Source organism: Acinetobacter sp. P37 (assembly GCF_057480965.1).
Map to the genome: position 1 here is coordinate 1 of NZ_JBLIYY010000013.1, position 95081 is coordinate 95081.

A 95081-nucleotide genomic window follows, 5' to 3' on the forward strand; every position below is an offset into this window, starting at 1 on the left:
TTCATCCGCAGATTATGCATGAATATTTAAAATTCTTCGGTACAAATAATCAGCAAGAGACTGTTCGTTTTTTGATTTATGAAAGAGGCTTAATATTTATGTTATTAAATTTAAATAATTAATTTAATATATCAAGGGCCATTAAAATGTTACAACTTATAAAATGTATGATTAGTATACATAGTGAGATGGTTACACGAAAGTGCTTTGATGGAAATTTAATTTTTTTGTCAGAGTTGTTTAAATGTAAAGAAATAACGACTCAAAATAATTTAAAGTTTCAGAAAATCCCGCTAGGAAGTAGCGGGATTTTTTTGGTGACTATATGACAGACAAAGTACAGGCAAAACACGACTTAGAAATTTACATAAAGTATTGCAATGATTATCACACAAATATTGGATAGCTAGCAGGAAGAGAATATAAAAATCACAAATATAAATAAAATTGAAATAAGGTTAGGTGAATATTAATATATCTGATATAGTGTGTTCGATCGAATCCGTAAGCGGAACGGTAGTGTTTGAGTTGTTAACGGAATTGCGTATTCCCTCCATTCTGATGTTCAAGCATCAAATTCAAACAGTTAACGCATAGCATGAATTCGCATCATGCCGATCAAGGGAAGCCTGCAGCTATCCGTGGGTTTTCCTTAAATCATATTTTTAAGATAATGATTTAATTTTTATATCTTTTCTTAAATTTCACAGCTACTGTAAATATCATAAGTTTAAATTTTTCTTAAGTGAACAATCTCCAAAATTAAAGTTGGTTTTATTTTTAATACTATTCTGTTTACAAAAGCTCATTATATGAGTCAATAAATGAACATATCTAACGGCTGGACTACTGCTTCAGCAACTAACGGCGATGAAATTCGTGTGAATATTATTCCGTTAAAAAAAATTCAAAGCAATTTGAATGGTAAAACCTTAGTTGAAGTTGCTAAACAAGTTGTCCTAGAGTCAGGACAAAAGCTAACTTTAAATATTGATGGTAAATCTTTTTATACTGAACTAAATAAACTATATAAATTGTATTTTTAAACATTCACTCTCAAACCTAAACAGTTTAGAGCTAAATTTTTTAATTAAATTATTTATAGATTAACTATTTATTTTCTTAATTTTTGAAGAACTCTAAATTAAATATTATTAAAGGAAATTATTATGTCAAATTTAACTACAGGCACTGTTAAGTGGTTTAACGATACTAAAGGCTTCGGTTTCATCGCGGCTGATAACGGCGAAGAAGTTTTTGCTCATTTTTCTCAAATCATTTCAGGTGGTTTCAAATCACTTGCTGAAGGTCAGCGTGTACAATTTAGCGTATCAAAAGGTCAACGTGGTTTCCAAGCGAGTGAAATCATTGGGATTGATGGATAATACATGGATACTTTACTAAACAAAGTAATGTTAGATGTGGTTGATCAACATGGCGCTGTTTATACACTTGAAGCTATGTGCGAAAAATCCTCTGATGAGCCAAATAGTTATGGTGATTGCGTCCGTTATCTAAATATAGATGATGAAATAATTAAGCCTAGCTTTGATATGCATTTCTACAGTGATAAAACTGGAAAAATATTTAAGTTATTTTAATTTTTACATGCAATTAAATTAACCTCCTCCGGGAGGTTTTTTATTGGGTGAAATATGGAGCCTGATGTATATAACGCGCTAACCAAAAAGATACGTCCCAAAAAGAAACCACGCACCAGGCCTTTACCTAAAGCCAGTGAAAAATACTGAGAAGCACTCGAGCGACTAAAATAAATATTAGACCGAATGAAAATGAAGTATGAGGAGTACTTTCATTTCAATATTACGAAGCATTGGCGTTTTTACTTTTACACCTCCTTGAACATCAAATGCAAATTGAAATCGCAACATGTTCTGGTGGTCGTAAAGGCAAATTTGCAACAAAAGCCTAAAGTGTTGATCTATATGACCATGCTGAAAAAATGGGTTGTCGATTTCACAGATTTGAACTTGCAGATATCAATATGGGGCGGGCAAAGGCCTGACTAAAAGCTTAAAAAAACATGAGTTATCTTAAATTAGATATTTCAAAGCATATTGTTTCAGGATGTTAGATTACTTTAATTTTCTCATAATAACCGTTAGTTTGGGATTTCAACCTTAACAATTATGAGAAGAAAGTCATGAATAAAAATTTTGAATTACATGTTTTAAGCCAGATTTATGATTTTCTGATAGAGCGAACTGAACATTCACAGCAAGGTTTGCATAACAAGGTTCTGGAGTTTTTCAAAGAACTTAATTTAGGTAATGACAATGATTTTGAAATTGTTGATCCTAAAAAGATTGCGGGTAAATTTGGAGCAGTGAGTTTTATTCACTTAATCAATGTACCAAACTTTCATGATAAAGATAAATTTTTAAAATGGGCATACACGCAGTTGAATCGATAGTTTATATTAATTAGCTTTAAAGATATATTTTGAATACATATTTTGATTAAAGTGCTTTATAATTTACTGGCTCATATCAGCGCAAATGAATTGAGTGAAGCCCCACATGTATATGTGGGGCTTTTTTCATTCAATTTATGGAAAGTGTGAATGATCGAACATTACAATCTATATCTGATTATTACCTTAATATGAGAGAAATTTATCACTTTTGTGCGTAATTGCAAAATAAAACAAGAACTTGATTCACATAGATCTAACAGTTGTATCCTCATATTTAAGGATTATTGGTTATATTGAATATGCTTGTTAATTAATATTTACAGCAATTTCTAAACTGATAATTACTTAAAGGGAATATGAATGTCTAATTTAACAAACGGTACAGTGAAGTGGTTCAACGGTACAAAAGGTTTTGGATTTATTGCTTCCGATACTGGTGAAGAATTATTTGCACACTATAGTGAAGTACGAATCGATGGCTATAAAGTACTAGAGGAAGGTCAGCGTGTAATGTTTGAAATTACAAATGGCAAGAAAGGCAAGCAAGCCAGCAATATCCAAATTCTCTAAAAAAATATTTACTAAACATGTAATGACATGTCATGTCTTGACCCGTCAATAATTGACGGGTTTTTGTCATTAATTGCCATTAAGTTTTAATATTTAAATGCTTAATTTAATTAAATGAAAACTACATGATAAGAGCAATAAAAAATGGCCTTTACAAGACTACAAGTACTGATTGGCGGACTAATTATAAGTGTGTTGATTTCTTCTGTGTGGATTTACCATGAAAAGAAGAAACAACGACGGGAAGAAATTCAAAAAATCATCATCGAAGCTAGAGCAGGATTAAGTCATGCTCAATAATAGGAGCTAAACTTGGAATACTTTAGACCATTCCCACCTTCAGATCTGATTGATCAGGCCGAGGAAGAAGACGCCATACGTCTAGCACCAGCACAAGAATTATTGGCCTGGGTGAAAGATAATTATTTGAATGTAGGGATAACTTCATAATCTAGACAATCATTAATATATGAAAAACTTTATTTAAAGACTTTCTTATTATTTATCTCATCAATGATTTTCATAAATTTACACAGTAATCGTCATGCTTTGTTAGTGTAGAGTTTTAACAAATATATAGGCCTAAAGTATGAAAACGTTAGCCATTATAAGCGTGGTATTCGTATTGGGGCTGGTAGGTTGCCAGCAAAAAGACAGCAATGAAAATGAAGAGACGACAACACCTCATACATTAGATAAAGACTAACTTCCTCCAATGATTATTACAGCAGATATGAAAAAACCCTCATTAAGAGGGTTTTTTTAGGATTAGGGTTTTAAGCTTCAATCCAATTATCTTTAACTTCTTGAGAGTCTTTAGTCAGTACAATTTTATTGTCTGTAATTTCACCAACCCATGAAACTGGAATTAAGTGGTGATGACCATCACCATGCTTAGTCAGTTTAATTTGATCCGAACCTTGCAAGTGGTCTACTTCACCAACTTTAGTCCCACATGAAGCAATTACATCTGCATGGCTCTTAATATTTTCAACATTAATAGTAGTCATTAGAATATTATCCTATTTCAATGTGAGTGAGCATTCAGCCTATCGTAAATAGACGCTGATATCAGGGATTGAAATAGAAGGGATACAAAGGGTCTTATGTTCTTACGTTCTTGGCTAGATAAATTACATTGTATTATTTAGAAATAAGTTTTGATTTGGGCGTTTTACGACCTTTTTATAGTTTTTTTGGATACTTTTTATCTATTGGAAATACGAAAACTTGAAAATATTATCTTAATTTGTAATCCTTTCGGCCAAGGGTGTCTAGCTATGCTAAGGCAGGTATTTGTTGTAGTCGGGCCGCTATAACGCGGATAACGAGTGCCTGTATGTTTAACTTAAAGATTTTTAACAAAGTCTCTACGGAAGTATTGACTATAAAAAATGATCTCCAGCTTAATTCAGAGCTGCAACTTATTAATAAATATAAATCTTCTGATTCTGATGTGTATAAGCAAGCAATTGTTTTAATTTTCAAAGATCGTGGATATTCAAATTTAGAAATTGGTCAATTATTAGAAAGATAAATTTATTTGTAATCAGTTTAGGAAAAGAGCCTTTGCCTAGCGCAGAAAGCATATATTGTTCTAAGCACTTATTTTTAAATTTAATACAAATAATGGATCATTAAATTAAAAAGCCCTCAATAAGAGGGCTTTTAAAGCTTATTTATGTTTAGTCTTAATGAGATCTGATAAATCAAAACCGATAGATTTTGCATAATCTAGGTATTCGTCAACTGTGGCTTGGTTGGGGTTAGCAGTTCTGCTGAGCACCCAAAGATATTTTTTATTTGGTGACCCAACTAATGCAGTTTGATAGTCATCATCAATTTTTAAAACCCAATAATCACCACGGCCTACTGGCAACCAACGAATTGCTTTTGGTAAAAAGCTCACTTTAAGTTTCGAGTTGGCTGGCGCGTTCTGAACATATGCTTCACCAATTGATTGGTTAAGTTTGCCGTCTGCGCTATAGCAACTATTATCGACTTTCACGTTACCATTTTCATTTAAAGAGTATTTAGCCGTGACGTTATAATCACATTTATTTTGGAAATAAAGTGGCTTACGTGCAATCTCATGCCAAGTACCAAGATATTTATTTAAATCTACTTTTGGTACCGCTTGAACTTCCGTAGTATTTGCATTTGCCGTTGAGAGCAATGAACCTGCAATAAGTACTGCACCACCAGCTAAAAGGAGCTTACGGGTTTTTGAATTCATGTTATAAGCCTGCTTTAATTTGAAAGTGAATTAATTACTATAAATTGCTTTTAAGCTCATTTTGTTTTTTTATGTATTAAGTATTTGATCTTTAATCATTGTTTAACTTTTTAAGTTTTATTAATCCTTTTACTACCATTTTTAACAGATAAATAATATTACTTATATAAGCCCAAAAACTAAGTGAAAAAATGCTTACATTAAGCAAAATTATAATTACTTTCTAAGAACTCACTTACTTCTAAAGCACTTCAAGAGAGTATTGAATAAGAAAATTAATTGACGAAATAAATAGTTTAGTAGTGGTCTTAATTTGCTTTACTACTTAATATTGGATTATATATCTAAAAATATGATAACATGCTCAAACTCTAAGCAATGGCTTTGAATGAGTCAGCCTTAAATTTTCAAACGAAAATGAAAATGCCAGCACTTTTCAATACAAGCCTGTTTCTTCCGCAAATAGCGGATATCTCTTTGATCAATTCAGATCTGTCTTACAAATAAAACGGAATAGGGAAGGTATGTCTTCATTGAAACCGTCATGGTATTCCAATGTGAATCCAAATGTGTTTATTAGCACAGTTGTTATTATTGGCATTTTTATTGCCATTGTATTTTTAGCTCCCAATGCTTTTGATTTAATAACTAAACAACTGAATCAATGGGTTACAAACTCATTCAGTTGGTTCTATGTGCTATCTGTAGCCATTTTTCTAATAGTGCTTATTTATATTGCCTGTTCAAATATGGGTAAAATTAAACTTGGTTTAGATCATAGCCAGCCAAAGTTTAGTAATAGCTCTTGGTTCGCTATGCTATTTACAGCTGGTATGGGCATTGGCTTAATGTTCTTCGGCGTTGCGGAACCAGTGATGCACTATGTTTCACCTCCAACTGGTGAGCCTGAAACAATTCAATCAGCGCAGCAAGCCATGCGTGTAACATTCTTTCATTGGGGACTTCATGCTTGGGCAATTTACACAATTGTGGGCTTAGCTTTAGCTTACTTTGCATATAGACATAATCTACCTCTTAAGATTCGCTCTGCTTTATATCCTCTTATTGGAAAGAAAATTTATGGTCCAATTGGTGATGGTGTGGATACTTTTGCGACCATCGGTACAGTATTTGGTGTCGCAACAACATTAGGTTTTGGTGTAACCCAAATTAACTCTGGCTTAAATTATTTATTCGGAATTGAATATTCAACGACGACGCAGCTTATTTTAATTGTCATTGTTACAGCTATGGCATCTTTATCTGTATTTATGGGCTTAGACAAGGGTATTAAACGATTATCAGAGATTAATCTGGGCCTAGCTTTAGTGCTGTTGCTATTTGTATTTTTTGCTAGTTCAAGCATTTTTATATTGCAAACGACTATCCAAAACACGGGGCAATACATTTCAAATTTGTTCAATATGACTTTTAATTTATATGCCTACCAGTCTGATGGTTGGATCGGTGGTTGGACAATTATGTACTGGGCATGGTGGATTTCATGGTCACCATTTGTAGGTATGTTTATTGCGCGTGTGTCTGAAGGACGTACTATTCGTGAGTTTATTGTAGGGGTTTTACTTATTCCAACAGGCTTCACGCTGATCTGGATGGGAGTCATGGGGAATGCTGCACTCTATAGTATTTTAAACGAAGCGAACACCTCGCTGATTTCTGCAGTGCAACGAGATTCATCCGTTGCATTATTTGAATATTTAGGGACCTTGCCATTCTCAGGTGTGATGAGTTTTGTGGCGACCATTCTGGTCATGTTGTTTTTTGTGACATCGGCAGACTCTGGGGCTTTAGTTACAGACTATTTAACAGCAAAATCGGAAAACTCTCCGACTTGGCAACGATTGTTTTGGACAACGTTAATGGCAGTGCTTGCGATTGTTTTGTTGTTCGCTGGAGGTTTAGGTGCTTTGCAATCAGCGACTATGTTGAGTGCATTACCATTTACTTTTGTAATGCTTTTAATTTGCTGGGGGCTAGTCAAGGCTCTACATTTAGATGCAACCAAGATGCAAGCATTACAGGATGCACGTATTACACCTAGAGCAATTCATAATCCAAGAAGTTGGCAGCAACGTTTAGGATTGATTATGCATTATCCGCATACACGTGAAGAAGTTGAACAGTATATTGATACAACGGTAAGCCAGGCATTTTCAAATCTACAAAAAGAGTTTAAGCGTCGTCATTTAGATGTGACGGTAAACACGGTAGATGATGGCTTGCAGCTACGTGTAAACCATCAAGATGAGATTAACTTTATCTACCAAGTGGTTGTTCAAGAAAAAAATACACCAAGTTTTATGACTGATTCAGATGAAATTACACAAGATTACCAAGCTGAAGTGTTTTTGAGGGAAGGTGGTCAAAATTATGACATCATCGAATGGACGCAAGAAGATATTTTGCAAGATGTTATTGATCAATACGAACGTCATCTACATTTTTTAAATCTAGTTAGAACCAAGAACCAATAGATAAAAAACCGCCCAAAAGGGCGGTTTTTTTATTCATAGTTAAATTAGGCCGGTATAGAAGCAACCTTATCTTCACGGTCCCAATAACGGTGATTCTGTATCGCTGTTTTAAATTGATCACTGACATCTTTGAAACTTTGTGAAGTGAAAAGCGCAGCATCTTGAGTCAGATTAAGCTCTTTAATTAAAGCCTCTTTATCACCCAATAAAACTATAGGTTTAAGATGCTTAAATGTTTCCAATACATAATGTTTAGCTACACCATCATTTAAGAACTCATCTAAATTATCTCCATCAACAACAACGACAGCATCGTAGGTAACTGAAGGTTCGCCATTTTGACGTCCATTAACTGCAATTTCTTTACCATCGTTAGATTTAACTGGCGCTGCATTAGGGGCTAAAACTTCAACTACAGCACTTTCTGATTCGCCCCAAGTCTTGATTGCATCGATAGAGGAAGCATTAGCGCCGTTGTGCACCAACAGAGCAATTTTTCGTTGCTTAATATCAGATGCAGGGTATGCCAATGTGCTTAAGTGATCAGATTTAGCGACGGTAGCTTTCTTAACCGATTTATTTTGCTTAGTCGGAGCAGCTAACCCTAATTCATTTGCAACAAATTTCGCTAAATCCAAGTCAATATTTGCAAGCACTTCATTTACGACCCGTTCCCTAATTTCAACAGCTTTCACTTTTGAAAGTTCAAATGCATAGGCATCCTTTATATGCTGTTGTTCATGCTTAGCAAGACTTTGGTAATGCATGGTCGCTTGCGAGAAATGATCTGCGAAGCTTTCTGGTCTAATTCTTAACTTGCTGCCTTGGATTTGTTCAGGATGGGTTCGAAATGCATGCGGATCATTATTAGATTCTCTAGGCCAATTTTCATCTACAGAGTTAGGCTCATAATTCGCTTTACCTTTATAGACTTCATGGTTTGCATAGCCGCCACGTCGATTGGTATGAAAGGGGCAGACTGGTTTATTAATTGGAATTTGATTAAAGTTTGCAGTACCTAAACGGTGCAAATGGGTATCTGTATAGCTGAACAGACGACCTTGTAATAAAGGATCATTACTAAAATCAATTCCTGAAACAATATTGGCTGGACTGAAAGCAACTTGCTCTGTTTCTGCAAAGAAATCATCTGTATTTCGATTTAGAGTAAATTTACCTAGTGGAGTAATAGGTACGAGCTCTTCAGGTACCAATTTTGTAGCATCCAACACATCAAAGTCCCATTGCGCCGCTTCTTCTTCAGTAAAGATCTGTGCCCCTAATTCCCACTCAGGATAATTGCCACGTTCAATGGCATCCCATAGATCGCGACGATGGAAGTCGGGATCTTTACCATTAAGCTTTAAGGCCTCATCCCAAACGACTTGGGCAACACCTTGTTTCGGTGTCCAGTGGAATTTAACCAAATGCGCCTGATTATCTTTGTTAATTAATCTGAAGGTATGTACACCAAAACCTTGAATCGATCGTAAATTTCTAGGAATAGCACGATCTGACATCACCCAGGTTGTCATATGAGAGGCTTCGGTATTTAAAGAAATAAAATCCCAAAAGGTATCATGCGCAGATTGACCAGTAGGAACTTCGTTCGGATCTTCAGGCTTCACTGCGTGGACAAAGTCAGGGAACTTGATTGCGTCCTGAATAAAAAATACAGGAATGTTATTACCGACTAAATCGTAGTTTCCATCTTCGGTATAAAATTTGATGGAAAATCCGCGTACATCACGGACTACATCAGCTGAGCCGCGTCCGCCTTGTACTGTAGAAATTCTGACAAAGATTGGTGTTGGATTTTGAGTATTAGTCAAAAATTTAGCCTTAGTCCATTTTTCGTTGCCTTCATAAGCTTCAAAATAACCATGCGCTCCAACACCACGAGCATGCACAACACGCTCAGGGATACGTTCACGGTCAAAGTGAATTAACTTATCTCGTAAGAGAAAATCTTCTAACAGAGTAGGACCAGTCTGATTTATTTTTAAACTGTTTTGATTGTCAGCTACAGGTACACCCAAAGATGAGGTCAGTGTTTTACCTTTAGGGGCTACATATGCCTCTTTTTCAAACTGATCAATTTTAGGATTATTTGATTTTTTCATGAGCTACATCCGTTTGTCTGATGTTATTTAGTACATGTGCTAGATAAGGTTTTGCTATTGCATAAAGCTAATATAGACAATAAAGATGCTTGGCAAAATTAAAGTAAAAAATTGTCTATTTTATGTTCAATCTGATGGTTGATTGGAGCTACTTTCACAATAAAAAGCAGATTCAGCCCAGCGGTCACATTTGCAGCGGGGGCACTGAGCATTTAGAGAACTAATAAATTGTGTTTGACCACACAGCATGCACGAATAGTATTTTTTGGAATCAAAACGCTGTGCTTTTTGGTAGTGATCAGGAAAAATTGGTAGTCCCCATTTAATATTATCCTTGGCATAAGGGATTACACTTAGACACCCATCTGTTTCAAGTAAGGCTGATTTGACTTGCCCTAAGTGTTCTATTTTGTTTTGCCTTAACTCAGCAAAAAATTCGTCATATGAATACTTTTCCTGTTTGATATCTTCAACAATCAATAAGCCATCTTTGACGATATACATTGGCCTACCTTCTAACATGGTTTCAAACGAATCTGATTTCATGATGAGGTATGTAGTTAATCTATAGAGAAGAATAATGACTGCAAATACTATGAGTGCTTGAATGATGGGGATATCATCATTAAACATGGGATCGCCAGCTGCAGATCCCAAACTTAAAATAATAGCTAACTCAAATACTGAAAGTTGCCTGACACCTCTTTTCCCTGAAAATCTTAAAAAAATAATAATTAAGATAAACATAATGATGCATCGGAAAATAATTTCCAATGCAAAGTTAAAAGAGGTGTCATGCAGAATTATTTTTATGAAGTCCATATTTGATACAATTTATTAATTCTAGTTTTACATACATACAGGGTTAAATTTTATCCCAAGCATCCTTAATCGCATGCTTAGCATGTTCCCATTTCAAGCGAGAATCTGCTTTAAACTCTTCCCATTTGGTTTGTAAATCCGGCTCAGAATCTTCGAAACGCGCATTTTCACCGTATAAATGACGTTCGCGCTCACCAAGCTCATAAGCTGACCTTAGATCACGGTCATAATCTATATCTGGCACTTCGCGTTGCAGATCCCCATAGTACGGTCTATTGGAGTAATCCGTGCGCCAGTCATGATGTATTGGATGTTCATTTTGATGGTCGTTCATAGTAATAACTCCGATAAATTATTTAATAAATTGCAAAAGTAGTGATCCCTGAGCTACTTCTGCAAATAAAAATTAATGTTGTTACTTTGACTATTGGTCTTGCTGATCATTCTGCTGACGCTGTTGATCAGATTGCTGATTTTGTTGGCGTTGGGGTTGCTGCTGCTGTTGCTGACCATTCTGCTGGCGCTGCTGATCAGATTGTTGATTTTGTTGATGTTGGGGTTGCTGCTGTTGTTGCTGATCATTCTGCTGACGGTGTTGAGCAGACTGCTGATTTTGTTGGCGTTGGGGTTGCTGCTGTTGTTGCTGACCATTCTGCTGACGCTGTTGATCAGACTGCTGGTTTTGTTGGTGTTGCGGTTGCTGTTGTTGTTGCTGACCATTTTGCTGACGCTGTTGATCAGACTGCTGATTTTGTTGGTTTTGAGGTTTTTTAGTATCGCCACGTTGGTGCTGTAAGCGAGTATCATTATTTTGATCTTGGTTATAATTAGACATAATACTGTTCCTTTAAAGATTAATTAGATAATCTACTCAATTACAGTAGATCATTTATTATTAACATGAATATTGCTAATATGATTATTAAAGATGTTACATAATCTTTATTAAGTTTCAATTTGTTTAAAAGTAAAACTTTAGGGGCTGTTTTATATACATAAATAGTCTTTTTTTAATTACATGAAACTAACAATAATAATTTTTTAATATTTTAGTGAGTGACTTGCATAGAGCTTTATATAGTATTTTTAATTTTTTGATAGGCTTACCTTTAGTTAAAATTCTGAAATTATAAAATTTTTTCTTAAAATAAATGCAATAGAAAAAAGTACCTACAGGTTTCTTTTTGTTTTCGGATCCTCCGCGCTTTAAAAGTCCAGTGCAAGAAATATAAATATCTGATTTAAATAATTTTTTTCCATTTATAATCATTTGAGTGGTTACTTCTGGGGATTCAGCAGTATATTTATCTATAAGTGATTGTTTTATATTTAAAATACGCTTCTTGAATAGTAAGTCATAACTAACAATAGAACCATCCAGAAGTATTCCAGAGTTTTTATCTTGTGAAATTCTATATGCTAAATAACCTGCACTCGCACTTTCAAATAGCGTTATCGATAGGGATTTTTTAGAAATAAAGTCAAAAATTGATTTCATATAAATTATCCTATGAATATTTTATAAAAGAATCATAATTGATATTTAAATATGAATATGTGAATTAAGTCACATCAAAAAAAATGTTACTTTTTAAAAACTTGTTAAAAATTATGCTAAAGGTGTGTTTTATATATTAAAATTTTTAAAATATTACATTGCGTTAAATTTTATTAAAAAAATTAACAAATACTACTTATTTTCTGAACTATGGTTAAGAAGAATCATTTACCGCGTGAGAATTATAATGCCTACAGCAGTAAAAGAAAGAATCTTAAATTTAATAACCAAAGATCATCAGAAATATTTCGAAATTGTTGAGTTCTTCTTAGATGCTTCAATACCTAATTCAGCCAAAGAATTAAAGGCATTTAAGGTTTTAGAAAATGAAATTCTAACTCTCGAGCACATTGATGAGATGCCAAATGAGATAGACCATCTTGTCGATTGGATTCATCATAATAACCGTACACAGTGTGAATATTATAAAGAATACCTAGATAGAAGAAAGCAAGGTGGAGGAAGAGAGTATTTTTCATCAGTTAGTAAAGCTTATGAGTTTTTATACAAGGTTGCACCCACAAAAAAAGTGGATGGTTCATGGCTATATAGCTTTACTCAGTATTGGAATGATCCAGTATTTAGAGATTTTATTCAGATATATTTAGAGGAACTTGGTCTCGGTTCAGAAAAAGCCAATCACGTGAGAATGTACGACAACCTACTACTGGCACATGGTTTGAATCAACTATCTTTAAACTTATCTGATGCCTATTACCATCAGGCAGCAATACAGCTTGCGCTTGCATATGCACCTTCAGAGTTTATACCAGAGATAGCAGGTTTTAATTTAGGCTATGAACAACTTCCTTTACATTTGCTAATTAGCAATTACGAGTTAAAAGAACTTGGAATTGATGCACACTATTTTAATGTTCATATCACGATAGATAATTTTGATAATGGGCATGCGCAGCTTGCGACCAATGCCATTAAAAAACTTTCTACAAGATACAGATCTAAAGAAGAGTTCATTCGTAAACTCAAAATCGGCTATCTCCTAAATAACAAAGGAATGAGTTCAGTTCAGATAATTAAAAATTTAAGCACTGAAAAGATGGTGCTAGAAATATTTAAGAAAAAGGCGATCGTTGGTAAACACATGCATAGCAATAAGTGCATGTTTAATAATAAAACAACGAATGAATGGCTGTCTGAAGATGATAGTGTTGAAGAGTTTATTTTTGAACTTGTCCGTATGGGCTGGATAAAATTGAATCGACCACCTGAAGAGAGTAGGTTTTGGCAGATGATTCACAACGAAGACGGTAAAATGTTTGGAGTGTTTAATGCTGTTGAAAAAACTTTTATTTATGACTGGATTGCAGGTAAATCAGTAGATTCGAAACAAAATCAAGTGAATAATGAGTTTGTAAAAAACTTCCTAGAGACCAATTCATTTAGTTATTTAGCGAACCATGAAATGGCTGAGCTTAAGAAACAATTTGATGGAAGTACGAATACAGGATACAAGATTAACAAACTTCTAAAGTATTTAGCACCTCATATGCATCATCAAGAAATTGGTTTATGGAGTACCCAACGTATCGTAGAGAGTTTATTTCCATCTCTAGCCCGCCAATAAAATAAATACTCCAAAAGATTTATAACTTTCATCGTCAAAAATAACCGCTTTCGGGCGGTTTTACTTTTATGCAAAAAACAATGATAAAATAGTGAAAATTAATGAGTTTTTAAAGCAGTCTACAAAAAATCAAAAAAAATATTTTTTTGCAATTTGTAGACTCATTTATAGACTGTTGAGCTACAAATACAGCCAAATGAGTGCAATCTTATACAACCATTAAATTATTTAAGTGTTTGAAAATACAAGTGAATAAAACCAAATGCAATCAATTCCAATCCAAACAAAACTCGGTGGATTCTACTTTTTCTATAGCACTATTGTGGGCTTACATAAAATAATATAATAAATAAAAACAAATACTTAAATTGATATTTTATCGATTAAAATTATAAAAAATTGCCGATGTATACGATTTGTATACTCTCCCGAAAAATATTTTAATTCTCGTTTCTAGCGGGATGGGTTAAGTCTATGAGCATCAAAATTAATAAGCAATACGTAGAAGAATTAGAGTTCACTGCATCAGGCCAAAAGATTTACCGTGACAGTGAGCTTACTGGTTTTTGTGTTCGAGTAACATCCAATAGCAAAACATTCATTGTAGATAAAAAGTTCAACAATAAACTATATAGAATCGTCATTGGTAATCTAGAAAATATTACTGTGGCCGGAGCGAGAAAGAAAGCACAGATCATATTGGCTCAAATTTATAGTGGCCAATACGAACATAAAATGAAAAGCAATGATGACGGTTTCAATCCACTGAATATTACAGTAGGCGAAGCGCTTGAAATTTACCTGACCAAGAAAACTTTTAAGCCGAAAACAGTGAGGCAATATAACAAGTACATCGATCTGTACCTGAAGGGTTGGAGAGAGCGTAAAATTTTCGAAATTTCCAAAGATGAATTGCTGAATAAGTTTTTAGATGTTTCTGAGGTTAGTCCTTCAAGCGCCAATGGTGCAGTATCTTTGATTGGTACTCTTTGGAAATATATGCATGTACTTTATTCAACCAATGAAAATCCAATTCTAAAATCTAATCCTGTAGATGTGATTTCAGTGACGATAGGATGGAACACCATTGCACCTCGGGAGCGCTACCTCAGTAAAGATGTAATCTTTAAATATTATCAAGCAGTTATAAATTATTTTAATGAACTCAACTTAGAAGATACTGCACGTAGTAATACACATCGAGATATCATTTTATTTGTCATGTATACCGGCTGTCGTCGTGTAGAAGCTTGTAGCTTACGTTGGGAAAATGTTGATCTAGAAAAAGGAGTGGTCTCTTTTAACAATACCAAAAATGGTAAAAGTCATTTGCTACCTTTAGGTGATCATCTCATTTCGATATTAAAAGCTAGATTTTTGCTTAAGGAAAATGATTGGGTCTTCCCAGCGACCAAATTGCCTACTTCATGGAATATCCACGCAACGACTATCGATCGTACATTAAAAGAAATAGGTGATCAGGTTGGATTTTATGTGTCTACACATGACTTCCGAAGGACGTTCGCCACATTGTGTAATTTATTAAGGTTTAATATTTATGTGACTAAGCGTCTACTCAACCATACTGCAAAGCCTCGAGTAGATGTTACAGGTGGCTATGTGCAAATCCCATTGGAGGAATTGCGCGTATGTATGAATATGATTGAAGGCGTTTATCAGCAGAAAATTGATTGTTTTAATTATGAAAATGTTTGGAATTGTCGGTTAAGTGAGTTGAAAAAGGCGGGATAACCCGCCTTAGTATTAATATTGAGCCGTATTCGTCACTGTTTTTGACTCAAGATAAGCCATCACATCTTTTTTCTTATAGGCAATTCGACTGCCAATCTTAGAAAAAGGAAGTGACTGGTCTTCACAGCGCATCTTGGCCAAAGTCCAAGGAGAACATTGGAGATATAGTGCGACGACTTCCTGAGGGAAAAGCTGTTCTTCATGTGCATTTAAAAAACGTTCTAAGACCAAATTTTTCTCATCGTCTGATGCTTTTGAATATGTTCTTAATGTCATGCCTTATCTCCAAGTAGCTTCCTTAAATTTTGCATCGATGATGAGTTCTTCAATTTCACCAGCGCCTACATTGTTAAATATGTGAGTCATTTTTGCCCCGTATACAGTCAGTATTCGAGTCATAGAAGAGTAGTTGAATTTCATTGGACAACCTCACTTGCTTGATTTTCAAGCTCGAAGCGGCGCTTTTTAACGTAGTCCATTAACTTTGGTTGAATTTCAGGACTACGTGCAGAAACATCAATTTCCAAAGCATCTAATGTAGTTAAGTCAGGTGCATTCTGAATCTGAACCATCAGTGAAGGGGGAGTTTTAATTTCAGCTTCTGCAGGTGCAAGCTCACGTAGGCGCTTATGAATAGCATCCAACAATGGTTTACGCTGTACTTCTGTCCAGTTGCGTGTATAGCCGGTAAGGGCGGTGGCTTCTTTAGGTGTTTGAGCATTTGTTGCACGTGTTAGTAGATCATTTAAAAGGTTTTGATATTCATCATCTGTTGATTCACTCGCTAACTTTTTATCTGCTACTAACTTTTCAGCCTCAACCTGCAAACGCTTGAGTTCTTCTACACTCAAGTTATGAGCGGTATGTTCTGGCTTAGGTGTATACTGCTCAGGATCTAGTTTAAGCAGCTTATCCTCAGTTAACTTACATAGGTGCTGAGTGTGTTCACGTTCTAAATGGCCATTTGCCATAAACACCGGACGTAATGCCAAGACTGCATCATTAGTGGTACATGCATTAATTTGCATAGTGAACTTTTCAACCAGTTTCACTGGATCTGTTTCAATTTCTTCAACTGCAGATTGTTCGAATGTCTTTTCTTCCACATCATTTGATGTTTGAATTTGGCTATTTTCAGCTTCTGTAGCCGGTTCATTTTCCCAAGGCAGTGAGTTATCAGAGACAGGTTCTTCTTTATTTAAAGACCCACCACTCACTGTAATTAATGCCTGAGCGTGAACTACCGCATTATCTTCATATAGATGAACTAAGCCACGAGTGAGTAATTCCAAGTCAGATGCAGAGTTTTTCCATTTGAATGATTTACTCAATTCAGTTGTTAAAAGTGATGGAGCAAAACATGGGGTACCTTTTGCAGGTGCTTCGGATATGGCTTCTGGAACTTGCATGGTACCAATGGTCATATATACGACAGCAATACGGAATTCATGATCAGGGTCAAAGAAAACAGTCGCAGGGAAGTTGCGAATGCTATCAAAATCTAAATCAGATCCAGTATGACGACATTCAATATTTTGACCTGCAGCCATGGCAGCAAATGCTTCTTGTCCGTTTAAGATAATCATGAATTTACTCCCGCTTTAGCAATTTGATCTATTTCCTGTTTTACTTCTTGAATTTTCGATACATCGATTTGCATCAGCGAATCTATACCCAGATGTTCGCATACAGTTTTTGTATCTAATCCACGCTCATCGATGAAGGCCAATAGATCATCACGTTGCACATCTGATATGCCATTAAATTCAGGTGGACTCATCCACGTTTCTTTATGCTTATCAAAGGTACACTTTAGTTCTTTGGCTTTGAGTAGCATGGCTTGGCGCATGTTTTGGTAATACATATGACTCTTATCAAGGGACTCAGTTAACTGGTTTAGGTCACTGGCATATAGAGCTTCATCACAGCTTTGTTTCCAGTTTTCCAAGTCTTCAAGTGCTTTTGCTGAAGCCAATTGTGCAGGGGTTAATGTATTGATGTGTGCCTTAGCTGCTGAAATTAATTGTGCTAAAAACATCGGTTCTGTTTTTAAGTCAGGTACCCAAACTTCTCCAGTTTCTCCACCAAGCGCCCCTGAGTTTTTTGCATGGTGAGTGGGAGATGGTTTGAAATTGATGACACGCGCATTCTTACCTTCGCCAGTAGTGACAGTAGTCATGTAGCCCATCATATCTGCGATGCGGTACAGCTCATTTCTATTCTTACCACCTAAGTCAGGACGGTAGATGATCTGATCATTGTTTTGGTCCTCAGAGGCGTGAGCAATAAAGACAACATCTTTACCCATGCTAATCAGGGTATTCACATACTGCTTAAAAGTTTGATTGGCCAAGCCTTGGGCTTTTAGTTTTAAAGCGCCATCTTTCTGCCGGTTGTTAGGATGAAGTAGTAGGTGGGTTTTAATGCATTCAAGCATCGCGCCTACTGTATCAATAACGACAGTGTTGTAAGGTGCTAAGTCTTGAGTTGTAAGACCTGCAACGTCAGCCCATTGTTGAACTGGAATTACTGCGCCACGACGAAGTTCACCGGTACGATGAGCACCACGGTCAAAGTCAAAGGAAACAGCTTTATCAGCAGTAAAGCCTAAAGAGGATTTGCCGAGGCCTGGATCTGCATAGATGTAAGTGATGATGGCACTGACATTTAGTGCTTGGTCTGCCGGAATAATATTAATAGTCATCACACTACTCCCAACAAACGGTTTTTAATCATGTGCTGCACCAACATTTCATTGATATTGCGGTGGTCGTTGTAGTCTGTGAAGTCGGGGAACGGGTTACCGTACTCATCGGTAATGTGTTCGATAGAAAGCTGGGTGATTTCAGCCGTCTCGAATTCACTGCCTGGTACGCCGTAGCTGTCTTCGAATTGTTCAAAGTCAAAGCTAACGTCTAAGGTGAAGTTGTCTAAACGAATAACAGCACTACCTGAAGTTTTAGAATTGAGTTCCATTGCTGCGACAGCAGTAACTTCAGGTATGCTTTTGTGAAGCACCTGAGTATTGGCAGCTTCCGGCTTGTAGGCGAATGCTAATGCACCGATTGTTACGGTTGCAGCGACAAGTGTTACCTTGAGGCTATTGAAAGGGGTTAAGGTTTTGTTCATACTTATCTCGCAGTTTGCAAAGCACATCGGGGTTCGAAGATCGGTGTGCTTTTTTGTTGTCTGTGAGGTAAATATTACCTAAAAGGTAATTTATTGCAAGATAAAATTATCTATATTTATCTTTTTGGTTGTTTTTGATTTTGTGATAAGAAAAAAACCATTGTGGGATGTAAGAAATTAGTCGATAGCTATGGCTTTTAAATCAAATAACTAATATTTAAATATAAAATAATTTATGACTAAGTAAGAATCGTATAGAATGAAGAAAATTTATAAAATCTAATAGGTTAAGATGAAATATATTTCGACAAAAATTTTATCAATTATGTTTATTCTCGGTACTTCAACAACAATTTTGGCCGCATCTGAAGTAAGCGAAAAGTCGCAAGTTTTAAACGTGATGAAAAAATATGCAGAAGCTACTTCTTGCTGGCATTCATTTGATCCTAAAAGTGATTTTAATAAAACAACTTTGAAAGATGTGTATCCCATTTATTCAGATAATGAAACAGGCATTAGGGAATATTATGTATTTTGGGGTGGTGATAAAGGCTGTAACGGTGGTAGTGGAACAATGTCTTTCTTTATGTCAGAAGTTAGCAAATGGTCAGATTCGCGACCATTTCTAGTACAAAATGACGCAGCATTTGGTGCAGATATTGGTATTAATTTCCGATTCATTGATAGCGTTAAACAAATTAGTAAGGATCATTTTGAAATTGTTGCTGGAAGCTATGCCGATGAAAAGTACGGTGGTAAAGATCAAGGAAATAATTTCCCAGCAAACACATTTAAATACACAGTTAAGCATGCCATGGGGGAAGGCTGGAAAGTAACCAATCAAGTGTTACTTAAACAAAACAAATGATAAAAAGCCCATAATTAAATGGGCTTTTTTACGTAATTAATTTGAATTGAGTCGGCATACATGGCTGATTTTCTAATATGCATTGGTCTATTGATGAGTTTTATTGGAATATTCATTGGACCATATGTATTACACAAAAAAGTAAATAATCAAATGGATGCTAAAGCAGCAAGTTTTTTAGGTATGTTGCCAGGTGTGTTGGTGATGTTTGTTGCTTCTTTTTTTAAATAGAATGTATAGGGGCGAGCATAAAAAGGTGCTATTTTTTCTTGAAGTACAGAAAAATGAGTAGTAGGACGATCATAGATAAAATTATGGCTATGACTGTTTTTTCCATAGGAATGCCTTTTTTAATCGAATAGTTATTTCATCTAATATCTGCTTTTTTTCTGAATTCGTCTATCGCTGTATTAAGCTCTTTAAGCTAAGTTTGTTTGTGTACTTATTCGATAATAAAAAACCACTGCTGGGGGTGGGTTAGATGAAGCTATGCTAAGCTCTCACTACCCCTAATAAAAATATGAGTATTTAGATGTTCAAATTTTACACTTTAATCATGATTGGCTGTGTAACAGTGATGACGTGTCATGCGAATGCTGACCAATCAACTTTTGATGAAAATGTGCAAGTTAGATGGTATGAGGCTGTTAAGCATTATGATGATGTTATGAAAAGAGCAAGTATAGCCAAACAAGAATATAACAATTGCCAGAAAAAAATAAATTGTGATGCAGTTAAAGCAAGATCATCTGATGCGTATTATGCAAAAGTTATCGCTGATGCCAAAGCAAGACTAGATGCTGCAGAACGCGATCTTTATCCTAAGATAGAAAAACTGATGCCGGAAATGCCCAACAGACGTTAACTTCTAAACTTTAGTTACATTGAATATTATATTTCGATTTGTATGAGTCGAAAGCATTCATTAGAGCTTTAGAATGGTCTGTTTCATGAGTACCCTCAAGCTTGATCATCAAAGGTTTGTATTCTTGTTCATATGCATTAGGGAAGTCATTACAGATTATTTGCTTACGTAGCTCATTTTCAGTTGCAGGTCCAATCAATTGAGCTTGATACCACATAAACTTTGAATCAAGTTCTTTATACTCCAGTAGTAATTGTTCACGCTCAGGATCTGGCTGCTCAGGCTCATAGCAGCCAAAAATTCCAAAAGTGATTAAACATAAAAATGAGATGGTTTCCATAGGTTTAAATTCTTCTAAGTTGTGGCTAGTCTAGTAGGGCACGTGATAAAAGAAAACCCACGCAAGGTGGGTTTTTATATAATAGCTTTTAATTAAAGAGATCAGGTGAAGGGATAATATTTTTTGCCCAACTTAAAATATTATTGGAAATATCAACTTCTTCAATATATTTTTTGTGCACTATTTCATTCATTTCTAATTTCCATTCAAATTGCTTTAGGAAATTAAATCTTTTTTCTTGTTCTGCATCAGGTAATAAACTTAGTGAATAATCATTAGGTAATAATGTAAATAAAATAGCTTCATCACCAAGCCCACATTTTTTTGCTAATTGCAGATCTGTTAGCGCAGCGAGACAGCTTACTTCGAACTTATCATATGTTTTATAAATGGTTGAGTTGATGTTTCCAATTTGCTTTGTACCTTTTGGGCGAATAGGCACATCGATTTGGTGTATTTTCTTCCCAATTTTTATATCTAACCAGGATTTCTCAGGAAAAATGTCATATACGGCATCTCCAGTCTGATTAAAAATACGTGATTTAATATTAGTGATTAGATTTGATGTTCTATACGTTGGAAACCGGTCCACTGGCTCATTTGGCAAGTCATGAGACTTACCAAAAGGCACTACACGATTGAATAACTTATCTAAAACAGCTTGTATAGAATCTCCACGAGCAAATCCACGTTGATCAAATATTAATTGAGGAGAAACAGATTTTTTCCAATCTCGTTTAATCAAATATTCTATTAAATCAATTGCCAATTCTAGACTATTCGAGATATCGCTGCCATATACACACTCTAGGCGACCATAGTCTTCAATAAATTTAGTGTGTATAAATCCATTTTCCTCAAGAAATACTCCAATTGATATCTGCTCATTGCTTACTAGGTCAGGTGTCCAGCGAATTTGTGTCCAATGGCCTTCGATTTTTGTTTTTTGAGGTGAGATTTTTTTAAATCTATCTTCTAGTCCTTTGAAATTATTCATAATATTAGCTCATTGGGCGAACAATAGAATGGGATGAAAGAAATGTATCACATCTTTCGCTAAATTTTTTAAAACTGTCTGATCGGAATTTTAGAAAATTTAATACAGTTTCTAAAGCAAAGTAGGGAGGAATTTCCTCAATACCAGTCTCAATAATTTCATCCCCAATTAAATCCTCTAGGTGAAGCCTGATTTCTGATTCAACTTTTAAGAATGCCTTTTGATGTTCTAGTTTTGCCGCCTCAAGTTCACGCATAGTGTTTTCATACTGAAATAGTCCAGCAGCAGCATGTTTTTCATGGAGTAATTTTAGATGTAAATTATTAGCGAACCCTATATGATGACAGTTGAAATCCAGTAACTGTTCTTCTTTCCAATTACCTCCATGCATACATTCACCATGATCAATAAGGCTAAATGTTTTATCCGGTAAATGGATTGAATTCCCCATATTTCTATCGGTATTTAATATCCAATCATCAAACGCAACTAATTTTGATAAATGATCCCAATCCTTCATACAGGAGCTAAAATAATCGATCATCACATTCATGATTGAAGGATTATTTTCTATTTCTATTCTAAGATTTTGTCCTTTTATATCTTCTGTGACCCAGGCAAATGTAAAACCTCTGTAACGATCAACTTCGCTAAGTAGGTTTACTAACGATGGAGAGAGTATTTTATTTTCAACTAATAGAAAACCTGCTCTGGGTGGCATTGGTAAATTAAGAGCTGTTCCTAAAAGATATCCAATCATTTCATTAATTAAGCTTCTAGGTTTATCCCCTGTATAGATTTTTACCCATGAATCTCGTTCTACACCATCTTCCCATTTAATAGTTGCCATATGGGTTGCTCCTGATACGCCATCAGTAGCACCGCGAAGATATTCAATATAATGCGAAGAGGGAAGGTATTGAATATTTTGTTGTGTAGCCATTTATTACCCCCAAATATATTTTAAACATCCCGATACAGCCCAACAACCTTACCAACCAACTTACAACCATCCTCCAAAGCAATGGTTTTCTCTGGCCAGTCAGGGTTTAAAGGCTGCAAATACATATTTCCGCTTTCAACAATAAGCTTCTTAAAAGTCGCTTCACTATCGCCTTGGCAGGAAACAATAACTAAATCACCTGTTTTTAAATCTGTTATTTGAAAGTCAGGATTTACATAAATCTTATCGCCAGGCCGAAAGTCGGGGAGCATAGACTCACCAACTACTTCCAAACCATAGCCATTCTTTCCGCATTTAGGGTTTGGCGGTAACCATTCCTCAAACTGTGTACCAGCTGGTACAGAATCGACCGTAGTCCACGCACCGGCTTGCACCCATGAAATAACTGGTACTAATTTTCCAATTAAAGGGATTGGATCTGAAACATTCTTTTCATGAGTTTGTGTGCCTTCTTGCGGTATATCTAGCCAACCATGTGGCTTACCAAAAGCATCTTCGATTTCTCGAGCAACTTTATTGCCAATACCTTTGATTGGATTTGTGCCTGCAAATTGGCTTGTTTGAGATTGTCCTTTCCCAATTTTGTCAGCAAAACTGGATACACCACCAACTTGATCAACAAGTAAGCGAGTGTTTTGGTATCTAATTGATTTGCTGTCCATAAATTTCCTGAAATTGTTGTGACACGTCACATTTGTTAATTGTAGTTTCATCACCAAAAAGGTAAACAAGAAAAAAGGTTGTATTTACATTACCTAAAAGGTAATATTTAGATTGATACGAGAGGATCAATCTATGAATTTCCGCGACTTTATTCTTAAGAAAAGCCCAGAAGATTTAGAAAAATATGCAAAAGATGCAGGAACAACAGTTGGTTATATAAAGTCACATTTGCTGTATGGATATAAAGAACCCCGTAAAACGCTGCGTAAAGCATTGTCTACAGCTAGTAATGGTGAGGTTTCTGAAATGGAAGTACTTCAGCATTTTGGGTTATATCCTAATCAAATCGCTAATAACCAAAATGGTAATAACACAGCCCTCCAATAACCACGTTCAAAGGACACCGATATGAACATATTGGATGCTGCTTACAATACAGTTCACGACTACCAAGGTGGAGCGAATGCACTAGCACCACGAATGGGCATTAAAAGCCCTGCGGTACTGAACAGCAAAGTGAATCCCAATACGGAAACACACCACATCACCTTACTTGAGGCTTCAAAACTTATGGAGCTGACAGGGGATTACCGAATTCTGCAAAGACTAAATGCTCAACATGGAAAAGTGGCCATCAACTTGCCATGCATACCCGAATGTCGAGATACAGCGCTCACAGACTTAGTGCTGAGTATTGGAATGGGCGGTGGAGATATATGTGCGCAGTTCAAAGAAATGATGGCAGATGGCCGAATTACGCGTGGCGAAGCGATTGATATGTCAAAGGTCATTCATATGCTGCACGAAATTTTGGCAGAGCTAGAAATGCAAATAAACAAATGCGTCGAGCAATAAAAAAGCCTGATCTCGAACATCAGGCTTCCAATTCAATTTATGAGGCAAATCACAAATGAATATGAAACCAAATATACCACAAAACAATGACATGGCAAACGAAGGGTTTCTTAATGGCGACGTCGTGGTCTTCACTGATCCAATCAAACCAGACCACTTGATGACCGTACATAAAGTCCAAGGTGATGGTGTGTTACTGGATGGAAATCACAACTTTGCACTGAGCCATTTAGTACGTCCGGCAACAGTTGCAGAGGTCTTGGCTAAACGTCGTTTGACTGCTGCTGAACAAGCGCTTGCGGAGGTTCCATGATCAGCAACAGGGCAATTAAAAAGCAGCCTGAGCATAAACACCTGCAAGGCGTTCAGGGGTGGTATGACCCAGCGCTACGCACGCTTAATGGAATACTGGATATCCGTAAGGCCAACTTGCGCAAGATCAATCGTGACGAAGCCAATGCTGCGGTCACACGTGATGAGTTTATCGAAATGCTAACCAATGAACATCGGATCTCGGCCTGGTATGCCGGTGAAATTATCTCAAGCTTACTGCGTTCAGAAATGATTTTGATGTTTGGGCGTTTTATATGGATTAATGAAAGAAGGGGTGAACAGTGAGCCATATTCTGTCACTACGTGGCACAGGGCAACCTATTGCCTATTTCCCCAAGCTAGGTAAATACATTGGCTGTGTGAAGGCAGGAATCTTTCTTGGCCAAATGGTTTTTTGGTCGGATAAGACTGATAGCCCATTAGGCGTGTACAAGACTTCTGATCAAATTGAGGAAGAAACTGGCTTGTCATATCGAGAACAGATGAGTGCTCGAAAGAAGCTTGTTGCCTTAGGTTTAATCTCGGAAACATACAAGCGTTTAGATCATCGTTTGTACTTCAAATTTAACGAAGAACGCTTTGACGAGTGGCTTTCAGAGATGATTTTGGCGAACTCACAAAATGTAATTTCCCCAACTGACGAAAGCGCAGTTCGGGAGCAAACAAAAGCGCAATTCGTTCCTACAGAGAATACAACAGATATAAACACACACAGTAACGCGCACGTTGAAAATCAAAACGTGGATTCGTGGACACCAGATCTTGAGCAGCTGGCATTCGCTTTGAAAACCACAAAATACTCTCAACGAGTTTCTGAAATTCTTGGCATGGCAGATTTTCAATTCCATCTTGGGAACTTCAACGCTCACCACGAAAATAATCACCAGATCACGAACAACCAAAAACTTCGCAAGTTTGCACAATGGATTTTTCAGGAATTTGAAAAACAATTGGCCAAGGCTGAACGTGAAGCAACAAAAACGAAAACACATACCACTGAAAAACAAAATTCTCGAAACGTAAATGATGCTTGGGGGGAGGTACAGCAGTATGCACCTGCAAGTGATATCGACTGTGGAGGACTGCTATGAACGCCTCAATTTTAAATGCGCAGATCCAGTTGAGTTCTGAATACTGTGAAACACACCGAGCTCAAAAAGTCTTAGTTGGTCGTACTGCAATTTGCAAGCAATGTGCAACTGAAATATTGAATAAAGCCCATCAGGACCACGAGATTGAGGTAAATCGCATGGTTCGTGAAAAGCATTTTGAAGGAGCTAAGTTACCGGCTCGTCATGCAAACAATGGCTTTAGAGACTATGAGATTAGCAATAACGGACAGATGAATGCAAAGCAGCAATGTATGTCGTTTACCAGTGATTTCAAGAATGACATCAAACGCAATTTAATCATGGTTGGCCGTACTGGCACAGGTAAAACACATCTAGCGTGTGCCGTTGCTAGAAATGTCCTTGAGAGTCGTAAGTACGCTCGTTACATCACATCTGAAGATATCGCCAATGAAATTGCGAATGCTTGGAAAAAAGCCGATGACAGTGAGGCTAATGCAGTACAGCGCTTCGCTGACTATGACTTGCTGATTGTAGATGAATACGGTTTGCACGACCGTCATGAAAATAGACTTCAGTTGGTGCACAAAGTTTTATACGAACGTTATGACCAGGCCAAACCAACCATGCTGATTTCAAATATGACAATTGAGGATTTGCAAAAAGATCTGGGTGATCGTCTTTGGTCTCGTTTTCAACATGATGGCCTGGTCACAGTGGAATGCAATTGGGAAGATCAGCGAATAGGCGGTGCTTCATGAACACCTCATTCGTTAAAAAATTTGAAGAGATTAAAAACGTACTTGTATACATCGCATTTTCTACTGCTGAGGTGACTGCTTTAGAACTTGAGGAAAACGTGACTGATTGGGGCCGTTGCCAATTAAATTTACATCTTAAGAAGCTAGTAGAAGCAGGGTATCTGCAAAGTAATGGCAAGCAAGTAGAACGTGCTTACACCGCTACTGAAAAAACAAAGCAGTTATTTGGAGTGAAGTAGTGACCAGCTACTCAATTGCTGAATACAAACAAATGATCGGTGATGCTAAACCTAAACGAGGTACCAAAAGACCTAAGGTTAAAAGTCAAAAGGTACCCAATGAGTTTGAGGCGAAATTGGCACTGGAACTCAAGGCATTAAAGATAGATTTCGAGCAAGAGTTTAAGTTTCACCCGAGCCGTAAATGGAGAGCTGATTTCCATCTAAAGGGAAGAATGATTTTGATTGAGGTTGAAGGTGGTATTTGGAGTGGTGGACGGCATACAAGGGGTAAAGGATATATCGGTGATATGGAGAAATATAACGCAGCAACAATGCTGGGTTATCAAGTCATACGGTTTAGTACAGAGCAAGTGAAGTCAGGTTTAGCAATTCAGCAGATTGAGAAGATGGTAGGGGATTTGGGATGAATGCAGCGGTAACAATTATGCAGTCGGTAGATTGGACACGTTTTGATTTAGAGGGATGGCTGTACCAGTTCGGGGCTTGGATGAATTCTGTGTCAGGTACTTGTGGGAAAACCGTCAATCCTATTGCAGTGGCTATGGATCAGGCCGTAGTGAAGCAGAAAATCAAGAAACTTACTGAGGAGCAAAAGAAGGAGATTATAGCGGCTCATTTCTTATCTGATGCTCAGCCAAAGTTATCTCGCACTAAGATTACTTGTCAGATTGATGACGATGAAGCTAGGGCAGTGCAGCGCTTAATATTGGATATGCAAGGGCAGTCAGAGGTGTTGGATGAATGGCTTGATGCCATTATTTGCCGTTATTTTTATGGGAATTCATGGTCTGCTATGGTGAGTGAAAGTAGAACCGGCGTTGATGCAAAGTTTGATGTTAGATGTGGTTTAGCTGCTTTGCATAGCAGATATGGATTTATAGAGTTTAAAAAATAACATATGGATAAGTTGCCTTTTATTTATACAATCAATGTATTACGATTGAATTGTCTAATAAGGGGTTTCATGATGAAAAAAATTTCAATATTACTCATAGTAGCACTTTTCACAACATCAATATTTGCTCATGGTGGTCGTACTGATAAAAATGGATGTCACAAAGAATCTAAAAGTGGCGAGCGCCATTGTCATTAAAAGAGAGATTTTAAAATGGGTTTCAATTTTAGAAAGAGTCTTAAGATTGCGCCAGGTGTTCGATTAAATGTAAGTAAAAAAGGCGTAACTGGAGTGTCAGTTGGTGGAAAAGGTGCTCAAGTAACTGTAGGGAAAAAGGCTGTTCGAAGTAGTGTAAGCGCTCCAGGTACGGGGGTGTCATTTTCAAAAGTTTCATCATTCAATAATGCTCAGCCATCAATACAGGGGCAAAAGAAAAAATGGAATGTACCAACTGCAATATTTGTCGTTTCTGTTTTTGGGTTCTTTCTATTTCTAATATGGTTTTGTAGTTGATCTTGATCAAGGCAACTGCTATATTTCTGCTATAGTGACCGAAGTGTATGTAAAGCACTAAAGTTGATTTAAAAGCTCGCCAAATGGTGGGCTTTAATTTTAAAAGAAGGGTGTAATATTTTGGAAAACAACGAGCTTGAACAAAACCCTCAGCAAGAAAATAATCAATCAAACTCTATTGTTGATACTATAGGTCACGCAAACCCGGTGGATGTGATCGAAGTCTTGGTAGAAGCAGGAAAGTCTGTTGTTAATACAAGTAAAGATATTATTTCGAGTATTGTTGACAATATCGATATTAATTAATAACTCAGAACAAATTTTAAGCTTAAAAATTGATGTACATTGATTTCTTACCTGCAAATTATAAGTTATAAATTTATGAAAAAAATATTAGTTGGTCTTGTTAGTTGTTTAGCTGCTTTTGCCAATGCTACAACTTTAGATTGTGAAAACAGTTACCCATTATTTAAAGAAATAATTCAGAAAAAGTCAGATGCTGAGAACACTGGTGGTATAGATGATATACATGACTATATTCAGCATTATGATTACACATACATATTTAGTAAAAATCATCCAGATAAGCAATTTTGGGTAGATAAGCATTTGTCTTTTGCAAAACCTTCCTGGAGTAACAATGAATGGATAAGTAGAAGGGAATATAGTAAAAGAATTAAAGAAATTGCTAAGCACAATGTCAAAGATTCTTCAAATCCTTACATCCATGAGTTGTTACCATCTAAAGCTAATCTTTTAAGTAAGTCTGGTGAAATTTGTGTGGTGCCAGTTCAGGCATTTCTTGAGGTGGAGGTAGATGAAGGAGAAAGTCTAAATACTTCAGGAACTGTTGTGGTTGAAGCTATGCTAATTGATCATATTTTTGTGCGAGATATCAATGACAATAAGTGGCGTGTTTTAGCGTTTAATCGATTTATCACAGATAATGATTTTAACGAATTTTTCCCAGATATGCCTGATCATATAAAAAATGAATTAAATGATGGGATTGTTGAAGCGCAGGAAGCAGAATTAGTAGATTAAGTATTGAAAAACTTAAGCTAAAAAATTAATACAGCCTCCTTCGGGAGGTTTTTTAATGGCTGAAGATTATGAAAAGACCTTACCCGCCTGAACATCTTATTGATAAGGACTGGTCGGAAGAATTTCTATTTGAACCGGCTACAGATATTCATGATTGGCTGCAAGAAACTATTCTCAACCCAAACAGCAAGCTATATAACAAAGATCATGAGCACTTAATTGGTCATTCTGGTGTTTGCTTCGTGTGGGCTGAGAGTGGATTTGAAAAACAAGGTCGTGTGGTTTTGGGTCAGGCTGAGATTGTTCAGTTCCAAGCAAGTGGATGGAAGAAATACAGACAAGAAGCTCAACTGATTCGATGGTTTGGATTTTTACCAAAAGCGTTAATCACATTGGACGCACGGTATTGTTCTGAGTGTTCTGATTCATCATTCATGGCGTTGGTTGAACATGAGCTTTACCACTTAAAGCAAAAGATTAGTCCGAATGGTGGGCCATGCTATGACAGTCAAACAGGACACGCGATACTGCAAATACGTGGGCATGATGTTGAAGAGTTCTTTGGTGTGGTGGAGCGGTATGGCGGGAATGTTGATGTGCAGCGATTGGCAGAGCTTGTGAACAATGGTCCAACAATTTCCAAGGCAAATATTGCTCATGCATGCGGTACGTGTTTATTGAAGTTGGCTTAAATTTTTTGCCAATGTTGTTGTACATGGTTATACAGTGAGGTGGTTATGGCGTTTGCATTAACAATTGACTCAAATAGCTCAGTGGTTGAAGCGGTAATGAGTCAGCTGCTGAACATTGATACTGAAAAGGCTCAACTCTATGAAGACATAGGCCTGGCATTAACAACTAGTGTTCAAGAAAGATTCATTGGTGGGTTTGATGTTGATGGTAACCCATGGAAGATATCTTGGCGTGCAAGCATGCAGGGAAGAGAGGGTATGCAAGGTGGTCAAACGCTACGTGATACTGGGCGCTTGATGAATTCTTACACATACAACGTTCTTTCGAATGGTGTTGAGGTTGGGACAAACGTCTTTTATGCGCCATACCTTCACTTCGGTGCTACGATCCTGCCAAAGACAAGCCAATACATTACCTTTGCTGTTGGTGGTCAATACAGAAAAGTAAAACAGGTGGTTAATCCTCCAAGGACACAATTAGGTATCAATTCTGCAGATGAAGAAATGATCCTAAATATCGTAGGAAGTTTTATTGATGAGTACCTTCTTCGCGGTACGTGATGAGATTGCAGAAAAACTGAAAGAAATTTCAGAATTTAAGCAGATTTATATCCCGCTAAATTCAGTAGTGGTCACAGAAATGTCGCAGGTCACTCCGTCGGCGCATATCAACTTTGTACGCATAGACAAGAAAGCAAGCGCGGGTAAAGGGCGTATTAATCAGATAGGCCAACAGTGGGCTGTGACAGTGGCGTGTCGCAATGCTCAGTCGCAGCAGAATGATGGTCGGGCAGTCAGTGATGAAGCAGGGCTATTAACTGAAAAAGTAATTCAACTTCTTTCAGGTTGGAAGCCGCAGTCTTCTCGCAATGAATTAGACCTGATTTCTGTGCGTGATGGTTATAGTCCTGGGTTTGCATACATCACTATTATTTTTGAATCACAAAAATTTATTTAGGAGCCATTCATGGCAAAACAATATAAAGCCCGGCAACCCGTCGGGCGTTTTTCTGCCGGCGATATTGTTGGTGGGCTGACAGAGAATCAAATCAGCAAATTACTTGCAGATAAAATCATTGAAGAAGTGAAGCCATCTGCTCCAAATAAACCCGCTAAAGAGGTAAAAACCGATGGCTAAAAATTATATTTCACTCCAAGGTAAATTCTATTTATCTGAGATTGCAAATGGTGTTGCAGGTGCGATGCGCCATATTGGTAACGTGCCTGAATTTGAGCTTGAAATTACAACTGATCAGGTTGAGCACACAGAAAGCACATCCGGTCAACGTACAACAGACTTTGTGCTTACAAAGACCACTGGTGTGAACTTTTCAGGACAACTTGAAGAAGTGGATGATGCTAACCTTCAGTACATCCTTTCTGGTATGAAGTCAGAAGTTGCTAGCGATACAGTGACGGATCAAGCACTGGGTACCGTGAAAGTCGGTGAAGAAATTAAGCTCAACGGCTATAGCCTTATAACAGTTTCGTTTAAAGCTGGATCTGCAGCTATTGATGAATCGAAATATGAGCTTGATGCTGTGTTTGGTACCGTGATTTTTAAAGAAACGATTGCAGAGCCAGTCACAGCTACTTACACCACTGGTGCAGTAAGTCACACCACCATTGCGAGTGATTTCAATAAAGAATATGAATTGTTCTTTAAAGGGATTAACACTGCAACTGGAGACAGTATGGCTATTCGTTTATGGCGTACTAAAAAATCACCAGAAACTACATTCCCATTAATTCATGAAGACCTTGGCCAATATGAAATTTCAGGTCAAGCCTTATCTGATGTGACCAAAGGAACGGATGCAACACTCGGTCTATATGGCCACGTTGTGACAATTCCGAAAGCTTAAACCTATTCAGGCACAAAGAACTCCACGGCGCATAAGCGTCTTTTTTTGTGCCTGAGTTTTAGAGATTCAATCATGAATGATTTCTTTTTAGCGAATAATCGCTCGATCACAATTAAAGTGCTTGCCAATGATGTGGAAGTGAAGCAGCTGCAGATGCAAAACTTTGATATCTGGTCACCGATTGCATCAGTTATTCGTGACAGACTAAAGCAAAGTGATTATTCAGATTTAATCGGCGCAGGCCTGGTTAAAGATTATGGCGCGCATGTATTTCAACTTTGCTCAATGTGTACAAACACTGAAATAGAGACGCTATTAGATCTCGCTGAATCAGATCCGTTGGAGTTTAGCCATCTTCTTAAACATGTGATCGAAGTAAATGGTGCATATTTCAATGAAGACATTAAGCCAGGCCCTAAAATTCGTAAGAAGAAAGGTGGTGTTGAACAAACTTGGTTTGATTCATTCCAGTACTTGATAGCGTATGGCCATAGACAAGACGATATTCTGCAAATGACCTATGGGGCTTTTATTGGCTACTTAAAAGCGGCTGAAAAGTATCAACGCAACCGTGGTAAGTTTGATTCGAACATTATTCGGGTAGCGCACCATGCAGATAAAAAAGGATTTACAACGTTCCAAGATGAGCTAAGTAAACATTGAGGTAAGTTACTATTTTCACTTAATATGTGATCAATAATTATATTGAGGGTGTAGTGTGAAAAAGTTAGTTTTGATTTTGGCATTATTTATGTCAGCGCAAGCATTTGCTGTAGATATGAGAGCACTGCGTGGTAGCAATGGCTTTGTTGAGCTTGGCAACTCAGAAGCAAAACTCAAGGATGTACTTGGACAACCTGAGTCCGTAGATACTCGTGTAGTGCATGATCGTAATGGCTGGCCTCATAAAGGCATTATCTATACATACAAAGTGGATGGCCAGCTATACACAATTACCATTATTGGTGGCAATGTTTTTAAGATTAATTGGGAGCGCTGAAGGCTCAGTTTTTAGAAAAATCAATTAATTAAAAGTATCAATGTATATCTTTTGTTTAATTAAATGAGTATCTTATTCCGCTGTTTAAGAGGGAATAATGATGAAAAAAACTTTGGGTCTTTCTTTTTTAAGTTTTATATTAGTGGCTTGTGGTGGAGGTGGAGGCGGGTCTTACGACACATCTCCAGACGGTGGAACAGCAGGGAGTGGTGTTAATAATTCAAGCTTTGATAGTTTTACTCAATTTAATTGGGGTTCTGTACAATTCAAGACAGGCTTTGTAGAAATTATAAAAAATGCCCGCAATTCAGATATCTTGTATACGAATTATAAGAAATTAGAACCATCAAATGTTGAATTATATAAACGCCCAATTCTTAGTAAAGATGGGTTATATGAGCCAGATCAAACTAATTACCCTTTGGGATATCGGACTTATAAGATAAATAGTGTTTCGAAAGATGGTAATACTTTCAATAAAACACCATATACATTAAAAGGACTGAATCAGTTTAAAATTCAAGAAACTGGTGAATGGATAGCATTGGATAATGTGGTGATCAGCGAAAGAACGGCTGTTTACTGGAATATTCTTGCTAAAGAATATCCTAATAGTGTTTGGTTTAATTCAGGTGAATTAGGAAAACAGTTTAAAAATTTCTTGGCTTCAAGTAATGTGACTAAGTTCCCAACAGGCTCAAAATGTTTTAAGTCATCAAAGACTACTTATTCTTTACCCTATTTTGTCATTACTAATTTAGATGCGAAACCTTATATCAATGGTCAATTTATTAGTACTTTTGATCAATTCTTGAAAGTGCTTGGTTCAAATAAAGTTTTAGGAAATTGGGGTGGAACACCATGGGCTTATCAAAAAATGTATGATGGCTCTGAATATTATGCAGCAATTATTTATGCAAATATAAATAATAAATTAAGTGAAGGGTTTTGGGATAAATCTCCTAATATTACATTGGAGAGTAGATTGAAGGAATACACTGATCTACTTAATCAACCGTATGTAAGCTTGGAGGATAAAATATCTTTTAACGCAGGAATCGAAGAAGTCAATAAAGAGTGTACGTATTATAATGATATTGCTGCGAATACAATTGAAACGTTGATTATCCAAAGTTCTGAAAATTAATTCTATTAAATTCAATATTAAGAAACCCGCTAATTGCGGGTTTTTTTATGCCTAAATTTTGAGGTTCGCTATGTCCGGAAAAAATCTAACGTTCAAACTTATTCTTGATGGCGATAGTAAAGGTCTGGTATCTGCTGCAAAGCAGTCCGAAGATGTAACGAAAAGACTGTTTGATTCAATTAAGTCTGCATCAGAGAAAATTAAACAGGCTTCAGAAGCAGCATCTAGCCAAGTTGGAAATATCATCCCAAAGGGCACGACTGAATTAGCTGATAAATTAACTCAATCTCTAACAGCTGCAACTGGAATCATTCAGGATGCGGGAAATAATGCTAAATCCACAGCAGGTAATTTTACTGATTTTGGGAATAAGGCTGAAAAAGCATTAGGTCAATTAAAAAGTGACTTGACCGAAGCTAAGCGAAATTTAGAGGCATTCTCCAAAACAAATGCATCACCAGCCGATATTGAAGTCGCACAGCGGCAAGTCGATCAACTTGAAAAAGAAGTTCAGCAAGCAGACCAAGCATTTAACGATTTTCACGCTGAAGTTGGCAGGGCAAATAATAATTTAAAAGAAACTGATAATGCTGCTCAAACCGCTCAGAAAGGTATTGCTGGACTTAAGACTGGGTATACGGCTCTTGTTGGTGCTATGGCTGCTCTTGGCATTGGTCTTGGCATTAAAGAATTAGCAGAAGTAGCGGACTCATATACAAATCTATCAGCACGGATCAACATTGCGACAAGTGAAGGAGGTAATTTTACCCAGGCCATGGCGGGTGTTTATCAAGTCGCATTGATGACAAATACAAGCCTTGACGCCACAGCAGGCCTATTCACGAAAGTGAATGATGTTGGCAAGCAAATGGGAATGACTCAGCAACAAACATTAGATCTCACAAAAACCATCAATATGGCCATCCAAACAGGTGGTGGATCTGCTGCTTCGGCAGATGCTGTAATCACTCAGCTTACACAGGCCTTGCAATCTGGTGTACTTCGAGGTGACGAGTTCAACTCGATCATGGAACAAGCGCCAGGGATTTCCAAAGCCTTGGCTCAGTCACTTGGTGTGACCACCAGTGAATTGCGTAATATGGCAGAGAATGGTGAGTTAACTGCGGAGAAGGTTATAAATGGCCTTCATAAACAATCTGCGGCTATTGAGGCAGATTACGCGAAATTTCCGACAACTATTGGAAATGCATTACAGCGTATTTCGACACAATGGCAAATTTTGATCGGTACCATGGATCAGGCGAACGGGGCATCAGCAACTGTAGCGCAATGGTTAGTAACTCTTGCTGATAATATGGGTATTGTTGAAATACTACTTAATGATGTTGGCTCTGGTTTTGTTTGGATTGGTGATCAGCTTTCATTTATTGATGTATCCATTTTTGAAAGTCTTAAATCTGCGCTATCAAGTGCTTACGATGCAATCAAAGAGGTAGTTGTAGTTACTGCTGATTTGAGTAAAACAATTACAGAAATATTAAGTACATCGCTAACCAATGTTTTATCTGTCCTTTCATCATTTACAGGTGAAGCAACAGCAGCAGGAGAGCAAGTTAGTTTCCTTGAGCGAATACTTCAAGGGCTATCCATTACGTTTGGTTTTATTGCGGATGGCGTAACAGCAATAAAAATCGGTGTAAATCTCCTAGCAGGAGCATTCTTCGACTTAGCATCAGCAGCGAATAGTGTCTTATCGGCAGTCACATGGGGTGATGTTAGTAAGCAATTTGCATCAAATGCAGATTTGATGAAAAGCAAGGCTAAAGAATATTACGCTGAGGCTGATAAGGATGCGGTTGCCTTTGAATCTAAGGGTTTGCAGCGGTTAGAGGAAGCTGCGCAAACCCAAGAAGAGAAGAATGCACAAACATTACTTGAGGCGAAGAGCTTAGTTGACCAGTTGCTCTTGGAAGGCCAGCGTGAACTCGATGGGAAGAAGGTAACTGAACAAGAAAAGTTAGATGCTGTTCAAGCCTATGCAGAAGCCGCGATTGCAGCCAATAACGATGCAATGGATGGTGTAATGCAAGCTGATCTGATGACGAAGGGTTACATCGTCACTTTGGATGAAGCTGGGAAAGTTGCTATTCAAACTTGGGATGCAAATGCTACAGGTGCCGAAAAGGCAGCACTGTCAGCAGATAAAGCACGTAAAGCTGCGGCGACATTAAAACTTGATCTATATGAGCTAAAGAATGGTGTTACCGAAGCATTTAATAGTAATGCAAAAGTTCTAAATGATTTTGCTAATAATGTTGAAGCTTTAGGTTTAAAAGGAGAAGCCTCTGGAGAGGCAGTATATCAAGCCTGGTTAAAGTGGCTTGAAACAGCTCAAAGCCAAAATGAAGTAGATCTAGCAATATCAAAACTTCAGGAGTTTGGTAAAACAGGGCAGATGTCTGCGAAACAAGTTGAACTTGGTATGCTGGCAGTACGCCAAGTAGTATCCCATTTACCCGCAGACTTAGACCCAGTAGAACAAGCTTTTGAACGCCTTGGGATTAAAACAAAAGAGCAGCTTAAGCTTGCAGCACAGAGTGCCTTAGCAGATTTCAATACTATTCAATCAAGTGGTAAAGCTACAGCTGAGAGCTTGCGACAAGCATATGAGAGAACTATGCAAGCTGCAGCGGCATCAGGTGATCAGGCAGTCATTGCTGCAACTCAAGCCAAAGCAGCTTCACTTGGCCTAGAAGTACAAATTGATTCATCAGGTAAAGCATCAGTTAAAAGCTATGGCGAGCTTGAAGAATCAATTCACCGTGTACGCCGTGCTTCAAGTAGTGCTGAAGATGGATTTCGCAACCTTGGCCAAACTGGTCGTGACGAGGCTGATTCGGTTAAGAACGCATGGGAAGAAGCTGTTAGTGCAGCATCGAGTGGTATGCATGAGACTCGAAAAGGTACCAAAGGCAAGATGGCTAAAAATGCCGAGGATATCGAAGCTGAGCTTAAAGCCATGGGATATTCAGATGCGGCTGCTAAACAGTATGCAAAAGATATCTATGAAGGGACCAAGGGTGTGAATGGCTATAAATCATCAGGCTTTGGATTCTTTGGTGGCTTAAGCAACGTGGAGCAAGTGAATGCAGAGTTAGAGCGTATGCAGAAATATGCGCCTAATAATGTGTCGACTAATGCCAGTGGCTTAGGATCTTCATCAAAGAGTATTTCATATGAACTCAAACTAGGTAATGAAACAGTGCAACTAACAGGATCGCCTGAGAGTCAATCAAGCCTTGAGGCGATGCTTAAGCAGTTGGGCACATTGAGTAAATCAACATGAAAATAAAACGCATCTCAACATCAGAAACCGTCTCAATTGAAGACGGTTTTTTTTGGTCTGATGAATTTAGCTGGAAAGCCAAAGAGCAGTCTTTGGAATATGCCATGGACGGTACGCCAATCATTCAGGAAGGCACCAAGCTATCAGGTCGACCAATCACTTTAGTACCTGCTGACAGTGGAATGGGGTGGGCTTCATTGGTTGTCGTCCGCACGTTGCAGGCCTGGTCAGTATTGAATGAGCAATTTGAATTACAGTTTGAGTGGGCGCATGACACACGGAAGTTTAACGTGGTTTTTAATCATGTTGATGGTGCTTTAGAAGCCACACCTGTGAAAGGTATTCCACCTATATCGCTGGATGACCATATGAATTTAACGCTCAGATTTTGGAGTGAGTAATGCCAATTGAAACCAAAGATTTAGTGATCTATCACGCTGAGCGTGACACCGATAATGCTGATGGTGGTGGGAAATATAACGGTCAGATTGTGGCAGACGGATTAAGTAATAACTTATTCAATGACATTTCTGAACTAGATCGTACCGTCGGTGATGTATCGATGCGAAAGATCTTTCCAGCTGTGACCACGAATGACACTGACTTACTTATGGGTGCCACGGTATTTGTATCTGAGCTTCCCGAGGATCCAAATGTGTCAGCATTATTATTCAGCACTGAGTCATGGACCGACGAACGCCAGGCCGCACAAAACCGAGTTGAAAATTACCTGGCCAAAGGTGGTCAGATTGCTGGAACACCACTGGATACGCACTGGCAAGGAATGTCATCACTGCAAGTCGTGATGTTTCCCCAAGAAACCGAGTCCAATGTCGGGGATACGATTGTATTAATTTCAGATGAGGGAAAAGCACTTCAATTTGAACAGTACGTGCGAATTACTAAGGTTGATACCCGCACAGCAGTGATGGTAATCGATGGTAAAAATGTCGAATACAAAGTTGCGACCTATCAAATCAATGATCCATTAGAACGTGACTTTGTAGGCTTGTCAGCACGTCAGTGGTACGCCGGTAATACACCGTCCAAAACGGTTCTTCGCGATACGCTTGTTGCTGATACTGGTTTGTATTATTCATCTACTCAATTGGCATCTGATGCAAAAGTGGGTGAATACACGGTTAATGCGGACTCAATGTTTACTCAATTGATCCCATCTGCACAGAGTGAAACCCCGATCATTGATGTCAATGCTGCAGGTGAAAGTGTTGTGTTGGTGCCGGGTAGTGATGGTTTGATTACTGTGAACTATGCATCACAAGTCGTGAGTGAAAGTCAGAACTTATATATCGGTTCTGCAGTCATGCCAAGTTCTGTGTCATTCACCATGCAGGGCCAATCCATTACAGACCAAGGTGGATTGCTCAAGAACTCGCTTGGTACGCAGGTTGGTACGATCGACTATCAGCGAGGTCTAGTGAAATGGACCTCTGCTGCACCAACCGGCACCATGAGTTTAAACATTGCGTTTAAGCCGGCTGCCGCACCGAACCAGTATTACCAAAGCAGTGCTATTCCAGTGACTCAAAACAATCAAAGTACTAACTGGTCGGGCGTATTGATTCCGATCCCCGCACCCGGTGCATTGTCTATTTCTTACATGGCTCAGGGTAAGTTTTACGAGCTCAAGGATGATGGATCTGGTCAACTAAAAGCGGCAAACAGTTCTTTTGGGTCGGGGATGATCAATTATGAGACAGGATCATGGCTTTTAACTGCAGGTGCATTGCCTGATGTGGATAGCGTGATTCTGCTGAATTGGGGTACACCGATTGTGACTTTTGTACGCTCAAATTTAAGTGTTGAAAAAGCTGCTTTTGAGTTTGATCTTGGACACTTGAGTGTTTTACCTGGCGTAACAGTTACTTGGTTGCTTGAAGGGGAAGCCAAAACAGCAACATCCAATGCTCAAGGAAAATTTACTGGTGATGCTACGGGCTCTATTAATTATGCATTAGGCACAGGCAAGATCATCCCAAATAAGTTACCGCAGAAATCGACAACTTTTAATGTGATCTATAACTTCGGTACTTCACTTACGCAAACCAAGAATGACGTTATCCCGGACTCGAGTCAAAAGTTGGTATTCACAATTGGTACAGGTTCAGCCATTCAGCCGAATAGTGTTGAGTTAGAAATTCCTGTATCTACTGAGACAGGAAACTTTGCAAAACATGTATTGCTAACGGATGTACCGGTAACCAGCACGCAGGGTAATTTAGTGAATAGTCGTGGTGTAGTTCAAGGTTCAATTAACTATTCAACTGGCTTATGCGAAGTCACACCACAAACCGTTTACAAGCAGTTTATTACCAAATTTGAAGCAGCTGTTACTTATGGTACCGCTTAGGGGATTTCTATGACTTTTTATAGTCCACAAACATCTAGTATTGTTGGTAGTGAGACCACTTTAAAAGCCTTTAATACTGTTGATGTGAAAGTAAAGTATCGCGATACCACGGGTTCAAATTCAACTACACATACGTTTACTGCAGACAAACTCAAAGTTGATTTGTCCTCAGGTTTTGATGAACAGATCCTTACGGGTTCTGCTCGCTTCAAGGTGGGGAGCGATACTTTTTTAGATCGTTCTGGTTTGCTGTATCGCAATGTGGATCCTGCCACTAATTCAGGTATTCAGTCAGGTTTGATTCAGTATGGTACAGGTGTTGTTGAAATTAATAGTTGGACGCCGAATGCCGACAACAGTATTCAATTGCAGTCCTTGACCACGACAACGGATTTACCGCCAGTCAATAAGATTGCCTTTCGCACACCGGTTATTCCGCTGCGAGTACAGTCATTGACAGTCGTTGTCGGCACACTTGAGCATGGTCAGCTCACTCTTACTGCCGATGAAAACGGGGTAATTGAGACATCACGTGCTCACGGTAAAGTGAATTGGGATAACGGTTTTGTGCAGATTTATTTCTATACCAAGACCGAAATCACAACTGCTAATCGTGCAGAGTTAGAAGCACATGAGTGGTATGATCCACTACTAGAATATGAAGAATCAGGTAAATCCTATATCAATGTGCCGGTATGGGTGGATGCTTCAAGCGTTCGCTATAACGCTATTGCTTACACTTATCTGCCGATTGATTCTGAGTTATTAGGTTTATCAGCAACACGTTTGCCGATCGATGGTCGTGTACCAATCTTCCGAGTTGGTGGCATTGGTATTGTCAGCTCAACTAAGTCACAGGAATTGCCGAGTGCAATTGCCGGTACGACATACGATTTAAGTGATCAGCGTATTGCATGGTGTGAACTTGAAGATGCAAACGGTGTAAAAGTGGGTTATGACTTGTACACCGTTGACTATGATTATGGTCGCGTGACGCTTGGTGGTGATTTTACGCTGGTGGACTTGGTTGAGCCATTAATAGCAAAATATCGTTATCAAGATATGGGACAGATCCGTGATGTTCAAATCAATGGCCAAGTCACTTTTATCAAGCCATTAACCCACAGCTACGATGCAGACAATACGATCGTTGGATCAGCATTGGTCATTAATGACATGCAGGCACGGTACACTCGAAAATTCGTGCAGCAGGCCTGGTCGAATCAATGGTTGGATGAGGCAACAGGCACGTTAATCAGTGCGAATTACAATGATACGCTGTATCCGATTCAAGTCACGAACAAAGGTGCAATTCAAGAGCGTTGGTATTTGCAGTTTACTGATGCAACGAACTTTAAATGCGTGGGTGAATATACAGGTCAAATTGCGACAGGAAATGTTAATTCAGATTTCAGTCCGATGAATCCAACTACTGCAGCACCATATTTCACAATTAAGAAAGAAGGCTGGGGTAGTGGTTGGGCTAATGGCAATGTTCTTCGATTTAACACCATTGCTTGTAATTTTCCAGTCTGGGTGATTCGTACGGTGAAGCAGTCTGAGCCTACAGAAATATCTGATGCATTCCAGATCATGCTGCGCGGTGATATTGACCGTGTTGCTTAATAAATAAATTCAAATATGGCCGCTTTATGCGGTCTTTTTTATGAGTAAAAGAATATGGTGATGAAGCAAACACAAACTAAGTTATTTGATTTTTCTGATGTGGGATTAGATTTTTGTGCAGGGTCTAAAAACTTATTTCCTGATCGTTTTAAACGCATGTTGGCTCTGGGTTACAACTCACAAACAGTGGCAAGTGTTTCTGTAGCTGGCAATCAAGTGACGTTTAACTATGGAGTCTCCCATGGTTATGTCGCTGATCGTGTGTTGAAGGTTGGCTCTGGGCCTTTAGCGGCAATCCACGGTGGGGAGTTTGTAATTGATAGTGTTACCGCAACCTCGTTGACCGTCACAATTGACGATGCGCCAATTTCAATAGCAGGAGGATTTACAACAATTGTCGCGCCCTTGGGATGGGAGTTGGTTTATGAAAAGACAAATATTCAAGTTTATAAGTTTAAACAGCTTGATGAGTCAGATATTTATTTGCGCGTCTGTTTTCAAAACCAAAGTGCGCGGAGAAATTGCCTTAGTCCGTGCATTGGGAAGTCATTTGATCCAGCAACAGGGTTTATTATTGATTTAAATGCGATTGATGAAAATAAAGCAATTACGGTGCCTGATAATGGATTTAAATGGGAATTTCAAGTACATGCAAGTGCTATATATAACGACTATACATACGCGCAAGGCTATAGTACATATGGTAAAGGACAGGTAGTTGGGAGCCTATATCATCTTGCTTTTTTATCAAATACTGGTCCATTAGCAGGCTACGGATCTATAAATGCCATTTTACCCACACTTACTCATGATTATGATTCTTTAAGGTATCCGATATTGATTGGCTCCACTTATGGGTCGATAAGTGCCGGCAACAATGGAACAACACTGACATATGCTCAAGCTTTTATTGCCTCAACACCTGTTATTTTTCAAGTAACAAGTACAACTAGTGGGACAGCATCATATATAGATGCCTATCCACAAGCAATTAACTCTTTTCTGTCAACAGCTCTTGATGGCTTCAACACAACAACCGCAGAGCCAATTCCATTGTACATGCGCAACAATGGTCAATTTTTAGGAATGATTGCTGCTGGAGCTTATCGGCTAAAATATGCTGCAACCAATGCCCCGTCAATCACACCAACCTTAACCCCATCTTTAACTTCTGATATTGACTTAAATTCAAATATCCTTGTTCATTCACTGTCGGGAGGAAATTCAGCACAATATGCAGTTTTTTATGCATTTCCAATTGAGGAGATTAAAATTGCTTAAAATCTCTCGTGTATTTTGGGGTGGTTATACCCCTAACTACATTAAGCTGGCTGCAATGGGCTATAAGGTTATGCTGCTAACAAAGCCAATAATGACAATCAGTTCACCTGATCAGGGATTTGGTCTAATTAAAGGTGTAACCCAAAAAAAGGGTGTTATTTACCCAGGCGTTGAAGTTTCGGCATTTAAACGTAGTGATAAAACTCACTTGTGGACAGTACGATCTAAACAAGATGGTTCATTTGCATTTAGAAATATTGCAGCAGGACTTGAATGCTTTGTTGTGGGTTTTGATCCAGAGCAAAACTACAATGCCGTAATCTCTGACAAAGTGGTGGCGAAATGAGTGTAAATACCTCTCTGGAAGCTGGGCTTGCCGCAATTCAGGCACACGTAAATTTTCTCGATGGTGGTACTCAAAATGCCACCGTTGTCTTTTTTGACGATCTAAAACCTACAGATGTAACAGATCCCATAAATCAATCTGCGAAATTGGTAACATTAACTTTGCCTAAGCCATGTTTTAAGTCGATTGGAGTGGACTTTATCGAACTTCATCAAACTGATGCAGCTTTGGTTACTAAAGCAGGGGTAGCGACGTGGGCTCGTATTTATAGTGGTACTGGCAAAGTATATGTAGATCTTGAAGTTGGGACTCATATAACGTTAGCGAACCCAGATTTACCCCTTGGAAGTACTTTAATGATTAACAGCTTTAAGATCCGACCATCAATTTAATGAGGGGATTTATGTGTCTAATTACATCCCTCAGGATGCGCATCATGTAATTCTGAATTTCGAAGATTTAATCCCTGGTGATAGCAACCTTAATTTTGGTGATCAGGATCAGGTATCAGCGCAAATTGATTTCACAGTTAATGTTGGAATCTTGGCTGAAGTATTTGCACACCAATCTTCGTTTAATCAGATTGATGTAGTTACTAATACTGCAGTAAATATTGAAGTAACAGCACTGGTTGGCCAAATAGCCCAAGTTGATTTCATAGCGCTAACATCTGTTGATCCTGCACTCAATGTTGTGGGCATTGATCAATTAGGTACGATTGAGTTTATTGTGGATTGCGCTATTTCACCTGATGCACATTTCAAACTGAATATGAACCATCAGCTGGGTGTGAGCCTAGCGTTGATTAGTCTCTTTGAACAAGCAGCAACAAGATCTAGACCCCAAGACTATGCATGGTCAAAACCAATACTAAGAGTCTCAAATGAGGCTCTTTTTTTTGATAAGAGTTTAGTGGTCTCAAGCATTTCAAATGTTGAATTTAATGAGGCGACATTGCTGAGCAAAGCGGTACGCATACTGCATGAGCAAGCAATTGGTTTAAGTGCTGATGTGCAGATGGTCTGGGAGCAAGGCGTGGCGCGCTTTATTCACCAACGTTATGTACATCAGGACACAATCAAGCTGCGTCACAATCGTGAATCAAAGTGGCAGGAAATGATTCGTCGACGTAAGCAATTCACATATTCACATGAAGTGGCTGAGCAATTTGAAAAACACTTTTCGTTTGAATGGGATAAAGGCTTAGAGATTGTCACTAAGTCAGAATTGCCATGGGATGAAGCCAAATCTATTCATTATCGCAAGCATCCGGTTCAACCTTGGCCAAAGCCGGAGTTACCCGAATATGTGGGCGATGGAAATCTCAACTTCATTTGTTCATGCACTGAAGTAGATGCTCACAATGTCATTTTAAATTTTGGTGCGGATGACTGTATTCCAGCACTACCGAATAAAAACTGGTGGTATATCGTGAATAATTTAAGTGCAGAACGCTTAGATAATGGTGAGCCGATTAAAGTCATTAACGGGACTTATATCTGCAGCCGTAGTACGTGGTGCTGGTCATATTCAATTACCGTGGCACATACGGAGAAAGAAAAACTACAGCCGCTAAATGACCAACCAGTGATTTTAAAATTAATGATCAATGGCTTTGAGCACCACGTATTGCTTGAGACTGAAACAGAGACAATTAAGTTCGCGAATAAGTCTTACTCTTATGATGGTCGAAGTGTCACGGCACTAAATGCAGCGGATTACGCAGCTAAACGATCATTTATTCAAGATAATGAACGAACGTCGGTGCAATTAGTTCAGGCTGAAATTGATCGTGCACAATCTGGTACCAAGTTGGACTGGAAGTTAATTGATGATGTTGGTTGGATCATTGCAACTGAGAGTTTGAGCTATGCGGAACTTGCGCCAATGGACGCGATAAAACAAGTGGTCGAAGTTGGAGGTGGTTTCATCTATAGCCAAAAATCAGGCAATACGCTTTCAATTTTACCGCGCTATAAAAAAGGCTATTGGGATGCAATGGCTGTGGATGACTACGATAATTTGATTGCGCCAAGTATCGTGATTCAACAAACCATTGAGCAGAACAAGGATTATATCGCCGAGTACAATGCCATTAATGTCGTGAATAGTCGAAGTGGCAACAGCTTGACTGTGAAGCAGCGCAACACTGCAGGCGATATTCCTCTTGAAGCTGTGAGTGGTCCAATGTTTGATGTCGTGTCAGGTGCAAGCTTTGGCAAGATGGAGTTAATCAAAGCCAATATTCAAGAATTCCACACCTTGTCAGGTTTACCGGTCTCTCAAGAAATTGGAGAAATGCTGCCGGGTAAAACCGTGGCATTCCACGGACAGTGGTGGGGAGTCATTGATTCTGTAAGTGGTTCATTTAGTCATGGCAAAGTAACGGAATCCATCAAAGTGGAGCGCATCCATCGTGACTAATCCTTTATTTGAACTTCGTAAACTGTTGAATCCAACTCATACAGAATTAATTGGAATAATTACTTCAGCACGCCATCCTGAATATCGTGTTCAAGTGGATGGAGGATCTGGACCAGTACTTTGTACTAGCGGGACAGCTTACAACATAGGGCAACGTGTGTTCATTTCAAATCAACAAATTTTACGGCCAGCACCATCAGGTCAACACAGTCAGATAGAAGTCTGAATCATTTAAACAATGGCACCGAAAGGTGCTTTTTTTATGCCTAAAAATTAGGGGAATTTAATGGAGCCTGTCTCTACAAGTGGTTTCGCAGCTTTTTTTAAATTTTACGGTGCTGCAGTTGCAGTCACATTGGCCATCTGCTTGGTTGCAACAGTCGTCATTATGATGCGTCTACCGCGTTCACCACAGGAATGGGCTGTTGGCTTAATTTGTACTGTGGTATCCAGCCTTACAGGCGGTGCATTTATTATCGTGAAATGGGGCTTACATGAATGGGTAACTGATATATGGGGAATGATTGCCCTAGGTGGTTTCTTCTTTATCTGTGGTTTACCCGGTTGGGCTATCGTGCGTTGGACATTTAACTTCATCAATAAACAGGAAGGTAAGACGATTATTGAAGTTGTGAAAGAGCTGAAAGATGCGAGAAATGATCTTAGAAAATAATCAAAAATTTTAAAAAGTAAAAAGCCAAGAACTGCAATTCTTGGCTTTTTTTATTTCCAAAACTTTAATAAAAGGATCAGAAAAATATTCATGTCAGATAATTTTAACACCAAACCCGATATCAGCATAGAGGGAAAAATGAGCGAAAAAGATATAGGAAAAGTAGCCATCATTATGGCGTGGGGTAAGTCTATTTCACTGGTGGTTGGTAGTCTTACAGGCGCAATAGTCGCCATAACAGCATTAATGAAATGGATTGTGTGATATGGCACTATGGCGATTTATAGCAATTCTTTTCACGATCATTGTTTGTACATTTATTTGGAGGATGTGAATCGGTTACTGAGAGGCTGGTTTTATTACATACGCACCGAAAGGTGCTTTTTTTATGCATAAAGAAAAACCTCAGTGTTAGCGCACTGAGGTCTTTTGATTCCAACCCACAACGCAGACTTGAGGATCAGAACATATATGAATCTTAACCTAGATTTAAAGGTTGATAAAGCAGTGAATAAAATTTCTGAAAGCAAAACGCTAAGGATTTGGACATACATTATTGCTTGTTTTGTGGTATTGGGCTTAATTGTATGGCAGACCGCACCAATATTGAATGCAATTGCCACACTTGTTGAAGTCCTGAAATAAAAGTCAGACTTCAAGTGTCGGTTTCTTTTTGCCCACAAAATTAGTATCTTGTTCTAAATTATAAATTTGGGGTTGGGTGTGAAATCCAAACTATTTGTTTTTATAACCTTATTTTCTTACTCAATAGCTCATGCTGATTTAATAGATAAACATACTAAAGTGCTTAAAGAAGGAGCGTACTACCCAGAACCAATAACAACCAATTCTGATGTAGAGAGCGATCCAGAATTAAAAAACAAAATATGTTCTGCTGTTTTTAGATTTGCGGAAAACTCCTTTAAAGCAAGACAAAGTGGTGCTAGCGCAGAGGAAATGTTCTCTGTAATTAGTGAGAAGGATGAGCCTTCAGTAAAAAAAGCTATGCAATCAATAATTGTTGATAGTTTCAAATACCCAATAATTATGTATAGCGAAGATGGGTTAATTTCTGCCGCATCTGAGTATGCAAGCCAGTTTTACATCGACTGCATGGATTAACTTTAAACGATATAAAAAACCGTCCATTGAGGTGGTTTTTTTATGCCTGAATTTTAGGAAATAGTTCCACATTTAAGTGTGAGCTTGGGCCGATATAGTGGCCTAGAAAAGCAAAAAGCCCATGACGGCAATCACGGGCTTTTTAAATCTCAACCCACCGACAAAAGTAAGAGGAGAAACATTTCGTATGGATGATGTTATCAAATTGGCTAATTTCTGTCTAATGGAGTTAAGGAAAATGTCAGCATGGCGATTTATAGCAATTATTTTTACGATCATTGTCCGTACATATATTTGGAGAATGTAAATCGGCTCTGATAGTCCATTTCTATTACATAAGCACCGAAAAGTGCTTTTTTTATGCCTAAAGAAAAACCCCAGTGTTAGAGCACTGGGGTTTTTTTCATATCAACCTAAAGGAAAGGAGACATGATCAATCTATGTTCGAATATTCTAAACCAATAGTGGAGCTTATAAAAGTGTCTATTGAAAAACATGGATTATGGCAAACTATTTTTGCCTTCTTGGTATTATTTTCCATTCCAATTCTATTTTGGAAATTGCCTGAAATTATCTTAGCTATCAAATCTTAAACCGACTTCTTTTAAAGGTCATTTTTTTATTGTCTGTGCGCCATAAGGCGCTTTTTTATACCCAAAGAAAACCCCGATGAGGCAAACATCAGGGTTTTGTTTTTCCCAATCCACAGAGCGAGAAAAGAGGAAAAGGATGTATGCCTGAAAGTATAACAGTGATTATTAAATTTGTAGAGGCAATCATGGATAAATATGGTTTCTGGAAGGTAACACTCATCATCATATTAATGATACTGGCATGGAAATCCCCTGAATTGGTATCAGCAATCAAAGCTTAAGCCGACCCAATACAAGGTCGGTTTTTTTATTGTCAGTGTATGCGTCATAAGGCGCTTTTTTTATGCCTAAAGGAAAGTGAAATGAGTAAAAAATTAACAACAGCACAAATTGCAACCCAAGCAAAATTGCTAGGGGTTGAAACTGCAGCATTGCGGGCTGTGATAGAAGTTGAATGTAAAGGATCAGGCTTTAATGCTGACAACACACCAGTGATTCTATTTGAGCGTCATGTGATGCGGCAGCGCTTGATTGCCAATGGCCAAGCAAAGACAGTGGAACTTATGATGGTCAAGCGACCGGATCTATGCAGTAAAAGTACAGGTGGATATGGTCTGTATTCAGCTCAACACGGTCGCTTAAATGCTGCAGCACAATATCATCGGGCTTCAGCCTTAGAGTCGGCGAGTTGGGGGATTGGGCAGGTCATGGGCTATCACTGGAAGGCTTTAGGATATGCATCTCTACAAGCATTTATAAATGCCATGTATAAAGATGAAGCCTCGCAACTTGATGCTATGTGTCGATACATTCAAGTGAATGGCCTGGTCAATGCATTAAAAAATAAAGATTGGAAAGCCTTTGCACGTGGCTATAACGGGGTCGCATACGCTAAAAACTCTTATGATGTGAAACTGGCCAATGCTTACAAAAAGTGGTCAGTTCAATAAATTCTATTTTAGATTTCTATACATATTTTCCAATGTGGTGTATATTGTATATATATGCTATACGAATGGATGCTGAAGCTTGATTAAGAGTTTTAAACATAAAGGTCTTCAGGCTTTCTTCCAAACTGGTACAACAGCAGGTATTCAAGCAGCACATTCTTCTAAATTACGTTTAATACTTGCTGCATTACATGCCGCATCTACAGTAAATGATTTGAGAACACCGCCCAATTGGCGCTTACATAAGCTGAATGGGAATTTGCAAGATCAATGGTCGTTAACTGTAAACGGTAATTGGCGGGTAATTTTTAAATTTGAAGATGGTGATGTCTACATCGTGGATTATCTGGACTATCACTAGGCTTTCAGCTCAGGAGTACTAATCATGAATATGATGTTTAATGCACCTCATCCAGGGGAAATGCTTCGCGAGTATATTGGTGAAACCCCAGTGACTGAGGCTGCTCTTGCATTAGGTGTAACGCGGGCCAATCTATCTCGTATTTTAAATGGCCATACAGGTATTTCTGCAGACATGGCTATCCGTTTAAGTGAGGCTTTGGAAACTTCTCCAGAGTTTTGGTTGAATTTGCAGATGCAGCATGACTTATGGAATGCAAGTCAGCGTCAGCGACCAGTTATAAAAAAATTGGTTCAGGATTTTGTATAAGAAAAGCGCCGTGTGGCGCTTTATTTCATTTAATGTTCTCTGAATTTAAATAATTTTCTAAAAAACTAGATTCAAGTATTTTATTTGATTTAAAGCGAATCCAATTTTTACCATCCCAGCCTTCTGGAAATATACCAAAACCTAGTAGGCAAGTATCTTTAAGGACTGGTGCGTATAGAGCCAATATCACTAAACGATATCTCTGAAAATCATTAGGTTGAGGGTCAGTGTAAGTTAAAAGGTCTTTATACGAAATATCAAAAGGTTTGATGAAGAACCCATCATCACCTTCTTTACTTAGAATCAGGTCTGTTTCATTTTTATTATAGTGTTTTAATAATGTAGCCTTTGAAAAGGATTTAAATTCCAACAAGGTTTCACTTGTGCATGCATTATGTTTCAAGAAGTACCCATCTTTGACAAGGAAGTTATTATCAAATGCTTCACTTACTTCTTCTGCTCCAATTTGCAAAGAACAAATACTTAGAATAAAGCTAGATAAAAGTATCTTATAACGCGTCATATGAAATGATGATCCTATTTTTAATTTTGCATGAATCCCATTATGTGAACTCGGGGATAGTGACAGACTATAGCAGATTATCTTTTCTTCTTCGGGCACTTCTTCCCTTTTCCACCCGGCAGGCAATCGCAGGCCTGGCCATCACCGTCACGGTCTAGACTTTTCCAGCCTGTTTGTCCTGATTTTTTACGTTGTTCATACCATTTCTGTGCTTGCTGTTGCGTACTAAAGTCAGCGCATTTTTTTGCATAAACTTGGATGGAAGTGAACCCCAAAAACGAAAATGAGTAAAAATTTCATAAAGTTTTTTAAAAGTCAGATAATTAGATGAAGTCTAACAACTCTCGGCTTGTTTACTCAATGAATCTAATCAAAAAGTCGTATAAAAGCCACTTTGGTTGACAAATCCTAATTTTAGTCCTAAAAGTTGGTTGACAAATTTGTAAAATAGTCCTATTTTGATTTTAACCCACATCTCAAAATTTATTTTTGGACTAATTTGTATGAAAGAAACAAAGTTACATCCTCCATCGGCCTTTGAACCCTTGCTCACAGATGAAGTACTTGAATACTTCGCTACACCAATGCTTGATATTTATTTTGATGTTCACGAAATTTTGAATAGTGAAAATGACAATAACTATACTCGCGGTACAGCAATATTTGGTCGTACGTATGAACAATTTAAAAAATTAATTGTATCAGAGGACTGTCCTGTAGACGTTCACTTAAAAGATGGGACGTTTAGATTCGTTTTTCAAATTGGTTATGCTCAGATTGGTTTCTGTAAAGGCGACTTTACCGATCCTAAATCATTAAAATTAAGAAAATACACGCCAACGAATTATGACCTATTTCAGGTAGATGATAATCAGCCTGTAATTTGGAAGTTCATCTTGAATGAGCCCAAATCAGACGAAGAAGAGGCATTTGTTGAATTTGTAGGCTTTAATTTAGCCACTGTGCCTGTAGCTTATTGGCGATCTAATGACAATCTAGATGGTAATAAGTTACATTTAGTCGATCCAATAACTCCTGAGTCTATTCATTTAGATGCTCCATTGATTGGAGATCCTGATGAAGATGATCTTCAAGATGAAGATTTGGATACCAAATTTAAATAGTAGTAACAAGCAATGTCATTATGAACACGCCTTTTAATGGATTAGAACTAAAGCTTCTGAGACAGTTTAATCAACTGTCTTTGGAAGAGTTAGGTCAGCACCTTGAGTGCACACGGCAGTATGTTCACAAAGTTGAGACAGGGCAGACCATACCTAGTCCTCAATTTATTCAACAAGCTGCCACTTACTTTAATGTTCCTGAAGAGTTATTTACACATGTAAAACCCGTATTGCAGGAAGACCAAATCCACTTTAGAAGTTTGAGATCTACAAAGGTTGCAACAAAACAAGTTGTGATTGCACGTGGAGAATACATTAAGCGTTTGACTGAATATTTGGATTCTAAACTTAGATTGCCTAAATATGATATTCAAGGCTCTGATCGTTCTAGCTCTATAGAAGCTATAGCTGAGCAATGCCGTGCTGATTGGGGGCTTGGTTTAGGCCCTATTAGTAATATGATTCGCTTATGTGAGTCACATGGCGTAGTTGTTACAACTTTTCGCTCATTATCAAGTGAAGTAGATGCGCTTTCTTTAGCAACTGCACGTCCTATTTTTGTTCGTAATGAAGCAAAAGAAAGTGAATGCCGTCAGCGTTTTGATCTTGCTCATGAGCTTGGCCATTTAGTACTTCACGATGGCATGGTGACAGGTGATCGTATTACTGAGTCTGAGGCGAATCAGTTTGCATCTGCGCTATTGATTCCTCAAACAATGATGCGAACTCATTTTCCTACATGGTTTAGAGGTGGTCGTTACAACTGGGCTAAATTAAGTGAGTTTAAACAAACTTGGAAGGTAAGTAAGGCTGCGATTCTTTATAGAGCAAAGTCTTTAGGTTTATTGACTCAAGAACAATACACCAGTGGTGTAATTGCTTTGAGAAAAAATAGTGAATCTATTACTGAAAAAGAAGATCATTTAATTCCTAAGGAAAAGCCTGAGCTCCTTCAAGCCTGTTTTGCTATGCTCGCAAAAAAGAAAATTTTTGCAGAGGATATAGCCCAAGCTTTGGATATGAATGTAGATTTTCTTGAAAATTTAGCTGGAGTGAAGATTTTGGAAAAGCCAAAGCTAAGAGTTGTGGAAGATTGTATATAAGTATCTATTAGGAATCGTGACTTTTGGTTGGTTAATGGAGATAATTACTTAGTTATGGAACCAAACTAGTTGCAGTGGATTGCAAATATCAGTTACTATCTGCGGATAAAATGTGCATATTTGAATTAAAGTATGTTTTTTTAATAATTATCTGAGAAAATGCTATGAATCAAGAGATTATCCAATGGGCAGTTGAATTAAGTTCAAAAGCTAAATTGAGTCCTAGATTTGCAGAAGAATATCAGCAACCTGCTGATAGCCAAAATACTTCTTGTAAACAAGATGACATTGAGGCTTTGTCTAATCATTTTGACACTACGTTTTTAGAAGAAATAAAGGCTTATAAGCATTTATCTGCTTTTTAATTTGATTTATGAAAAAAAACCCAAACATTATGTTTTGGGTTTTTTTATATGATAAATTTTTTCAACTTTAAGTGTTTATGGATCAAAATGTTAACAAGAGTAAAATTAGATAAGGATAAGTTTTTAGAAATACTTGAAGTTATTCAGACTAGTATTTTGGGGTTGATAAGGGAAGAAGGAAAAATACCTGTTTCAGTTATTGAGCCTATGAATGAACAATGGGCTGATGTGATTAACAGACACTATCCAGAAATCTATACTCAGACACATGAGAAGATTAATAAATATCTCAACTTTTACAACGTATATCCTGAGTCACAAAATTGTGATGAATTCAAATACGTATATTTTATTGGATTAACTGTTGCAAACAAATTAAAAGAAGAGGGGATGATTGATCATACGAAATATCATCTTAGAGCGATACTTCGATTGCTGGATTATAGATTATTGAGTCCATATAATGCATATAGACCGCAATTATCTGAAAGAATTCAGAAAGCAATTGAGAACCACAAAGTGTATGAACACTATGGTGAATTTGGGTGGTATTTATTATATAAATGTTTATATAATGCTGCAGCAGAAGCACATAAAAAAGCACCCTAAGGTGCTTTTTTTAATTACATTTCACTTTCAGGATAATCGCTTAAGAGACTAAAAAACGTACCCCTTGACTCGGATGTCAAATGTTGAATAGGTAGATATTTTAATTGTGAAACAGCATTTATTGGGTTCCAGCTTGAAGTAAAAGGGGCTGCCTGAGTAATAAAATAAGCTTTATTAGACTTAATAGCAGTATCCAGAACTTCTTTAACCTCTAAATATCTCGGACGTCTTTGAGCTGTTAAGAATAATCCATCGAATATAACATATGCAGTTGTTTGGGCTAGTTCAACAATAGCAAGAGCACCCATTAGCGGTAAATTCGTCTCGGGACCGTCATTTCTGCTAAATCCATTGATCGGTTCGTGAGATGTTGCAAAAAGAATAATTTGTATACATTCGGGTAATTTAAAGTAATTAATTAAATTATAACAATTATTAGTGGTATTACTTTCTATATATCTCACAGCAATAAAGTTTTCATTATCACTATAAGCTGCATTTTCAATGTTTGTGTGCGGCAATAATTTTTTGAAAAGCTCTTCGCGTTCGCGACTTTGATTTATTACATGTTGTGAAAATGCTTGAGATATTTCAGGGATAGTTGATAAGTGAATATCTTTAGACACTTTAATTCCTTTATCAATTAAATCTAGCATTGCTGTATTTAAAGATAAATTATTTTTTTCTGCATAATCAACAATCTCATTGTGTTGATCTTGAGGAATCCGAATTTGTGTTCGTTTCCATTCATCCTGATTTTGAGGGCGTGTCTTATCTGACATTTGAAACTCAATAACTTAATTATTGACACTAGATTAGTATCATATTAGAGTGATGTCAATGTCACTAAATTAGTGACAATAAAAAAGCCCCTGAATCTTGGCGGACTAGGGGCTTTTATCTAATCCCTGAACGGAGACAAGACATGAATAGTCTAGCATTATCATTTAATGATGTGAACTTGAAACCATTACCATCTAATGATCATCATTTATGGATCGGCTCAACCCAAATTGGGTTAGCCTTAGGATATGCCAATCCTGAAACAGCTATAACGAAAATTTTTAATCGTAAGTCTGATGAATTTACTTCTGATATGACACGTCTAGTTGAAGTGCAGACGAATGGTGGTGTTCAGCAAATTAGAGCTTTCTCTTTACGAGGTTGTCATCTCATCACATTCTTTGCCCGCACACCAGTCGCCAAAGAATTCCGCAAATGGGTACTCGACGTACTAGAAAAAGAAGTTCTGCAGCAACAAATCGACACTCGCGTAAAAATCAATGCAGAGCAGCAGGCGGAACTAAAGGAGATTGTCGACCGACGTGCTCAAGGTGAACGCAGACTTCATGCAGAAATGTGGTCACGTCACAACAAACACTTCCGCATCACACGTTATAGCGATCTGTTGGCCATACATTTCCAAGACGCAGTGAATTACCTAGAAACATTAGAAGTTAAGTCAAAAGGGAGCATCTATATAGATGAAAAACAATCCCTAGAAATGCTCTGCGTACATGCTCGATTCTTTCAAGCATGGTGGAATACACATAGCCCAGCATTGGCCAAACTCAATCCATTACTGGTGACAATGCTCAACGACAATATGTTTTCTATGAGCAGTGCTATATCAGACGTGAGTAAAAAATGCGGATTCACAATGCCAAACTATGATTACGACCACATGTTCGAACTCAAAACACTGCCGCATGAGCGATACAAATTGCTCAAGTAATAAATAGACCGTCCGGAAGGGCGGTTTTTTATTAACATATGAGAATTTTAATTAGTAAAAATAAATTATTGTTTAATAATTAGAATAGTATAAAACATGAATATTTTGATAAAAGTATACAAATTTTGAAATAATTTAATTAAAATAAATTTGTATACTGATTTGTATACTCGCCATATCCTAACTAAGCCTTTTAGCTGCAAAAGCATACAACTCTGAAAAGTTTATAACCTACTGTAAATACTAAGGAATACAGCTTGATGCTTAACATTCCAATCCAAACAAAACTCGGTGGATTCTACTTTTTCTATTATTCAATAGTGGGTACATTCATGCCGTATTGGAGTTTGTATCTAGAGGATCAAGGGTTTAATTATCAAGAAATAGGTATTTTATCTTCGATTGCAATTGTCACACGTTTTTTTGCACCGTTTATTTGGGGTTGGATTGCAGATAAATCCGGCAAGCGCATGCTTTTAGTCCGAATAGCAACATGGATGGAAGCCTGTATTTGGTTTCTGATTTTTATAATTCCCAACAGTTTTCAGTCTGTTGCATTACTCATGCTGGTTTTTAGTTTCTTTCAAAATGCTATATTGGCTCAGTTTGAAGGAGTAACTTTATTTTGGTTAGCTGAGCTGCGTGCAGAACTTTATGGAAAAGTCAGAAAATGGGGATCAGTTGGCTTCATTGTTGGGGTATTTGGAATAGGGGCTTTGCTAGAAATAATACCTGTTTCAATGCTACCTATCATGTTGTTATGCATTGCATTTCTCGCATTTATTTGGTCATTTACGATTAAAGAGCCCGCTACTGCACCATCTTCACAGAAAAAACTTGAACCACTTTGGCCTATCTTAAAACGACCAGCTGTAGCGAGTTTTTTTATCATTGAATTTTTTCTGCTCTTTTCGCATGCACCGTTTTATAGTTTTTATAGCAATTACCTTATGCAGGCTGATTTTTCGACGAGCCAAATCGGTTTTTTATGGTCTGTCGGAGTCATTGCAGAAATCATTATGTTTGCCTATGCCAATGTCTTTTTTAATCGATATTCTTGGCGTAACTTAGTGCTCATTTGTTTGGGGCTAACAGGGATGCGATGGTTGATTGTAGGCTTATATCCGACGGTGTTTATCACTCAATTTGCTGCGCAAACGATTCATGCCTTTAGTTTTGGATTATTCCACTTAATCGCTATGCGAATCATTTTTCAAAATTTTACCGCAAGTCAACAAGGGCGTGGTCAAGCGCTATACAGTACCATGTGGGGCTTAGGTGTTGCGAGTGGCAGTATTTTAGCAGGTCGATATTGGGACATGCTTTCGGGACCCGTTATTTTTATGATCGCAGGACTGGCGGTTATACCTGCCATGTTTTTGGTCGTGGGCTTGCCTAAAACGATCCAAAAGCCAACTTAAAACAATTCAGTATTTTGATAAATCTCAATGAACTAAAATCACCTGATTACGGCCGAGCTCTTTGGCTTGATATAAGGCCTGATCGGCTTGATTTATCATACTTTGCAAACTTGGAGCATTGGGCAAAGACTGATGAATCAGACCAATACTCACCGTAATATAAATCGTATTTTGTTCATCAATGATGATTGGCGTAGTTTCAACGACTTTTCGGATACGCTCAGCAATACCTTGAGCTTCAGGTGCTGCAATGTTCGTGAGTAATACACTAAACTCTTCACCACCAATACGTGCAAATAAATCTGTTTCACGTAAATTCTTACGCACAACGCTCGAAAATTCTTGTAAAACTTGATCACCGACATAATGCCCATATTGATCATTCAATTTTTTAAAATGATCGATATCCATCATGATAATGGAAAAATTGAGCTGAATTTGGTTTTGTAGGTAAAGCTCACCTTGCTCGAAAAAATATCGACGATTCATCGCATGCGTTAAACTATCATGATTTGCAAGGTATAAAACCTCTTTATATAGTTCGTGCCGATTTCGGCTAATAATACAAAGAATCAACGGCGAGAGAATCAGCATGGCTAGGCCAATACGAACTGAAATTGCTGTCGATAAATAGGCTAATGAAGAATCGTGTAAGTAGAACGCATTTAAATTGTAATAGGTCGCTAAAATTACCACGGCATTAATTAGGGATAAGGTAAATAAGCGATAGGTTAATGCTGCCCAAATCAAAGCCGCTAAAGGGTAGAGAATTGCCCCTGGACCTGCAGAAACGGCTGTTAAAAATACACAGAAGACAACTGCAATTGCCGGAAATATTTTATTGATCTGAAAGCTTTGATGACGTCGATCTTTGAAATAAAGTTTAAGATCGGCCAGTTTAGGAAAAGACAGAATAAGCGGTAATATAATCAGCGCATTTAATATTTCAGTAATCCACCACATACCAAAATCAATCGATAATCTATCGGTCGACATAAACGTGTTGGGGATATAAGGCACGGTGAAAATAGCAAAAAGAGCACCAGTAAGACATCCGCCGCAGGCGATGATGACAATCATGGTCAGAAAGGTGAAACCTCTATTATAGTTTTGATAGTTCACCTGAAAATATCGCATAAAAAATAGCGATACCATGCTGTTGGTTAAATTTGAAAAAGTGAGAAATAGGGTGAGTTGGAAATAATTGCTTGTCACTAAATCTGCGAGCATATAACCAGTAAATGCACCTAACCATCCCCCTAGATTACTGAGTTTGGGAAACCTTAAGAATAATGCTAACAATACTGCATTCGCAGGCCAAAAAATCGCTAAATAGCTTAATGGGCGGGTGAAAATACCGATTAAGCAGCAGCAAAGAATAACTGCAGCGACTATTACAAAAGCCATGCTGTGGCGTGCATTAAGCGGAGCAAGACTATTCGAATGCAGTTTCATTAGCTTATGTAAGCCTAGGTTAAATATGGGAGAATTCGTTTTTTTCGTATATTAAACGATAAAAAAGATTTTATATTATTTTATTGTAAATAGTGTGATTTGTTTGGCATTTAGCTAATTTGTAGTTTCGTTAATGGAGATTGATTTTCTGGATAAAGATGAAAAATGATTGTTATGAAAATGTGATAAACCGCGGATTTGTAAAAAAATGTGTTACTTTAAGAGCATGATTTATATGACTGATTAAATGTATGAAAATAGCATATCTTACAGTTTTACTCATGTTGAGTTCATCGTTGGTGATGGCGGCAGATAATAAGAATACAACTCAAAATTCAGAGGCTAAAAATCAAGTTGAAGCTATAAATAGCTTTAGGGTGACAACACGTTCTGAATTGGTTGGCTTATGGGGCATGGAAATTCCGACCAACAAAAAGTGCGTCGAATATTATAATTTTAAGAGCAATAATGATGTAGTGATCAAAAGTGGTGAAGAGTGGTCATCTGGGGTATATGACTATCAACCTGCGCAAGATCCGAATGTGCAAATTCCAGCACTGATTTTACAAGTAAAATATGACAATAATCAGATGGATTGTTCGGGCAATATTCAAGATCAAACCGGCGAAATTTCACAGTACTTTGTAAAGTGGAAAAGTCCATCGGTTATTAATTTCTGTGCCAATGATCAGGCTCAGCAGTGTTTTGCGACATTGCGTCGAGTTTTGCCTTAAGTATGACATATTGATATTTCTTCTTATAAAAATAAAAAACCACTCATTTGAGTGGTTTTTTTGACGTTGAAGATTTATTTATCTTCATGTCCTTCGACTTTCTTTAATAGATGCTTTTCAAGATAGTGAATATCCATTGCTTGTTCGCAGAAATTTTTATCTTGAAGAATCAAATCTTTATGTAGCGGAATATTGGTTTTCACGCCAGTTAAGATAATCTCTTCTAGAGCTTGTTTCATGCGCGCAATAGAGGTTTCACGATCTTTACCATGCGCAATGAGTTTTGCAATCATTGAATCATAGTATGGCGGGATACTATATCCTTGATAGATATGAGAATCTAGTCGGATACCTGCGCCGCCCGGTGCATAGAAATGATCGATTTTGCCCGGTGAAGGCATAAATGTAGATGGATCTTCCGCATTAATACGACATTCAATCGCATGACCTTTAAGTTGAATATCTTCTTGTTGAAGATCCAAACCTAAACCGGCAGCAATGCGTAATTGTTGCTCGATAATATCTACGCCAGTCACTTGCTCAGTAACAGGATGTTCTACTTGTACACGAGTATTCATTTCAATAAAGAAGAATTCACCTTCTTCAAATAAGAACTCGAATGTACCAGCACCACGGTATTGCATTAATTTACAAGCATTTACACACGCTTCAAGAATATGCGCACGTGCTTCTTCAGGTAAACCCGGTGCAGGCGCTTCTTCAAGCACTTTTTGATGGCGACGTTGCAATGAACAGTCACGATCATAAAGATGAATTGCATGGCCATTACCATCTGCAAGAACTTGCACTTCGACATGGCGTGGCTTTTGAAGGAAACGTTCCATATAAACGGTGTCGTCACCAAACCACATTTCCGCATCACGTTGAGCAGCTTGTACAGATTCGAGTAGCGTGTCTACACGTTCAACGATACGCATACCACGACCACCACCACCAGAGGCAGCTTTTACGATCAATGGAAATCCAATTTCTTTGGCTTCTGCCAATGCATTGTGAATCGTTACAGCATGGTCACAACCCGGAACAGTCGGTACACCAGCTTTTTTCATCGCAATAATGGCAGAAACTTTGTTCCCCATTAAGCGAATGTGTTCAGGACGCGGACCGATAAAGATAAAACCTGAGTTTTCTACAATTTCAGCAAACTCAGCGTTTTCAGATAAGAAACCATAACCTGGATGGATGGCATCTGCACCGGTGATTTCAGCCGCTGTAATAATGGCAGGGATATTGAGATAACTTTCGCTGCTGGCACCTGGTCCAATACACACTGCTTCGTCACAGAAGCGTAAGTGCATTAGGTCTTTGTCGGCATCGGAATAAATCCCTACGGTTTTAATTCCTAAAGTTTTGCAAGCGCGGGTGATGCGGAGCGCAATCTCACCACGGTTTGCAATTAAAACTTTTTGCAACATTGTGATTCCCCGTGGTCTTAAGCGCGATAGCGGAATAATGGTTGACCGAATTGGATCACTTCGCCATTTTTAACCAAAATTTCTTCAATTACACCGCTTTGAGTTGCTTCAATTGGGTTCATGATTTTCATTGCTTCGATGATACCGAGTGTTTCACCAGCAGATACAGTTTGACCAACTTTCACAAATGGTGCTTCACCTGGATTTGGCGCAGCATAGAACACACCAACCATAGGAGACGGCTCAACAGCACCACGTGGTGAACGAGGTGCAGCAGGCGCAGCGGCAGGTGCAGCCATAGCAGGCGCAGCGGCAGCAACTACTGGATTGCGACGAGTTAGAGCAATCGATTGATCGCCTTCTTTAACTTCAATCGCCTGTAAGTCAGATTCAATCATCAAATCGATGAGTTTCTTGATTTTACGGATATCCATGAACAGTATTCCTAATTAAGATTGAGAAGTTGGTTGAATTTTTTCGATGGCGAAGTCTAGTGCTGCGGCATAACCTTTTGCACCTAAACCACAAATAACGCCAACGGCTTTATCAGATAGATAGGAGTGATGTCTAAATGCTTCGCGAGCGTGGACATTTGATAGATGTACTTCGATAAACGGAATGGCTACACCTAGAAGGGCATCACGCACAGCAACCGAAGTATGTGTTAGGGCTGCTGGATTAATAATGATGAATTGAACGCCTTCTTGTTGCGCTTGATGAATTCGGTCGACAACAGCGCCTTCCCAATTACTTTGGAAAGTGTCGAGAGAAATGGAAGCGTTTTGAGCCTGTGAAATCAGTTTTTGGTTGATATCTTCAAGTGTCAGATAGCCATAAACTTCGGGTTCACGTTTTCCCAGTAAGTTGAGATTCGGTCCATGAATGACCAAAATGGTCGAGCTCATTCAGCCTGCTCCAATAAAAAGTTGCAAATTTACTTTGCAAGATACCTGCAAAGTTTGCTCATTATGGCATAAAATTCCACATTTTTTTTATAATTTCTTTGAATTGACGTGAAAAGCATGTGCCGAGAATGTGCTATATAATGCGAACTTTGCAGAGAATTGGCAATGTTAAAAGATTACATTTTTATCATTATATTGTAGGACATCATTTTAAACCCAATTGGCTAAAACTGTTGATATCTTTTGTGTAAACTTGCTTTATCGTGGTGCATTCGTGTAGCAATAACCAGTACAAATGATTTGAAAGGTGAGATGGCTTGTACATTTGTCTTATAGATCGTCAGTTGAACAGCCTACGCATGCATAGCCGTAAAGATGGTATTTATACAGCGACTTAAAAAATTCTAAGGTTTAACTTATTTCACGCGTAAAGGAATCTAAATTGTTCTCAGTTCTCAATCGAGTTATTTGAAAGAATAAATCAGGTTTGTGTGCTAAGTATATAAAAATTAAAAGATAGTTACTTTTTTATGGTTTATAAAGCATATTTCTAGGCCAATGAAATGTTTTTCATAGATGATAGGGCTCAAGCTAGATATTTTGTTTGCCTTAGCGAATTAAATATTCTGTGGGAGCATTTCCTTATAAGTAGGCAGCTTTAGATATGATGAACATTTATTGCCTTGCTAAGTCATACTTTATAGACCTATATATAAGCGTATTAACCATCCTGTGTATTTTCTAGTCAGTGTTTTGAATGTATGAAGCGTGCAAGGCATTGACGATTTCTTTCATAAATCATGTAAGTTTGGAAAATCGGGTATTTGTCCAAATTTGTACAGGTATTGGCAAAAGTTAAATCTGTGGTGGTAAAGAAGCTTGCTGTTTGCATGCTGATTCTATTTTTTATTCGTCTATTACTGTGTTTTAGCGGTATATGTGTTGAATAAGTTTCCTTTCTTCTTGTTTATACTTTTAGGTGGAATCTACCGCATTGAGTCTTTTTCTATAAATGAATTGATAAAACAAGGCTCGAATGCTTTCCCGCGGAAAAAATTTATCTATATAAGTGTAATTCACGGTAGAATGCCCGAAACCTATATGGCCTGAGAACAAACATGGCAAAACATACGCAAAATTCCTCACCTTTGGCAGAATTGATTGCAGAACAAAAGCTTTTATGTGAAGAAGTGGGTTCCGCATATGTAGAAGTGCAGGGCGATGATGTAATTGCGGTGGCTGTTCATACCTTAAATAAAGATCCAATTGTTGGTATTCGTAAGCCTGCAGAAGGTGATGAAAATGTCAGTTGGTATATTTATGGTGGTGAGCTTGAAGGCGCAGATAACTTTGAAACAATGACTGTGCGTAAACTGCAAGATGTTGTGCCTGAAGTGCTACCGTATTTAGCTTTGGATGTAGGCTATCGTTTTATGATCGATGCTGATGATTATGAAGATGTCTGGAAAGAAGGTGATGAGGCTTAATTTATGCATTCTCCGTTGATGTATAAACTTTATGTCCTTATTTTCTCTGTGTTTACTGCTTCTGTAGCATATGCAAATGTGAATGAAGCGGTTACTCCACAACTGACTCAAGCTGAATATAATGCTCAGATAAAAGCATATACTGAGCAAATTAATTCAACCAAAGCTATTTTGGATGATCCTGCATCTACAGCAACGGGTCAGCAGCAAACTCAAGCTTTTTGTTTAAGATTGAATGCATATCGACAGATTTTAGAAATTTCTCAGCAAAACTCAGCTCTTGAAATGGCCAATCTAATGCGAGTGGCCTCACAGCACTATTTACAACAACAGCAACAGAGTGTGCAGTCATCTGGCTTAAACGAAAGTGCATTTTGTTCGAGTCCTACAAAATAAATTGAAACGTAAATTTTTTCTACTATTTTTAAAACTCTAGCCTCACTTTCTTTCATTTTGTTCTATTTTTCAAAATTATTACAGCATTATTCACTATAGGTGCAGTTTCTAATAATCTTAGAAGTTGAAAATGTAGATTGTCAGAAAATGATATAAAATATGCTTAAAATGACAAGTCCATCACATTATTATGATCAAGTTAGAACGATTTATATGCAACAAACATCCCTGGTCCTGTTGCATAGGTCAGTTCTAATACATCAACTTGTTGATGTCGTTCTCTTTTGGCCACTGAATAAGTGGCTATTTTTTTGTGAAAAATTAAATGCTTAATCAGATTATAAATCGAATTTGGATAAAATTTAAATTATTCATGATGTGGCATCCCCATACATTGACTCATATGTGCAGTTTGGTTCGAGGAATACAATCAAATGATTAAATCACTTTGTATTTTTATCATTTCACTCTCGGTATGAGTGATGGATAAATAGACAAATATTGCAAGTATGATAAGATGATTGAACACATTATTTTTGATGTTTGAGGAGTTGTTACATGACAGCTTATACTTCAGTAATGAAAGCAAGCCAATATGAGGACGATATGATCCCGAGCCTTGCTATCCATGCATTTCGCCATGCTTTTGAACAAGCAAGTGCGTCATCCACTGTGGTTTATGTAAAAGGTCTACAACTGGTTCAACGTCTGCAAAATGGTCAAGAAGTACAATTAAAAGATGTATCAGCCGACTTCGTACAAGTGGATGATCTACCAAAAATTTTAAAACGTAAAAAGAAAACAGAGGAAATTGTTTAATACATGCCTCCACAACCTCGCATTAGAATGTTCGCGGGTCCAAATGGTTCAGGTAAAAGCACAGTTAAAGAATATTTATTGCCCCATCATATTGGGGCATATTTAAATGCGGATGAACTCGAAGCTCAACTGAAACATTCACACCGGCTCAATTTGTTGGATTATCATCCCGCTTTAAAATCCGAAGCACTAATTGACTTTCTATATACGAAAAAGCGTCCCGCTGATGGAGCATTTATTCCGCTATTAGCACGTAAACCTCAGATATTAGATCCGTGGAAAATTGAGTTTCATCCAGATCAGATTGACTCATATCTTTGTGCAAGAATTATCGATTACATTCGTTTGCAGTTTTTAGAACTAAAAATTAGTTTTACCTTTGAAACGGTGATGTCCCATATTTCAAAGGTGGAGTTTCTACGCGAAGCAAAAAGAAAAGGCTTTAAAACCTATCTGTATTATGTTTCCACTATTGATCCTGTTATCAATATTTCACGTGTTCAGTACCGAGTGAAAACGGGTGGACATGGTGTTCCAGAACAAAAAATTCGCGAACGTTATTATAGAAGTATGGATTTGTTAATGCAGGCGGTAGAAGCAACGGATCGAAGTTATTTATTTGATAACTCTGCCGATGGACAGCATGCTTCTTTCATTGCTGAAATTGAACAAGCTGAAATTTTAAAGATGAATTCAGGTATTCAGCGTTTACCGTGGTGGTTTGTAGATAAGGTGCTTAAAGAGTTTGAGCCAAATTAATATCAACTGAACGTAATATAAAACAACATAACAGGCTGAACTTATGCAGAATAATGACTATAAATTACAACAACATGCAAACTCATCTTGATCAAGCCATTGAGCCGCAAGTTGAACAAGAACAGCAAAAAAATAGTACATCATCTGATCCGTTGTCTTCTGTAGATTTGACTGACTTAGCTGAAATTGGTTCGAATATTATAGAATTGGGCTCAGATGCTTTAACGTGGGTGAGCGATGCACTCAGCGATATTAGTATTGATCTATAAATTATTTATTATTTCAATTAACTTCATAATAAACAGCCTTTATTGAAAAATCTCCGAGGATATATTTCGTGATTTTTCAAGTTTATAAATTAATTCTAAATAAAACTAATCAAACACTCTTGAAACGTTAAATTTTTCAATCAGGAAAGGCATGTCAGAATGAATATTTAGACTGGCGGCAGTTGGTTACTTCAAGAAAATAGCCTAAGTATATAATAGATTTTAGAAATGCATGTGCACGCAGATCACTTAACTGCATCTCAATATTTAAAAAAGTTCTTGATGGTAAAATTGCGATGAGCTATAACATCAAGATTGTGCAGGAAACATTCAGCGCCATTTATAATTTTGATGTGAAATATTTTAATTCACATCAGTCATTTGATTATTTATTTGCAGATCATGAGGCATTTAGAATCGGTGAGTTAAATGCCTATAACATTCCAACGCCTGGACATACACCTGCTTGTCTGAGCTATGTGGTTGGTGATGATGCTGTGTTTGTCGGTGATACCTTATTTATGCCTGATTATGGCACAGCACGCTGTGATTTTCCCAAGGGCAGTGCGGAAGTATTATTCGACTCTGTACAAAAGATTTATCAGTTAGCACCTGAAATGCGCGTGTTTTTATGTCATGCAAAATACTGCTGCGAAAGCAGTGTGCATGCGCAAAAACAGCAGAATATTCATATCCACGTTGGTACGAAAAAAGAAGATTTTGTCACAATGCGAACTCAGCGTGACGCAAATTTGGCTATGCCAAAACTGATTTTACCTGCAATACAAATCAATATGGATGCAGGTAAATTTCCAAAACCAGAAGGGAATGGTATTCGCTATTTAAAAATTCCTTTTAATCACTTTAAATCTGCAAATTAAAGACAAAGAACCTTTAGGTTGAATGCGGTTGGCTATTTCACTTAATAAAATAGCCTAAGCAAGTTAATTAATTGCCACCTAAAAATAGCCTAAGTAGGATTAATAAGTTTTAACTGTCATTTGATTTCATTCATTCAACTAGGCATCATTATATCAACATAGCAAAGTATTCAAAAATGATCCTAAATTACGAATATCATCAAAAATTAGAAGGCGAAACGCACCCGCTAGTCTTTATTCACGGTTTATTTGGCAGCCTCAGTAACTTAGGGATGCTTGCCAGAGCTTTTCAAAATTCACATTCTGTCATTCAGCTTGATTTACGAAATCATGGTAAATCACCTCAAAGTACAGAAATGAATTATCGTGAGATGGCAAACGATGTACTTGAGACATTAGATGTAATTGGCATTGATAAGTTTTCAGTGATTGGCCATTCCATGGGAGGCAAGGTCGCAATGCAATTGGCTTTAATCTCAGAGCGGGTAGAGCAACTTGTTGTATTGGATATCGCACCCTTTGCATATCAAGAACGTCATCATGATGAAATATTTAAAGCTTTGATCGCTGTACAAAATGCACAAATTCAATCTAGACAGCAAGCGGTTGAAATTATGCGTGAGTATATTCATTCGGATATGGTTATACAGTTTCTACTCAAATCGTTTAGTAAAGGACAATGGTTGTTTAATGTAGATGCGTTGTATAAACAGTATGACCAGATTATTGGTTGGGAAAATATCGGAAATACTTGGCAACAGCCTGTATTGTTCATCAAAGGTGGAGAGTCACCTTATATTTCAAACACGGAACATACTAAGGCGATAGAACACCAATTTCCACATGCGAAAATTGTAGAAATAGAAGGTGCAGGCCATTGGTTACATGCAGAAAAAACAACTGACGTTTTAGAGCAAATACAAAATTATTTAAATTAATACGGTGTGCCTTCAATTATATTTTGCAGGCACAACATCGAAATTACTCAATCGAAATATTATTGGCTTGAAGCTGACCTTCAGAGGTAAGTAGTGCCGCCATCTCTGCAGTTTTTTTCAGGCCTGGCATACGATATTCAGTATGACCATAATCTTGAATAGATTTCCAGCGTCCACCCCATGTTAAACCGACAGACTCAGCGGCTTGACCATAAAGTTGATAACCACGCATAGCCCAAGGGTCTCGTTCAGTAATGACCACTTTGCCATTGCGTTTAAAGGCGACATCAGCTGCTAAACCAAACTGATGATAACTTTGGAAACCACGGGCACGAGTGGTATTTTTATTGGTGGCTAAATTATTTTGACGTTCAGGACTACGATAACCTTCAAGCAAAACCATTTCATAACCATGCTGTTCACGCATAATTTTAAATACCATTAATAAGCGCTGCTTATAACGAGGGTTCATTTTATGCCATTTACGATCTGCTGAAGGCACATCTGTAGAATATGAATGCGTATGTATATCTTGAACTTCTGGATTGAAACTTGAGGCCATAACAGATGGCTGCTCAATCATTGCTGCTTCTTCAGCGATCGCTTCTTGAACAAGATATTCTTCAACCTCAGGAGGCGCATCTAAAACCTGTCCATCAAGCATGGCGTAAATTTGTGGGTCGACTTTACGCAAATAATCAGCTTCCACTTTACTTGCAGTAATCGGGCGAGTAAAAGCAAATAATAAAATACTGGCAAACAGTAAGAAGCCTGCAAATAAAATCCACCATTGTTGTAAATGCCAGTGTGATTGAATTTGTTGTGGTGCTGCTGCATAGTTCAGTTCATAAGCAAAATTTTTGGCGTGCTGAATTCTTTTTTTACTTTGTGGAATGATTTGAAAGAAAAAATCCTGAACTTTAACTCTGAGTTCATAAGAAAAACAAAGCACTGTCACCAGTGCTAAGACAAAGAAACAACTAACCAAAAAAATGATCATGGGGAAACTGTAGCGCTCACAGTCGCATTAGCAGTGTTTGTTGTAGCAACCACTTTCGGACGTTTGGTTTCAGAAATTTGCGTTCCGCCCATCGGCTCTTCGAAGTACTCATCTTCTTTTACTGCTTTCGTAGATGGCTCTGTAGGCTTGGTCACCTTGGCTGTTGTTGGCGCAGCTTTAGGTTTTGCTAATGTGGTTGGAATATGTTGTTTAACGGTTGTTGTAGCAGCTACAACAGGGCGCTGCGGTTGGGTAATTTCAAAAGGCGAACGGTTATTCGCTACAGCTTGAACAGGCTGAGTCACTTTTGTTGTATTTCCATGATTGAAAGCGGTAGCTAAATCATTCGAATATAAACCATTATCCGGATCTTTTTCTTCAGTTACATGAACGGTTTGCGGTGCTTTTTCAGCTGAAGCTTGCTCATTTTCACTTTGACGGGGCGCAGCGGATGCCTCAGTTTCAGTTTTATCTTCAGTTGGAGCAGAAGTAGTCATCTCTGTATTTGCAGGCTGATCGTCAGAACTTAGATAAAAATATCCCAGGCCAGCAACAATAATGACCGCTGCACCAACAAGAAAGCCAATCGCAGCATGAGCTAAAGGCGGTAAATTATTCTTTTGAGTCGACTGTAAAATTCTAACGTTATTCGATTTTTCGTTTGCCATGGTGTCTAAGTCTTATGGTAAATGAATAGTGATATAAGCCTGTTCCGATGGTGCAGTTATGACATTTTGATATTGTGATAACGCCTGATTATTTTGACTGGATAACATATATTTCAGTCCACCAAATGCTAATACAGCAAACAATGCCCAAAAGATAATGATCCAAAAAAATGGTAATTCACGGTGAATAATGTTTTTAATTTGATCCGGCAGTGCCGCGAAAGGCGAAAACGCCTTTTTACCTTTCATATAATCAATTTCATCACCGACACGTGCAACGAGTGAATTGAGCATTTCAATCGATTCAAGTCGGTATTTACCATGAAAACCAAGTAGCATGCAGTAATGATAAACTTCAAGTGCTGCTAAACGATCTTTATTCTTAGAACGAATTTGCTCTAAATTTTCAAAAAAGCGGTAACCCGCAAGCTGTGAACCAAAAAGACTTAATTGCAATGGATTCATCATCCAATTGTTTTGTAAATCAAAAAAGCGTGCATCTTGTTGGGTGACAATGGTTTCATCTAATAAAGCGCAATAGGCATATTTTGCGTCCGTAATATCTTCATTGCTGAATTGAAGCTTACGGGCTTGGCTTTCAAATCGGTTTAATAGATCCATAATTTTTGTCCTGAAACTTTCAGGGCTGGATGGAACATATTGATTTTTGAGTAAAAATACGATGTAAAAACCATCATGCAGTAGATCAACTAAATTGGTTGAACTGTTGATTTTCGGTTCAGCACTTGGTTTTGAAGAGCCTAATCCAATTTGACCATCGTCAAAAAGTGAAGGGGCATTATTTGAAATATTCATGATTGCTCCTTAACCATTCATCACTGCAATAAGTTCAATCGAGATATCTTGGAAGCCAGCTGGTATGTAAACGCAAATCGATTCAGAATCAAGCATACGTTGATACAAATCATTATTTGGCTCAACTTCAAAATAACTCACACCTGAACGTACTGGAATTGCTGTTGGCACTTGCATCATATGTTGCAATGGCACAGCCGGTAATGCCGCCATGACACGCTGTTCAACATCAACGGTATTACCGACTTTAAAGCGCAGCGGTACATAAGAAATAATGTCATGTGTCGGCATCACGCTACTTGAAACAGCTAAATACAGGCGAGAATCACGAGTAATTTTGTCACTTTCAAGACTGCCCACCCAGTAGGATTGACGGGTTTCTTTCAAGTTAATACTGATATATCGATTTGAAATAATCGTATCGAGCAACTCACGTAAAATCACATCTAATTGAGCAAAACTTTCTTGCAAATTATGATGTTGATACTGTGGGAGTTGATCTACTTCATAAGCTGTAGAGAAGGTGAGTAAAGAACCTGTCAGACGTAATAATTCAAAATACAAACGTTCAGGATGAATCATTGGATATTGCAATAAATGGTTTAATGTTGCATGTGCAGTATTTAGCGCATTAACCAACCAAAATGACACAATATCACCTGAACGGAATTCAATTAACTTTTGTTCGTTTTCACGATTATTCGATTGAATGGTTTTAATTTTAGCTTTGATGATATTGAGCGTTCGTTTGAGCCCAGTAATCAGCGAATCACACGAACTAATATGTAATATTGGTGGGATAAATTGATAATCTAAGACAAAATTACCTGAACTTTGGCGCTTGATTCGGCCTATAGGCATGTAAAGAAAACCATCAAGATTGTGCTGTGGTTCTTGGCCTAATTCAAAGATTTTAAACTCTGCACGGCGGCGTAATAAAGTGATTTCAGCAGCCGTCGCATCTGTAAACAAATCATGAGTTTCAGTCAAATGTGAATGATAACGACTTGATTGGGTATTTTCTTCAAAATTGACGTTTCGTTTATTCGGTTGAACGATCGGTAATGCTAAATAAATTTGCATTTCACCACGTAAATTTAATGAATCAAGTAGTACAGGCTCAGGTAATAAGTCTTGTGCAGGCGCCTGATAAATCTCGCCATCTTGCCAAATCATTTCAACTTTATTTAAAGCCAAAGTATTGGTACTGAGTTGTGATTCATCAAAAATTAAACTTTGAATACCATAAGCGAACGGTATTGTTGCGCGAACCGTATGGTTTAAACGCTGTTCATGATAAGCATCTTGTAATTGAAAGTGTTGTGGGCGTAAAAATAATCCTTCGCCCCATAAAATTTTTTCTGCTTTAAACATTGTTTTTACCAGTCGCTATTCGATTCATTGCTTTGTTGCTGAACACCTAACATTTCTTGTACAGCTTCAAGAGGGTTTTCATCCTTAATCACATGAGTTAACCATTCATGTAGAGGCATTTGTGACCATTTAATGGTTTTTTGCAGCATATAACTGACAGGGCTATGCGGCTCATTCACTTGAAAATAGTCAGCAATATCTTGCAAGACTTTCATGGCTTGTTCACGATTTTCAAGATGATTTTGCACTTGAGGTTTAAACTGCTGTGTATGCTGTTGTTGTATTATTTGCATATCATTCTGCACGGAAGTTACAGTGGAAAGTGTCTGGCTTTCAATTGGAGAATTTGATTGAACCTGTTCAGCACTCGATGAATTGATAAAAGCATCTGCTTTATAGATTTTTTTTAAGCTCAAGTGAATCATTTCGATTTGAGAGTCAATGCCAGCAAAGCTTGGCGCATCTAAACCCATCAAATCATCAAGAGTCGTTTTTAAGTTTTCCCAATGGTTTAAAATATCTAAAAACTGTTGGTAATACTGGTATTGAATTGATTTTGACGTATTGAACAAGGCATGTTCAAACTGTTCCATACCATTAAATGACTCTTCTTGATCATCATCTTCATGGTTGGATTTACGTCTTTGGTTTTGAACATGAAGTAGTCGATCATAGTCGGATAGGGAATAAGCTGCCGCGCCATGAACGATTGAAACTGATTTAATTAATGTTGGGATTTGATTAATTATCCCTTGTAATAAACCTAGACGTTGATCAAGGTCATCATCTTCAATTTCAGGATGAAGTTGTAGCCAAAAGTCTTGCAAACTTTTTTGTGTAAGTTCAATCCCTTTGGCAATCCCTTCGAAACCATGAATGTGAGTCCACGCTTCAAGCAACCAACCATATAAGCGAATATCTTTTGTATGTTCGCGAAGTAGATCTGACGATTTTTGGTGCACAAAGCCCCAATCTGCCTGTTTTGGTTCTGCGATCCAGTCGCCTTGATCCAAGAGCGGGTCATCTTGTGTTTTAGCTTTTTTAATTGCATGAAAATCATTTGAAAATGAAAAATCACTACCGCAAGGTAAATCATCCGTAATCGGTTGCAATAAAGCGTCGAGCTCTAAACTCATATTCTACATCGTTCCTAACTTATGCTTCTAAGGTTTTGGTCTTTTTGCTGCTGCGTTTTTTCGCAGGTTTACCTTTAGGATCTAAAACATAAATAATTTCATCGTCTTTGACATCGATTTCAATGACTGATGGAATCTTTTGTTCACTCATCGCCATCAACAATTCAGTGGCTAAAGCAGGTAAGACCGTCGCATTTAAAATGTTGTCGACATTACGCGCACCACTATCGACCTCAGTACAGCGACTTAATAATAATTCGACTAAATCATCGGTATAGCGTGTTTGCGTACCATATTGTTTTTCAATACGCGCGGTGATTTTGCCTAATTTATGCTGAATAATGCGTACAAGCAGATCATCGTGCAATGGGAAATACGGCACGATACGCATACGACCTAAAAATGCCGGCTTAAATTGTTTATATAAAGCTGGTTTTAATACATCTAGAAGTTCTTCTGCTGACGGCCATTCTTCTACTGGCTGATTTAAACAAGCCTGCATAATGGCACTAGAGCCAACATTTGAAGTCAGCAGGATAGTGGTATTTTTAAAGTCAATAACACGACCTTCACCATCTTCCAAAGTACCTTTATCGAATACTTGGTAGAATAGCTCTTGAACATCGCTGTGTGCTTTTTCAATCTCATCGAGCAAAACCACACTATATGGATTTCGGCGAACTGCTTCTGTCAGTACGCCGCCTTGGCCATAACCGACATAGCCCGGAGGGGCACCTTTTAAAGACGACACGGTATGTGCTTCTTGATACTCAGACATGTTAATGGTGATTAAATGAGACTCACCACCATATAACTCGTTTGCTAACGCAAGTGCAGTTTCGGTTTTACCCACACCACTTGGGCCAACCAGCATGAAAACGCCTTGAGGTTTATTTGGATCTTCCAATTTTGCCTTGGAGGTTTTAATGCCTTGTACCAGTTGATGCAGTGCATAATCTTGACCCATCACACGTTGTTCTAACTGTGCTTCAAGCTTCAAAATTTGCTGAATTTCATCATTAACCATTTTACCAACAGGGATGCCGGTCCAGTCTGAAATGATTTCATTAATAATTTGAGCATTTACACGTTCAAAAACCAGCGGCGTTTGACCTTGTAAAGTTGCCAGTTGGTTACGAATATTGCTTAAAGTTTCAATATTTTCTGGTTTTTGCTCGGACTCTTGTTCAAGCGTTTTAATCTGTTGAACGATTTCGAGTTCTTTTTTCCACTGCGTTTCTGTCGACTGAATTTCTTGTTCAAGCGCGGATATTTGTGTTTTTACACTTTCAATGCGTTCGTGGTGAATAGGAATATTCTTATGTTCATTTTCAAGAATCGCCAATTCAAGCTTCAAATTATGTAATTGAGCTTGAAGTTGATCCAATTTTACAGGTTGTGCATTTTGCGTTAAAGCTACACGTGCAGAAGCCGTATCTAAGACACTTATCGCTTTATCAGGTAATTGACGGCCAGTGATATAACGGTGTGATGCATGGACTGCAGTAACGATAGCTTCATCGTCAATTTGTAAATTGAAATGTTTTGCCATCACGGGAATCATGGCACGCAGCATATCGATTGCGACTTCTTCAGTCGGTTCTTCAACCTGAATTACTTGGAAGCGTCGGCTTAATGCGGCATCTTTTTCAAAATACTGCTTATATTCAGCCCATGTGGTTGCGGCAATGGTTCTTAACTCACCACGTGCAAGCGCCGGTTTTAACAGGTTTGCTGCATCATTTTGACCTGCTTGACCACCCGCACCAATCAACGTGTGTGCTTCATCAATAAATAAAATGATTGGATGTGCAGAGGCTTGAACTTCATGAATAACTTGTTTTAAGCGATTTTCGAATTCACCTTTAACACTGGCGCCCGCTTGTAGCAAGCCCATATCTAAAGTGTGGATGCTGACATTTTTTAAAGCATCTGGAACTTGGTTGGTTGCAATTTTTAATGCAAGACCTTCAACAACGGCCGTTTTACCAACACCAGGCTCACCCGTTAAAATCGGATTGTTTTGACGACGACGCATCAAAATATCGAGCATTAAGCGGATTTCAAACTCACGACCAATCACAGGATCAATGCCACCATTTTTAGCTTTTTCAGTAAGATTAATGGTGTATTGGTCTAGAGCTGGTGTTTTAACTGGCGTAGTTGCATTCGTTTGTACTGCTGATTTTTCATCAAGTGATGCTGTTGCTAAATCTTCATTTTCAATGCTTTTTAGGCAAAGATCTAAAAATTTATGTTTAATCGTATCTATAGGTAATAAATCGAATAGAGAAGAAGCTCTTGCTGCGATTTGGTATAAATCTGGCGCGGTAAGCAGTGCAACAAGTAAATGACCACTACGAATTTGTGGATTTTGTTCAGCAGATGCTAATAACCAAGCTTGTTCAAGTAAGCGCACAATGGATTGGGCAAAAATCGGGGTGCGCGTATTTCCTTTTGGAAGTTGAGCGATACTTTCTTTGAGGTCATCTGCCAAACCGTCTGCAGAAACTTTGTATTTTTCTAAGAGTATTTGAAGATCATTTTTATTGTTATAGGTTAATAATTCGAGTAAAAAATGTTCAATTTCGATTTCATAATTTTGCTGTGAAATACATGTATTGGCTGACTTTTCGAGTGAAATGCGGGCGTGAGGTGAAAGTTTAGTAATTAAAACTTTTAAATTATTCATAAATAACTCATCAAATTTAGAATCCACAGTACGAAATTTTACAAGTTTGACTGTGATCTCTTTTTTCTTGCTATAAAAATAAAAACTTTAAAATCAACACCTTATATATTTTTAGTGTCTTGCTTTAGGCGATATAATACAGACTAAATAAAAAAAGGAAAAAGATTTTTTTATAAAATGAAACAAAAAAAAACAAATCGTCGACAAACTTTGGGGTATTTGGCACATTTTTGTATTGACTCTATGTGCTTATTTTTTGTTAAATCTGCAGCATATTTTTAATTTTGATAAATGAAGAGAAAACCCACGGGAAAATAAGTGGTGATTTCTCCACATATTCACATAAATTAAGTTTTAGCACGTAGAAATACAGAGGCAATTTTGAATAAATTTAGTGTTTTATTACCTATAATTTTAGCAGCTAGTTTAACACAAACCGTTTTTGCAAAAGATAAAGCGGCATCTGTGAAAAAATCCTGTTTAAAGGATTATCCACTGGCAGTAGGTGATACAGATCCAGAGATTATTGGTTTTTATAATCAGTTATGTGACAAAAAAAATAAGAAAAATGAGAACTTAAAAAATGAAATTTTTGTAGATATTGCCAAAAAATATCAAGCTAATGGTTACAATTTAAAAGCATTGCAAGCGGTCAATCTGCTGCGAGAAAAGAACTATCAGTCGCCTGAACTTACTGATGTCACTTTTTTAGCAGGTATCGCTATTTCTTATAATGCGCTGAATCATATGCGCAGTAATGAAAATCGTACTCTAGATGAACAGACCTATTCTCCTGCCAAAGTGTTGTCGGATAATATTCGTTATATTCAGCCGACGATTGATAAATCTACATCTGCTGCAGCAGATGTTCGTGAAAAAAGTACAGAATCTTCGAGCAATGTGAAATCTAAACAGACAACACCAGCTAAAAAACGAACCAATACAGCGTCTACCAAGTCTAAACAAACGACTACAGCAGCAAGCAAAAAGAAAACTACCACGACAGCAAAAACGCAGACTACAGCGAAAAAACCTGCTGCCAGTGGTTCACCTTTCGATACATTGAAGAATAAATAACAAGGAAAAGCACTCATGGCAAAACGTGAAAGTGTACAGAAAAAACTTCAACGAATTCGTCCTCCTCGTGTTCAATTGACTTACGATGTTGAAGTTGGCGACGGTAAAGAAATTAAAGAGTTACCATTCGTTGTTGGGGTGTTAGGTGATTTCTCTGCGGCATCTGAAGTAGAGAAAACTAAATTAAAAGACAAGAAATTCATTAATGTTGATTTAGATAATATTGATGAGGTAATGGAGTCTTTAGCGCCACGTGCTAATTTTCAAGTTGAGAATACCTTGACTGAAGACGGTGGAAAAATGTCGGTAGATCTTACATTTAAGAGCATGGCCGATTTCACTCCAGAGCAAGTTGTACAACAGGTTGATCCACTACAAAAGTTAGTTGCCGCGCGTGAGCGTCTGTCTGACTTGCGTAATAAAATTTCAAATAATGAACGCTTAGAAGATTTACTGGATGAAGTGTTGCATAACACTGATCAAATTCGTAAGTTGAGTGTGGAGGCAGAAAATGAGTAATTTTAATACTGCAACTGCTGCAAACCTTGAAGCAACTGAAGAATATTCGCTTTTAGATTCAATTGTTGAACAAAGTCGTATTGCGCGTACAGATCAAGAACATGATCGTGCAAAAAGTCTGATCGGTGAACTTGCCAAAGAAGTCATGGCAGGTACCATCACCGTTTCGGACAATATGACTTTATCAATTGATAAGCGTATTGCTGAAATTGATGCGTTGATTTCATCTCAGTTAAGTAAAATCATGCACCATGCTGAATTTCAAAAAATTGAATCGACATGGCGTGGTTTGTATTATTTCTGCCAAGAAACACCTTCAAACTCTTTAACAAAAATTCGTATGTTAAATACGACGAAAAAAGAGCTGATTAAAGATTTCCAAGGTGCGACCGATTTTGACCAAAGCACATTGTTCAAAAAAATCTATGAAGAAGAATATGGATCATTCGGTGGTGCACCTTATGCAACACTGATTGGTGATTTTGAGTTTGACCGTACACCTTCTGATATGTATTTGCTTGAGCAAATTTCACATGTCGCGGCGGCTGCACACGCACCGTTTATTTCGGCTGCAAGCCCAAATATGTTGGGTCTAGAATCTTTTACAGATATTGATCGTCCACGCGATGTGTCTAAAATCTTTGAAACAGCAGAATATGTACAATGGCGTTCATTCCGTGAAAGTGACGATGCGCGTTATGTTGCGTTGACAATGCCACGTGTATTGGGTCGTTTGCCATATGATCCAAAAGAAGGCATTGCCACTGAAGGATTTAACTTCGTTGAAGAAGTTTCAGGTGAAAATCATAATGAATATTTATGGATGAACGCGGCTTATGCCTTTGGTACGCGTTTAACCAATGCATTTGATATGCATGGTTGGTGTGCTGCGATTCGTGGTGTAGAAGGTGGTGGTTTAGTTGAAGGCTTGCCTGTCCATACGTTCAAAACCAATGATGGCGAAGTGGTCTTTAAATGCCCAACTGAAATTGCCATTACTGACCGTCGTGAAAAAGAACTGAGTGACCTTGGTTTTATTCCGTTGGTACACTGCAAAAATACGGATTATGCAGCATTTTTCGGTGCGCAATCGACGCAAAAACCTAAAAAATATGACAGCGATACAGCAAATGCCAACTCTGCATTGTCTAGCCAGATCCAATACATCATGGCAGTTTCACGTATTGCACATTATTTAAAAGCAATGATGCGTGACAAAGTGGGTAGTTTTGCATCAGCTGGTAATGTTGAGACCTTCTTAAATGAATGGTTATCGCAATATGTGTTACTCGATGATGGTGCATCTCAAGAAGCTAAAGCTCAGTATCCATTGCGTGAAGCTTCTGTAAAAGTTGTAGAAAATCCAGCTTTGCCTGGTCACTACAAATCTGTGGTTTTCTTAAGACCACATTTCCAGTTGGATGAGTTGTCTGTTTCATTACGACTTGTGACCGAGTTACCTCAGTCCTCAAATTAATTTTGGGTCAACACTATAATAACTTTAAATAAATAGGTATTCAGAACAATGAAAGATATATACATTCAATTTCGTGGTAAGTACAAAGTAGACGGCGAATCTCGTGATGCAGAGCACAAGAGTTGGTTAGAAGTAAACTCTTGGACGCATAACATCCGTCAACCTAAATCTGCGACTTCTTCAAGTGTGGGTGGTCACACTGCAGAACGTGTAGAGCATTCTGACATGGTTTTTGTTAAAGATTTAGACGCGACAAGCCCTAAACTTTGGGAAGCATGTTCAGCAGGTTATACATTTGATGAAGTTCAAATTGATTTCTACCGTGCGAATGGCGACAAACGTATTAAATATCTTCAAATCAAACTGAAACATGTGTTGGTTTCTAGCGTGACACCAACTGTAAATGATGAAGGTGTTCCACACGAATCATTTGGTTTGAAATATGCTGCAGTAGAGTGGACATATAACCAACAAGATATTAACGGTACTGCGAAAGGTGCTGTTACTAAGAAGTGGTCATTATCTAACAACACTGCTTCATACGCAGCGTAATAGATGGATTCAGATAGAGGCTTACTTGGGTAGCCTCTATTTTCATTTTTTTAAATATTTATAAGAAGATATGAATCTCGATCAGCTTTATCCTTATGGTTTTAGAACGACTTTATTTGACCGCTTATTACCAGCAGATGCTCAGCAGACTCAAGGTCTGTCTTTGCAAGAACTTCGTGAATCTGTTGCTTCCGATTTAGAGGATCTCCTCAATAGTCGGGTGGCAAAGTTAGATGAACTGATTGATGACTTTCCGTTAGCAAAAAAGTCTATTTTGCAATTTGGCATTATCGATTTTGTGGGCTTATCGACAGCAAATCCATCGGATCGCGACAAAATTTGCCAGTCAATTGAGCAATCGATTGCTGCACATGAACCCCGTTTAAAACAGATTCGAGTCGAAATGCTCATGGATGGCCATAATATGGGGGCACTATGTTTAAGTATTCAGGCATATTTAAATATTCATCCTTTATACGAACCAGTTATTTTTGATGCCTTATTAAAACCAACAACACAACAATATGTTATTTCTCCAAGAACTTAATGAAGTGGGTTATCTGTGATTGAAGAGCTGTTACCGTATTACGAAAAACAACTACAGGAATTTGGACAACAGTCCCGTGAGTTTGCCAGTAAATACCCCAAAATCGCCCAGCGTTTGTCTTTAAACCAAGAACAAATAGATGACCCGCATATTGAGCGTTTAATTCAAGCATTTTCTCTAATTTCTGCACGGATTGATAAAAAACTTGCAGATAGTTATGACGTTTTTACCCGTTCAATTTTTGAGGTGATGTTTCCTCAATATTTAAAACCATTTCCTGCATGTTCTGTGGTGAGCTTCGAAGATATAAATAAAATTAAGCAATTAACAGATCGACACGTTATTCCAAAGGCGACCAGTCTAAAAGCCAAAAGTACGCGCGGTGTTCAATGTGAATATCAGACGGTACAAGAAGTCACATTATTACCGATTCAATTAAAACAGCTCAATTTCAAAACTCATCCATCGGCACATATGCATTTAAATCAAAATGCTACATTGAGCTTAGGATTTGAAATTTTTTCGAATAAGCACGCTTTACTCAAAAATGAAACTTTGCCGATATTTTTAGACGCTATTTCTAATTTTCCTTTGCAGGTTTTAGATAGTATTTTTAAATCGACTACAAGTTTTTCGATTCGTGTGGGGCAGCACATTTTTGATATTGCCAATCCATTTGAAATTATGGGCTTTGATGAAGTTCAAAGTGTTCTACCTATCGATCAACATACACATCATGCATATCGTTTACTGATGGAATATTTTTGTGTTCCTGAAAAATTCAATTTTTTAAATCTAAATCTAGATTTCATTAAGTTTTTAAGTTTAGAACATAGTGAATTTGATGTTCAAATGCACTTTAAACTCAATTTAAATGATCAAGCAGCGATTCGAAATTATTCTGAATTAAATGCTGCAAATTTTAAATTGTTTGCTACACCAATTGTTAATCTTTTCAATAAACAAGCAGAGCCGCAAAAGATTAATCATAAGCGAATGGAATATCCATTGGTGACAGATGCACACCATCCTGAATATTTTCAAGCCTATAGCATTTTAAAAATGAATATGGTGCGTGAAAAAAGTAACCAAGATGAAGTGTATTATCCGGTACTGCCTTTTTTTGCAATGAGTCATTATCATCAGGATAAAGTGCAGTTTTTTTATAGTTTAAATCCGCAGCAGATGAAGAATAAACATCAGGAATTAAACTATTCAATCATATCTCGTGCTTTAGACCCACATAGCACTCAGTCCGATTTTATTAGTACTGAACTACTATGTAGTAATCGTGAGTTACCTTACGAAAGTTATAATAAAGATCAAAATGCATTAACTCTGAATGATAGTAATTTGGCCCGTCGTGCCCTGATGCTCAAACGACCGTCGTTACCGTATTATTTTGAGCAAAATAAACAAGAACAGTGGCGGGTCATTTCACATTTATCTTTGAATAATATGTCTTTAATGAAAGGCGATACGGTCTCTCATATTAAAGAACTTTTGGAATTGTATAATTTACCTAAATCGAAAGAAAACCAAATTATTATCGACTCCATAAAAAATATTCAGTTTTCTACCACACAGAAACTTGTAGATAGTAAACCGTTTCCATTATTTGTCAGAGGTTTAAAAGTACAGCTTGATATCGATGCTGATATATTTAGAGGGCATAGCCTGTATATATTTAGTCAATTGCTAGCCCATATCTTTAATTTAAAAGTCAATATGAACAGCTTTGTCGATGTCTCGGTTTTTGATGCAAATAGTCAACAGGAGTTATACCAATGCGTGCAGAACGTTGGTGGCAAGAAAGCTCTGTAATTGACGGACTTTTCCAAGAACCGAAAGCCTACGAGTTTGTTCAAGCTACTCGTTTGTTAAGACATGCACCTTATGGAGCAGCTCAGGTCCATTGGGCCAATGACTTTGAGTTTAATAGTTCACTTAATTTGAACTTCCCGAACACTGAAATTGAAAGTTTAGAGTTCAACGATGAGAAAGTTGAACTGACAAATTTAATGGTGGGTTTAACGGGTATTCAAGGTGCATTACCTTATAGCTATACCAATAAGATTAAGCTGAGCGGGCGACATCAGCGACACGAAACACAAAAGTTTTTAGGGCTGTTTAATCATAAATTAACAGCACATTATGTTGATGCCAGTTTAAATTATCATTTACCTATTCGTTATGAAATCGAGCAGGATAATCACTATCTTGATATTTTACATGCATTAAATGGTTATATCAGTAGCCAGCATGATCAGCCAGATTTAGATGATTATTTTGCTGAATTCTCAGGTTTAATGCAGGGGCAAAACAATACAGCTTATGCATTAAAAACCATGCTGAATTGTATCTTTAAGCAGAAATTTGATATTCGAGAATTTATCCCTGAAACTTTTGTATTTGAAGAAGATCAGAGAACATGTTTAGGTGGATCTCAGCCGAGCTTATTGGGGCTGAATACTTTTTGTGGTGAGAAGATTCAACAGATTGACGAAAAAATTGAAATCGTGATTGGACCTTTAAATCATGAAGATTATTTAACATTTTTACCGAATCAGGCACGCAGCCTAAAATTAAAACAAATGATTCAAACTTGGTGTAGTCCAACATTAATGGTGGATGTGCGCTTAATTTTACAAAAAGAAGAAATAAAACCGGTGTGTTTAAATTCTTTGAGCGGAATTGGTTTAGCTCAGGGAGCATTTTTACAGCCGAATAAACAGGTCGATAATACAGAAACCTGTTATGCCTTAATGGGGAATGCATAATAATGCTGAAATTAATAATTGGAACCTTTAGTGCGCTTTTTGTTTTGTGTACTGCTTTCGTGATTTTTTACTGGCGAGATACAGGCTATGATCCGACGGCTTTCGATTTAGTCACATACTTTTTACTTCTTCCTTTAGCTTTATGTGCAATTATTTTGTCGCCTTATTTGCTTTACAAGGGCATTCAACATCAAAAAGAAAAAAAACTTGAAGCTGAAAAACGTGCAGAAGAACAAGCTGAGCAACAACAACTTGAGGCCATTGAACAAGCAAAACCGAAGCCTATTGATGTACAGCAATTTCGTTTAAATGTTTATTCTTCAGCGGCTTGGCATAGTTTTGGTGAAAACGAACAAATTATCCAAGATATTCAACAATTCAAAAGTCCTGAACTCGATGATAAATTATTCAATGCATACGGTTTGCCTGTTCTTTCATTTCGAATCAAAGATTTAGATGAACTTACTAGTGAAGAAGCAGATGATGAATTTAGTGCCATCACCATGCGTGAAAAACGAATCCAGTCACTTATTCAGCAACAACTAGAGCAACACGTTGAAAGTCTATTTTTAATTGCTGAGCATCTGAAGCAATCAGCACTCTTTTATGATAGTGAATTGGCATATCAGTACCGTATGCATCCGGGTTGGGTGGATCCAGATTATACGCAAGATGAAAATCCAGAACATTTGGCGAACACTGCACAGCAAGTTTCACGTCTAAACCGTTTAAATGTCCATATTTTGCTTGCTGATAATTTGATTCATCAATGGAATGATGATTATGCTCAAATTATTCAGCAGTATCTATCTGACGGATTTTCGATCATTCCCGAACAAATTCATATCGAGCCACATTTTATCGGCACTCAAGTCGCTTATTCAGAATGGTTAAGCATTTTAGAGATGATTTCAAAACAAAAGTTTGAAGTCAGTTTGATTCTGAATGCTGACTCTGAAATCGACCAAGAATGGATTGATGAAAAGATGTGGTTACAAGAAAAATACATTGCTGCAGAGTTTGCATCGAGTTGGTGTTTGGCTGCTTCAGACGTTCAAGTTCGAGGTTTAACTCCAAATAAAGTGCTACAAGTGGTGGCACATGAGCCTGAGTTGAAACGTAATTTAGAGCTTAAAGCACTGAATAATTTAGATCAGTATGATCAAGAACAACCCTTTTTATTGATGTTAGATGATGCAACAGATATGAAAGTGGTGAAAAAATTACAGCATAAATTTAATGAAACCGCGATTGAAACCTATCATTTTTTATATACAAAACAGAATCTTGGAAATACCCAGCAATTGGCAAAAATTTTTGGATTCATGTTGGGTATGCACTTGCCAGAAGAGTTAACTGCCATGATTTATAGCACAGACCAAGAATCGACATTTGCTTTTATTCAAGCATTTTCAGTAGAAGATGAACTTGAACAAGAAACTGTTTAATTAGAATTAAGACGAAATTGAGAACATTGTGAACACACTATTTTATACGATCCTCGGTTATGTTTGGCAGTACGTCACCAATCCTAAAGCGATGGTGGCTTTGTCATTTTTTGTGGCTATTGTTGCCATGCATAATTCGATTCCGCAAAAGACTTTTTACATTGTGGTTGCTGTTTATATTCTCGGATTAATTCTGTGGGGTATTTATGAATTAGTGCAGCATTATCGTCATAAACAGCAAGGCGAAGAGCTTGCTGAGGCGATTGCCAAAGATAATGAAGCTGAATACGGTAAACAAAAGAATAAAGAAGAACTTGCGCTGATCAATCAGCAAATGAAAGACTCGATTCAACTTATCCGTAAATCAAAACTTGGCGATAAAAAGGGTAATGCAGCGCTATATGAATTACCTTGGTACATGGTGATTGGTAACCCAGCAGCGGGTAAAAGTTCGGCGATTTATAATTCTGGCCTTAGATTTCCATTTGAAGAAACCCATCAGAAAATGGTGTCAGCAGGTTTAAGTGGGACACGTAACTGCGATTGGTTTTTCTCTACAGATGGTGTGTTACTCGATACCGCAGGTCGATATTCAGTTTATGCCGAAGACCATTCTGAATGGTTAGGCTTTTTAAATATTCTAAAGAAAAACCGTTCTAAAGCGCCGATTAACGGTTTAATCGTAATTGTTTCTGTGGCTGAGCTTGTCAGTCAAAGCCCTGAAAAATCAATCAAATTAGCCAAAAACTTACGCGCACGTATACAGGATTTGACTGAACGTTTAGAAATTTTTGCGCCAGTGTATATCGTTTTTTCAAAAATGGATTTGATTGCCGGCTTTACTGAATTTTTTGATTGTTATGATAAGGATGAATTTGATCAAGTTTGGGGTGCAACACTGCCTTATGATCCAGACTCATCTGAGCATGCTGTTGAGATGTTCGAAAAGCATTATTCAATTTTATACGATGGTTTGAAGAGCGTCAGTACAACGCACTTGAGTCGTCGTCATTCGCAAAATATTTCTCCAAGTGTAATGACATTTCCGCTTGAGTTTAAAAGTTTAAAGCCAGTGTTAAAAACGTTTATTGGTACGTTGTTTCAAGACAACCCCTATCAGTTTAAACCGGTATTCCGTGGGTTCTATTTCACCAGTGCGTTGCAAGAAGGTGTAATTGAAAGTCCGATGACCGAACAAATTGCTGAAGATTTTCATTTGGTGAAAAGTACGGATAGTGAGTTTGGCATTCCTACGAATTCTGTTTCGCAAGACCATGGTTATTTCTTAAAAGGACTCTTTTCAACCGTCATTTTAAAAGATAAAAATCTAGTTAAACAACATATCAATCCTGCACGTAAACGTCAGCGCTTTATGGCATTTATTGCTGCATTGTTATTGGTTGCTGTGGTTCTTGGATTATGGGTTTGGTCGTATCGCAATAACCAACAACTCGTGGCAGAAGTTCAGGCAGACCTAGACAAAGTTGTACAAATGGAAAGCCGTAGCGGAAGTGAGCTTTCGACTCAATTGGATGCATTGCTGATATTACAAGGGCATTTACAGCAGCTTGATCATTTTGATGAAGATCGTCCTTTGAAATATAGCTTTGGTTTATACCAAGGGAATAAGATTCGTGAAAAACTCAAAGTTGAGTATTTACGTGGTATTCAACAAATTGTATTAGCACCATCTCAGCAAAATATGGCGCAGTACTTACAACGCGTTAAAGCCAATGAGGCGACGTTGAAAGAAAATCACGTCAATGTGCAAATCACTCAAGCTGTGAAATCAAATCAGCCATATTTAGAACCATCGGATACAAATCCTCAGGATGCATACAATGCACTGAAGGCGTATTTGATGATGAGCAATCATAAATATATGGAATCGAGCCATTTGAGTGACCAAGTCACCCGTTTCTGGCGTTCATGGTTAGATTCAAATCGTGGTCAAATGCCACGTGGGGAAATGATTCAAAAAGCAGAACAAGTTTTATCTTATGCGATGACTTTAGCTGCTGATCCTGCGTTCCCGCAAATGGAATCTGATCCTTTATTAGTAGATCAAACACGTCAATTATTGACGGCTGTTACCATGGGTATTCCCGCACGTGACCGCGTTTATAATGAAATTAAAATGCGTGGTTCGGTACGCTTCCCAGCAGTGACAGTGAAGCAAATATTAGGTGAAACAGGCCAAAACAGCATGTTGGGTAGTTATGCCTTGCCGGGTATCTTTACTTACCAAGCTTGGAATGATTATGTAAAAGAAGCGATTAACCAAGCCGCGAATAATCCGACGGATACTCAAGATTGGGTACTCAATACCAATCGATCGGATGACCTGACATTTAGTGGTAGTCCAGATCAGATCAGTAAACAGTTAACCGAACTTTATAAACAGGAATATATCGCTGAATGGCGTAAATTCTTAAATGCAGTACATTATGGCAAAGGCGCAGATGTCGCTCAGCAGTCACGTTTTATCGATATTTTAGGTGAACCTGAAAATTCGCCAATTCGTAAAGTGGTTGACCGTATTGCGAAAGAAACCAGTTGGGATAATCCAATTGTTCAAGCAGAACTGGCTGCACCTCAGAAAGGCTTTATTGCGTGGTTTAAACGTAAAGTCCTCAGCCGTGATGATGCGCAGCAGGCACAGCAAGTGGCTTCTAAAGCAGGTCAAGGTGTTATTGCAAAAGAATTTGATGTGTTCTATCAATTGGTTCGTAAGCGTGATGATCAGCAAAACAAATCTATTTTAGATGAATACATGCTGTCTTTGAGTCAAGTGCGCAGTAAGTTCAATGATTTGAAGAGTGGCGGTGATATGGGACCTGCAAGCATGACATTGGTGAAGCAAACCATCAATGATCAAAGCTCTGTCTTTAATAGCACGCAAAAATTTGTGGATGAAAAAATGTCTGTGGGTCTGAATGAATTAGATCAACAGTTGATTCAAAAACTCTTTATGCAGCCGGTGACTCAGTCATTTGAAGTTCTTTTGATTCCAGCTCAAAACGAAATTAATAAATTATGGGCAATGCAGGCGTATCAACCATTTACAACCAATCTTGCGCCTAAATATCCATTTAATAGCAATGCCACTTTACAAGCGACCAGTAATGAAATTAGCCAAATTTTTGGTGAAAACGGAAGTATCGCTCGCTTTGTAAAAGAATATTTAGATCCATTGGTGATTCGTCGTGGCTATACCTTAACCACGAAAACATGGAAAGATTTGGGCATTGGTTTAAATCCACAATTTGTAGCGAATTTCCAACGCTATGTTGCGCCAAGTAATGGCGTTGCTACAGGGGAATTGAGTCAAGCAGCACCTGCGGCAACCAATCAATCGAACTTCCAGTTCTTCCCATTAGAAAATACACAGTTGCTTTCATATACCATTGATATTGATGGTCAGCGTATGGTGTATGAAAACGGTGTTCAGCAATGGGTGAACTTCGTTTGGCCAAATAAAGGGGCAATTCCGGGTGCACGTATTACTGCAATTGACTTGGAAGGTCAAACGCATACGATTTTTGATGAGCCGGGTGAATATGGTATTAACCGATTGGTTGAAGGCGCTCAGCGTACACAAAATGGTAATTCATTTGAAATGGTGTGGCGTAGCAAACAAAATCCAAAAGTGTTTGTTAAAGTGAATTTCCGTTTAATAAGTGGTAACGCATCTGGCCCAACTACAGGTTCAGGCTATTCAGGTATGACTCTTGTTGATCAAGTGGTGACGAATAAAGGTGTTCGTGTCGTCGCAGCGCAAACGATGCCTGCAGGACAAGCGCCTGTAGCGCCAGCGACTTCACCGATGAGTGTTGTACAAGGAACAGCAACACCATGATGATGAATTTAAAAATGAGAGCGGTGGCATTCGTGCAAAAGAACAAGGAGTGTGACGATGTATGAAGTGAGAACGACACCGCTGTATTATGGAAAATGTCCAGCTCGTGGTGACTTCTTAAAGAGCCGTGAACAATATTCACTGATTCAGTTAATCGATCAGTGGATCACGGAGGCGCTTGAGTTCGCTATGCGTTCAGACGATTTTAATGCAGCGTATAACTCACTGCCTTCATTAGATTTCTTTATTGCCAGTCCAAAAGATAAGCGTTTTTTGGTTGCCAATTTGATTAGTAGTGAAGACAGTTCAAAGCGTCAATTTCCAATGGTGCTCGCTCATCTGCTAGAAATCGATGATCCTTTCGATAATATTTTGTATGCACCTTATCGTTATAAACAAACCTTAATTGACTTATATCAGCGTAACCGAGTGATGCGTTCTATTCGCGATCCCGATATTTTGCTCGATAAATTAGGCAAACTGAATAACGAAATTCAAGTGTTCGGGACAGAAGAAACCTCTTCTTTTTATGAGCATCATACGTTGCATTCATTTGCACGTTTATTGAATTTTACGCCTTATCAGTTGGCGCAAAGCATGATTGGTCTCGGTTTGCTGCTACAACCGATTATTCATCAGGGTACGTCTCGGTTGAATAAAGTGCTGATCTTACCAATCAATAATATTAGTTACTGCTATGAAATTGCGGCGTTTTGGGTCAATTTAATTAGTCGTTTTGTCGAAAACCAAGATGCTGAGTTACTCATTGGCATCCTACACAGTGATTCACCTGTTTTACTGTTTGGTTTTCAAGGTGCTGATATTACAGCGCTGAGTGATGTTTTCACCCAAAATATGCAAAGTGATCATTGGGTTTCCCTGATCGATGCCAGTTGGATTGATCCTTATCTTGAACAAAATGCAGGCTTAGCCGTTTTGGAACAGTCTTTGAGTGAGCGTCAGATCAGCCTTATTCATGGCATTAAACTTTTTAGACAGACTTTTATAGAAGAATAATGATGCAAAGAATCTTACCAATGTTGCCCAAATTTCTTGCGAGTGTATGCATTTTAGGCTGTTCGGCTTTGCTCTGGGCAGAGCCTATTGTGATTGAAGGCGCTGTACCGAATGAAGCAACCAAGCAAGAAATATTAAATAAAGCCTATTTGACTTATGGTCAGGCAAATGTGGTTGATAAAATTCAGGTTCGAGCGGTTACTGCACCCAATGGTTGGGGCAATAGCGTAAGCCAGATGATTAATGATGACTTAAAGAAAGTAAAACAGGGGAAACTCTCTGTACGCGGAACGCAAGTCGATTTAAGTGGAAAGATGTCAAATCAAGATGATATCCAACCCACGACCACCAAGTTTCAGTCTTTGGTCACAGCACCTTTTCGTTTCAATGCACAGCTTTCTGTCAATCAGGCTGAACAGGCCATTATTGATGCGGCTTTACGTAATCGTATTATTGAATTTGAATCTGGAAGCGCGATTTTAGCACCATCTGGGGTACAGATCTTAGATGAAATGGTTATCGCACTGAATCGCGTCGGTGGGAAAAAAGTACGAATTATTGGTCACACAGACAGCTCAGGGAATCCTGAGAAAAACTTAAGTTTAAGCCAAGATCGTGCTAATGCAGTTAAAAACTACCTGATTTCAAAGAATATTGCGGCGGCGAACTTAAGTACTGAAGGGATGGGCTCAAATAAGCCTGTAGCAGACAATGCTACGCCTGAAGGCCGTAAGAAAAACCGTCGTATTGAGTTTGAAGTGCTGTAACTATTTCAACTTAACTACAACGGCTAATGCAACGAATGAACCCAGTGTATCTAGACTGGGTTTTTTTATGCTAATTGACTCAGTCGATTATTTGATAACTGAAAACGACATTTTTTAAAGCAGCAGTGTTATAACTAAATAAGACTATATTTTGAATAGGGCTAAAGCTTTAATTTTTGCATTTTATACCACTAAAGCATTCATATTTTGAGCAATAAAACAGTGGATTCTAAAATCAATTAAGGTTAAAACATAAGAATCAGTTTTGGATATGCGTTTCATATCTACTGCTTTAACCTTGTCGATAAAGAACAATCACTTTTGACATGGTGCAAAGTTTTAAAAAATCTGCAGGACAGTGCGGAAAAACAACAACTCAATATGGATGAATGTGGGAGCAAAGAATGCTTGGTAATATGATGTTTAAACCGCTTTTGATTAGTAGCATGATTGAACATGCGGGTCGCTATCATGCGGATAGTTTAGTCATTTCAAAAAATACAGACTCGACGATTACGAAAACCACTTGGGGTGAAGTCCATAAAAATTCAAAACGATTTGCCAATGTTCTTGCATCACTCGGTTTAAATTTAGGGGATCGTGTTGCGACCATCGCTTGGAATAACCATCGTCACTTAGAGTCTTGGTACGCTATTTCAGGTAGTGGTTATGTATGTCACACCATTAATCCACGTTTATTTCCAGAACAATTAATTTTTATCATCAATGATGCCGCTGACCGCGTGATGTTATTTGATAAAACCTTTTTGCCTTTAATCAAAGCAGTAAAACCACTATTAAAATCTGTTGAACATTTTATTTGTTTAGATTCACCGGATGCAGCAATTGTCGAAGCGGTGCCAGATGTTAAATTTTATGATGAACTTATCACGGGACAATCTGCAGACTATACATGGCCAGAATTAGATGAATTATCGGCTAGTTCTTTATGTTATACCTCGGGTACCACAGGCAATCCAAAAGGCGTGTTGTATAGCCATCGTTCAACAGTCTTACACAGTTATGCGATTTGTATGCCGGATTCATTAAATATCTCAGCGCGAGATATTATGATGCCCGTTGTACCGATGTTCCATGTCAATGCATGGGGTACGCCATACGCTGCGGCAATGGTGGGATGTACTTTAGTGCTGCCAGGCCCAGGTTTAGATGGTGCGAGCCTAACGCAAATGATTGATGACTATAAAGTATCTGTTGCATTGGGCGTTCCAACGATTTGGCAAGGTTTAATTAATGCTGCGCAGCAAGCGGGTAGTCAGCTCCAGAGTTTAGTGCGTAATGTAGTTGGTGGATCTGCTTGCCCACCTGCGATGTTAAAAGTATTTAAAGAACAATTTAACTGTGAAACAATTCATGCTTGGGGAATGACCGAAACCAGTCCATTAGGTTCTTCAAACCAATTTAAAGCCAAACATTTGTTATTATCTGAAGAAGAACAATTACAAGTACGATTATCACAAGGTCGTCCGCCATTTGGAGTTGATTTACGTATTACCGATGAAGAAAACGGTACACACGAAGTTGCACGTGATGGAGAAACGACGGGTAATTTACAGATCCAAGGGCATTGGATTATTGGCAATTACTTTGGCAAAACAGAGTCTGCATTAACCTCAGATGGTTGGTTTGATACCGGGGATATTGCAACCCTGAACGAAGACGGTTTCTTAAAAATTAGTGACCGGTCAAAAGATTTGATCAAATCTGGCGGTGAATGGATTTCTTCTGTTGAGTTAGAAAACTTGGCTATGGGACATCCTAAAATTGCAATGGCAGCAGTGATTGCAGCGACTCATCCGAAATGGGATGAGCGACCTGTTTTGATTGCAATTAAAAAGCCAGATGTCGATTTATCTGATACAGAAATTTTGGATTATTATGCAGATAAAGTCGCTAAATGGCAGGTGCCAGATAAAGTGATTTTCGTGGATGCTATTCCTTTGAGCGGAACAGGTAAAATGCTGAAAAAAGATCTACGTGAGCAATTTGGTGCTGTACTACTTGAAAGCTAACTTACTGTAAGTTACCAACTAAATATTGGTAAAGAGCAAAACGCAAAGGTAACATGCCTTTGCGTATTTTTATAAAAACTTAAATTTTGATAAATACCATATTCTTAATATGAGGTTTTTAAATAAAATTTTTTCAATGAATCCATAACCAAGTTCAATGAATAATCTAGCCGTGTTGGGTCGCATTCAATTCAATAAAAGCGTAAATTGATGAGGCATCCACCGTTAAACCACCTTTCTTATGTTTCCAGTTTGGATCTTATTCACTTTAATGGCTGCTTTTATGCAGTCATGGCGCAATGCATTTCAAAAACAACTCAGTACCACTGTTGATGTGTATGGTGTCACCCTTGCACGGTTTATTTTTGGGCTCCCATTTGCCTGCATTTATTTATTTGTGCTGTACCAACAACAGCCTGTGATTCAGGTGACCACATTTACACCTATGTTTTGGATCTATGTTGTGATTGCAGGACTAAGTCAAATTTTAGCGACGATTTTAATGGTCTTGCTTTTTAAACAAAAGAATTATGCCATCGGTGTCGGTTTAGCGAAAAGTGAAGCCATCTTTGCGGCCATAGTGGGGGTGATTTTCTTAAGTGAACATTTAAGTTTATTTGGTTGGATTGGTGTTTTGGTTGGTGGCATAGCCGTTTTTCTTTTAAGCAAAGGTTCTCAACGACAAAAGTTATCTTTGCCAACTTTATGCATCGGTGTAGGGAGTGGATTAAGTTTTGCCATTACCTCTTTATTGGTTCGTGAAGCCAGTTTAGAGCTAAGTGATTTACCGACTTTGCATCGTGCGGCGTGGGTATTGTTGAGTGTAATTGGCTTTCAATGTGTAATTATGCTGCTGTACCTCAGTCTATTTAGCCGCAAAACGCTCATTGCCATGTGGGATAGAGTCGGTCTGACCTTTCGCGTTAGTGTCTGTAGCTTTCTAGCATCCTTGGGCTGGTTTACTGCTATGAGTATGCAAACGGTTGCGATTGTCAAAACCCTAGGTCAAATCGAAATCTTATTTAGCCTCTTAATCTCTGCCTATTTCTTTAAGGAAAAACTCGCAAGAACCGATCATTGGGGTTTAGCCCTAGTGGTGATTGCTGCGATTATGGTGATTTGGGCTTAATGTGTGCTTTAAACAGACATGAAGGTAAAAAAGTCCGAATTTAAGTCAGATTTTCGAATATTTTTTTAATTAAAAGATGAGAAATATTTGATGTCCACTAGGATATTTATCATGGAATTGTTTATGATTTAAAGTATGACTAAACTTTGAACATGATTGAAAATGCTCAAGTTGTTCAATTTATATGTTTTTTTCAAATTTTAGCGTTAAATTTTTATATTATTTTTTATTTATATTGCCAAAATAAACAATGTATTGATGGGAGGGCTTAAATTTGGAAATACTCATACAAACATTATCCTTCCCAGCGTTGTTAACTATTTTAGCTTCGGCTTTAGGCTGTGGGTTGCTCATCGGTTTGGAGCGTCAACGTAACAACAATTTGGACAGTGAACAGAGCTTTGCCGGTTTACGCTCATTTACCATTTGTGCGCTGTTTGGAGCATTGTGTTTTTTAATCCATTTAGCTGTTGGTGTAATCGGTGCAATTGTCGTCAGTATGTTTAGCTATTATGGATTAAGCCAGCAAAAACAAGATATTGGAACAACCACTGAACTTGCTTTTGTCATGACTTATTTGATCGGTGCCGCTTGTGTTTTTAATATTCCACTTGCTGCGTGTTTGGCTGTGGTGTTGACCCTCATATTATTTGGAAAAAAAGGCTTACATCATTTTGCAGTGCATTGGATCAAAGACTATGAGTTAAGAGATGGGGTCTTTTTACTGGCATTGATCCTAATTGCCTTACCTTTAACGCCGAATCAAGCCTATTGGGGTTCAGTATTAAATCCCTATGTGATTTTAAAATTACTGATATTGATCTTGGTGGTGCAGTCATTAGCGCACATCGCCAAGCGGCTATTATCCTCTGATAAAGCGATTATCTTATCGGCCTTGGCATCAGGTTTTGTGTCGAGCACAGCAACAATCGCAAGCTTAGGGATGGAAGTACGAGCAGGAAAAGCCAGTGCCAAAAGTAATGCAGGGGCAGGACTTTTTTCATGTGTTGCGACATTGGTTCAACTCTTGATCATCGTCCTTGGGGTGAGTTTTGCATGGTTTAAAATATTAGTTATACCAAGTATCGTCGGCATCTTGATATTAGTCCTTGCTGCGCTATATCTGATTTATGGCTCGTCTCAAGTTCAGCATAATAAAGAGACAGAACCCGAAAAACTTTGTGTAGAAGCGAATGAACCAGCGCCGTTAGAAAATACCGATAGTCGAATGTTTAGCTTAAAACAGGCGGCAATCATTGCCATCACGCTCACTTTGATCCAAGCACTTGTGTATGGATTAAATCTCGCTTTAGGTGATAAAGGCTTAATTTTAGGGACATTATTAGCATCACTCTTTGAAGTCCATGCAGCTATGGCAACCGTTGTGATGCAAGGTAATATCGATAATTTGACACTGGTTTATGCTGTGGTGATTGGATTATCAGCCCATGCAATTTCAAAATGTGTGAATGCATTTCTCACAGGTGGATGGAAATATTTTCTATATTTTGCACCAACACAGTTACTTCACATGCTGTGCCTAATCGCGGTTTTGTTATTCAGTTTAAGATAATCAGAGGCAATTAACTGCGCCATATTATTCATGACGCAATTGCATTAATTTTGCTTTTATTTGTGGCCAACTGGTTGAAATCCAACATACCAGCGAACCTAATGTCACCAAAATGGCACCATGCCAAAAACTTAAACTCAGTGGTGTCTGTAATATAAACATTGAAATAACCGAAGAAAAAATCGGACTAAAATACGATAAAGTCACCAATATCGTAATATTGCCTTTTATAATACCTACATTCCACGCTGCATAGCCCAATGCAGTCACGATGGACACGATTAACATATACATACCGGTATGTAAGTCTACGGTAGGCATTTGCGGAATACCGTGAAATATCAACATTTTTAGCCATAGTACAATGGTAATTACGACGAAAAAGAATGAAATAGGGTTATGTCCATGACTGTATTTACGTGTAATCACACAGTAGAGTGACCATAAACTAGCGCCCATAAAAGCAAGAAAATAGCTTAATGGATTGGACTGAATGTTGGTAAAGACTGTAGACCAGTTAAAACTTCCGTTAACAGTTTGGATTAAAATAATGCCGCCCAAACTAATGGCTAAACCAATGATTACGAAAAAGTTAAATTTTAATTCTTTAAATAATATTAACGCGGCAATTGTCAGACTCGGCCATAAATAATTGACCAAACTGATTTCAATCGCTTGTTGAGCTGTTTGAGCCAAAGCAATGGCATACGAAAAACACAACTCATAAATCACAAATAAAAGGGTGGCATATATCAAAAATTGGCGCGGAACCAGTTTAAGGTTTGGAATTTTAAATAAGAGCAATAGAATAATTGCGCTCAAGGTATACATAAAGAGCACAGCAAGATCAGGGCCAATACTGAAACTAATTTTCTTAAGTAAACCAACAATAGAAGACCATTGTAAGATTGCACTGAATCCAATCAGCGTTGCAAGATTTTTGGACATGATTGCTCGAAGATTTCGCAAATAGCGAATGAATTTTTAATTTTTATTATAGTCTTTATTCAGTCGTTTAGTATAAGCGTGAAATTATCAAACTCTATTTAATTAAAAAGATTTAGAGCTCGTCGTACGTCAAGAGCAGCATGGCGATGAACTAGGTTTAGGTTCTGGTTTATTAACACAAGATTTAAAACTTGGTCAATATATTCATACCTGTATTCGTGCGAATCCAAATTTTCACTTAGCAGAAGGCGTTCACTCTGCGATTTTGATTTGCAATGGCTCAGGAATGGCGAGTTTGCTTTCACATCTAAGGCAACGCGTCGCAACGGTGCACAATCAAAACTGGTTTATTTATGGTGAACGTCAACAAGCTTTCGATGCAATTTTTGCTGATGAACTGCATGAATTACAAAACCAAGGTAAAATTGCAGAAATCGATCGGGTATTTTCTCGTGATGGATTTGCTGAAAAGTATGTGCAAGATGTCCTAGTTGTAAAAAAAGCTGAATTGATTGATTGGCTAGAGCAAGGGGCTTGTCTCTATATCTGCGGCAGTTTGAATATGGCTAAAGCGCTAGATGCCACTTTGCAAGAGATACTGGGCATTGAACAACTGCATACACTGTGTAAAGCAGGTCGTTACCGCCGTGATGTGTATTAAATAATTGATGTCTACTGAAGAAGTAAAGTAATGAGATGGATCGTTAGTTTAAAAAGGAATAATAATGGATAAATTTGTAATTAGAGTTTATCACGATTATAAAAGGCTAATTATAGCTATTTTTTTTATTATTGAGTTTTTTATTTTTTTAATAAAGTATTACTTTTTTGGGATAGGTTTCTGGAGTTTTATTGGTGCAGTAGTTTTTTTTATTATCTTTGTTGATCTAATTTATAATGGGAGTTATTTGTTGATCGGGAAGATAAAAAAAGAAAGTGAAGTTTATGAATATTATATTAGGTTTATCTATATTTTTGTAATTTATTTATTTTCAATATATTGCATTGTTGAGTGAAGAGTAAAATTTAAAAATTATGAGTAAATATTTTTTTTAATATTTTGTAAAGTTTTGCTCGTTTATGGCTCTATTGCATAAAGATTCTTAAGGCAGACCACCATAAGTCACTAAAAATTAAGTAACTTACTTGGATATGAGGTGGGCCTAATCAAAATCTTTTGTCTTTTCCAAAGCATGGATTAATCAATTGCTAGCCAATCTTATTGTTTGAATCTTTTATTTGGAACTGAGTGAAAATGACTTATGAGTATAAATTAATTTTCAGAGTTAGGTGTTTTGATTTTACAAAGACATTTCATCATGACGCTTTAAATTTATCAATAATTAAGTATAGTTATACCATTAAAAAATTACTAGATTAAACAAACAATGAGAATGCATATTTTTTTAAATTCCTTACTTACGATGTATTAAGCCTCTTTCATAAATCAAAAAACGAACAGTCTCTTGCTGATTATTTGTACCGAAGAATTTTAAATATTCATGCATAATCTGCGGATGAAATAC

General features: G+C 37.7%; 105 protein-coding genes and 3 pseudogenes. 79 read left to right on the forward strand and 29 right to left on the reverse strand.

Annotated elements, in window-relative coordinates:
- Window positions 1-824: 824 nt before the first annotated feature.
- The 7 genes and pseudogenes from AC25JC_RS12165 to AC25JC_RS12195 all read left to right on the forward strand — a co-directional run.
- Window positions 825-1046 (forward strand): transposase, encoded by a 222-nt coding sequence (locus AC25JC_RS12165; protein WP_067766975.1) that lies wholly within the window; start codon window positions 825-827, stop codon window positions 1044-1046.
- Between the two features lie 123 nt (window positions 1047-1169).
- A complete protein-coding gene (locus AC25JC_RS12170; RefSeq protein ID WP_180023751.1) occupies window positions 1170-1385 on the forward strand; it encodes a cold-shock protein in 216 nt (71 codons plus the stop codon).
- A gap of 3 nt (window positions 1386-1388) precedes the next feature.
- Window positions 1389-1601, forward strand: a complete 213-nt coding sequence (locus AC25JC_RS12175) for a hypothetical protein (RefSeq protein ID WP_180115731.1) — start codon at window positions 1389-1391, stop codon at window positions 1599-1601.
- 563 nt (window positions 1602-2164) lie between these two features.
- The gene (locus AC25JC_RS12180; RefSeq protein WP_078193453.1) at window positions 2165-2434 is read left to right on the forward strand and encodes a hypothetical protein; all 270 of its coding nucleotides are present in this window, start codon (window positions 2165-2167) and stop codon (window positions 2432-2434) included.
- A gap of 363 nt (window positions 2435-2797) precedes the next feature.
- Window positions 2798-3007, forward strand: a complete 210-nt coding sequence (locus tag AC25JC_RS12185; protein WP_111883687.1) for a cold-shock protein — start codon at window positions 2798-2800, stop codon at window positions 3005-3007.
- A gap of 144 nt (window positions 3008-3151) precedes the next feature.
- The gene (locus tag AC25JC_RS12190; protein WP_180171438.1) at window positions 3152-3307 is read left to right on the forward strand and encodes a hypothetical protein; all 156 of its coding nucleotides are present in this window, start codon (window positions 3152-3154) and stop codon (window positions 3305-3307) included.
- 12 nt (window positions 3308-3319) lie between these two features.
- Window positions 3320-3445 (forward strand): annotated as a pseudogene (locus AC25JC_RS12195) (putative metallopeptidase); the annotation flags it as partial.
- A 338-nt stretch (window positions 3446-3783) separates the two neighbouring features.
- On the opposite strand, the gene AC25JC_RS12200 reads toward AC25JC_RS12195, so the two are convergent.
- Complete coding sequence (locus AC25JC_RS12200; protein ID WP_078193451.1) at window positions 3784-4017, reverse strand: DUF2171 domain-containing protein; 234 nt, start codon at window positions 4015-4017, stop codon at window positions 3784-3786.
- A gap of 329 nt (window positions 4018-4346) precedes the next feature.
- Here AC25JC_RS12200 and AC25JC_RS12205 point away from each other — a divergent pair, with 329 nt between their 5' ends.
- A complete protein-coding gene (locus tag AC25JC_RS12205; protein ID WP_111883685.1) occupies window positions 4347-4544 on the forward strand; it encodes a hypothetical protein in 198 nt (65 codons plus the stop codon).
- Window positions 4545-4682: 138 nt separating this feature from the next.
- On the opposite strand, the gene AC25JC_RS12210 is transcribed toward AC25JC_RS12205, so the two are convergent.
- Window positions 4683-5243 (reverse strand): lipocalin family protein, encoded by a 561-nt coding sequence (locus AC25JC_RS12210; RefSeq protein WP_486924117.1) that lies wholly within the window; start codon window positions 5241-5243, stop codon window positions 4683-4685.
- 524 nt (window positions 5244-5767) lie between these two features.
- Between AC25JC_RS12210 and AC25JC_RS12215 the strand changes: the two genes are divergently transcribed.
- Complete coding sequence (locus AC25JC_RS12215; RefSeq protein ID WP_486924118.1) at window positions 5768-7738, forward strand: BCCT family transporter; 1971 nt, start codon at window positions 5768-5770, stop codon at window positions 7736-7738.
- A gap of 44 nt (window positions 7739-7782) precedes the next feature.
- Here AC25JC_RS12215 and AC25JC_RS12220 read toward each other — a convergent pair whose 3' ends face one another.
- The 5 genes from AC25JC_RS12220 to AC25JC_RS12240 form a co-directional block, all read right to left on the reverse strand.
- Window positions 7783-9861 (reverse strand): catalase, encoded by a 2079-nt coding sequence (locus AC25JC_RS12220; RefSeq protein ID WP_486924119.1) that lies wholly within the window; start codon window positions 9859-9861, stop codon window positions 7783-7785.
- A 126-nt stretch (window positions 9862-9987) separates the two neighbouring features.
- Window positions 9988-10683, reverse strand: a complete 696-nt coding sequence (locus AC25JC_RS12225; protein ID WP_078193447.1) for a DUF421 domain-containing protein — start codon at window positions 10681-10683, stop codon at window positions 9988-9990.
- Between the two features lie 43 nt (window positions 10684-10726).
- The gene (locus AC25JC_RS12230; protein WP_078193446.1) at window positions 10727-11023 is read right to left on the reverse strand and encodes a hypothetical protein; all 297 of its coding nucleotides are present in this window, start codon (window positions 11021-11023) and stop codon (window positions 10727-10729) included.
- A gap of 84 nt (window positions 11024-11107) precedes the next feature.
- Window positions 11108-11518, reverse strand: a complete 411-nt coding sequence (locus tag AC25JC_RS12235) for a hypothetical protein (protein WP_486924120.1) — start codon at window positions 11516-11518, stop codon at window positions 11108-11110.
- A gap of 189 nt (window positions 11519-11707) precedes the next feature.
- Window positions 11708-12181 carry a CinA family protein gene (locus tag AC25JC_RS12240; protein WP_486924121.1) on the reverse strand — a complete coding sequence of 158 codons (474 nt, stop codon included), beginning with the start codon at window positions 12179-12181 and terminating at the stop codon, window positions 11708-11710.
- Between the two features lie 247 nt (window positions 12182-12428).
- Between AC25JC_RS12240 and AC25JC_RS12245 the strand changes: the two genes are divergently transcribed.
- Both AC25JC_RS12245 and AC25JC_RS12250 read left to right on the forward strand, forming a co-directional pair.
- Window positions 12429-13826 carry an iron-containing redox enzyme family protein gene (locus AC25JC_RS12245; protein WP_486924122.1) on the forward strand — a complete coding sequence of 466 codons (1398 nt, stop codon included), beginning with the start codon at window positions 12429-12431 and terminating at the stop codon, window positions 13824-13826.
- Window positions 13827-14306: 480 nt separating this feature from the next.
- On the forward strand, window positions 14307-15578 hold the full coding sequence (locus tag AC25JC_RS12250) for a tyrosine-type recombinase/integrase (protein WP_486924176.1): 1272 nt from the start codon (window positions 14307-14309) through the stop codon (window positions 15576-15578).
- 12 nt (window positions 15579-15590) lie between these two features.
- On the opposite strand, the gene AC25JC_RS12255 is transcribed toward AC25JC_RS12250, so the two are convergent.
- The 4 genes from AC25JC_RS12255 to AC25JC_RS12270 form a co-directional block, all read right to left on the reverse strand.
- Entirely contained in the window at window positions 15591-15854 is a 264-nt protein-coding gene (locus AC25JC_RS12255; protein WP_180115727.1) for a helix-turn-helix domain-containing protein, read from the reverse strand.
- Between the two features lie 140 nt (window positions 15855-15994).
- Window positions 15995-17164: a hypothetical protein gene (locus AC25JC_RS12260; RefSeq protein WP_486924123.1), complete on the reverse strand. Its 1170-nt coding sequence runs from the start codon at window positions 17162-17164 to the stop codon at window positions 15995-15997.
- On the reverse strand, window positions 17161-18282 hold the full coding sequence (locus tag AC25JC_RS12265; RefSeq protein ID WP_486924124.1) for an ATP-binding protein: 1122 nt from the start codon (window positions 18280-18282) through the stop codon (window positions 17161-17163). The genes AC25JC_RS12260 and AC25JC_RS12265 overlap by 4 nt, the downstream gene beginning before the upstream one ends.
- A complete protein-coding gene (locus tag AC25JC_RS12270) occupies window positions 18282-18707 on the reverse strand; it encodes a hypothetical protein (RefSeq protein WP_486924125.1) in 426 nt (141 codons plus the stop codon). Before AC25JC_RS12270 ends, AC25JC_RS12265 begins: the two co-directional genes overlap by 1 nt.
- 292 nt (window positions 18708-18999) lie before the next feature.
- On the opposite strand from AC25JC_RS12270, the gene AC25JC_RS12275 reads away from it, so the two are divergent.
- The 3 genes from AC25JC_RS12275 to AC25JC_RS12285 all read left to right on the forward strand — a co-directional run bounded on the left by AC25JC_RS12275 (window position 19000) and on the right by AC25JC_RS12285 (window position 20440).
- Window positions 19000-19575 (forward strand): hypothetical protein, encoded by a 576-nt coding sequence (locus AC25JC_RS12275; protein WP_486924126.1) that lies wholly within the window; start codon window positions 19000-19002, stop codon window positions 19573-19575.
- A 60-nt stretch (window positions 19576-19635) separates the two neighbouring features.
- Entirely contained in the window at window positions 19636-19806 is a 171-nt protein-coding gene (locus AC25JC_RS12280) for a hypothetical protein (protein WP_486924127.1), read from the forward strand.
- 301 nt (window positions 19807-20107) lie between these two features.
- Entirely contained in the window at window positions 20108-20440 is a 333-nt protein-coding gene (locus tag AC25JC_RS12285; RefSeq protein WP_486924128.1) for a hypothetical protein, read from the forward strand.
- 10 nt (window positions 20441-20450) lie between these two features.
- Here AC25JC_RS12285 and AC25JC_RS12290 read toward each other — a convergent pair whose 3' ends face one another.
- The 4 genes from AC25JC_RS12290 to AC25JC_RS12305 form a co-directional block, all read right to left on the reverse strand.
- Window positions 20451-20780, reverse strand: a complete 330-nt coding sequence (locus AC25JC_RS12290) for a hypothetical protein (RefSeq protein ID WP_486924129.1) — start codon at window positions 20778-20780, stop codon at window positions 20451-20453.
- A gap of 88 nt (window positions 20781-20868) precedes the next feature.
- Window positions 20869-21777 (reverse strand): hypothetical protein, encoded by a 909-nt coding sequence (locus AC25JC_RS12295; RefSeq protein ID WP_486924130.1) that lies wholly within the window; start codon window positions 21775-21777, stop codon window positions 20869-20871.
- Window positions 21778-21781: 4 nt separating this feature from the next.
- Window positions 21782-22720, reverse strand: coding sequence for a hypothetical protein (locus AC25JC_RS12300; RefSeq protein WP_486924131.1), 939 nt, complete (start codon window positions 22718-22720; stop codon window positions 21782-21784).
- 20 nt (window positions 22721-22740) lie between these two features.
- Complete coding sequence (locus AC25JC_RS12305; protein ID WP_486924132.1) at window positions 22741-23403, reverse strand: LexA family protein; 663 nt, start codon at window positions 23401-23403, stop codon at window positions 22741-22743.
- Between the two features lie 133 nt (window positions 23404-23536).
- On the opposite strand from AC25JC_RS12305, the gene AC25JC_RS12310 reads away from it, so the two are divergent.
- The 36 genes from AC25JC_RS12310 (at window position 23537) to AC25JC_RS12485 (ending at window position 49184) form a co-directional block, all read left to right on the forward strand.
- Window positions 23537-23791 (forward strand): hypothetical protein, encoded by a 255-nt coding sequence (locus tag AC25JC_RS12310; protein WP_486924133.1) that lies wholly within the window; start codon window positions 23537-23539, stop codon window positions 23789-23791.
- A 21-nt stretch (window positions 23792-23812) separates the two neighbouring features.
- Window positions 23813-24259: a phage regulatory CII family protein gene (locus tag AC25JC_RS12315; RefSeq protein ID WP_180089401.1), complete on the forward strand. Its 447-nt coding sequence runs from the start codon at window positions 23813-23815 to the stop codon at window positions 24257-24259.
- Between the two features lie 55 nt (window positions 24260-24314).
- A complete protein-coding gene (locus AC25JC_RS12320; protein ID WP_486924134.1) occupies window positions 24315-24572 on the forward strand; it encodes a hypothetical protein in 258 nt (85 codons plus the stop codon).
- Window positions 24569-24877: a hypothetical protein gene (locus AC25JC_RS12325; RefSeq protein WP_486924135.1), complete on the forward strand. Its 309-nt coding sequence runs from the start codon at window positions 24569-24571 to the stop codon at window positions 24875-24877. The genes AC25JC_RS12320 and AC25JC_RS12325 overlap by 4 nt, the downstream gene beginning before the upstream one ends.
- Complete coding sequence (locus AC25JC_RS12330) at window positions 24874-25683, forward strand: hypothetical protein (protein ID WP_486924136.1); 810 nt, start codon at window positions 24874-24876, stop codon at window positions 25681-25683. Before AC25JC_RS12325 ends, AC25JC_RS12330 begins: the two co-directional genes overlap by 4 nt.
- Window positions 25680-26423 (forward strand): ATP-binding protein, encoded by a 744-nt coding sequence (locus tag AC25JC_RS12335; RefSeq protein WP_486924137.1) that lies wholly within the window; start codon window positions 25680-25682, stop codon window positions 26421-26423. Before AC25JC_RS12330 ends, AC25JC_RS12335 begins: the two co-directional genes overlap by 4 nt.
- The gene (locus AC25JC_RS12340) at window positions 26420-26662 is read left to right on the forward strand and encodes a hypothetical protein (protein WP_486924138.1); all 243 of its coding nucleotides are present in this window, start codon (window positions 26420-26422) and stop codon (window positions 26660-26662) included. The genes AC25JC_RS12335 and AC25JC_RS12340 overlap by 4 nt, the downstream gene beginning before the upstream one ends.
- Window positions 26662-27072 carry a hypothetical protein gene (locus AC25JC_RS12345; protein WP_486924139.1) on the forward strand — a complete coding sequence of 137 codons (411 nt, stop codon included), beginning with the start codon at window positions 26662-26664 and terminating at the stop codon, window positions 27070-27072. The genes AC25JC_RS12340 and AC25JC_RS12345 overlap by 1 nt, the downstream gene beginning before the upstream one ends.
- A complete protein-coding gene (locus AC25JC_RS12350; RefSeq protein WP_486924140.1) occupies window positions 27069-27560 on the forward strand; it encodes a hypothetical protein in 492 nt (163 codons plus the stop codon). The genes AC25JC_RS12345 and AC25JC_RS12350 overlap by 4 nt, the downstream gene beginning before the upstream one ends.
- Before the next feature lie 72 nt (window positions 27561-27632).
- Complete coding sequence (locus AC25JC_RS12355; protein ID WP_486924177.1) at window positions 27633-27758, forward strand: YHYH domain-containing protein; 126 nt, start codon at window positions 27633-27635, stop codon at window positions 27756-27758.
- Window positions 27759-27773: 15 nt separating this feature from the next.
- Window positions 27774-28073, forward strand: coding sequence for a DUF4236 domain-containing protein (locus AC25JC_RS12360; protein ID WP_486924141.1), 300 nt, complete (start codon window positions 27774-27776; stop codon window positions 28071-28073).
- Between the two features lie 120 nt (window positions 28074-28193).
- The gene (locus AC25JC_RS12365; RefSeq protein WP_180115709.1) at window positions 28194-28379 is read left to right on the forward strand and encodes a hypothetical protein; all 186 of its coding nucleotides are present in this window, start codon (window positions 28194-28196) and stop codon (window positions 28377-28379) included.
- Window positions 28380-28454: 75 nt separating this feature from the next.
- Window positions 28455-29117, forward strand: coding sequence for a hypothetical protein (locus tag AC25JC_RS12370; RefSeq protein ID WP_180128191.1), 663 nt, complete (start codon window positions 28455-28457; stop codon window positions 29115-29117).
- Between the two features lie 68 nt (window positions 29118-29185).
- Window positions 29186-29809 carry a putative metallopeptidase gene (locus AC25JC_RS12375; RefSeq protein WP_486924142.1) on the forward strand — a complete coding sequence of 208 codons (624 nt, stop codon included), beginning with the start codon at window positions 29186-29188 and terminating at the stop codon, window positions 29807-29809.
- A gap of 45 nt (window positions 29810-29854) precedes the next feature.
- Window positions 29855-30370 (forward strand): phage virion morphogenesis protein, encoded by a 516-nt coding sequence (locus AC25JC_RS12380; protein WP_486924143.1) that lies wholly within the window; start codon window positions 29855-29857, stop codon window positions 30368-30370.
- Window positions 30345-30767 (forward strand): phage tail terminator protein, encoded by a 423-nt coding sequence (locus AC25JC_RS12385; protein ID WP_486924144.1) that lies wholly within the window; start codon window positions 30345-30347, stop codon window positions 30765-30767. The genes AC25JC_RS12380 and AC25JC_RS12385 overlap by 26 nt, the downstream gene beginning before the upstream one ends.
- Window positions 30768-30776: 9 nt before the next feature.
- Window positions 30777-30947, forward strand: a complete 171-nt coding sequence (locus AC25JC_RS12390) for a hypothetical protein (RefSeq protein ID WP_168377671.1) — start codon at window positions 30777-30779, stop codon at window positions 30945-30947.
- Window positions 30940-31674, forward strand: a complete 735-nt coding sequence (locus tag AC25JC_RS12395; protein WP_486924145.1) for a phage tail tube protein — start codon at window positions 30940-30942, stop codon at window positions 31672-31674. The genes AC25JC_RS12390 and AC25JC_RS12395 overlap by 8 nt, the downstream gene beginning before the upstream one ends.
- A gap of 72 nt (window positions 31675-31746) precedes the next feature.
- Window positions 31747-32337, forward strand: a complete 591-nt coding sequence (locus AC25JC_RS12400; protein WP_486924146.1) for a hypothetical protein — start codon at window positions 31747-31749, stop codon at window positions 32335-32337.
- Between the two features lie 55 nt (window positions 32338-32392).
- Window positions 32393-32674 carry a hypothetical protein gene (locus AC25JC_RS12405; protein WP_078193403.1) on the forward strand — a complete coding sequence of 94 codons (282 nt, stop codon included), beginning with the start codon at window positions 32393-32395 and terminating at the stop codon, window positions 32672-32674.
- 97 nt (window positions 32675-32771) lie between these two features.
- Window positions 32772-33821, forward strand: coding sequence for a hypothetical protein (locus AC25JC_RS12410; protein ID WP_486924147.1), 1050 nt, complete (start codon window positions 32772-32774; stop codon window positions 33819-33821).
- A 70-nt stretch (window positions 33822-33891) separates the two neighbouring features.
- Window positions 33892-37128, forward strand: a complete 3237-nt coding sequence (locus AC25JC_RS12415) for a tape measure protein (protein WP_486924148.1) — start codon at window positions 33892-33894, stop codon at window positions 37126-37128.
- Complete coding sequence (locus AC25JC_RS12420; protein ID WP_249734609.1) at window positions 37125-37529, forward strand: hypothetical protein; 405 nt, start codon at window positions 37125-37127, stop codon at window positions 37527-37529. Before AC25JC_RS12415 ends, AC25JC_RS12420 begins: the two co-directional genes overlap by 4 nt.
- Window positions 37529-39499: a hypothetical protein gene (locus AC25JC_RS12425; RefSeq protein ID WP_486924149.1), complete on the forward strand. Its 1971-nt coding sequence runs from the start codon at window positions 37529-37531 to the stop codon at window positions 39497-39499. The genes AC25JC_RS12420 and AC25JC_RS12425 overlap by 1 nt, the downstream gene beginning before the upstream one ends.
- 9 nt (window positions 39500-39508) lie before the next feature.
- Window positions 39509-41125 (forward strand): hypothetical protein, encoded by a 1617-nt coding sequence (locus AC25JC_RS12430; RefSeq protein ID WP_486924150.1) that lies wholly within the window; start codon window positions 39509-39511, stop codon window positions 41123-41125.
- A 60-nt stretch (window positions 41126-41185) separates the two neighbouring features.
- Complete coding sequence (locus AC25JC_RS12435; protein ID WP_257223742.1) at window positions 41186-42406, forward strand: hypothetical protein; 1221 nt, start codon at window positions 41186-41188, stop codon at window positions 42404-42406.
- Window positions 42399-42752 carry a carboxypeptidase regulatory-like domain-containing protein gene (locus tag AC25JC_RS12440; protein ID WP_486924151.1) on the forward strand — a complete coding sequence of 118 codons (354 nt, stop codon included), beginning with the start codon at window positions 42399-42401 and terminating at the stop codon, window positions 42750-42752. The genes AC25JC_RS12435 and AC25JC_RS12440 overlap by 8 nt, the downstream gene beginning before the upstream one ends.
- Window positions 42749-43144: a hypothetical protein gene (locus AC25JC_RS12445; protein ID WP_180115685.1), complete on the forward strand. Its 396-nt coding sequence runs from the start codon at window positions 42749-42751 to the stop codon at window positions 43142-43144. The genes AC25JC_RS12440 and AC25JC_RS12445 overlap by 4 nt, the downstream gene beginning before the upstream one ends.
- A gap of 13 nt (window positions 43145-43157) precedes the next feature.
- On the forward strand, window positions 43158-45176 hold the full coding sequence (locus AC25JC_RS12450; protein WP_486924152.1) for a hypothetical protein: 2019 nt from the start codon (window positions 43158-43160) through the stop codon (window positions 45174-45176).
- 286 nt (window positions 45177-45462) lie between these two features.
- On the forward strand, window positions 45463-45849 hold the full coding sequence (locus AC25JC_RS12455; RefSeq protein WP_486924153.1) for a hypothetical protein: 387 nt from the start codon (window positions 45463-45465) through the stop codon (window positions 45847-45849).
- 90 nt (window positions 45850-45939) lie between these two features.
- Window positions 45940-46113, forward strand: a complete 174-nt coding sequence (locus AC25JC_RS12460; RefSeq protein ID WP_486924154.1) for a hypothetical protein — start codon at window positions 45940-45942, stop codon at window positions 46111-46113.
- A 207-nt stretch (window positions 46114-46320) separates the two neighbouring features.
- Window positions 46321-46494 carry a hypothetical protein gene (locus AC25JC_RS12465; RefSeq protein WP_180089466.1) on the forward strand — a complete coding sequence of 58 codons (174 nt, stop codon included), beginning with the start codon at window positions 46321-46323 and terminating at the stop codon, window positions 46492-46494.
- A gap of 78 nt (window positions 46495-46572) precedes the next feature.
- Window positions 46573-46971: a hypothetical protein gene (locus AC25JC_RS12470; protein ID WP_486924155.1), complete on the forward strand. Its 399-nt coding sequence runs from the start codon at window positions 46573-46575 to the stop codon at window positions 46969-46971.
- A gap of 955 nt (window positions 46972-47926) precedes the next feature.
- Window positions 47927-48514, forward strand: a complete 588-nt coding sequence (locus AC25JC_RS12475; RefSeq protein ID WP_180089470.1) for an N-acetylmuramidase family protein — start codon at window positions 47927-47929, stop codon at window positions 48512-48514.
- A 79-nt stretch (window positions 48515-48593) separates the two neighbouring features.
- A complete protein-coding gene (locus AC25JC_RS12480) occupies window positions 48594-48875 on the forward strand; it encodes a type II toxin-antitoxin system RelE/ParE family toxin (RefSeq protein WP_180089472.1) in 282 nt (93 codons plus the stop codon).
- Window positions 48876-48899: 24 nt separating this feature from the next.
- Window positions 48900-49184: a HigA family addiction module antitoxin gene (locus AC25JC_RS12485; RefSeq protein ID WP_120368045.1), complete on the forward strand. Its 285-nt coding sequence runs from the start codon at window positions 48900-48902 to the stop codon at window positions 49182-49184.
- A gap of 25 nt (window positions 49185-49209) precedes the next feature.
- Here AC25JC_RS12485 and AC25JC_RS12490 read toward each other — a convergent pair whose 3' ends face one another.
- Complete coding sequence (locus tag AC25JC_RS12490; RefSeq protein WP_486924156.1) at window positions 49210-49806, reverse strand: hypothetical protein; 597 nt, start codon at window positions 49804-49806, stop codon at window positions 49210-49212.
- Window positions 49785-50007 (reverse strand): annotated as a pseudogene (locus tag AC25JC_RS12495) (excalibur calcium-binding domain-containing protein). The gene AC25JC_RS12490 and the pseudogene AC25JC_RS12495 overlap by 22 nt, the downstream one beginning before the upstream one ends.
- Before the next feature lie 203 nt (window positions 50008-50210).
- Here AC25JC_RS12495 and AC25JC_RS12500 point away from each other — a divergent pair.
- From AC25JC_RS12500 to AC25JC_RS12515, 4 genes are all read left to right on the forward strand, one after another.
- A complete protein-coding gene (locus AC25JC_RS12500; protein WP_234951613.1) occupies window positions 50211-50831 on the forward strand; it encodes a hypothetical protein in 621 nt (206 codons plus the stop codon).
- A gap of 20 nt (window positions 50832-50851) precedes the next feature.
- Window positions 50852-51934, forward strand: coding sequence for a helix-turn-helix domain-containing protein (locus AC25JC_RS12505; RefSeq protein ID WP_486924157.1), 1083 nt, complete (start codon window positions 50852-50854; stop codon window positions 51932-51934).
- A 164-nt stretch (window positions 51935-52098) separates the two neighbouring features.
- Entirely contained in the window at window positions 52099-52299 is a 201-nt protein-coding gene (locus tag AC25JC_RS12510) for a hypothetical protein (RefSeq protein ID WP_486924158.1), read from the forward strand.
- A gap of 87 nt (window positions 52300-52386) precedes the next feature.
- Window positions 52387-52908 carry a hypothetical protein gene (locus AC25JC_RS12515; RefSeq protein ID WP_486924159.1) on the forward strand — a complete coding sequence of 174 codons (522 nt, stop codon included), beginning with the start codon at window positions 52387-52389 and terminating at the stop codon, window positions 52906-52908.
- Window positions 52909-52922: 14 nt separating this feature from the next.
- On the opposite strand, the gene AC25JC_RS12520 is transcribed toward AC25JC_RS12515, so the two are convergent.
- On the reverse strand, window positions 52923-53690 hold the full coding sequence (locus AC25JC_RS12520; RefSeq protein ID WP_486924160.1) for a hypothetical protein: 768 nt from the start codon (window positions 53688-53690) through the stop codon (window positions 52923-52925).
- 143 nt (window positions 53691-53833) lie between these two features.
- Here AC25JC_RS12520 and AC25JC_RS12525 point away from each other — a divergent pair, with 143 nt between their 5' ends.
- Entirely contained in the window at window positions 53834-54643 is an 810-nt protein-coding gene (locus AC25JC_RS12525; RefSeq protein WP_486924161.1) for a BRO-N domain-containing protein, read from the forward strand.
- Window positions 54644-54903: 260 nt separating this feature from the next.
- Window positions 54904-56064, forward strand: a complete 1161-nt coding sequence (locus AC25JC_RS12530; RefSeq protein WP_486924162.1) for an MFS transporter — start codon at window positions 54904-54906, stop codon at window positions 56062-56064.
- Between the two features lie 24 nt (window positions 56065-56088).
- Here the strand turns inward: AC25JC_RS12530 and AC25JC_RS12535 are convergent, their stop codons facing one another.
- Window positions 56089-57471: a GGDEF domain-containing protein gene (locus tag AC25JC_RS12535; RefSeq protein ID WP_486924163.1), complete on the reverse strand. Its 1383-nt coding sequence runs from the start codon at window positions 57469-57471 to the stop codon at window positions 56089-56091.
- 299 nt (window positions 57472-57770) lie between these two features.
- Between AC25JC_RS12535 and AC25JC_RS12540 the strand changes: the two genes are divergently transcribed.
- Window positions 57771-58253, forward strand: a complete 483-nt coding sequence (locus AC25JC_RS12540) for a hypothetical protein (RefSeq protein WP_168379494.1) — start codon at window positions 57771-57773, stop codon at window positions 58251-58253.
- Between the two features lie 74 nt (window positions 58254-58327).
- Here AC25JC_RS12540 and accC read toward each other — a convergent pair whose 3' ends face one another.
- The 3 genes from accC to aroQ are packed head-to-tail and all read right to left on the reverse strand — an operon-like array spanning window position 58328 to window position 60594.
- The gene (gene accC / locus AC25JC_RS12545) at window positions 58328-59689 is read right to left on the reverse strand and encodes an acetyl-CoA carboxylase biotin carboxylase subunit (RefSeq protein ID WP_111885487.1); all 1362 of its coding nucleotides are present in this window, start codon (window positions 59687-59689) and stop codon (window positions 58328-58330) included.
- A 17-nt stretch (window positions 59690-59706) separates the two neighbouring features.
- A complete protein-coding gene (gene accB / locus AC25JC_RS12550; RefSeq protein ID WP_078190790.1) occupies window positions 59707-60123 on the reverse strand; it encodes an acetyl-CoA carboxylase biotin carboxyl carrier protein in 417 nt (138 codons plus the stop codon).
- A gap of 15 nt (window positions 60124-60138) precedes the next feature.
- Window positions 60139-60594, reverse strand: a complete 456-nt coding sequence (gene aroQ / locus AC25JC_RS12555; RefSeq protein ID WP_078190789.1) for a type II 3-dehydroquinate dehydratase — start codon at window positions 60592-60594, stop codon at window positions 60139-60141.
- A 1118-nt stretch (window positions 60595-61712) separates the two neighbouring features.
- Here aroQ and AC25JC_RS12560 point away from each other — a divergent pair.
- From AC25JC_RS12560 to AC25JC_RS12590, 7 genes and pseudogenes are all read left to right on the forward strand, one after another.
- Window positions 61713-62081: an immunity protein Imm33 domain-containing protein gene (locus AC25JC_RS12560; RefSeq protein WP_078190788.1), complete on the forward strand. Its 369-nt coding sequence runs from the start codon at window positions 61713-61715 to the stop codon at window positions 62079-62081.
- 3 nt (window positions 62082-62084) lie between these two features.
- Window positions 62085-62477 carry a hypothetical protein gene (locus AC25JC_RS12565; RefSeq protein ID WP_486924164.1) on the forward strand — a complete coding sequence of 131 codons (393 nt, stop codon included), beginning with the start codon at window positions 62085-62087 and terminating at the stop codon, window positions 62475-62477.
- A gap of 558 nt (window positions 62478-63035) precedes the next feature.
- The gene (locus tag AC25JC_RS12570) at window positions 63036-63296 is read left to right on the forward strand and encodes a hypothetical protein (RefSeq protein ID WP_486924165.1); all 261 of its coding nucleotides are present in this window, start codon (window positions 63036-63038) and stop codon (window positions 63294-63296) included.
- Between the two features lie 3 nt (window positions 63297-63299).
- Window positions 63300-64055 (forward strand): ATPase, encoded by a 756-nt coding sequence (locus tag AC25JC_RS12575; RefSeq protein ID WP_486924166.1) that lies wholly within the window; start codon window positions 63300-63302, stop codon window positions 64053-64055.
- A gap of 53 nt (window positions 64056-64108) precedes the next feature.
- Window positions 64109-64324, forward strand: coding sequence for a hypothetical protein (locus AC25JC_RS12580; protein WP_486924167.1), 216 nt, complete (start codon window positions 64109-64111; stop codon window positions 64322-64324).
- 219 nt (window positions 64325-64543) lie between these two features.
- A pseudogene (locus AC25JC_RS12585) lies at window positions 64544-65205 on the forward strand (MBL fold metallo-hydrolase); the annotation flags it as partial.
- A 176-nt stretch (window positions 65206-65381) separates the two neighbouring features.
- Window positions 65382-66143, forward strand: coding sequence for an alpha/beta fold hydrolase (locus AC25JC_RS12590; RefSeq protein ID WP_180086062.1), 762 nt, complete (start codon window positions 65382-65384; stop codon window positions 66141-66143).
- Window positions 66144-66186: 43 nt separating this feature from the next.
- Here AC25JC_RS12590 and AC25JC_RS12595 read toward each other — a convergent pair whose 3' ends face one another.
- Genes AC25JC_RS12595 through tssH form a run of 6 tightly spaced genes read right to left on the reverse strand, consistent with a single transcriptional unit; the run spans window position 66187 to window position 73829 of the window.
- Entirely contained in the window at window positions 66187-67143 is a 957-nt protein-coding gene (locus AC25JC_RS12595; protein WP_078193371.1) for a M15 family metallopeptidase, read from the reverse strand.
- Window positions 67140-67811 carry a hypothetical protein gene (locus tag AC25JC_RS12600; RefSeq protein WP_180107933.1) on the reverse strand — a complete coding sequence of 224 codons (672 nt, stop codon included), beginning with the start codon at window positions 67809-67811 and terminating at the stop codon, window positions 67140-67142. The genes AC25JC_RS12595 and AC25JC_RS12600 overlap by 4 nt, the downstream gene beginning before the upstream one ends.
- A 12-nt stretch (window positions 67812-67823) precedes the next feature.
- The gene (gene icmH / locus AC25JC_RS12605; RefSeq protein ID WP_078190778.1) at window positions 67824-68627 is read right to left on the reverse strand and encodes a type IVB secretion system protein IcmH/DotU; all 804 of its coding nucleotides are present in this window, start codon (window positions 68625-68627) and stop codon (window positions 67824-67826) included.
- Window positions 68628-68636: 9 nt separating this feature from the next.
- Window positions 68637-70001: a type VI secretion system baseplate subunit TssK gene (gene tssK, locus AC25JC_RS12610; RefSeq protein ID WP_078190777.1), complete on the reverse strand. Its 1365-nt coding sequence runs from the start codon at window positions 69999-70001 to the stop codon at window positions 68637-68639.
- A 5-nt stretch (window positions 70002-70006) separates the two neighbouring features.
- Window positions 70007-71137 (reverse strand): type VI secretion system protein TssA, encoded by a 1131-nt coding sequence (tssA, locus tag AC25JC_RS12615; RefSeq protein ID WP_078193367.1) that lies wholly within the window; start codon window positions 71135-71137, stop codon window positions 70007-70009.
- 19 nt (window positions 71138-71156) lie between these two features.
- Complete coding sequence (gene tssH, locus AC25JC_RS12620; RefSeq protein ID WP_486924168.1) at window positions 71157-73829, reverse strand: type VI secretion system ATPase TssH; 2673 nt, start codon at window positions 73827-73829, stop codon at window positions 71157-71159.
- Window positions 73830-74294: 465 nt separating this feature from the next.
- Between tssH and AC25JC_RS12625 the strand changes: the two genes are divergently transcribed.
- From AC25JC_RS12625 to AC25JC_RS12690, 14 genes are all read left to right on the forward strand, one after another.
- The gene (locus tag AC25JC_RS12625; protein ID WP_180023731.1) at window positions 74295-74906 is read left to right on the forward strand and encodes a hypothetical protein; all 612 of its coding nucleotides are present in this window, start codon (window positions 74295-74297) and stop codon (window positions 74904-74906) included.
- A 15-nt stretch (window positions 74907-74921) separates the two neighbouring features.
- Window positions 74922-75425 (forward strand): type VI secretion system contractile sheath small subunit, encoded by a 504-nt coding sequence (tssB, locus tag AC25JC_RS12630; RefSeq protein WP_078193364.1) that lies wholly within the window; start codon window positions 74922-74924, stop codon window positions 75423-75425.
- Entirely contained in the window at window positions 75418-76902 is a 1485-nt protein-coding gene (gene tssC / locus AC25JC_RS12635) for a type VI secretion system contractile sheath large subunit (protein ID WP_168379480.1), read from the forward strand. The genes tssB and tssC overlap by 8 nt, the downstream gene beginning before the upstream one ends.
- A gap of 48 nt (window positions 76903-76950) precedes the next feature.
- Complete coding sequence (locus tag AC25JC_RS12640; protein WP_078190771.1) at window positions 76951-77454, forward strand: Hcp family type VI secretion system effector; 504 nt, start codon at window positions 76951-76953, stop codon at window positions 77452-77454.
- 70 nt (window positions 77455-77524) lie between these two features.
- Window positions 77525-78001, forward strand: coding sequence for a type VI secretion system baseplate subunit TssE (tssE, locus tag AC25JC_RS12645; RefSeq protein ID WP_180012026.1), 477 nt, complete (start codon window positions 77525-77527; stop codon window positions 77999-78001).
- A 15-nt stretch (window positions 78002-78016) separates the two neighbouring features.
- Window positions 78017-79825, forward strand: a complete 1809-nt coding sequence (tssF, locus tag AC25JC_RS12650; protein WP_180064162.1) for a type VI secretion system baseplate subunit TssF — start codon at window positions 78017-78019, stop codon at window positions 79823-79825.
- Window positions 79789-80781, forward strand: a complete 993-nt coding sequence (gene tssG, locus AC25JC_RS12655) for a type VI secretion system baseplate subunit TssG (protein ID WP_180095180.1) — start codon at window positions 79789-79791, stop codon at window positions 80779-80781. The genes tssF and tssG overlap by 37 nt, the downstream gene beginning before the upstream one ends.
- Before the next feature lie 2 nt (window positions 80782-80783).
- On the forward strand, window positions 80784-82229 hold the full coding sequence (locus AC25JC_RS12660) for a hypothetical protein (RefSeq protein ID WP_486924169.1): 1446 nt from the start codon (window positions 80784-80786) through the stop codon (window positions 82227-82229).
- Between the two features lie 28 nt (window positions 82230-82257).
- Window positions 82258-86088 (forward strand): type VI secretion system membrane subunit TssM, encoded by a 3831-nt coding sequence (gene tssM / locus AC25JC_RS12665; RefSeq protein ID WP_486924170.1) that lies wholly within the window; start codon window positions 82258-82260, stop codon window positions 86086-86088.
- Window positions 86089-86145: 57 nt separating this feature from the next.
- Complete coding sequence (gene tagF / locus AC25JC_RS12670; protein WP_486924171.1) at window positions 86146-87105, forward strand: type VI secretion system-associated protein TagF; 960 nt, start codon at window positions 86146-86148, stop codon at window positions 87103-87105.
- Window positions 87106-87125: 20 nt separating this feature from the next.
- The gene (locus AC25JC_RS12675) at window positions 87126-87872 is read left to right on the forward strand and encodes an OmpA family protein (RefSeq protein ID WP_228157211.1); all 747 of its coding nucleotides are present in this window, start codon (window positions 87126-87128) and stop codon (window positions 87870-87872) included.
- A 404-nt stretch (window positions 87873-88276) separates the two neighbouring features.
- Complete coding sequence (locus tag AC25JC_RS12680) at window positions 88277-89905, forward strand: long-chain-fatty-acid--CoA ligase (protein ID WP_486924172.1); 1629 nt, start codon at window positions 88277-88279, stop codon at window positions 89903-89905.
- 241 nt (window positions 89906-90146) lie between these two features.
- The gene (locus AC25JC_RS12685; RefSeq protein WP_249733424.1) at window positions 90147-91034 is read left to right on the forward strand and encodes a DMT family transporter; all 888 of its coding nucleotides are present in this window, start codon (window positions 90147-90149) and stop codon (window positions 91032-91034) included.
- 274 nt (window positions 91035-91308) lie between these two features.
- Window positions 91309-92607: an MgtC/SapB family protein gene (locus AC25JC_RS12690; protein ID WP_486924173.1), complete on the forward strand. Its 1299-nt coding sequence runs from the start codon at window positions 91309-91311 to the stop codon at window positions 92605-92607.
- 24 nt (window positions 92608-92631) lie between these two features.
- On the opposite strand, the gene yddG is transcribed toward AC25JC_RS12690, so the two are convergent.
- Entirely contained in the window at window positions 92632-93555 is a 924-nt protein-coding gene (gene yddG, locus AC25JC_RS12695) for an aromatic amino acid DMT transporter YddG (RefSeq protein ID WP_486924174.1), read from the reverse strand.
- A gap of 265 nt (window positions 93556-93820) precedes the next feature.
- Between yddG and AC25JC_RS12700 the strand changes: the two genes are divergently transcribed.
- Window positions 93821-94216, forward strand: a complete 396-nt coding sequence (locus tag AC25JC_RS12700; protein WP_486924175.1) for a ferredoxin reductase domain-containing protein — start codon at window positions 93821-93823, stop codon at window positions 94214-94216.
- Window positions 94217-95081 lie beyond the last annotated feature (865 nt).

Bases quoted from the DNA above. Each gene is read 5' to 3' on its own strand.
- AC25JC_RS12165 (WP_067766975.1), top strand. From the start codon at position 825: ATGAACATATCTAACGGCTGGACTACTGCTTCAGCAACTAACGGCGAT.
- AC25JC_RS12170 (WP_180023751.1), top strand. From the start codon at position 1,170: ATGTCAAATTTAACTACAGGCACTGTTAAGTGGTTTAACGATACTAAA.
- AC25JC_RS12175 (WP_180115731.1), top strand. From the start codon at position 1,389: ATGGATACTTTACTAAACAAAGTAATGTTAGATGTGGTTGATCAACAT.
- AC25JC_RS12180 (WP_078193453.1), top strand. From the start codon at position 2,165: ATGAATAAAAATTTTGAATTACATGTTTTAAGCCAGATTTATGATTTT.
- AC25JC_RS12185 (WP_111883687.1), top strand. From the start codon at position 2,798: ATGTCTAATTTAACAAACGGTACAGTGAAGTGGTTCAACGGTACAAAA.
- AC25JC_RS12190 (WP_180171438.1), top strand. From the start codon at position 3,152: ATGGCCTTTACAAGACTACAAGTACTGATTGGCGGACTAATTATAAGT.
- AC25JC_RS12200 (WP_078193451.1), bottom strand. From the start codon at position 4,017: ATGACTACTATTAATGTTGAAAATATTAAGAGCCATGCAGATGTAATT.
- AC25JC_RS12205 (WP_111883685.1), top strand. From the start codon at position 4,347: ATGTTTAACTTAAAGATTTTTAACAAAGTCTCTACGGAAGTATTGACT.
- AC25JC_RS12210 (WP_486924117.1), bottom strand. From the start codon at position 5,243: ATGAATTCAAAAACCCGTAAGCTCCTTTTAGCTGGTGGTGCAGTACTT.
- AC25JC_RS12215 (WP_486924118.1), top strand. From the start codon at position 5,768: ATGTCTTCATTGAAACCGTCATGGTATTCCAATGTGAATCCAAATGTG.
- AC25JC_RS12220 (WP_486924119.1), bottom strand. From the start codon at position 9,861: ATGAAAAAATCAAATAATCCTAAAATTGATCAGTTTGAAAAAGAGGCA.
- AC25JC_RS12225 (WP_078193447.1), bottom strand. From the start codon at position 10,683: ATGGACTTCATAAAAATAATTCTGCATGACACCTCTTTTAACTTTGCA.
- AC25JC_RS12235 (WP_486924120.1), bottom strand. From the start codon at position 11,518: ATGTCTAATTATAACCAAGATCAAAATAATGATACTCGCTTACAGCAC.
- AC25JC_RS12240 (WP_486924121.1), bottom strand. From the start codon at position 12,181: ATGAAATCAATTTTTGACTTTATTTCTAAAAAATCCCTATCGATAACG.
- AC25JC_RS12245 (WP_486924122.1), top strand. From the start codon at position 12,429: ATGCCTACAGCAGTAAAAGAAAGAATCTTAAATTTAATAACCAAAGAT.
- AC25JC_RS12255 (WP_180115727.1), bottom strand. From the start codon at position 15,854: ATGACATTAAGAACATATTCAAAAGCATCAGACGATGAGAAAAATTTG.
- AC25JC_RS12260 (WP_486924123.1), bottom strand. From the start codon at position 17,164: ATGATTATCTTAAACGGACAAGAAGCATTTGCTGCCATGGCTGCAGGT.
- AC25JC_RS12265 (WP_486924124.1), bottom strand. From the start codon at position 18,282: ATGACTATTAATATTATTCCGGCAGACCAAGCACTAAATGTCAGTGCC.
- AC25JC_RS12270 (WP_486924125.1), bottom strand. From the start codon at position 18,707: ATGAACAAAACCTTAACCCCTTTCAATAGCCTCAAGGTAACACTTGTC.
- AC25JC_RS12275 (WP_486924126.1), top strand. From the start codon at position 19,000: ATGAAATATATTTCGACAAAAATTTTATCAATTATGTTTATTCTCGGT.
- AC25JC_RS12280 (WP_486924127.1), top strand. From the start codon at position 19,636: ATGGCTGATTTTCTAATATGCATTGGTCTATTGATGAGTTTTATTGGA.
- AC25JC_RS12285 (WP_486924128.1), top strand. From the start codon at position 20,108: ATGTTCAAATTTTACACTTTAATCATGATTGGCTGTGTAACAGTGATG.
- AC25JC_RS12290 (WP_486924129.1), bottom strand. From the start codon at position 20,780: ATGGAAACCATCTCATTTTTATGTTTAATCACTTTTGGAATTTTTGGC.
- AC25JC_RS12295 (WP_486924130.1), bottom strand. From the start codon at position 21,777: ATGAATAATTTCAAAGGACTAGAAGATAGATTTAAAAAAATCTCACCT.
- AC25JC_RS12300 (WP_486924131.1), bottom strand. From the start codon at position 22,720: ATGGCTACACAACAAAATATTCAATACCTTCCCTCTTCGCATTATATT.
- AC25JC_RS12305 (WP_486924132.1), bottom strand. From the start codon at position 23,403: ATGGACAGCAAATCAATTAGATACCAAAACACTCGCTTACTTGTTGAT.
- AC25JC_RS12310 (WP_486924133.1), top strand. From the start codon at position 23,537: ATGAATTTCCGCGACTTTATTCTTAAGAAAAGCCCAGAAGATTTAGAA.
- AC25JC_RS12315 (WP_180089401.1), top strand. From the start codon at position 23,813: ATGAACATATTGGATGCTGCTTACAATACAGTTCACGACTACCAAGGT.
- AC25JC_RS12320 (WP_486924134.1), top strand. From the start codon at position 24,315: ATGAATATGAAACCAAATATACCACAAAACAATGACATGGCAAACGAA.
- AC25JC_RS12325 (WP_486924135.1), top strand. From the start codon at position 24,569: ATGATCAGCAACAGGGCAATTAAAAAGCAGCCTGAGCATAAACACCTG.
- AC25JC_RS12335 (WP_486924137.1), top strand. From the start codon at position 25,680: ATGAACGCCTCAATTTTAAATGCGCAGATCCAGTTGAGTTCTGAATAC.
- AC25JC_RS12340 (WP_486924138.1), top strand. From the start codon at position 26,420: ATGAACACCTCATTCGTTAAAAAATTTGAAGAGATTAAAAACGTACTT.
- AC25JC_RS12350 (WP_486924140.1), top strand. From the start codon at position 27,069: ATGAATGCAGCGGTAACAATTATGCAGTCGGTAGATTGGACACGTTTT.
- AC25JC_RS12355 (WP_486924177.1), top strand. From the start codon at position 27,633: ATGAAAAAAATTTCAATATTACTCATAGTAGCACTTTTCACAACATCA.
- AC25JC_RS12360 (WP_486924141.1), top strand. From the start codon at position 27,774: ATGGGTTTCAATTTTAGAAAGAGTCTTAAGATTGCGCCAGGTGTTCGA.
- AC25JC_RS12370 (WP_180128191.1), top strand. From the start codon at position 28,455: ATGAAAAAAATATTAGTTGGTCTTGTTAGTTGTTTAGCTGCTTTTGCC.
- AC25JC_RS12375 (WP_486924142.1), top strand. From the start codon at position 29,186: ATGAAAAGACCTTACCCGCCTGAACATCTTATTGATAAGGACTGGTCG.
- AC25JC_RS12380 (WP_486924143.1), top strand. From the start codon at position 29,855: ATGGCGTTTGCATTAACAATTGACTCAAATAGCTCAGTGGTTGAAGCG.
- AC25JC_RS12385 (WP_486924144.1), top strand. From the start codon at position 30,345: ATGAGTACCTTCTTCGCGGTACGTGATGAGATTGCAGAAAAACTGAAA.
- AC25JC_RS12390 (WP_168377671.1), top strand. From the start codon at position 30,777: ATGGCAAAACAATATAAAGCCCGGCAACCCGTCGGGCGTTTTTCTGCC.
- AC25JC_RS12395 (WP_486924145.1), top strand. From the start codon at position 30,940: ATGGCTAAAAATTATATTTCACTCCAAGGTAAATTCTATTTATCTGAG.
- AC25JC_RS12400 (WP_486924146.1), top strand. From the start codon at position 31,747: ATGAATGATTTCTTTTTAGCGAATAATCGCTCGATCACAATTAAAGTG.
- AC25JC_RS12410 (WP_486924147.1), top strand. From the start codon at position 32,772: ATGATGAAAAAAACTTTGGGTCTTTCTTTTTTAAGTTTTATATTAGTG.
- AC25JC_RS12415 (WP_486924148.1), top strand. From the start codon at position 33,892: ATGTCCGGAAAAAATCTAACGTTCAAACTTATTCTTGATGGCGATAGT.
- AC25JC_RS12420 (WP_249734609.1), top strand. From the start codon at position 37,125: ATGAAAATAAAACGCATCTCAACATCAGAAACCGTCTCAATTGAAGAC.
- AC25JC_RS12425 (WP_486924149.1), top strand. From the start codon at position 37,529: ATGCCAATTGAAACCAAAGATTTAGTGATCTATCACGCTGAGCGTGAC.
- AC25JC_RS12430 (WP_486924150.1), top strand. From the start codon at position 39,509: ATGACTTTTTATAGTCCACAAACATCTAGTATTGTTGGTAGTGAGACC.
- AC25JC_RS12435 (WP_257223742.1), top strand. From the start codon at position 41,186: ATGAAGCAAACACAAACTAAGTTATTTGATTTTTCTGATGTGGGATTA.
- AC25JC_RS12445 (WP_180115685.1), top strand. From the start codon at position 42,749: ATGAGTGTAAATACCTCTCTGGAAGCTGGGCTTGCCGCAATTCAGGCA.
- AC25JC_RS12455 (WP_486924153.1), top strand. From the start codon at position 45,463: ATGGAGCCTGTCTCTACAAGTGGTTTCGCAGCTTTTTTTAAATTTTAC.
- AC25JC_RS12460 (WP_486924154.1), top strand. From the start codon at position 45,940: ATGTCAGATAATTTTAACACCAAACCCGATATCAGCATAGAGGGAAAA.
- AC25JC_RS12465 (WP_180089466.1), top strand. From the start codon at position 46,321: ATGAATCTTAACCTAGATTTAAAGGTTGATAAAGCAGTGAATAAAATT.
- AC25JC_RS12475 (WP_180089470.1), top strand. From the start codon at position 47,927: ATGAGTAAAAAATTAACAACAGCACAAATTGCAACCCAAGCAAAATTG.
- AC25JC_RS12485 (WP_120368045.1), top strand. From the start codon at position 48,900: ATGAATATGATGTTTAATGCACCTCATCCAGGGGAAATGCTTCGCGAG.
- AC25JC_RS12500 (WP_234951613.1), top strand. From the start codon at position 50,211: ATGAAAGAAACAAAGTTACATCCTCCATCGGCCTTTGAACCCTTGCTC.
- AC25JC_RS12505 (WP_486924157.1), top strand. From the start codon at position 50,852: ATGAACACGCCTTTTAATGGATTAGAACTAAAGCTTCTGAGACAGTTT.
- AC25JC_RS12510 (WP_486924158.1), top strand. From the start codon at position 52,099: ATGAATCAAGAGATTATCCAATGGGCAGTTGAATTAAGTTCAAAAGCT.
- AC25JC_RS12515 (WP_486924159.1), top strand. From the start codon at position 52,387: ATGTTAACAAGAGTAAAATTAGATAAGGATAAGTTTTTAGAAATACTT.
- AC25JC_RS12520 (WP_486924160.1), bottom strand. From the start codon at position 53,690: ATGTCAGATAAGACACGCCCTCAAAATCAGGATGAATGGAAACGAACA.
- AC25JC_RS12525 (WP_486924161.1), top strand. From the start codon at position 53,834: ATGAATAGTCTAGCATTATCATTTAATGATGTGAACTTGAAACCATTA.
- AC25JC_RS12530 (WP_486924162.1), top strand. From the start codon at position 54,904: ATGCTTAACATTCCAATCCAAACAAAACTCGGTGGATTCTACTTTTTC.
- AC25JC_RS12535 (WP_486924163.1), bottom strand. From the start codon at position 57,471: ATGGCTTTTGTAATAGTCGCTGCAGTTATTCTTTGCTGCTGCTTAATC.
- AC25JC_RS12540 (WP_168379494.1), top strand. From the start codon at position 57,771: ATGAAAATAGCATATCTTACAGTTTTACTCATGTTGAGTTCATCGTTG.
- accC (WP_111885487.1), bottom strand. From the start codon at position 59,689: ATGTTGCAAAAAGTTTTAATTGCAAACCGTGGTGAGATTGCGCTCCGC.
- accB (WP_078190790.1), bottom strand. From the start codon at position 60,123: ATGGATATCCGTAAAATCAAGAAACTCATCGATTTGATGATTGAATCT.
- aroQ (WP_078190789.1), bottom strand. From the start codon at position 60,594: ATGAGCTCGACCATTTTGGTCATTCATGGACCGAATCTCAACTTACTG.
- AC25JC_RS12560 (WP_078190788.1), top strand. From the start codon at position 61,713: ATGGCAAAACATACGCAAAATTCCTCACCTTTGGCAGAATTGATTGCA.
- AC25JC_RS12565 (WP_486924164.1), top strand. From the start codon at position 62,085: ATGCATTCTCCGTTGATGTATAAACTTTATGTCCTTATTTTCTCTGTG.
- AC25JC_RS12570 (WP_486924165.1), top strand. From the start codon at position 63,036: ATGACAGCTTATACTTCAGTAATGAAAGCAAGCCAATATGAGGACGAT.
- AC25JC_RS12575 (WP_486924166.1), top strand. From the start codon at position 63,300: ATGCCTCCACAACCTCGCATTAGAATGTTCGCGGGTCCAAATGGTTCA.
- AC25JC_RS12580 (WP_486924167.1), top strand. From the start codon at position 64,109: ATGACTATAAATTACAACAACATGCAAACTCATCTTGATCAAGCCATT.
- AC25JC_RS12590 (WP_180086062.1), top strand. From the start codon at position 65,382: ATGATCCTAAATTACGAATATCATCAAAAATTAGAAGGCGAAACGCAC.
- AC25JC_RS12595 (WP_078193371.1), bottom strand. From the start codon at position 67,143: ATGATCATTTTTTTGGTTAGTTGTTTCTTTGTCTTAGCACTGGTGACA.
- AC25JC_RS12600 (WP_180107933.1), bottom strand. From the start codon at position 67,811: ATGGCAAACGAAAAATCGAATAACGTTAGAATTTTACAGTCGACTCAA.
- icmH (WP_078190778.1), bottom strand. From the start codon at position 68,627: ATGAATATTTCAAATAATGCCCCTTCACTTTTTGACGATGGTCAAATT.
- tssK (WP_078190777.1), bottom strand. From the start codon at position 70,001: ATGTTTAAAGCAGAAAAAATTTTATGGGGCGAAGGATTATTTTTACGC.
- tssA (WP_078193367.1), bottom strand. From the start codon at position 71,137: ATGAGTTTAGAGCTCGACGCTTTATTGCAACCGATTACGGATGATTTA.
- tssH (WP_486924168.1), bottom strand. From the start codon at position 73,829: ATGAATAATTTAAAAGTTTTAATTACTAAACTTTCACCTCACGCCCGC.
- tssB (WP_078193364.1), top strand. From the start codon at position 74,922: ATGGCAAAACGTGAAAGTGTACAGAAAAAACTTCAACGAATTCGTCCT.
- tssC (WP_168379480.1), top strand. From the start codon at position 75,418: ATGAGTAATTTTAATACTGCAACTGCTGCAAACCTTGAAGCAACTGAA.
- AC25JC_RS12640 (WP_078190771.1), top strand. From the start codon at position 76,951: ATGAAAGATATATACATTCAATTTCGTGGTAAGTACAAAGTAGACGGC.
- tssE (WP_180012026.1), top strand. From the start codon at position 77,525: ATGAATCTCGATCAGCTTTATCCTTATGGTTTTAGAACGACTTTATTT.
- tssG (WP_180095180.1), top strand. From the start codon at position 79,789: ATGCGTGCAGAACGTTGGTGGCAAGAAAGCTCTGTAATTGACGGACTT.
- AC25JC_RS12660 (WP_486924169.1), top strand. From the start codon at position 80,784: ATGCTGAAATTAATAATTGGAACCTTTAGTGCGCTTTTTGTTTTGTGT.
- tagF (WP_486924171.1), top strand. From the start codon at position 86,146: ATGTATGAAGTGAGAACGACACCGCTGTATTATGGAAAATGTCCAGCT.
- AC25JC_RS12675 (WP_228157211.1), top strand. From the start codon at position 87,126: ATGTTGCCCAAATTTCTTGCGAGTGTATGCATTTTAGGCTGTTCGGCT.
- AC25JC_RS12680 (WP_486924172.1), top strand. From the start codon at position 88,277: ATGCTTGGTAATATGATGTTTAAACCGCTTTTGATTAGTAGCATGATT.
- AC25JC_RS12685 (WP_249733424.1), top strand. From the start codon at position 90,147: ATGTTTCCAGTTTGGATCTTATTCACTTTAATGGCTGCTTTTATGCAG.
- yddG (WP_486924174.1), bottom strand. From the start codon at position 93,555: ATGTCCAAAAATCTTGCAACGCTGATTGGATTCAGTGCAATCTTACAA.